Here is a 115343-nt window from a genome sequence, read left to right as displayed (position 1 = left end):
CGGGAGAAATGCTTAGCGCAGGCTGGCGCAGAAGCGCTGGATACGGGTGCAGGCTTCTTCGAGCAGCTCATCGGACGTTGCATAGGAAATGCGGAAGTTCGGTCCAAGACCGAAAGCCGAACCGTGAACCACGGCAACGCCTTCTGCTTCCAGCAGTTCGGTGACGAAATCTTCGTCCGTTTCGATGACCTTGCCAGCTTCGGTTTTCTTGCCGATCAGGCCAGCGCAGGACGGATAGACGTAGAATGCGCCTTCCGGTGTCGGGCACTGGATGCCCTTGGCCTGATTGAGCATCGATACGACCAGATCGCGACGAGCCTGGAAAATTTCCTTGTTCTTCGGGATGAAGTCCTGCGTGCCGTTCAGCGCTTCAACCGCTGCCCACTGGGCGATCGAGCAGGCACCGGAAGTCTGCTGACCCTGCACCATGTCCATGGCCTTGATGAGTTGCAGCGGGCCAGCGGCGTAACCGATGCGCCAGCCGGTCATGGCATAGGCCTTGGAAACGCCGTTCATGGTCAGCGTGCGGTCATAGAGCGACGGCTCGACCTGAGCAGGGGTCGTGAAGACGAAATCGCCGTAGACCAGATGCTCATACATGTCGTCGGTCAGGATCCAGACCTGCGGGTGACGCACAAGAACGTCTGTCAGCGCCTTCAGCTCGGCTTCCGTATAGGCAGCGCCCGTCGGGTTCGACGGCGAGTTGAAGATCAGCCACTTGGTCTTCGGCGTGATCGCCTTTTCCAGATCGGCAGCGGTTAGCTTGAAATTGTCTTCGATCTTGGTGTTGATGAACACCGGCGTACCGCCGTTGATCGCAACCATTTCCGGATAGCTGACCCAGTAAGGGGCAGGCACGATGACTTCATCGCCGGGGTTCAGCGTGGCCATGAAGGCGTTGAACAAAATCTGCTTGCCGCCGGTGCCGACGATGACCTGATCCGGCGTATAGTCGAGGCCGTTTTCGCGCTTGAACTTGGCGACGATGGCCTTGCGCAGCTCAGGAATACCGGCCACAGGCGTGTACTTCGTTTCGCCGCGATTGATCGCGTCGATGGCGGCCTGCTTGATATTGTCCGGCGTGTCGAAATCGGGTTCGCCCGCACCAAGACCGATCACGTCCTTGCCTTTGGCTTTCAGTTCGCGTGCTTTCTGGCTGACCGCGATGGTCGCAGATGGCTTTACACGGGAAAGGGCGTCGGCGAGAAATGCCATGATAGATCTCCATAGATGGCAGGCTCTGTTAACCGCACTGGGAACGGCGCGGTTTTGCGGATTTTCTATGTCGCATCGGCACGGGAATCGCAACAGATGGATTGACTTTTCGCCCGTGAATCCGGGTTTTCTCGAAATTGTGTTGCGAAAAGTGTCGGATAGATCAGTCTTGCTGACATAATATCTCAATGAAACTGATTAGACAGGATGCTGTCCGCGCGTCGATATGGTTTTTTGAAACAGGAGATTTTCATGCTGACCATTTACGCCCAACCCGATTCAGGAAATTGCTACAAGCCCCGCCTTCTGCTTGCCTTGCTGGGCAGGCCTTTTCGGCATGTCACGGTTTCGTCGCTCGACGGCTCGACGCGCAAGCCGGACTATCTCGCCAAAAATCCCAACGGAAAGGTGCCATTGCTGGAGCTGGAGGACGGGCGACTGCTGGCAGAATCGAACGCCATGCTGCTCTATCTGGCGGAAGGAACGCCGTTTCTGCCCAAGGACGCCTATGAGCGGGGGCTTGTCTATCAATGGCTGTTCTTCGAACAATATAGCCATGAGCCCCATGTGGCCGTGCGCCGGGCGCTGATGCTCTATCCGGAGCGGGCACGGGATGCGACGCCGGAACGTCTGGCCTCAACGCTCGCCGGTGGCAACAAGGCGCTTGGCGTCATGGAAACACAGCTTGAAAAGACGCCCTATCTGGCGGGCGAGACTTATACGGTCGCCGATATCGCGCTCTATGCCTATACGCATGAGGCGCATCTGGGCGGCTTCGACATGCAGCAATATCCCGCGGTTCAGGCCTGGCTCAAGCGCGTTGCGGCCCATCCGGGCCATGTGGCGCTCGACTGGCTGCCTTGAGAGCCTGTTCTAAAAGTCGCCCTGTGTGGCTGCAAATGGCAATTTTCTCCATTCCGGTGCTCACGTACCCAAAGTACGCTCCGCTCCGGTACTCGAAAATCACCATTTTCGCACACACATGCCGCTTTTTGATTCAGGCTCGGAGAATTTTCTCTGATTCCAAAAAATTAGAGCGCCGGTCAGACCGGCGCTCCAATGTTTTCATGTCACATTCGTGCACAAGCCAGATGAAACATCCGGCGGCAAAATGTCTTAGGCTGCGACGAGGTTGTCGGCAGACGAACGGCCCGAACGGCGGTCCTGCACGATCTCGTAGGTGACCTTCTGGCCTTCGTTGAGCGTGGCAAGGCCAGCGCGCTGAACGGCAGAGATGTGAACGAAAATGTCCGTGCCGCCCTGGTCAGGCTGAATGAAGCCGAAACCCTTGGTCGTGTTGAACCATTTAACTGTTCCCGTAGCCATGGGAATGTCCTTTGTAACGATAGTAATTTTTAGTCCGCATGCTCCGCATACGTCCCTGTGGATCGAATTTATGGACAGGAGATCGTCAGGAAGCACGGCAGGCCGCACGGGTCTCAAAGTCACTCGACCGAAAAATCGATTGCCGGACTATATGCGACAAATTTGACCAGCACAAGAGAGCTAGGATGTGTGTCTGGCCATGGTTTTGCTAAAAAAATCGCAGCTTTAACGTCAACGCTAGGTATTTTTTATCTAAAACGCCGCCGTATCAGCGATTGCGCGCATGGTCGCTCTTTTTTGAAGGTGTTGCGACCTTACTATTAAGACGGGCAATAGATCGGTCCTGCCAGAAAAGACAGATCTAAAGTCAGAGCCCGAACGAGACATCGCTTTTCTTTGACTTTTGCGTGATATGCATAATGCGCATGTTGCGAATGGCCCGCGATTTCGTCACAGGGATTCGCGAACGGCACGTGGCGAGGCAAATATGACGTCTGAACCGGAACAGAAGCAGCCGAAGCGCAGCGCGCAAAGGAAAAGCCGCAAGCGAGGGAAGTCCCAGCGCGTTGGTATCAAGGGCTTGCTCACCCGTCAGCCGGTCCGGGACGGCAATGATCTGTTCTCACAGGTCTCGATGATGACCGGCGCTTTCTGGAATTCGCCAGTGCGCACCACGCTGATTGCACTCGGAACCGGCATTTTCGTGCTGATCGTGCTGATTGCGATTGGGCAGGTGGCCATCAACCGCTGGAACGAGCCGTTTTACGATGCGCTGGCGCGCAAGGATTTGCAGGCGTTCTTCCAGCAGCTGATGGTGTTCTTCGGTATTGCGGGCACATTGCTGGTGCTCAATGTCGCCCAGACATGGCTGAACCAGATGTTCAAGCTGAAGATGCGTGAAGGGCTGGCGCGCGATCTCGTTGGTCAATGGCTGGTGCCGGGGCGCGCCTTTCGGCTCGCCAATGCGGGCGAGATCGGCATTAATCCCGATCAGCGCCTGCATGAAGATGCGCGCCACCTTGCCGAAACATCCTGCGATCTCGGTATCAACCTGCTGCAATCGACCGTCATTCTGTTGAGCTTTGTCGGCGTATTGTGGTCGCTGTCGAGCGGATTTATTTTCAATATTGGCGGTTATAGCTTCCCGATTCCCGGCTATATGGTGTGGGCGGTGATCATATATGCCGCGTCCGCATCGTGGCTGACATGGATCGTCGGGCGCAACCTCGTCAATATCAATGCCAATCGTTATGCGCGCGAGGCGGATTTCCGCGCCTCGCTGATGCGCGTCAATGAGCATCTCGATTCGGTCACCCTTTCGCGCGGTGAGGCGGATGAGCGCCGCCGTCTCGACCTCGATATCGACGCCGTGCTGGCTGCGATCCGCAAGATCGTCTATGCGACCACGCGACTGACATGGGTGACGGCTGGTTATGGCTGGCTCACCATCGTCGCGCCGATTCTGGTCGCCGCACCGGTGTATTTCTCTGGCGGACTGACCTTCGGTGGTCTGATGATGGCCGTCGGCGCGTTTACGCAGGTGCATAATTCACTGCGCTGGTTCGTGGATAATTTCGGTGCCATTGCCGACTGGCGCGCCACACTGCTTCGTGTCGCCACTTTCCGTCAGGCAATTCTGCGCATGGATGAGTTGGGTCATCTCGACCGGCACGTCGATCTGGCCGTCAACGAAGGCGATAGGATCAGTCTCGATGATGTGTCGATTGCGGCACCCGATGGCTGTTTGCGCCTGTCGAAGAGCGCCTTCGCGGTCAAGCCGGGCGAACGGGTGTTGGTAACCGGCGGCACCGAAACCCAACGCACCTTGCTCTTTCGGGCGCTTGGCGGTCTGTGGCCATGGGGCGAGGGGCGGATCGGCATGCCAGCCAATGACGGCGTAGCCTTCATGCCACGTGCGCCTTATTTCCCGCCCGGGACATTGAAGAGCGTCATCGTCTATCCATTCGACCTGAAGAAATTCTCGCCCGAAGCGCTGGAGGGCGTGTTGCAGCGCGCCGGGCTTGACCGGCTTATCGGCAGTCTCGACTACGCCACACGCTGGGAACGGGTGCTGACCGATGACGAGCGGCAATGTCTCGCTTTCGCCCGCCTCATTCTGCAAAAGCCGCAATGGATCATCATCGATGGCGCGCTGGATGGTCTCGATGCCGAAGCCTATGATCGCATCCGGGACATTTTGACCACTGAGCTGAAAGACGCTGCTGTGATCCATCTGGGCAAGCCGCATCTGCATAACGGGTTTTTCTCCCGGCAGGTCAATCTGGAAGATGATCCCGATGGCAAGCCGCTGGAAATTCCCGCTTTAAAGAGCGCATGAAAAAAGCCGCCGGATCGCTCCGGCGGCTTTTTTCATTATCTGTAAAACAGATTATGCGCGGAAGTAATCCTGCAGCGGACGCACTTCCAGCGAACCGGCCTTCAGCGCCGCGATGGCTTCGGCCGCTGATTCTGCGCCTGCCATCGTGGTGTAGTAAGGCAGCTTCTGCATCAGCGTTGCGCGGCGGATCGACTTGGAGTCGGACACGGCGCTGGCGCTGTCGGTGGTGTTGAAGACCAGATGGATCTGACGGTTGCGGATCGCATCTTCCACATGTGGACGGCCTTCGATGACCTTGTTGACCTTGATCGCCTCGACGCCATTGTCAGCGAGGAAACGCTGCGTGCCGCCGGTTGCCATCACGCGGAAGCCGAGGCTTGCGAGCTTGCGCACAGGTGCCAGAACGCGTTCCTTGTCTTCGTCGCGCACCGACACAAACACCGTGCCTTCACGCGGCAGTTCCACGCCGGCACCAAGCTGCGCCTTGGCGAAAGCCAGTGCGTAGTCGTAGTCGAGGCCCATGACCTCGCCGGTTGAACGCATTTCCGGTCCGAGCAGCGTATCGACGCCGGGGAAACGAGCGAACGGGAACACGGCTTCCTTGACCGCGATATGCGGGCGCGATGGGGCCTGCGGCTTGCCGCCATAAGCGCCGAGCGCTGCTTCAAGGCTTTCGCCAGCCATGATGCGGGCCGCGACCTTGGCAATCGGGGTGCCGATGGTTTTGGCAACGAACGGCACCGTACGCGAAGCGCGCGGATTCACTTCGAGGATGAAGATTTCGCCATCCTTGATCGCGAACTGCACGTTCATCAGGCCGCCGACATTGAGCGCCTTGGCCAATGCTTCGGTCTGACGTTCGAGTTCGGCGACGGTTTCAGCCGAGAGCGAGTGAACCGGCAGCGAGCAGGCGCTGTCGCCGGAGTGAATACCGGCTTCTTCGATATGCTCCATGATGCCCGACACAAAGCTGTCCTTGCCATCGCAGAGGCAATCGACGTCCACTTCGATGGCCTGGGTGAGATAGGTATCGAACAGCAGCGGGTTCTTGCCGAGCAGGGTGTTGATCTGGCCGGTCTTGTCGTTCGGATATTTCGCCTTGATGTCCTCCGGGACCAGTTCCGGCACGGTGTCGAGCAGATAGGCTTGCAGCGTGCGCTCGTCATGGATGATCTGCATGGCGCGGCCACCCAGAACATAGGACGGGCGAACGACCAGCGGGAAGCCGAGGTCAGCGGCGACGAGGCGAGCCTGTTCGACCGAATAGGCAATGCCGTTCTTCGGCTGGTTCAGGTCGAGCTTGACCAGAAGCTTCTGGAAGCGGTCGCGATCTTCCGCAAGGTCGATGGCGTCCGGCGAGGTGCCGAGGATCGGAATGCCGGCCTTTTCAAGTGCATTGGCGAGCTTGAGCGGGGTCTGGCCGCCGAACTGGACAATCACGCCGTGCAGGGTGCCCTTTTCCTGTTCAACACGCAGGATTTCCAGCACGTCTTCCGCCGTCAGCGGTTCGAAATAGAGGCGGTCCGAGGTGTCGTAATCGGTCGAAACCGTTTCCGGGTTGCAGTTGATCATGATGGCTTCATAATCGGCGTCGCCGAGCGCGAAGGCAGCATGGCAGCAGCAATAATCGAACTCGATGCCCTGACCGATACGGTTCGGCCCACCGCCGAGAATGACGACCTTCTTGCGATCCGAAACTTCAGCTTCCGAACGTGGCTGACCGACGAAGGGCGTTTCATAGGTCGAGTACATGTAAGCAGTCGGCGAAGCGAATTCGGCGGCGCAGGTATCGATGCGCTTATAGACCGGATGCACGTCGAGATCGGCGCGCAGCTTGGCCACGTCCGCAGCGTCCTTGTTCGTCAGGCTGGCAAGGCGCGCGTCGGAGAAGCCCATTGCCTTCAGCATGCGCAGGTTTTCAGCGTCCTGCGGCAGACCATGTTCGCGAATGCGCTCCTCGGTCAACACGATGGCTTCGATCTGTTCGAGGAACCATGGGTCGATCTTGGAGGCGTCATGCACCTGCTCGACAGTCAGGCCGAGGCGCATGGCCTGCGCGACCATGCGCAGACGATCCGGCGTCGGCGTGCCGATGGCGGCGCGGATGGCGTTCTTCTCGTCGCCGTCCTCGATGCCGGGAATGGCGATTTCGTCAAGGCCGGTCAGGCCGGTTTCAAGACCCCGCAGCGCCTTCTGCAAGCTTTCCTGAAAAGTGCGGCCAATGGCCATCACTTCACCGACCGACTTCATGGCGGTGGTCAGGATCGGCGAGGAGCCGGGGAATTTTTCGAAAGCGAAACGCGGGATCTTGGTGACGACATAGTCGATCGACGGTTCGAACGAGGCTGGCGTCGCGCCGCCGGTGATGTCGTTGTCGAGTTCGTCCAGCGTGTAGCCGACAGCGAGCTTGGCCGCGACTTTGGCAATCGGGAAGCCGGTAGCCTTGGAAGCGAGCGCCGAAGAACGTGAGACGCGCGGGTTCATTTCAATGACGATCATGCGGCCATTGGCCGGGTTGATCGCGAACTGTACGTTGGAGCCGCCGGTTTCAACGCCGATCTCGCGCAGCACCGCAATCGAGGCGTTACGCATGATCTGGTATTCTTTGTCGGTCAGCGTCAGCGCAGGCGCGACCGTGATCGAATCGCCGGTGTGTACACCCATCGGATCGAGGTTTTCGATCGAGCAGATGATGATGCAGTTGTCCGCCTTGTCGCGGACGACTTCCATTTCATATTCTTTCCAGCCCAGAACCGACTCTTCGATCAGAACTTCGGTGGTCGGCGATGCGTCCAGACCGCGTTCGATGATTTCGAAGAATTCCTGACGGTTATAGGCGATGCCGCCGCCGGTGCCGCCGAGCGTGAAGCTCGGGCGGATGATGGCCGGAAGGCCAACCACGTCGAGCGCCTGCGCCGCCTTGGCGAGCGCGTGGGTCATGTAGCGCTGCTTGCGTTCGACTTCGCCGAGCTGCCATTCGGTTTCCAGCTTGTCGAGGGCCTTGTCCAGCGCGTCGCCCGAATATTGCGACTTCACTTCAGCGCGCTTGGCTTCATGACGCTTGCGGTCTTCGTCCTTGATTTCGGTGGCGTTGGCGAGGCGGGATTCCGGCGTATCGAGGCCGATCTTGTCCATGGCTTCACGGAACAGCGCGCGATCTTCGGCCTTGTCGATGGCCTCGGCATTGGCGCCGATCATCTCGACATTGTAGCGCTCCAGCACGCCCATGCGGCGCAGCGACAATGCGGTGTTCAGCGCGGTCTGGCCGCCCATGGTGGGCAGCAGCGCGTCCGGACGTTCCTTGGCGATGATCTTGGCGACGACTTCCGGCGTGATCGGCTCGATATAGGTCGCGTCCGCCAGATCGGGGTCGGTCATGATCGTGGCCGGATTGGAGTTGACGAGGATGATGCGGTAGCCTTCCTCTTTCAACGCCTTGCAAGCCTGCGTGCCCGAATAATCGAATTCGCAAGCCTGGCCGATGACAATGGGGCCCGCGCCGATAATCAGGATCGATTTGATATCTGTACGTTTCGGCATGGGCGCTCATCCTATCTTCTTCGCGCGCATGATCTTGTCCGAAAACCGGTTCCCATTTTCGGGATCATGCTCTTGTTTCACGCATGTCGTGGTCTCGAAACCGGTTCCCACTTTCGAGAGACATGCTGCTTAGCCTGCCAGAAAAGCCCGCACGGTTTTCCGGCGGGTTGGCAGCTTATGAATTCTGTGGGCTAAGCGGGCCTTATAGGCAATGATGACCCAAAGCGGAACCCCACAAATACGCTTATTTCAAAGAAAATGCGGGCATTCACGAAAAATCTTCGTCATTTATCTGTCTTATGCCGGTCGAGTTCGATCACGATCAGCCACCAGCCATGACAGATGGCGTGTTAGCGTGCCATAATTGGTGTGGTTTTGTTACGCCGGAGTTGCCGTTTGTGATTTGCGTGCCATTTACTTTTTATATTGCGGTGGCAACTCTTTATGCGACAATTATACGAGATAATATTTTGCGCCGCGGGGTTTACAGCGGCCGGTGTTGAGGGAGTGGGTGCATGCGCTGGCAAGGTCGTAGGCAAAGTGACAATGTGGAAGACCAGCGTAGCGGCGGTGGCGGCATAGGCGGTGGCCAGGGCAGCGGTTTCGGCGGTGGCGGGCCGGGCTTCAAGGTCGTGCGCGGAGGCGGGCTTTCCGGCATTCTCATTCTGGTCGTGATGTTCTTCGTGCTGCGCGCCTTCGGTATCGATCCGATACCGATTCTGTTCGGCAGCGGCGGCATGGACTCGTCCGTGCAGACGCAACAGCAGTCCAGTGGTCGCACGGCTGCCGAGGGCGGCGCCGTCGCCAATGACGAGATGACCCAGTTTGCCCGCACGGTGCTTGCCGAAACAGAAGATGTCTGGAGCGGTATTTTCCAGTCGCGTGGCCAGACCTATACCAAGCCGACCATGGTTCTCTTCAGCGGGCAGGTGCGTTCGGCCTGTGGTTTCGCTTCGGCTGCATCCGGGCCGTTCTACTGCCCCGGCGACCGCAAGCTCTATATCGATCTGAGCTTCTATGACGAACTGGCGAACCGTTTCGGCGCATCGGGCAATTTCGCGCAGGCCTATGTGCTGGCGCATGAAGTCGGGCACCATGTCCAGAACCTGCTCGGCATTCTGCCGAAGTTCAACCAGATGCGTCAGCAGATGAACGAAGTGCAGGCCAATCAGATGTCGGTACGCGTCGAGCTTCAGGCTGATTGTTTCGCCGGGATCTGGGGCTATTACACCGAGCAGAAGGGCATTCTGGAAACGGGTGATCTTGAAGATGCGCTTAATGCGGCGCACCAGATCGGCGATGATACCTTGCAGCGCCGCAGTCAGGGCTATGTCGTGCCGGAAAGTTTCAACCACGGCACATCGGCTCAGCGGGCCAAGTGGTTCAAGCGCGGCTTTGATACAGGCAAGCTCGAATCCTGCGATACATTCAGCGGCGACGTCTAATCCGCTCGAAATATGCGGTAAAAGGCGGCTACGGCCGCCTTTTTCTTTGCAGCTTAAGCGGTGTTTGGCAGCAATTCTGCCGACTTTCATCAAGCAGGCTTGTCGTAGAATAATTTTCCCTATAAAGGGTCTGCATCGGCGCGGCCCTTTTCCAAATCATGCGTGACGCTCAGTTTTGAGCGGCGATGACGCGCGATCCTTTCCAACAATCAAAACATGATGCTTTCTGCGGCACATCCGCATGAGCATATTTCAGGTGTTCCAATGCTTGACCCCAAATTCGTAAAGCGGGGCCTTTGGCTGGTCTTCATGACGCTGTTTCTCGATATTATCGGGATCGCGATCATCATGCCGGTTCTGCCAGCCTATCTCGAAGAACTGACCGGCGCGGATGTCAGCACCGCTGCAGTCGATGGCGGTTGGCTGCTTCTGGTCTATGCGGCGATGCAGTTTCTGTTCGCGCCGCTGATCGGAAATCTCAGCGACCGTTTCGGACGGCGGCCCGTTCTGCTGGCCTCAATTTTGACATTTGCAATCGACAATCTCATATGCGCGCTGGCAACCTCATTCTGGATGCTGTTCGTCGGACGTGTGCTGGCGGGCATCAGCGGCGCAAGCTTTGCGACCGCATCCGCCTATATTGCGGATGTCAGCGATGACAGCAATCGCGCGCGCAATTTCGGCCTGATCGGCATTGCCTTCGGCGTGGGCTTTGCGCTTGGGCCGGTTCTCGGGGGCCTGCTTGGTGAATTCGGTCCGCGCGTTCCGTTCTACGGGGCGGCGCTCTTGTCCTTCATCAATTTCGTGCTGGCCTACTTCCTGCTGCCGGAAACGCTATCCCTGCAAAACAGGCGCAGTTTCCAGATCGGACGCGCCAACCCACTCGGTGCGCTGAAGCAGTTGCGCAGCTATCCCGGCATCGGCTGGGTGATGGCGGTCTTCTTCCTGTACTGGCTGGCCCATGCGGTCTATCCGTCGGTCTGGGCCTTTGTCGGCGCCTATCGCTATAATTGGAACGAGGCACAGATCGGCCTGTCGCTTGGCATGTTCGGTATCGGTACAGCGTTCGTTATGGCAGTCGTGCTGCCGCGCGCTCTGCCTATTCTGGGCGAACGGCGCACGGCGATCATCGGCGTGCTGTTTGCCGGTCTCGGTCTGACGGGCTATGCAATCGCCTGGGAGGGCTGGATGGTCTATGCGGTCATCTTCCTGACCGCTCTGGAAGGCTTCGCCGATCCACCGCTGCGCAGTATCGCTGCGGGCAAGGTGCCGCCTTCCGCGCAAGGTGAGTTGCAGGGCGCGCTGACCAGCGTTTCGAGCATCACGACGATTATCGGGCCGCTGCTCTTCACGCAGTTGTTCAGCCATTTTACCGGCGCGAATGCCCCGTTCGACTTCGCCGGTATGCCCTATGCGGTTGCAGCTGGGTTGATCTTCATTGCGCTGGTCGTGGTGGTGGCGCGGGTGCATCCGAAGCCAAAGTCGAAGCCTGTGGACGCTTAGACGCCCACATTGGAGTATGAAAAAAGCCGGGGTGTTTGCCCCGGCTTTTTATTTTTCTCACAATAAGTTAACCGCGAAACCTCAGTTTTGGATTCACGCAGCCTGTTCGCGTTCCGGCAGAAGAGCTTCGCCCTTCTTTTCGCGGATCAGATTGATGAACCGGCGGAAGAGGTAGTGCGAGTCCTGCGGGCCGGGCGAAGCTTCCGGATGGTGCTGGACGGAGAAGACCGGCTTGCCGATGACGCGCAGGCCGCAATTGGTGCCGTCGAACAGCGAGACATGGGTTTCTTCGACATCTTCCGGCAGCGATTCGGAATCGACTGCAAAGCCGTGGTTCATCGAGACGATTTCCACCTTGCCGGTCGTGTAGTCCTTCACCGGATGGTTGGCGCCGTGATGGCCCTGATGCATCTTCTCGGTGCGACCGCCAAGCGCCAGTGCCAGCATCTGGTGACCGAGGCAGATGCCGAAAACCGGCAGGCCACTATCGACCAGTTTGCGGATGGTCGGCACGGCATATTCGCCGGTGGCTGCCGGATCGCCGGGGCCGTTCGACAGGAACACGCCATCGGGATTATAAGCCAGCACGTCGTCGGCGGTTGCCGTTGCGGGCAGAACCGTGACCTTGGCGCCGAGGCCCGAGAGCAGACGTAGAATGTTGCGCTTCACGCCGAAATCGAGCGCGACCACATGATATTGCGGGTTGTTCAGCTCGCCGAAGCTCTCGCCCTTGATCCAGGGCGTTTCGTTCCAGACCTGGCTCTGGCCGATGGTGACATCCTTGGCGAGATCAAGATTCTCCAGACCGCTCCAGCCAGCCGCGCGGGCTTTCAGGGCGTCAATGTCGAACTTGCCGTTCGGGTCATGCGCGATGACGGCATTCTGCGCGCCTCGTTCGCGGATCAGCGCGGTGAGGGCGCGGGTGTCGATGCCTGCCAGCGCGATGACGCCGCGCGCCTTCAGCCATGCGTCAAGATCTTCGCTCGAGCGATAATTGGATGGTGCGGTGATATCGGCCTTGAAGATCGCGCCGACTGCGCCGTGGCGGTTGGCTGGTGTCAGGTCTTCGATGTCTTGAATATTGGTGCCGACATTGCCGATATGGGGGAAGGTGAAGGTCACGATCTGTCCGGCATAGGACGGATCGGTCAGGATTTCTTCGTAACCGGTAAGCGCCGTGTTGAAGACAACTTCCGCTTCGATTGCGCCGGTCGCGCCGAGGCCCTTGCCTTCGATCACGGTGCCGTCGGCAAGAACCAGAACGGCGGTTCGCTTTTCGGTTGTCCAGGGTGCGGTTTTCGGGGTCGTTTCGGTCATGTTTGCACTCCTGTTTAAATTGCAGCACCTAAATCCGTGCCACGTTTAATGTTTTAGCTTCCGCACACGCTCGCGTTCCAACCCGCCAGCTCCACCCCTGTTACCGGGCGAATGGCTTGAAAGATGGGGCGTCAATGGTCATATACGCGCCAACGGGCGACGGGATCATATATGCGCCAAAAAGCAGCGGGGATTTCAAACCTCCCACTGCCAGCATGTACCGATGTCCTGCTAAGCCTTGATCAATAAAGAAACTTGGTTGCCGGGTCAATCGTCCGAGCGCACCCAATCGGGAAATAATCGCGATAATTATCGCATTATTGTTCTACGGGCGGGTAGTTCGGACAGCTCGTAGCAGCACGCGATTGCTTTATCGATCACGTTGCGGGTAATAAGAGACAAACACCGTCAGGAGACATTCGATGCTTCGCCAGGAGATTTCCCAGGCCCTCACAACCGCGCTCAAGGCGCATGAAAAGCGCCGCACATCGACGCTGCGCCTCATCCTGGCCGCCGTGAAGGACCGCGATATCGCCAACCGTTCCGCCGGCAAGGACCCGGTCGGAGATGAGGAATTGCTGGGTATTCTCGGCAAGATGGTCAAGCAGCGCGAAGAATCGGCGCGCATCTATGAAGAAGGCAGCCGCATTGAGCTGGCGGAAGCCGAGCGCGAGGAAATCGTCATTATCTCCGAGTTTCTGCCGCAGCAGATGACCGAGGAAGAAGTGAAGAAGGCTTGCGAGGACGTTATCGCCGAAATCGGCGCGCAGGGGCTGCGCGACATGGGCAAGTGCATGGCGATCCTCAAGGAACGCTATGCAGGCCAGATGGACTTCACCAAGGCAAGCGCACTGGTGAAATCGCTTTTGCAGTAGAAAGCTGTTCTGATACTGCAATAAGAAGGCCCCGTTCAAAGCGGGGCCTTCTTGTTGTTCGCGCTATCTGGATGTTATGCGGGCGCAATCGAAATCAGTCAGCGAGATTGTTTGTCATGGCCACCGCTCTGCTTATCATTGATGTCCAAAACGATATTGTAGCCGGGATGGGTACGCCTGAGCGTCAGCCTGTGATTGATCGCGCGCTGGAGGAAGTTGTCGCCCGATTGAGCGACGTGAAAGCGCGGGCGCGTTCTGCGGGCATTCCCGTGATTCTCGTGCAGCATGACGGCGGGCCGGGCGACGTGCTTGAAAAAGGCACTCCGGGTTGGGCAATCCGGACCGAACTGGCGCCGCTGGCCAACGACATTGTGGTTGAAAAGACGAGCTGCGATTCATTCCACGAAACAGAGCTTCAGGACCGGCTGCGTGCGTTGGCGATAACGCATCTGGTCATCGGCGGTTGCCAGACCGAATATTGCGTTGATACAGCGGTTCGTCACGCGATCTCGCTCGGCTATGATGTGACATTGATTGCCGACGGGCACACGACGGGCGATACGGCGAGCTTGCAGTTCGCCGATATCGTGGCGCATCACAATGAAACGCTTAACGGGTTCCGGGCAGGAAGCACCCGCGGACGCACGGCTAACGCTGCCGATATCGCGTTTTAACGGCGTTAGCTCTGCTTGGCGGTCTTGAGTCGCGTTTCGCTCAGGAGGCCCTGTTCTTCCAGCACGGGATAGGCCATCGAGGCCAGCAGCGAATTGATCTGCTTCAGGTCGCGGATGGTATCGAGATGGATTGTGCTGGTCTCGATGCTGCGGGTTGAGCCTTCGCGCAGACGCGAGAAGTGGCGCAGGCTGGTCTGCTTTTCCAGTTCGCGCAGGCGATCCTTTTCCTGAACGAGCTGGCGCGCCGTGCGCCCGTCACGCGAGACGACCACGTTGAACGCCAGATGCGCATTGGCCAGAACCATGGCGTGGAAGTGGCTGAGTTCTTCCCACCCTTCCTCGGTGAATTCCAGCTTGTGGTCCATCTTCTTTTGCACCTGCGCCAGCATGTTGCGCACGATGATGTCGCCCACCTGTTCGAGCTTCACGCAGGCGCCGAGCAGTTCCTGCATCCGAAGCGCCTCAAACTCGTTGAGATCATGCGAGGCAAGCCGCGTCAGATAAAGCTTGATAGCGGCATGTTTCTTGTCCACGCGATCGTCGAGGGCGGCGAGTTCGTTGATGCGGGCCTGATCCGGCTTTTCGTAGAGGTCGATGATGCGACGCAGCATCACCTCGACGGTATCGCAGACGCCGACGACTTCGCGGGTGGCGTTGGCCAGCGCTTGCGATGGGCGGTCGAGTACGCTTGTGTCGAGGGCGCTATATTCTTCCATTTCCAGCGGCTGCGCGGGTGCAGCCGTCTTGTCGGCATTGAGGCGAACAAGCGCTTCGGTGGTGCGCAGAACCAGCCCAGAGAGCGGGATACCCGCCACCATGACAATCACGTTGAACAGGATATGTGCGTTGACCACCTGCGATACGGGATCAGCGCCGAGAAAGGCAATCGACGGCTTGAAGGTCTCGTAAAGCACCAGCATCACCAGCGAGCCTGCACCGCGCATCAGAAGATTGCCGAGTGGCACCACGCGGGTTTCCGGCGGAGCATTGCGGGTGAGGATCGGCGCGATGATCGAGGAACCGAGATTGACGCCCAGCACCATGACCACGGCCAGTTCCGGATCGATGAGGCCGCGCGATGCGAAGGTGGTCAGCAGGATGACGGCTGCGACGCTGGAATGGAACAGCCATGTCATCAGTGCGGCCAGCAGATAGGTGGTGATAGGATCGCTCGACAGATAATCGACGATCACCGGCAGAAGCTCGCTCTGGCGCAGGGGCTCGGTCGCTTGCCCGGTCATTTCCAGCGACATGATCAGAAGGCCGATGCCGACCAGAATGCGCCCGATCTGCCGCCAGTCGCGGCGCTCGGTGGTCATGAAAATGCCGGTGCCGATCACAAGGCAGAGCGGAACGAGAATGGTCAGGTCATAGCTCAAAATCTTGACGACCAGCGCCGAGCCGAGTTCGCCGCCGCGCACCGCCATCAGTCCTGCAACGCCGCTGACGAAGCCAGATCCCACGAAGGAACCGACCAGAAGTGTCACCGCCGTCGAGCTTTGCAGCGCAACCGCAAGCACCAGACCAAAGGCGACCGACAAAAGCGGGTTCTGCATCTGGTTGCGCAGGCGTCTGCGCAGACGGTCGCCATAAGCGCGCTCCACCCCGGTTCGCACCATGCGGGTGGCCCACAAAAGAAGGGCGACAGCGCCGGCAAGATGCAAAAGGACCAAAGAACCGTTCACGGCGAAATCCCTTCGGTTGGCGGTTGACGTTGAAAGCTAGAATTATCTCATAAAACGAAGAAATTATGTTCCGGCTAATTAAATATCCAAGAGATATGGGCTTATTCGCGCATAAAATCAACCGGCTTACGCTGAATGTAAAAGTTATATGACAGTTTTGTGACAGTTGCGTGACCGTAGAGCAGGCTCGTCGAAAAGGTTGTCAAACAGTCTGGGCAGAAGACTGTGATTAGCGGGGAGGGTTATGCGCGCGCGATGGACTGTCAGAGCCTGCGCGCCTATATACTCTATGGAAGACACGCCCGCTGTCGGGCCAGCTGAAAGTGAAATCTGTAATGCGTTTCCCACCCTCCTTTCTCGATGAGATCAGAGATCGTGTGCCGATCTCGACGCTGATCGGAGCACGGGTTTCGTTCGACCGCAAAAAGAGCAATCCGCCGAAGGGCGATTTCTGGGCCTGTTGTCCGTTCCATGGCGAAAACACGCCGAGCTTCCACTGCGAAGACCGCAAGGGACGTTACCACTGTTTCGGTTGCGGCGTGACTGGCGATCACTTCAAGTTTCTGACCGAACTGGAAGGCTTGAGTTTTCCAGAAGCCGTGGAGCGCGTGGCCGATATGGCGGGCGTGCCCATGCCTGCGCGCGATCCTGAAATGGAAAAGCGTGAGGCTGAGCGCGCAACGCTTTATGACGTCATGGAACTGGCGGCGCAGTTTTTCGAGGCGCAGCTACAGAGTGCTGCCGGTGCCAAGGCGCGCGCCTATCTGCGCGACCGTGGCCTTTCCAGCGCGACGCAGCAGGCGTTCCGCATGGGCTATGCGCCGGAATCGCGCAATGCCCTGAAAGAGTTTCTGGCGGGCAAGGGCGTATCGCGCGAGCAGATCGAGGCTTGCGGCCTCGTGGTGCATGGCGAGGGCATTGCCGTTTCCTATGACCGCTTCCGCGACCGCGTGATGTTCCCCATCGAGGATTTGCGCGGACGCATCATCGCATTCGGCGGCCGCGCACTTTCTGCCGATGCGCCTGCCAAATATCTGAACTCGCCGGAAACCGAACTCTTCCACAAGGGGCGGGTGCTTTATAACGGTCTGCGCGCACGCAAGGCCTGCCAGCCACAAAATGGCGAACCGGCCAAGCCGATCATCGCCGTCGAAGGCTATATGGATGTGATCGCGCTGGCGCAGGCGGGTTTCCACCACGTCGTGGCGCCGCTCGGTACGGCGCTGACCGAAGAACAGCTCGAACTTCTCTGGCGCATCAGCCCGGAACCGGTGCTTTGCTTCGACGGTGACGGTGCGGGGCTTCGCGCTGCCTATCGCGCCGCCGATCTTGGTCTGCCGACCTTGCAGCCGGGCAAGTCGCTGCGCTTTGCGCTGTTGCCGGAAGGACAGGACCCGGACGATCTGGTCAAGGCGGAAGGTCCGGCGGCGTTTCAGGCCGTGCTGCGTGACGCCAAGCCGCTGGTCGACATGATCTGGACCCGCGAAACCGTGGGCGGCGTGTTCGACACGCCGGAAAAGCGCGCCGAACTGGAAGCGCGTCTGCGCGAAATCACCAGCCGCATCGCCAATGAGGATATTCGCCGCCATTACGGTCAGGATATGCGCGAACGCGCCCAGGCATTCTTCGGGCAGGGGCGGCAGCAGGGCGGCCAGCGCAATGGGTCGTTCAACCGCCGCAACGACAATGGGCGCGGACGTGGCGCCCATGGCATGGGCGGCGGCGGGCGATTGACGATCTCCGACAGCCTTGTTCGTTCCACGCTGGTCAAAGGCGGGCGTCCCGGTGCGGGCACCCATGCGCCGCTGCGGGAAACGGCAATCGTACTGACGCTGATGAACCATCCGCGCCTGATCGAAGAAGATTTCGAAACGATTGCCGGGCTTGATCTGGCGCATGATGCGTTGAAGACGCTGCATCTGGCCATGCTCGACGTTCTGGCCTCCGACCATGTGGACGATGGTCTGGCCATGCGTCACGCGCTGGTCGGCGCCGGGCATCGCGATCTGATCGAAACGCTGGAACAGGCGGTGAAGGGCGCAAGGCTCTGGACCGCATCCGCGCTTGCGGCGGAAGACGATGCGCGGGAAGCTTTGCGGCAGGCGCTTCACTTGCATCAGCGCGCCCGCACACTACATAAGGAGCTGCGAGCCGTGGAGGCCGCACTGGAAACCGATGAGACGGGCGAACTTTATGCGCGCCTCATCGATATACAAAATCAGATTTTAAAGGCAGATGCGACCGAAGCCCTGATCGACGGTTTCGGTCTGTCGTCCGGACGCTCTCCCGGCGGTTTCTGATTCGGATTGCCCGAATCACTTTATGGGAAAGTACCGGGAATAAGGGGTTGCGGACGGCCAATAGCGCTCTAATTAGAGCATTTCCAGCAAAAGTGCGTAGCGGTTTTGCGTAGGATCATGCGTAAAAACAAATAGATAGAGCGGTTTCACGATTCCGTTTTAACCGGAACCGCTCTAGCCCGCGGATGGACCGCGACAACAAATGATTCGCTTTTTGAGGGCGAATCAGGTGAGTCGCTCTTGACGAATGGCGTAAATGACGGAATCACGACAGTTCGAACAAGGATAGAACGGATACCGATGATGTTCCGATACCTCTGCTCCGTGGGAAGCGGGATGCGGAACAAGGGCAAAAAACCGTTGCGATGACGTGATGTCACCGGCTCTGCCCACAGAAAATCGATCACGATGGAGCCTGATACCGAAGGCAGGGTTAATCCGCCATTAACGGCAAATCAGCTACTCGCAGAATCAACCGGCGGCTTGCAGGCTCGCAAAACCGTTCGGACACTCTATATATCTTAAAAGCGACCGGGGTCGCCTGGAGAAGAACATATGGCAACGAAGGTTAAGGAAAACGAAGAAGCCGAAGTCGAGCGCGAAGGTGCTGCCGACGGTCCGCTTCTCGACCTTTCTGACGATGCTGTCAAGAAGATGATCAAGGTCGCGAAGAAGCGTGGCTATGTGACCATGGACGAGCTGAACGCCGTTCTTCCTTCCGAGGAAGTGACGTCGGAGCAGATCGAAGATACCATGGCCATGCTTTCCGACATGGGCATCAACGTCGTTGAAGACGACGAGCAAGACAACGATCGCGAAGAAAACAACAACGACGACGACGCGGAAGAAGGCGGCGATTTGGTCGAAGCTGGCGGCACTGCCGTTGCCACCACGACGACCAAGAAAGAGCCGACGGACCGCACCGACGACCCCGTGCGCATGTATCTGCGCGAAATGGGTTCGGTGGAGCTTCTGTCGCGCGAAGGCGAAATCGCCATCGCAAAGCGCATCGAAGCCGGTCGCGAAACGATGATTGCCGGGCTGTGCGAAAGCCCGCTGACTTTCCAGGCCATCATCATCTGGCGCGATCAGTTGAATGAATCCAACATTCTCCTGCGCGAAATCATCGACCTTGAAACCACCTATGCCGGTCCGGAAGCCAAGCAGGCGCCGGTGATCGAGCGTGTGGAAGAAGAACGTCCGCGCGACGACAAGCCCGCGCGCCGTTCGCGTGACGACGACGACATCACCAATGTCGGCGGCGACATGCCAGCGGAAGAGGAAGAAGAGGACGAGGACGAAGCCAACCTGTCGCTGGCGGCCATGGAAGCCGAACTGCGCCCACAGGTCATGGAAACGCTCGACCTCATCGCCGATACCTACAAGAAGCTGCGCAAGCTGCAGGACCAGCAGGTTGAAGGCCGTCTGGCCGCGACCGGCGAACTCTCCTCCAGCCAGGAGCGCCGCTACAAGGAACTGAAAGACGAGCTGATCACCGCCGTGAAGTCGCTCTCTCTCAATCAGAATCGTATCGAACAGCTCGTCGAACAGCTCTACGATATCAATAAGCGTCTGGTTCAGAACGAAGGCAAGCTTCTGCGTCTGGCTGAATCCTTCGGCGTGCGTCGCGATGAGTTCCTGAAGGAATATCAGGGCCACGAACTCGATCCGAACTGGGTTGAGCGCGTCGGTCTGCTATCGGCTCGCGGCTGGAAGGATTTTGCCGCCAAGGAAGTGGGTACGATTGCCCGTCTGCGCAGCGAAATTCAGAACCTCGCCACTGAAACCGCGATTTCGATCGGCGAATTCCGCCGCATCGTCAATCAGGTACAGAAGGGCGAACGCGAAGCCAGCATCGCCAAGAAGGAAATGGTCGAGGCCAATCTGCGTCTCGTGATTTCCATTGCCAAGAAGTACACGAACCGTGGCCTTCAGTTCCTCGATCTCATTCAGGAAGGCAATATCGGCCTGATGAAAGCGGTCGACAAGTTCGAATACCGTCGCGGTTACAAGTTCTCGACCTATGCGACATGGTGGATTCGTCAGGCAATCACCCGTTCGATTGCCGATCAGGCGCGCACCATCCGTATTCCGGTGCACATGATCGAAACGATCAACAAGATCGTCCGCACGTCGCGCCAGATGCTGCACGAAATCGGTCGTGAGCCGACGCCGGAAGAACTGGCCGAAAAGCTTGCCATGCCGCTCGAAAAAGTGCGCAAGGTGCTGAAGATCGCCAAGGAGCCGATCTCTCTCGAAACGCCAGTCGGCGACGAGGAAGATTCACATCTGGGTGATTTCATCGAGGACAAGAACGCACTGCTGCCGATCGACGCCGCTATTCAGGCGAACCTGCGCGATACGACGACCCGTGTTCTCGCTTCGCTGACACCGCGTGAAGAACGCGTTCTGCGTATGCGTTTCGGTATTGGTATGAACACCGACCACACGCTCGAAGAAGTCGGCCAGCAGTTCTCGGTTACCCGTGAACGTATCCGTCAGATCGAAGCGAAGGCGCTGCGCAAGCTCAAGCATCCGAGCCGTTCTCGCAAGCTGCGTTCGTTCCTCGATTCTTAAAACGGGAGGAAACCATGTCGTTCCTGAAGCGTCTGTTCGGCGGCGGTGGTGAAGCCGCTGAGAAATCAGCGGAGCCGAAAGAGGCCGGTCGTACCGAGCACAAGGATTTTCTGATCGTCGCCACGCCTTACAGCGAAGGCGGTCAGTATCAGGTGTGCGGTGTGATTTCCAAAACGATCAATGGTGAATTGAAGGAATATCGCTTCGTTCGCGCTGACCGTTGCCCCGGCATCGAGGATGCCGCCAGCATTGCGCTGAACAAGGGTCGCCAGATCGTTGACGAGCAGGGCGAGCATATCTTCCGCTGATCGTCTCGATTGCAAATGAAAGCGCCGCGCATGGACCCATGCGCGGCGCTTTTTATTGAGACTGTCCCGATGATCGGATCAATCCGGATGGCACACAAAGGCAACCATTTTGCGCACAATCGGCAGAAGCATCAGCAGAACCGGGAAAGCCACGATCCACGAAACCACCCATGAACTCATCCAGTTGGATGCGAGATCGGGATGGGTGAGGCCGAGGCTTTTCGCGGTTGCGATCAGCGAGACCACCAGTGTCATCAGCATCGAAAGAATGAGCGGCATGACGAAAGACGCATAATGCGCTGGCAGTTTCCTGCGACGCGGCGTGTCAGAATTTGGCATGATAGTACCTGGAATTCAGAGCGGAAAACGGAACACAACGTCAGTGCATCGGCGGCCGTTTCCGGTCGGTTGATGCGTTGCCTGACGTTAGACGCTTACGATCATGGGAATGATGCTTCTGACTTAGCCCAGGCAGGCCGGGCTTTCAATAGTCAATTAGCCGTACGCATCAGCTCCAGTCAGGGCGGCGATTTGTCCACGCTATTCCCGACATATTTCCGATATAGGCTCAGACATGACCGACAAACCATTCTGGAAAACCAAAAAGCTCAATCAGCTGACCCGCAGCGAGTGGGAAAGCCTGTGCGACGGTTGTGGCCAGTGCTGCCTGCATAAATTGCAGGACGACGACACCAACGAGATTTACTGGACGAGCGTGGCCTGCACTTTGCTCAATGCTGAAACCTGCCAGTGCCGCGATTATCCAAACCGCAGGGCCACCGTGCCGGATTGCGTATTCCTGACGCCGGAAATCGTCGATGAAGTGGACTGGTTGCCGGTGACCTGCGCTTATCGTCTCGTTGCGGAAGGCTCCGACCTTTACTGGTGGCATCCGCTGGTTTCCGGCTCGCGGGATACTGTGCATGAGGCGGGCGTTTCGGTGCGAGGCAAGGTAACCGCCTTCGATCATGACATGGAAGATGACGAGGATTATCTCGATCACATGGTCATGCCCGATTGAATGCGCATTCTTTATAACATTGCTTAAATTTAATAGAGAGCAGGCAGCACTTTTCAGTTCTCTTAATTCTTTGAATTTGAATGGGTTTTACCAGTGGTTTCCTGCCTTATTCATCGCTCTCGTCTTAACTGAATGTCAGATGAACGGAGGCTTTTCGTTTCGTTCATCTTCCTCGTTCTAATTATCGGGTGTCTCAGGCGGAGGGCCTGACACTCAATTGGAAGAGGTTCAAAATGTCCGCTATTTCGCTCAAGTCGTTTGCCGTTACCGCTGCACTCGGTCTTGCCGCCGTCTTTACGGTCGGCGCATCGGCGAATGCCGCGCCTGCAATGACAACACCGGCTGTCAGCACTGCCGCGCATGGCGCAGTTATCAATGTCGATTATCGCGGTCGTCCGCATCATGGACGTCCGGCCTATCGCGGCCCTGCCTGCTCTGTTGAATCCGCCAAGATGAAGGCGCATCGCATGGGCATTCGCAATGCGCGCGTTGCTTATCGTGGCAAATCCGTGCAGGTGCGCGGCTTCCGCCATGGCCGTCCGAGCGGCGTTGTATTCGCCAATGCGCGCGGCTGCCCGATCATCCGCTAATGTGATGTAAAGATAAAAGAAAAGGGGCGCCTGGCGCCCCTTTTTTGTTGGCCGAAACTGTCCTTATTGCTTGATCTCGTAGACGACATTGACCGAAACATTGAAGCTGTTTTCGCCAGCTGCGACCGGAACGGCATCTTCCGGAGCGGCGGCAGCCATGGTCTTGAACTGGCCGCGGGCGATTGGCATCGGCATGGGCGGACGGCCCTGTTCGGTGATTTCGATGACACGGCCGAGACCGACGCCCGCGGCATCGGCAAGCGTCTTGGCCTTGGCAGCAGCGTCGGCCACGGCGCGCTTGCGCGCTTCGTTGATGGTTGCAGCCGGATTGTCGTTGACGAAGCTCAGATCGCCGCCCTGATTGACGCCGAGTGTAATGGACTGGTCGAGTACTTCGCCGACCTTGGCAAGATCACGGACGCGCACGGTGAGGCTGTTGGTGACCGCATAGCTTGTGATGCTCGGTTCCTTGAGGCCGTTCTTGTCGTCAGGGAAAACATAGCGCGGCTGGATATTGATGCCGCCGGTCTGGAGGTCGCGCCCTTCGATGCCGGCTTTTTTCATGGCGTCGAGAACTTTGGCCATGGCATCGTTATTGGCGGTCATCGCTTCGCGGGCAGTCTGGGCTTCGCGCAGAACGGTGAGATTGAGAATCGCCATGTCAGGTGCGGCTGTCGTGGTGCCTTCACCGGTCACGGCAATGCGCGCAGGCTGTCTCGACATCTGGTTCTCCTGGGCTGCGGCGGGCAGGGCGAGAGCGCCTGCGAGCATGATTGCCGAAAAAGAGGCTGCTATGAGCGTGGTAGCGCGGTTTTTCATGAAATCTCCTGTAGAGAATGTTGAGGCAGCTTATTGAAAGCAATCCGGGTTATCGGTTCGCTTTATCGTTGAAATCGTTTGTTTCTTAAGTTCCCTCTCATGCGCGTCGCCATGATATAAGAATGGAAATGCCCCTTTAATGCAACCGGGGGCTTCAAATCCTGACCATCGTGGCTTGCTGACGCCATCCATCGCAATCGAATATGTGCGCATTAGGGCGACTGGCAGATTTGACAGTTGTATCTTCCGTTTCTTTAGGGTACGTGCAGTGTTGCGTGGGGCCTGTAGCTCAATTGGTTAGAGCCGGCGGCTCATAACCGCTTGGTTGGGGGTTCGAGTCCCTCCGGGCCCACCATTTCCTTTAAAAGCAAAGACTTACAGATCGGCTTTCGTGTTTCGAAAGCCGCGCACCGACCACGTTCGTGCTGCTTCGCCCGTCATTTCCCGATCATATCCATTGTTCTGTCTGCCGGGCTGATATCGCGCTGCTGTGCCCTGTTTGAATTGCGGATTCTTATTCTCAAATTTTCAACAAATTTTTAGGTCTTTGTTAAGGAAATAGTAACGCAATGTTATAATTTTTTAACATGCGTGATTTTGCAATATTATGGAGGTTTTCGGCGATGAGGAAAAATGCAACCACCGTTGCGTTAGCACTGGCAGGGTTGGTGGCGAGTTCTCTCGTGGCTACGGCAAAGACGAATTATATCGGAGAATTCAAGGACTGGGGCGTTTATCAGAACACTGATCTGCCCGGTAACAAATGCTATGCTTTGACGGTTCCGGTTAAATTCCATCCCGTAGATGTCAGGCACGGCGATAATTTCATCATTATTTCCAAGTCGAGCGGACAGTACAGCCCGCAGCTTGTCATGGGCTATGATCTCAAGGCAGACAAAGCCGTGAATGTCATGGTGGATGGCACAGCATTTCCTTTCTTCAGTGAAGGCAATCGCGCCTGGGCGGAAAATGTCGCCGATGAAACGCGGATTATAAAGGCAATGCGTGCAGGCAAGGCGGTCAATGTGCAGGCGGTTTCAGCGCGTGGCACGCAGACGCGCTACACATTCTCGCTGATCGGCCTTTCGGCATCGCTTCAGCGCGTCGATGGCTGCTGACCGGAGCCTCAGTAAAGAAAGACCCCGCCATTGGGCGGGGCCTTGGAGTTCCATCAAAGTCCGAGGAACTTGAACGGTTCGGTTTCCTTGAACTGATCGTTGGCCATGCCGGAGAAGGTGTTGGTCTGGTCGGGCCCGAGATCGAGCTTCTTCACCTTGCCGGTTTCGGGCGAAAAATCGACCTTGTTGAGGTCGATCCAGAATGTATTCGGTGTCAGTGCGGATTCGAAGAAATAGAGCTTGCGCTTGTGGTCGGCCACGGTGCGCCAGCGGGTCGATGAAATATTCGGCTGATCGGGCGTGCTGATGCCGAACGGCACCGAGACATTTCGAATCACGCTGAACACGCTGGCGATGGTTTTCACCGGATCTTCCGTTTTCGGAATGGCATTCACGTAGAAAGAAGCCCGGGCGAAGCGGTCGGCGGCGCGGTTGGTGCCCGGCAGCATCACGGTGCCGCCGATATCCTTCCAATAGGCGTTGAGCGCCAACTGCTGGTCAAAGGTCGGTGAATTGGTCATCACCGGATATTGCTTGCCGTGGTGGATGACCTGCTTGCCGTCGATATATTCGATGATGGCGCTGTCGCCGCTGGAATCCGACATGGCCAGATGCAGCGTGGCGAGGCGATCTTCCCCTGGCACCTTGTCGGTCACGACATTGAACGGATTGTCGCTCAGCGCTTTGACCGCTTCATCGACAGTTGCGAAATTGTCGAGGACATATTGCGTCCAGGCGGCGATGCTGAGGCTTGGATGCTTTTCATCGAAGGGCGGATATTCCGATTCCACCAGCCACAGCACGCTTGCCGAAAGCCCCGCTTCATTGAGGCCGTCCGTGGTTGAAATGTCATAGCCGGAGGCGATGACGCTGCCATATTTGGATTGCCACTGCACGGAATTCGGCCCGGCTTCGCCGGAGCGTTTCATACCGCGCGGAAAAATCCAGAGATTGGTCGCCACGTCGACTTTCCAGTCCATGGAACGGGCCGTTATGATCTGGTCATTGGCACCGTGATAGACGAGGCGCGTGCATGCCTCGGCGACAGGAGCAGCAATCATGCTGCCCGCCACAAGCAATGCGGTGCATGTGGCAGCAAAAGAACGTTTCAATGTAGGCATGGAATGGCCCCTGATGTTCGTTTCAATGCGGGATCGGAACGGATCGGCGTAGAACGCCCCGAAACCGATATAGGGCGGGGGCTGGCGAAGAAAAGCGCGTTAAAAACGTTGTTATGCCTTTTTGTTTAGTGATGATCGCCCGTGTCGCCGGGCTTGCGATTGACACCCTGAAGGATGACTTCGAGAAGCCACGGTTTCTTTTCGATGACTGCGGAAAGATCGTCGGCGCGAATGCTAAAGCCGGCTTCCTTGAGCATCGTATCAGCTGCTGCGCCCGAACCGTTTGTCTTGTCCAGAGCCAGACGGTGCGCGCGGCGCAGCAGCATTTCCGCCGGTGTAAAGCCGCCATCCGCGAGGCTTTTTTCTATCCGGCGTTGGAGCTCTTCAGGAACCACCATTGTGCAATTGCCCTCATCGATCTTTGATATTGTTTGAAGCTGCCCCGCTTCAGGGAGATTCCGCCCGAGACTTTATAGATAGGCCTGTTGAAGAATTTGAGAATATGAAAAGTAAAATCGCGGGATCGCTCGCGTTCGGCGTCTTTCCGCCACATGAACAAAATTTTGCCGTTGTTTCCCTTGTTTGGCGATTTGACGCCTCTTACATAAGGCAATAGCCCATCCGGGGAACGACGGCGTGATTTTGATCGGCGTCGGGAAGGGCTCTGTCTTTAGTGAAAACAATAAAACGGTTTGCAATGGCCACCCTACGCTATTTTACATGGCCCATGATCTTCACAGTCGTGGGTCTCGCAGCTGCTGTCTGGCTCGGATACGAGATGACCGGCACTTTCGGGGGAATGGTCTCCGTTTTCATCATCTGCGCCGTCCTGAGCGTACTTGAGATTTCGCTTTCCTTCGATAATGCCATCGTGAATGCGCGCATCCTGCGTGACATGACACCCGAATGGCAGCATCGCTTCCTGACATGGGGCATCATCATCGCCGTTTTCGGCATGCGCATCATTTTCCCGCTGGCCATCGTTGCGGTGGCCATGTGGACGGACCCGATTTCAGCGCTCAAACTCGCCATCTGGCAGCCGAATGAATATGCCCGTGTGATCGCGGAAGCCCATACCGGGATTGCTGCGTTTGGCGGCACGTTCCTGCTGATGGTCGGTATGAAATATTTCTTCGACGTCGAGAAGGATGTGCACTGGATCAAGGCCATCGAAAGCCGCATGTCGAAATTCGCGTCCGTGCAGGGCGTTGAAATCGGCGTTGCCGTCGCGCTGATCTTGTTCTTCTCCTACCAACTGGATGCTGTTCATTCGCACACATTCCTCGTTGCGGGCCTGTTTGGTCTTCTGACCTTCCTGGCGGTTGAGGGACTAGGCGAGGTGCTGGACGCCACGCAGGAACAGATCGACATGGTCCATCGCGGTGGTCTTGGCGCTTTCATCTATCTGGAAGTGCTTGATGCAAGCTTCTCGTTTGACGGCGTCATCGGCGCTTTCGCGCTGACGACCAACCTCTTCATCATCGCGATCGGCCTTGGCATCGGCGCCTTTTATGTGCGCTCGCTCACCATCATGCTGGTGGAGCGCAAGACGCTCGGCCAATACCGCTATCTGGAACATGGCGCGTTCTATGCCATCCTCGTTCTGGCGGTAGTGATGTATGTGCAGACGCTGGTTCACATACCGGAAGTCATTACCGGCCTCATCGGTGCGGTGCTGATCGGCCTCTCCTTCATGTCGTCGCTGCGCTATAACCGGCTCAATCCGCACTGGCAGGACGACAGCGAAGAGGTCATTGGTCACTAAGCAATGACATCAATGACAAAAAGGGCGGCCTATGCCGCCTTTTTTATTGCCCTGGATGATATGGTTTGCCGGTAGCCGATTTGGCCGAATCGACAGAACCTTCGAGGGAAACCCATGATCGTTACTCGCTTGAGCAAGACCGCTTTCGTGGCGGCAATCGCCTTCTTCGCAACCCTGGTCGCTTTCGGTAACATCACCGATTACGGCAGCAATTTCGCCTTCGTCCAGCATGTTCTGATGATGGATACGATCTTTCCCGATGCCACGATCAAATATCGCGCTATCGACAATCCAACCCTGCATCATGCGGGCTATATTCTGATCATCGCGGCTGAAACGCTGACCGCCATCCTGTGCTGGATCGGGGCTTTCGCCATGTTGGGGCGGCTCACGGATCGCGCGGCCAGCTTCAATCGCTCCAAGAAATGGGCCATTGCCGGGCTTTCGCTCGGCTTTCTGGTCTGGCAGGTGGGCTTCATATCGGTGGGCGGCGAGTGGTTCGGCATGTGGATGTCGCAGACGTGGAACGGCATCGAATCGGCCTTCCGCTTCTTCATCACCATTATCACCGTGCTGATCTATGTGGTCATGCCCGATGGAGAGCTAGAGTAAATGCGCGGCTGAGGCAGGCTCATCGACCAGTTCGACGCCAGCCTGCTTCATCTTCTCCAGCATGGTGCTCATGGAGCCGTTGAGGTCGATGCCACGACAGGCATCGAGCCGCACCCGTACCTGAAAATCTTGTGCTACGGCATCAAGCGCGGAATAGGCAACGCAGAAATCGGTTGCGAGACCCGCAAGCGTCAGCGAACCGATGCCGCGCTCGCGTAAATATCCGGCAAGGCCGGTTGGTGTTTCACGGTCGTTTTCGAAGAAGGCTGAATAGCTGTCGATGCCGAAACGGAAGCCTTTGCGAATGACGAGCTGTGCGCGCGTCCATTGCAGGGCAGGGTGAAATTCCGCCCCGCGCGTGCCCTGTACGCAATGATCCGGCCACAGTGTCTGCGGCCCGTAGGACATGTCCACCATATCGAAGGGCGCTTTTCCGGGATGGGTGGAGGCGAAGCTCGAATGACCGGCAGGGTGCCAGTCCTGCGTCAGAATGACGTGTTCGCTTTCCTCGATCAGTCGATTAACGGCGGGCAGAATTTCATCGCCATGCGCGACAGCCAGCGCGCCGCCGGGGCAGAAGTCATTCTGAACATCGACGACAATAAGGGCATGACCGATCATAAGCGCACCTGCTTCATTTTCAGCTTTTTCACCGCGACTATAATCAGCCCGTTTCACTGAGACCAGCGAATATGCGCGTTCTGGTATAACATGGAGAAGGGTGCTAGGGACCGCGCTTAACAGTGACAGTAAAGGCAGGGATCACCATGACAGACGAAATCACGCGCGACAGCAACGGCACGCAATTGAATGACGGCGATACCGTCACGCTCATCAAAGATCTGAAGGTCAAAGGAACCTCGACCACGCTGAAGCGCGGCACGGTGGTCAAGGGCATTCGCCTGACCGGAAATCCCGCCGAAGTCGATTGCAGCACCAAACAGGTCAAGGGTCTGGTGCTGAGGACCGAGTTTCTGAAGAAGGCTTAAGTATCTGATCCAAAAGCCGCCATGCCGGTCTGCAAATGGCGATTTCTACGCTTCCGGTGCTCACGTACTTTGATGTACGCTGCGCTCCGGTTCTCGAAATCACCATTTTCGCGGCCTGCCGCTTTTTGATTCAGATACTGTGATTAAGCGTCGATCTCCACGCGACCGCGCGGACGGCTGCAACAGGCGAGAATGTAGCCTTCCGCGATTTCATCATCGCGAATGCCGCCATTGTGGTTCATCTCCGTCTCACCGCCGAGGCATTTCACCTTGCAGGTGCCGCAAATGCCGAATTCGCAGGCGCTCGGTATTTTCAGACCGCCATTGCGGGCGGCAAGCAGGATGGTGTCGTTTTCGGTGCATTCCACTTCGACGCCCGAAAGGCTGAACACCACGCTGGCCGCAGCCACGGCGGGCGCTGCCGGAGGGGCGGCAACTGCGGCAGGTGAGGCGGGCGCAAGTGCGCTCGGCACGGGCACCGACGAGATTTCGCTCGCGGGCTGGAAGCTCTCCTGATGATAATTGGCCATGTTGAAGCCGGATTGTTCCAGCAATCCGCGCACGCCGTTCATGAACGGCTCGGGGCCGCAGCAGAAGACCTTGCGATGCTGGAAATCCGGCGCCAGCAATTCGAGCCGCGCTCGGTCGATACGACCGTGCAGGCCCGGCCAGACATGCCGGGCGGAGGACTGCTCGACAATGAAGGCGAGCCGCATCGCATCCATACGACCGGAAAGCAGTTCCAGTTCCTTGCGGAAAATAATGTCGTCCGGTGTACGGGCGCAATTGATGAATGCTATGTCGGTTCCAGGAGCGCAGTCGAACAGCCAGCGGGTCATAGAAACCATCGGCGTGATGCCGGAACCAGCCGAGATGAACAGGTATTTTTCACTCGGATGATTGGCGAGCGAAAAGTCGCCATTCGGCCCGTAGGCCTTGATCTTCATCGGCGGGCGCAGATTGTCGAGCATCCAGCGGGTGCCGATGCTGTCCTTCTGCGCCTTGACCGTCACCGAAATATGGTAGGGCCGCGATGGTGTGGATGACAGCGTATAGGTTCTGAGCACAGGGCCAAGACCGTCCGCCCGCTCCAGCGGCAGTTCCAGCGTGACGAACTGGCCCGGCGTATAGCGGAACCAGTTACCTTCTTCGGTCCTGAACGAGAAGGTCATCACATCCGGCGCTTCTTCGATGGCCGAAATGCACTCCAGCATTTGCAGCCTGTCGTTCCACGGCAGCATCTCGTCCAGATATTTCAGAGGCTGCATGGCCTTCTCGCTTCTCAATTCGTATTTCGGTCTATGCCGATCAGGCCACGCGGCTAAGCTTGGCCGTTTCACCGCTGAGGCGCGGCGTCATCGTATTGGTGTACCATTCGAGGAACTGCATCACGCCGCCCTCATGCTCGACCGAGTAGGGGCCGGGCTGATAGGCGGGCGAGCGGATGCCGACGGCATTTTCCTCGACGATCTGCCGATCCTGATCATTGGTCTGTATCCACACATGGGTCAGTTCGTCCAGATCATAATCGACGCCCTCAACCGCATCCTTGTGCACCAGCCACTTGGTTGTGACGAGGGTTTCTTCAGCGCTGATCGGCAAAACGCGGAACGATATGGCGTGGTCGGCCATCAGATGGTTCCAGGTGGACGGATAATTGAAGAGCAGCATCGCGCCGATATTGGTGTCGCCTGCAACCTGATCGCTTAGCGGCTTCTTGACGGCGGCCTTGCCCGACATTGTATAGCTTACCGCATCGCGCAGAAGCGGAATGCGGGTGATGCGATGACGACCGTCTTCGGACATTTTGAATTCTGCCGGCAGGCCGGCGCTGGCGCAGTTCTTCCAGAGCTGGTTGATTTCCGGGTCTTCCATCACACCCTGAACGCCGGTCGCCGATGGCGCTTCGGGATAGGTGCGGCAGAGTTCCGGGTGGTTCGCGGCGCAGTGATAGCACTCGCGATTGTTTTCCCAGACCAGCTTCCAGTTGCCCTTTTCGATGATCGAGCTTTCGAAAGCGACCTTGGCGTCCTTGATATTGTGCGGCGCGAGATAGGGTTCGACCAGATTGCGGAAGGCGGTGAAATCCGGGGCTTCGTCGGCGACGCAGATATAGATATAGCCTGCGACCGTCTCGCAATGCACCTGCTTCAAACCATATTCGGCGGGCTTGAAATCCGGGCCAACCTGACGCGCGAAGAGCAAGCGTCCGTCCAGCTCATAGGTCCACTGGTGATAGGGGCAGACGAGCTTCGCCGCCGTGCCTTTCTCGGCAGAGCAGATGCGCGAGCCGCGATGACGGCAGGAATTGTGGAAGGCACGGATACCGCCCTGCGCATCGCGCACGATGACGACCGGATAGGCGCCAACCTGCACGGTCATGTAGGAGCCGGTCTTCGGCAGCTCGCAATCATGGCCGACAAACAGCCAGTCACGATAGAAGATGTTTTCCAGATCCAGCTTGTAAAAATCCGGATCGGTGTAAAACTTCTGCTCCAGGCTGAAATTGGGGTCGCGCCCGGACAAAAGCCCCAGCATTTCCCCCAGCACTTTATTGCGAACGTCCATCATCACGACCCTTGCTTCATCTTCGTTAGGATCGGCATTTGCTGTTCTCCCAGCGACCTTGGCCTGATCCGGTGTTCCCTTAGCCTTCCAGAAGCCCGGCTTTTGCCGCTACATCAATGGCTTGTTCGCTTCCGTTTCGGATTTCGAACTGGCTTCCGTTGTCATGATTCAATCACTGAAATGTCCTAAACGCGCATTGGGATGCGACATGGATTTCGCGTAAAGACGACACGCCAAAATGTCGCTTTTGCGGCAGGCAGTCAGGACAGCAAATATGCGTGACAGCTGACATGCAAAGCATTTCCGGGATTGCCAACAGGCCGAAAAGATAGTTACCACACGAACCAGACAGAAACTGTTTCATTCCATGGGAGGCCCAGAGGTCATGAAGCGCTCAGAAATCAATGATATTATCCGCGAAAGCGATGCGTTTATCCGCTCATTCGGCTATGTCATGCCGCCCTTTGCCTACTGGACCCCGGAAGAGCTGAAGCAGCGAACCGGCAGCGATGCCGCAGCCATCCGCGATGCGCGTCTGGGCTGGGATATTACGGATTACGGTCAAGGCAAGTTCAAGGACCTAGGCCTTTTCCTGTTTACGACACGCAACGGCAATGCCGATGACCTGAAGCGCGGCGGCGGCATGCTTTATGCCGAAAAGATCATGATCTCGCGCGAGAACCAGCTGTCGCCGATGCATCGCCATGTGGTGAAGGCTGAAGATATCATCAATCGCGGTGGCGGCACGCTGGTGCTGGAACTGTTCAATTCGCTGCCGGACGGCAGTGTGGATGAGCATTCCGATGTTACGGTCGCGACCGACGGTCGTCTTGTGACGCAGAAGGCGGGCGCGCATCTGAAACTGTCGCCCGGTGAAAGCGTGACGCTTCTGCCCGGCAACTGGCATGCTTTCTGGGGCGAGGGCGGCGACGTGCTGATTGGTGAAGTTTCGACCGTCAATGACGACCTCACCGATAATATTTTCCGCGAGCCGATTGGCCGCTTTTCGAATATTGAAGAAAACGAAAAGCCGCTGCATCTGCTGGTCTCTGACTACGACAAGTGGCTCTAAGCCAAACTGAAGGACTGAACATATGAAGCTGGCGATGATCGGAACGGGCTATGTGGGTCTGGTTTCGGGCGTGTGTTTTGCCGAATTCGGCTTCCACGTCACCTGCGTCGACAAGAACCCGTCGATCATCGAACGCCTTGAGGCGGGCAAGGTCACGATCTTTGAGCCGGGCCTCGATGAACTTCTGACCCGCAACATTCGTGACGAACGGCTGGATTTCAGCACCGATCTTGCGACAAGCGTGGCCGATGCCGATGTGATCTTCATCGCTGTCGGCACGCCGTCGCGGCGCGGCGACGGCGAGGCGGACCTGCAATATATCGAGGCGGCGGCGGATGAAATCGCGGCAGCGATGAAGCCCGACGCCGTTGTTGTCATCAAGTCCACAGTCGTCGTCGGCACCAATGCGCGTATCCGCGACCGTATTGCCGCAGCACGCCCCGGTGTGCCTTTCTCCATGGTTTCCAATCCGGAATTCCTGCGCGAAGGCTCGGCCATCGAGGATTTCATGCGGCCCGACCGCGTTGTGGTGGGCGTTGAGGACGAGCGTGGCAAGGCTGCGATGCAGCGCCTCTATCGCCCGCTTTATCTGCGCGAGACGCCGATGGTCGTCACCTCGCTCGAAAATGCCGAGATCATCAAGTATGCCGCCAATGCGTTTCTGGCCATGAAGGTCACCTTCATCAATCAGGTGGCGGATTTGTGCGAGAAGACCGGCGGCAATGTGCAGGAAGTCGCGCGCGCCATCGGTATGGATAACCGCATCGGCTCCAAATTCCTCCATGCGGGACCGGGCTTCGGCGGCTCATGCTTTCCGAAGGATACGCGTGCTTTTGCCGCCACCGGCAAGCGTTACGACGCGCCGCAATCGCTGATCGAGGAAGTGATCGCCATCAACGAAACGCGCAAGCAGTCGATGGCAGAGCGGATCGTTTCCGCAGCGAAGGAAAGCGGCGCTGCGACGGTTGCGGTTCTGGGCATCGCGTTCAAGCCGAATACTGACGATATCCGCGAATCTCCGGCCCTGGATATCGTGACCGCGATCCAGAAGGCAGGCATTTCGGTGCGCGCGCACGACCCCGAGGCGATGGAAGCCGCCAAGGCCGTTCTGCCGGATGTGATCTGGTGCAACTCAGCCTATGAGGCAGCGGAAGGGGCTGGCGTGGTGGCGCTTCTGACAGAATGGAACGCCTATCGGGCGCTGGACCTGAAGCGCGTCGCAAAAGCGATGGCTGGCAACGTGCTGATCGATTTGCGCAATGTCTATAAGGCGGAAGACATCGCCGATACTGGCCTCGACTACCGTTCGGTAGGGCGCCAGCTGAAAAGCTGATCACGGGGCGAGTTATTCGCTCGCCACGATCCGCTTCTTTTCATTGGCGATAAGCCAGAGATTGCGGACATAGACCAGCAGGCCGAAACCCTGTCCAGCAATGAAAACCGGGTCTTTGCGCTGGACCGCATAGATCAGCAGCAATGCGCCGCCGAACAGCGAGAAAAACCAGAACGCCACTGGCATGACACTGCGTTTGGCTTTTTCGGAAGCCAGCCATTGCACGACGAAGCGCATGGTGAAGCAAGCCTGTGCGACGAAGCCGAGCACGATCCAGCCATCCCACTGCGCGATGAAGACTTCGTGCAGCCACTGCGACAGGCTGTTGAAAATATCAGTCATGGGTAATCTCCGTCACGCGCGGCACGACCTTGCGGCGCTTGCGCAGCCACCAGACGCCGTAAAGATCGAGTATGCCACGCAGTCCGCGATCAAGGATGCCGTAATTGGATTTGCCATGGCGGCGTTCGCGGTCAACCACATCCACATGCACGACATCGAAACCTTCGCGCAGCGCCAGCGACGGCAGATAGCGATGCCAGCCGTCGAAGAACGGCAGCTGACGGAACAGGTCGGTATGCAGCGCCTTGAGGCCGCAACCGGAGTCGCGCGTCTTGTCCTTCAGGATCGCGCCACGCAGATTATTGGCGAAGCGGGACGACATTTGCTTCAGCTTGGTATCGGTGCGCTTCAGACGCTGGCCAGCGGCAATGCCGTAGCCTTCGCCCGCCTCAACCAGCGCATCGACCAGAACCGGCAGATAGGCCGGGTCGTTCTGGCCGTCGCCATCCATCGTCACCACAATCTTGCCGCGCGCGGCAAAAACACCGGAACGCACTGCAGCACTCTGGCCGGATGAACGGTCATGGCGCAGATGGCGCAGCGGCTTGCCTGCATGGATGCGCCGGGCGATGACGTCGCTGGTCGAATCCGTCGAGCCGTCATCCACGACAATCACTTCATAGGCGCGGCCCTGCATCGCGGAATCCACCTCATCCAGCAGAAAGGCGAGATTGTCCGCCTCGTTGCGGCAGGGGATGACCACAGAAATTGTCGGTGTTTCCACGCAGAGTGTTCCTTCGTTCCTTGCGCTATTTTTCAAGCGCAGGCTCCATTTTCATTGTCTGGAGCTCCGATATTCGCGCAAGCCGCGCCAATTTTTGATCAGCATTAGCTTTTCCCGAAACCGGCAATGGCTTTCGGGGCCGATGCTCTAGCACTGAATACCCGGCGAAGCCAAGATGCTTCAAGAAATCGTGAGCCGAGCTCGATACAGAAGATAATAGCCGCTTTTTAACTGGACATGGTTGAAGACGGAAGGGTCTCCGCCAGCCAATCCAGAAATTTCTGTGTTACGTCGTCCCGGTTGATCTCATTCAGGCTTTCGTGGCGGGTGTCGGGCAGGATCGTGCAGGTGACCCGCGTGAATCCCATACGCCGCATCCGCTCCGCCAGTCGCGCGACGGCAGCGCCTTTGGCAGTAGCGGGGTCTTCGCTGCCGCCCACCAGATGAAAGGGCAGGCTGCGCGGGATGTTGCCGAAGGTGCGATCATCCGCGCCGCGTGCGGTCATGTGCACGAGATCGAGCCACAGCGATACAGTCGCATCGAAGCCGCAAAGCGGATCGGCGACATAGGCATCGACCTCCGCTGGATCGCGCGACAGCCAGTCGAAGGGCGTGCGATGGCCGGGGATGGAGCGGCCCCATGCACGAAAGGTCAGTTTTGGCAGCAGGCTGCTCGGAACATCGGACCCTTTCAGCATGCGCTCCATATAAAGAAGAGCTGCAGCGGCTTTGGCTTCAAGGCCGCCGTCGAAATTGGCATTCCAGATCGCAGCGGCATCCACCGTGTCGGAATGGTCCAGCACATAGTTCAGCGCGATCAGGCCGCCCATCGAATGGCCGAACAGCACCACCGGCAATCCGGGGTGCTCAAGATAAATATGGCGGTTCAGCGCCAGAACATCCTCGATCGCCACATCATGGCCTTGCTTTTGTGAAAACATTCCTCTCGGTGCATGGGCGCCGATATTCACGCCGTGTCCACGGTGGTCGTGCGCATAGACATGATAGCCAGCCTGTGCCAGCGCGTATGCGAACCGCCGATAGCGCGCGGAATGTTCCGCAAGCCCGTGGCAGATTTGAACGACCGCGCGTGGTGCGTCGGCAAGCGCGTTTCGAAACGGCAGTTGCGTCGCGTCGGACAAGGAGAGGTGATGGACGGTTTCAAACGACATTTCACCATCTGATTTTATGCCGCGCAAATAGTCAATTCCCCGGTTGGGCACGATATTAAAAGAGGCATGACAACGTTGTATGAGGGAATTTTAGGCAAAAGCTTTTTTTGTGCAAATTCTGCTTGAAATGCGGAAAAAGCTGGGCAAATCTAGCTTCAACGGGGAAATACAGGGGCTTTGACGGTTATAAAAGGCGTCATTTAGAGAAATTCAAGCCATCATTTGCAGGCCGTCCGATGAAAGGGAGGAAACTTTCGCGGACGGTGGCCAGAGGGGAAACCGGGTGACGGAAATATCCGCGCCCGGTTTCATTCTTTTAAGCTCAATTTTTGAAGCGTGTGCTGCCGGGGGCCATGCCTCAATCGGCATATTTGTTTTGCGTGATGGCGTTTGCGTCCGCTCACTATTTGGCCTACATACGCGTCAGCAATTTCCGCGCGGCTCGGCTTCGTTTGGACCGCCCGCGCTTTCCAACCAGTGGAGACGACGCGCTTTATGGCACGCCAATTCATCTATCATATGTCCGGGCTGAACAAGGCCTACGGCGCCAAGAAGGTTATCGAAAACCTTCACCTGTCATTCTATCCCGATGCGAAGATCGGTATTCTCGGTCCCAACGGTGCCGGTAAGTCGACCATCCTCAAGATCATGGCCGGTCTCGACAAGGAATATACCGGCGAAGCCTGGCTCGCAGACGGCGCCACTTGCGGCTATCTCGCGCAGGAACCGCATCTCGACCCGGACAAGACCGTCCTCGGCAATGTGATGGAAGGTGTGGCTGCGAAGACAGCCATTCTCGACCGTTACAACGAGTTGATGATGAACTATTCTGATGAAACCGCCGACGAAGGTGCGGCGCTTCAGGATATCATCGACAGCCAGAACCTCTGGGATCTGGAAAGCCAGGTTGAAATGGCAATGGAAGCGCTGCGCTGCCCGCCAGCCGACGCCGATGTTACCAAGCTTTCGGGTGGTGAACGTCGCCGTGTTGCGCTTTGCAAGCTGCTGCTGTCGAAGCCTGACTTGCTGCTGCTCGACGAACCGACCAACCACCTTGACGCTGAAACCACCGCATGGCTGGAAAAGCATCTGCGCGAATATCAGGGCGCTGTCCTGCTCATCACGCATGATCGCTACTTCCTCGACAATGTAACCGGCTGGATTCTCGAACTCGATCGCGGTCGCGGCATTCCTTACGAAGGCAATTACTCGGCTTATCTCGAAGCCAAGGCCAAGCGTATGATTCAGGAAGGACGTGAAGAAGATTCGCGCCAGAAAGCGCTTGAGCGCGAACGCCAGTGGATTGCGGCAAGCCCGAAAGCTCGACAGGCCAAATCGAAAGCCCGTATCAAGGCTTATGATCAGCTGGTCGAAGCTGCGGAAAACCAGCGTCCGGGCGATGCCCAGATTCTGATCCCGGCAGGCGAGCGTCTCGGTCAGGTGGTTATTGAAGCGGAAGGTCTGACAAAGTCGTTTGGCGATCGCATGCTGATCGAAAACCTGACCTTCAAGCTGCCTCCCGGTGGCATTGTTGGTGTTATCGGCCCGAACGGTGCCGGTAAGTCGACGCTGTTCAAGATGATCACCGGTCAGGAAAAGCCGGATTCCGGTTCGATCCGCATCGGCGACACGGTTCATCTCGGTTACGTCGATCAGAGCCGCGATCATCTCGATCCGAACAAGAATGTCTGGGAAGAAATTTCCGGTGGCAACGACATCATCAAGCTCGGCAAGTTTGAAATGAACTCGCGCGCTTATTGCGGCGCGTTCAACTTCAAGGGTGGCGATCAGCAGGCTAAGGTCGGCAATCTGTCCGGTGGTCAGCGCAACCGCGTGCATCTTGCCAAGATGCTCCAGGCAGGCGGCAACGTTCTGCTGCTCGACGAACCGACCAACGATCTTGATACGGAAACACTGGCAGCGCTCGAAGACGCGCTTGAAAAATACGCTGGTTGCGCCGTTATCATCTCCCACGATCGTATGTTCCTCGATCGTCTGGCAACGCATATTCTCGCTTTCGAAGGCGACAGCCATGTCGAATGGTTCGAAGGCAATTTCGAGGATTATGAAGCGGATAAGGTCCGTCGTCTCGGACCGGAAAGCGTCAACCCGAAGCGGGTGACGTATAAGCCGCTGACAAGGTAATGATTTTAAGGCCGGTGCATCGCACCGGCCTTTTCATTTGATGAAAGGAAAGACGATGAAAGACTGGTCCGCAAAACAGTATCTGAAATTCGAAGATGAACGCAGCCGCCCGGCGCGCGATCTTCTGGCGCAGATACCTCTGGCAACACCGCGCAAGGTGGTGGATATCGGCTGCGGACCCGGCAATTCAACCGAGCTTCTGGTCGAGCGCTGGCCGGACGCGCAGATTTCGGGCTTCGACACCTCGCCGGATATGATCGACAAGGCGAAGGCGCGTTTGCCGGATGTCGAGTTCTTCATCAGCGATGCCGCCAGTTTCGAGCCGGACGCCGAAACGGACGTGCTGTTCTCCAATGCCGTCTTTCAATGGCTGCCAGACCATATCGAGCAATTGCAGCGGCTTTTGTCCTTGATGCAACCCGGCGCATTTCTGGCGATCCAGATGCCCGACAATATGGGCGAGCAAACCCATATCGGGATGCGCGACGTTGCCAAGACTGCGCCTTTTGCAGCCAAGATCGGCACGACGGGCAGGGGGCCTTTGCCGCCGGTCGCGACTTATTACGACGCTTTCGCTGGCGATGCGGCGCGGATCGATATCTGGCACACGATCTATAATCACCCGCTGGCGGGCGTGGATGCCATCGTGGAGTGGGTCAAGGGCACGGGTCTCAGGCCATTCCTCGACCCGCTGGATGCGGACGAGCAGGCGGCCTATCTTGCAGCCTATAAGGAGCGCATCACCCCGCACTATCCGACGACTCGCGACGGCAAGGTGCTGCTTCGATTCCCGCGTATTTTCATGCTCGTCCAGAAGCGATAATCATGCCGAAACCGGCTACTACACGGGGATGTGATTGACGCTCGCCGGGGCAGCGGTCGGGCGCATTTATAATTTTTCCAATTATTTCAAAGAACTGCGACGGATGATGGCAGGTGGATCGCCATCGTCCGCCTTGCTATTGGTTACAAGTCAATAGATTGCATGCAAATGATTTTGCTCCTATGGTCTGATCGCATTCTGGAACCGATGCTAATTTAGTAAGTTAGCAGGCATCCTTATAACGCTGCGCTTCATCCAAAATTTTCGCTGTCGTTCGATGTGGGTAACAGAATCCGCTTTTGGGAGTTTTCAACATGAGCAATGCAAATACGCATGTCGATGCCAATGGCGAGTTCGAAGCGGCGCATGACGCCCACGATACACGCCGTCGCGTCTATGCGATTGTGGCCAGCGCCTCGGGCAATCTGGTCGAATGGTATGATTTCTATGTTTATTCGTTTGGTGCGCTTTACTTCGCGTCGCAGTTTTTCCCCGCTGAAGATCAGACCAGTCAGCTTTTGAATGCGGCTGCGATTTTCGCAGCAGGCTTTCTGATGCGCCCGATTGGCGGCTGGTTGTTCGGTCGTATCGCCGACAAGCTGGGTCGCCGCACATCGATGCTGATTTCCGTCACCATGATGTGTTTCGGCTCGTTTGCCATCGCCATCCTGCCGACCTATGCATCGATTGGCGTGCTGGCACCGGTGCTGTTGCTGATCGTGCGTCTGTTGCAGGGCCTTTCGGTCGGTGGCGAATATGGCACCACGGCAACCTATATGAGTGAAGTGGCGCTTGCAGGCCGTCGCGGCTTCTTCTCGTCGTTTCAATATGTCACGCTGATTGGTGGCCAGCTTCTGGCCGTGCTGGTGATCGTGCTTCTCCAGTTCTTGCTGACGTCTGAACAGCTTCACGCCTGGGGCTGGCGCATCCCGTTTGCAATTGGTGGTCTCGCGGCCATCGTGGCGCTCTTTTTGCGCCGCACGCTGCATGAAACGACCACGGAAGAAACCCGCAACAGCAAGGCTGCCGGCAGCTTCGCCACCATCTGGAAGCATCATCGCAAGGCGTTTCTGGTTGTTGTCGGCTTCACGGCAGGCGGTTCGCTCGCCTTCTATACGTTCACAACCTATATGCAGAAATATCTGGTCAACACGGCCGGCATGAGCAAGGAAACCGCCAGCGAAACCATGACCTTCGTGCTGCTGGCCTATATGCTCATGCAGCCGCTATTCGGCGCCTTGTCCGACAAGCTCGGCCGCAAGACCATGATGATCGGCTTTGGCGGCATCTCGATCTTGACCACGATCCCGTTGATGACATTGATTGGCTCGGTGCAGAGCTCGACCATGGCTTTCATCTATATCGTGATCGCGCTGGCCGTGGTGAGCATGTACACCTCCATCAGCGGCATCGTGAAAGCCGAGCTTTTCCCGGCGGAAGTGCGCGCCCTTGGCGTCGGTTTTTCCTACGCCATCGCCAATGCGATCTTTGGCGGCACGGCGGAATATGTCGCGCTGTGGTTCAAACAGCAGGGCATGGAAAGCGGCTTCTTCTGGTACGTGACCATCATGATGGTCATCGTGTTTGCGGTCAGCATCTTCATGCCGAACCCGCGTAAGCACGGTTATCTGCAGGGGCATGGGTCCGTCGATTAAACGGGCCGAGGTTCTCTAGGATCAAGACGCCGCCTCCGGGCGGCGTTTTTACATCTCCACGGCTTCGTCGTCTTCCGGCGACAGAAGCCGTGTCGCGCGCCATTCCGTCAGCTTTGAGTTGATCGCGTCTAGCACAAAGAAGCGCGCGGAATCCTTGTCATATCCGTCATCGCGCAGCGTATCATAATCCGTATGGGCGTGGCGCACATGCGCCACGGTGGCAAGCCAGACCGCCGTGGACGGCGGCAGCGTCTTCATATGCGGGGCGAGAGCCGCCGCTCTGATCGGTTCCGAATCCGAATAGGGAACTGCCGGAAGCAGCAATGTGAGCGATTTGGCGATTGCCTTTTGACGCGTTGTGCCCGCACGCATGGCGCTTTCCTTTCCCGCACTCGCTGTGAACGAATCCCCAGTTCCCTTTCATTCTGCCATGAAAAGCACTTGCATAGGAATGCCTTTCCATATAAACATATCTTTATATGTTTTTGAGCGGAGCCAAGGTTGTGCCGCAACGGAAGAGCTGAGGACATGGCCGGTTTGCAATTGCAACTCGATCAGATGGTGGATGTGTTGAAGGCGGTGGCAGAGCCAAGCCGTCTGCGCATTCTGGCGCTTCTGGCGCGGGGCGACCTGACAGTTTCCGATCTGACGACAATTCTCGGCCAGTCGCAGCCGCGTGTATCGCGCCATCTCAAGCTGTTGGGCGAAGCCGATCTCATCGACCGCTATCAGGAAGGGGCATGGGCCTATTTCCGGCTGGCGGATAATGCGATCAGCGGCGATCTGGCGCGTGGCTTGCTGGCGCGGCTCGACCGCTCTGATGCGCTGGTCGAGCGCGATCAGGAGCGGCTTTCGCAGGTCAAATCCAGCCGTCAGGAAAAAGCCGCGGCCTATTTCAGCGCCAATGCTGGCAGCTGGGGCGAAATCCGCAAGCTGCATGTTTCCGAAAATGCGGTCGAAACCGCCCTCAAGAAGATCGTCGGCGAAAAGCCGTTTCAGGCCATGCTCGATGTCGGGACCGGCACCGGGCGCCTGCTGGAGCTTTTCGCGCCGCTTTATGCGCGCGGTCTCGGCATCGATATCAATCGCGACATGCTGGCGGTGGCACGGGCCAATCTCGATCTTGCCGCCATCGGCAATGCTCAGGTGCGCCAAGGCGATGTTTATGCCCTGCCGGTCGAACGCGAAAGCTTCGATCTGGTGACGATCCATCAGGTGCTGCACTTTCTGGACGATCCGCTTTCGGCAATCCGTGAAGGCGCGCGTGCGCTGCGCCCGGATGGTCGTTTGCTGATCGTGGATTTTGCGCCGCATACGCTCGAATTCCTGCGCGAAGACCATGCGCATTTGCGCCTTGGCTTCAGCGACGAGCAGATGCTGAGCTGGATGAAGGAAGCGGGCCTTGAGCCTGAAAAGACGCTGGAATTAAGCCCGAAAGGCGCAAGCGGAGATGAGGGGCTGACCGTCAAGCTTTGGCTTGCACGTGATCCGCGTCTTCTCATTGCCGATCCGGCAACGAATGAATCAAGCATGACGGAGACAGTGTGATGGGTTTTTATGGTCTTTCCCGCCGACCGGATGTCGGCCAGACCACCCGGGTATCGTTCGAATTCTTTCCGCCCAAATCGGAAGAAATGGAACAGCGCCTCTGGGAAACGGTCACACGGCTGGCACCGCTACAGCCGGAGTTCGTCTCGGTCACCTATGGCGCGGGTGGTTCCACCCGTGAGCGCACGATACGGACGGTGGCGCGTATCCTGAAAGAAACCGACATCAAACCTGCGGCGCATCTGACCTGTGTGGATGCAACACGTGAGGAAGTCGACCGCGTGGTGCGCGAGTTCGCCGATCTTGGCGTGAGCCGCTTCGTGGCGCTGCGCGGTGATCCGGCAGCGGGCATCGGTGAAAAATATGTGCCGACAACCGGCGGTTATCTGAATGGTGCCGATCTGGTCGGCGGCCTGCGTCAGATTGCGGATTTCGACATTTCGGTTTCCGCCTATCCGGAAAAGCATCCGGAAAGCCCGGATTTCGCGACCGATATCGACATGCTGAAGCGCAAGGTCGATGCTGGCGCCACCCGCGCCATCACGCAGTTCTTCTTCGAGAACGATCTTTATGAGCGTTATGTCGAGCGCGTGCGCCGGGCGGGGATTTATATCCCGATCGTTCCGGGTGTTCTGCCGGTGCATAATTTCAAGCAGGTCAAAAATTTCTGCGCCCGTTCGGCGACGCATATTCCGGCCTGGCTGGCAGAGCGTTTCGACGGGCTGGAAAACGACCCGCAGACGCATCAGCTCGTGGCTGCGGCCATCGCCGCCGAACAGGTGATGGATCTGATCGAGCGCGGTGTGCAGGATTTCCATTTCTATACGATGAACCGCGCCGATCTGCCCTATGCGATCTGCCATATGATTGGCATTCGCCCGAAGACGGAAGCGGTGCTGGAGCCTGCCTGAAAATAAAGAAAGCCCGCCGAAATGGCGGGCTTTCTGTTTCTTGCGAGACCGGTCTATCCTCGAAACCCGTGTCGCCGTAATGGTCTGATGCGTCTGCTTTACGGTATGACGCCTGCTATCAACGCTGCAACAAATGCAAATGCTGCACAGATCATGAGGACATTCAAAGATCGTGTCAGTCCCATCGGTCTGTCTCCTTCATATGCGCCAGACAAGCGTCCGGTGCGCGCTGGTAGAGACTGGAATCTAAGCGCAAAAAGCCGAGAACAAAAGAAGATTTCGTGCTGCAACCTGGCGTGATTGCGAAAAAAACCTTCTGTTTACCACCTAAGTTATTGAAATTTTTGACCTGAAAAATCTGTTCACATTTCATGAAAAAGACACAGAACTGCCAGGTTTTACAGGGAAATAGCCACAATTCCCACAATCCGCTCCTACAATGCGCCTATGCGAAATCCCGCTTTTTATCAGCGGATCAAAGCCAGATAGGCGGAGAGTGTTACCACCGAAATTACCGTCGAATAGAGAATGACGTTGGAGGTGATGGCCGCCTCGCGCCGGTAATGTTCGGCGAGCATGAAAGGGCCGGTGCCCGTCGGCAAGGCGGCGAGAAGGGCGGCACTTTCCGCCATCAGCGGCGGCAATCCGAAGACATACACCGCGAGCAGCCATGTGGCGAGCGGCTGGAGGATCAGCTTGATCGACACGAGGAATGCAATGGCGTTGACGCTTTCGCGTTCGACCTTGCGCGATTGCGCGAGGAACAGGCCAAGCGCCACGAGCGCGCAGGGCGATGCTGCGCCGCCGAGCATTTTCAGGAAAGTTTCGGCGGGGGCGGGGATCGTCAGCCCGAGGAAAGAAAACATCGCGCCAAGCGCCGGTGCAAAAAGCAGCGGATTGCGGATAAGCGAGCGGACGACTTTCCAGACGAGATGAAACGGCTTCTTCTCGGTTTGCAGGCCGATCTCGATCAGCACGATTGCAAAGGCGAAAGTCACGCAAACGGTGATGATGATGGAAATGGTGGTTGCGGCCAGAACGCCGGAACCGAAAGCGATCATCGACAGCGGAATGCCCATATAGCCGGTATTGGGATAGGCGGCATTGAGGCCGTCCAGCGCGGTGTCGGCAAGCGGCAGCTTTCCGCGCAGCCGCACCAGAAAGGGCAGGACGAAGGCGACGGCGCTGCTCAAGAGGAAGACGGCGATGAAGCCCGGTTGCCAGAGTTCGCTGCCATGGGTGTTGGCCATAATGTCGAACAGCAGCGCAGGCAGCGCCAGATAAACCACGAAGCGGTTCAGCTCTGCTATGGCGTGCGGTCCCAGTATTTTCAGCTTGAACGCCCCCCAGCCGGAAAAAATCAGCGCAAATACGGGCAGGACGACGATCAGGGTGGTAAGCATGAGGCAGGCATTCGCAGTCAGGGTGTCGGAAAGGAAAAGGCGCGGGGATTAGCCCGCGCCCTCATTGTGTGACTCAGAGCTTGTCCAGCAGCTCCTGGGTTGGCCAGGAATCGGCCGGCATGCCAAGCCGCATCTGTTCGGCGCGCACGGCATCGCGGGTCAGGAGACCGTAAACGCCGTCGATCTTCGCGCCCATATCATAGCCGCGCGCCTGAAGCTTGGTTTGCAGCTCCTTCATCTGATCCTGCGTCAGACCCGGAATTGGATTGCCGGGATCGAATGCAGGTGCACCCGCGAGGCGGGTCGCAAAATAGGCTGCGGTTGTGGCGTAGACGATGGATTTGTTCCATTCGACGAAGACGTCGAAATTCGCATAGGACAGGAAGGCCGGGCCCTTGCGGCCCAGCGGCAGCAGCAGCGAAGCATCGCCGTCATCCGGCCCAAGCGGACCCTTCAGGCCGGTCACTCCCTGCGCGGCCCACCAGGAGTGCGGCTTGCGGTTGGTGCGGATGGCTTCTTCCCAAGGCAAATCCTTGGTGATGCGCACTTCTTCCAGCCACGGCTGGCCGCGTTTCCAGCCAAGTTCCGAAATCATGCGACCGGCGGTCATCATGGCGTCGGGAACGCTGTTCTTCAGATCGACCTTGCCGTCACCGTCGCCATCGACGCCGCGCTCCAGATAATCCTTGGGCAGAAGCTGCATCATGCCGATTTCGCCAGCCCATGCGCCGGTCGTGCTCGCATCGACAACGCCCGTGTCGAACAGCTTGAGCAGCGCGATCAACTGCGGACGGAAAAGGTCCGGGCGGCGACAGTCGTAGGAAAGGGTAACAAGCGCATTCAGCGTGTCGAAATCGCCCTGAATCGCGCCGTAATCGGTTTCAAGGCCCCAGAAGGCAGCGAGAACGGGACCCGGCACGCCATAGGTGTCTTCGACTTTCTTGAAGACATCGGCATATTTAACCAGATTTTCCTGGCCTTTTTTCAGGCGCGCTTCGGAGATGAGGCGCTTGGAAAATTCGGTGAAGGTCAGGTTGAAGACGGTCTGCTTGCGATCCCGGTCGAGCACCTTCTGTTCAAGCGAGGCCTTGTGCAGCTCGCTGATGCCCTTGTCGCCGACGCCAGCTTCACGCGCTTCCTTGGCCAGATTTTCGACCCACTGGCCGAGATCGGTTTCGCATTCGGGCTTGGGCATGTTCACGGCAGTTTCAGCCGGAGCCGCAGGTGCCGGAGACGCACTTGCGGTCTGCGCATGCGACACAGCGGTCGAAGCGAGCAGGGCGGCTGTCATGATGGAAGCAACAAACTTCATCGGTAACTCACACTATTTTGCAGGGCACAGGCTTGCCCTTCCGGGAATTGTTAAAGCTATTGCCCCAACAAGACCCGGAAATGAAGCAAAACTTGGTGCGATCAGCCAAACAGGCCCGTCTTAACGGCCCTTGTTGCTTTCCAGCCACTTTTTCCATGTGGCTGCGTCGCCCGCGAAGACATTGATATCCGCGTCGCCCTTGATGCCCGGAATGCTGCCCGTGCCGGTATATTGCCAGAAAGTCCACGGATGCGGGCCGTATTTTTCGTCCGGGTGGCCCGCGACCGAACGCAGCCAGAACGGATAGTCTGGAAGCTGGCGCAGGTCGTTATCGTCGAAGAAATCGACGGTCGTGTAGATGATCGGACGCTTGCCGTAATGCTTTTCGAGCGCTGAAAGGAAGATGCGCATTTCCTTGCGCACAACCGCTGCATTGGGCCGCAATTTGCAGGTCGGCGATTGCGGGTTCCATTCCATGTCGAGAACGGGCGGCAGTGCGGACGGATCGCGCGGTACGTTCTGGATGTACCAGCGTGCCTGTTCGATGGCCGGGCGGCAGAAATAATAGAAATGATAGGCGCTGCGTGGAATGCCTGCCTGACGCGTGCCGTTCCAGTGCTCGGCAAAGCGGTCATCGAGCCGGTCGCCGCCTTCCGTCGCCTTGATGAAGGCAAAGGAAATGCCGCTGGCGCGGACCGCGCTCCAGTCCACACTGGTCTGATATTTCGAAACGTCAGTGCCGTGGATCGGATAGTGCCAGGGCGTCTTGCCGGTCCAGTCATGCGGATCGCGGTCGCCGAAGCGCGGCGCCTTCACCGAACCCGATGGAGGTGGGATGCGGGCGACCGTACCGTTCTTTTTCACATCGGAAAAATCGTAATCCACTGTCGTACAGGCCGAAAGCAGAAAAACGCCCATGCAGGAGGCAAAGCAGGGGCCAAGAAAATTGCGGCTGGCCAGACGGCTCATGAGACGTTTCATGCAGGGTTTCCGGTGTCGCGAATCAGTCCCTACAACGGTTACGCGATCCGCACCCGGTCGTCACCAGCCTGTGGCGTTGTTGCTCCTAATTTTATGCAAAAGCCCGGATGACGGCGATCCACGCAAAGCCGTGATAAAGCACGCGGCGTTCCACTGTGAGGCCGCGTTCGGCAGCAAGCCGTTCGCACACGGCGAACATGTCCTGACGCGGCGTGACATGAAACCAGTCGAGCCATTTATAGAGCCCGCGCTTGAACCATCGGGGCAGGCGGCTTTGATCGCCGAAATCGACGATATGCAACTCGCCTTGTGGTGCCAGATGGCGAATGCTCTCGCGGATGACCGATTGCCATTGCGGGATCATCGATATGGCATAGGAAATGAAGATACGGTCGAAGCCTGTTTGATGGAAAAGCTGTTCGGGATCGAACTGCGCCGCATCGGCGCGTTCCAGCCGGGTGCGGCTTTCGATGCCCGCACGTTTGGCGGCACTGCGGGCCGTATCCAGCATTTCTGCTGAAATATCGATGCCATAGAGTTTTGCATCGGGGTAGTGTTCGGCCGTCTTGACGAGGTTGCGGCCCGTGCCGCAACCGATTTCCAGAACGCTGCCGCCTTCCGGCACATTGAGCGTCGCGATCATCTGGTCGCGGCCCAGCAGGTAATATTTGCGGGTCGCATCATAAAAGTGGCGCTGGCGGCGATAGACCCGGTCCATCAGCCGCGCATGACTTGCGCCCTGACTGTTGCCCTGCCTGCCTTCAGTATTTTGCAGCATGTCACGCGTCCTTCAGGACGTAAAGGTGAAAGCCGCCATAAATCGACGAGCGGTCGCGGTCATGCAATGCGCGGGATTCGTCTTCGCGGTATTCCCAGTGGTCGAGAATTTCCGGCGCGACGCGACCGGGCAGCAGGCTCGGCTCGGCGGCAGTGCGGAAAATCACGCGAGCGCCCGGTGCGGCAGTGCGTGTGATTTCGCTCCAGACGGCATTCAGCTGGCTGTCGTTCATCCAGTCTTGCGCGTCGAGAAGGATATAGCGATCCACCGATGCGGCGGGTTTGGCGGCCAGAAAGTCGGTGTAATTGGCGTTCTGCACCGTCATGCGGTCGGCGCGGGCGCGGACTGTTTCGAAATTGGCGCGCGACAGATAAGGCGGCAGCGGGCCGGTTTCTTCGTTGCCGCTATAGCCGCGTCCGAAAGCCTGCCAGGCAAAGTAGTTTTCCGTCAGCGGAAAGCCGCAGGCGAGCTTTTCAAGGCGGCTGCGCAGCACCTCGGCCATATTGCCGTTTCCGGCGGTGGCCAGCGCATCATATTGCTGGGGCGGAATGCCAAGACCGAACAGCGAGGATTTTCGTGCGGTTGCCCAGCGCACCATGCGTTTTTCGAACAAGGGCGCAAGTGCGGTGTCGAAGAAGCTGCGCTGTTCTTCCATGGTGCGCGATTTGAGAATATCGCGCGGATCAATGCCATAGAGCCGCGCCACGCGATGGCCCATGCCGATGAATACGCCGAGCAGGCCGTGACGGTAAAGATCGCGCCAGAAGATCGAAATGCGCTGGCGACCGTTCCACTTGCGCTTTTCCCAGTAAGCGCGGCTTTCGGCATCAAGATGCGGACGCACGAAGCGCTTATAGGCAGCCAGATTGGTCTTGTCGTCAGCTTTGCCATAGAAGCGGTAAAAGGCGCTGTAATCTGGCAGGTTCTTGAGCGCGGCCAGCTTCAGCCGGTTGAAGGCGACATGAGCCTCGTTGAGATCAACGGCCTCGACGCGGGCGGGATCGGCGGTGAGATAGGAAAGCGCGTTACAGCCGCCAGACGCGATAGTGACGATGCGATGACCGGGCTGAATGGCGAGGGCCGCCATGTCCACATCCGGATCTTCCCAGATTTGCGGATAGACCAGCCCCTTAAAGAGCCAGGCAAACAACCGTTCCGAAAAACCCGCGCGGGAAAGCGCATGGTTCTGAGTTACTGCACGCTTCAGAATAGTACCGTCGGCTGATTGGTCGGCCATGAATTCCCCTTTGGGACGAATCCCGTGCTTGGTTTCAAAAAAGTTAAACACTGGGCATGACATCGCTGTGACATAGGGGATTGACGGATTAATGATCGCTTCTGACTGGGAAATGCGGGATTAAGTGTCTGCAATATTGGCGTTTTATTACGGACAGTAAGACTAATTGAGAGAACCTTTCCTTTGGTCTGCCGTTTTCTTCTGTGACGGTGGGTATCGACAGGAGTTCTGTGCCTGATCCAACCGCAAAAGTGCCCGACCGGTAAGAAGCCGGATGGACACGAAGAAAGCTATGAAAAGAGCAGAGGGGTGTCTGCGCAAACTGCGCCATGCTCAACAGGGATAAGCTCGGATCGAGCAACCCACGCTAGGAAGGAGAGCCAAAATGAAGAAGTTTCTGATTACATCTGTTGCCGCTGTATCGCTTCTGGGCCTTGCCGCCTGCAACGACAAGAAGGATGACGGCGCAAGCAACGCTCCGGCACCGGCCCCGACGACGCCGGCCGCACCTTCGAACAATGATACGAACACCACGCCTGCAACACCGGCTCCGGCAAATCCGGGCACGGGTACGGGCGGTACCGGTACTGCGCCTGCTAATTAAGCCCGGGTGCTATTTTGTATCAATAAAGCGCGGGCAAGTTACGGCTGGTGAGCTGTCATAGACCCGTGTGGTAAACGTCATACGAATGGCGATCCGGGAAACTGGATCGCCATTTGTCCCAGAAGGAAGTGTAATGCATGAACGATCCCGCGGCATTTTACGGGAAAGACGGCGCGCAAGCGATTTCCGTGTTTAAACGCAGGCTATCTTCGGTTATGGCTTTGGTCATGAACCGTAACACCCTGTTTTTCGTTGCCGCCATTGTTCTGGTTGCGCTTGCTGCTTGCGGCAAGGGCAACGAGGAAAAGGCTGCCGCTCCGGCGCAGGACGGCGCTGCTGTTTCCCAGCCTGCCGCACCAGCGGAAGGCGCATCGGAAAAAGAGGGGCCAGATCTGGTCAAGGCACTGCGCGAGAACGCCGGTGTGACCACGCCCGAGGAACAGGCGGCTGCCATCGAACGCGCCCGCACCAATGCCGAATCCGCCGCAAAGGCTGTCGGGCAAAATGCCGAGCAGGCCCAAGCCGCCGGAGAAGCTGCTGCCGCGACGGCACAACGCTCCTTCAATGAACGCCAGAACGCCGTTCAATCCAATTAATTGGGAACGGCGTTCTCCTTTTTTGGTTTACACCATAACAGTTCAGGGCATTTCTTATCACAGACCGGTGATAAGCGCATATAAATCATTGTTTTTTCGACTTCGCTTCATGCAGGCGGTTTCCAGCCGCGACGGAATTTTGTAGAAAAGCCCCATGTCGATTTGGGTTCGCATCGGTGAGTTTGTGGCGTCAGTGACGTCGAACGCCATTACAGGCGTTATCGAGGCTGTGCGCACCGTTTTTGAAGGCGATGCCGATACGCGCAGGCGGGTGGCCTTCTCGATTGCCATGATCGCGCTCTCCGCAAAAATGGCGAAGGCCGACGGCGTGGTCACGCAGGACGAGATACGCGCTTTCCAGGATATTTTTGCGGTGCCGCAGGAAGAAACCGCGCATGTCGCCCGGCTTTACGATCTGGCCAAGCAGGATGTGGCGGGTTTCGAAAGCTATGCGCGCCAGCTGGCCGGACTTTGTCAGGAAGGCCAGACCGAGTGCCATCTACTGGAAGATATTCTCGACGGACTGTTTCATATCGCCAAGGCGGATGGCTATGTCCATGAAAAGGAATTGGCATTTCTAACCGAAGTCGCCGGTATTTTCGGCTTTGACGAGGTTGCCTTCGACCGCATCGCGATCCGGCATGTGCAGCGTGGCGAGGGCGATCCTTATGCCATTCTGGGTCTTGAACGCGGGGTGTCGTTCGATACTGCGCGCAGCCGCTACCGTTCGCTGGTCAAGCAGCACCATCCCGACCGGCTGGTTGCCGAAGGTTTGCCGCTCGAATTTATTGCTATTGCCAATGCGCGCCTTGCTGCCATAAACGCGGCTTGGGCGAGCATAGAAAAGCATTTGGAGGCTGCGTGATGCAGACGTCGAGCGAGGCAACCGGATTTCAGGATGAGGAATTGGCGGAACTGGCGCTGGAAAAGCCCGATTTTCCCGATGCCACGCTCGATCCTTCGCCCAATTTCGGTCCGCGCCGCGACGGCAAGACGCCGGTTTTTCTGATCCAGCATTACACCGGCCTTGCGACCGCGCAGGAGGCGATCGACATTCTGAAATCGCCCGAAATGCAGGTCTCGGCTCACTATCTCGTTCTAGAGGACGGGAAGGTGTTGCAGATGGTTTCGGAAAAGGCCCGCGCCTGGCATGCGGGCAAGAGCTTCTGGAAGGGCGAGACCGACATCAATTCGGCATCTATCGGCATCGAAATCGTCAATCCAGGCGTTCTGCAAGACTATCCGCCGTTTAAGGATGCGCAGATCGAGGCGGTGATCCGTCTCAGCCGCGATATTTGTGCACGCCACGCCATCGCGCCGGAAAACGTGCTGGCGCATTCGGACATCGCACCGGCGCGCAAGACCGATCCCGGCCAGAGCTTTCCGTGGAAACGTCTGCATGAGGCGGGTGTCGGGCATTATGTGGAGCCGACGCCGATCCGCGGCGGACGGTTTTTGGCGCGGGGCGAACAGGGGCAGCCGGTGGAGGCTTTGCAGTCGATGCTGGCGCTCTACGGCTATGGAATTGAGATCACCGGTATCTTCGATGAAGCCACGGAAATCGTGGTTAAGGCATTTCAGCGTCACTTTCGGCCACAAAATGTAGACGGTGTTGCCGATGTTTCTACCATAGATACCCTCTACAGGCTGATTTTTTCCCTGCAAAATGTTACCGCCTGATCAAGCAGTATCCATCGGGCGTCTTTCGCAATTTAATTAGAATTTCGTTCAAAATTTCAAAAATTTAGCCGAATCGCCTTTTAGACCTCGCTTAAGTGACGGGGCGTCGACTCACGTCCGATTGAGTCGGTTTTGTTACAACCTGTAAGACGATTTTACTTTTGCAACCAATCTTCGGCTGCATTTCCCCTTCAGATCATCGATCAATCCCAGCGGAAATGGGCCTCGAGAGCTCATACCGGACGGGACCCGAATAAACGGATCGTCTCCCCCCAAGACGGGCGGTCCCCCATAAGAAACGTTCCAAGACGGTAGGTTATGAAAGTAAAATTTGTTATTGTTAGCGCCCTTGTTGGCGCGATGAGTTCGTTTGGCCTGAATCCGGCGCTTAGCGCCCCTGCAAGTGAACCAACCAACCTCGCAGCACTTCTCAAGGCGCGTCAGCAGAACAAAGTTGCTGAGGCCGACAAGGCGAAGCCTTCGGTCAAAAAGGCGTCCGTCATCACCAACCGCGCAGCCCCCGCAGGCAAGGGTTCGCGTTCCGGTTCGTCCAAGTCCGGTGGTGCCAGCCGTTCGGTCAAGAGCGGCAGCGGCTACTCACAGATCATCAACCGCTACGCTTCCACTTATGGCGTGCCGTCCTCGCTCGCTCATGCGGTCGTGCGTCACGAAAGCAATTTCCAGCCGAATGTGCGCGGTGCTGCAGGCGAAATCGGCCTGATGCAGATCAAGCTCTCGACGGCGCGCGCCATGGGCTATTCCGGCTCGGCCAAGGGGCTTTATGAGCCTGCCACGAACATCCAGTACGGCATGAAATACCTCGCCATGGCCCAGAAGCTTGGCGGCGGCAGCACCTGCGGCACGATCCTGAAATACAATGCCGGTCATGGTGCAAAGCGCATGAACCCGATCTCTGCGAAATATTGCAGCTCGGTGAAGGCATATATGGCCGGACTTTAAGCATCGCTTTTGGAGTTCGCTCCAGAATTTGCGTCGGCGGTTGCGTAGAGTTTCAAGCCGTTTGATGTGAACGAAAAGCCGGTAGCGGTTTTGCTACCGGCTTTTTTGTTGCTTTTTCGGGCAGAAGCGAATTTATACGCGGTGTCAGTCGGTCGGGCAGCCGCGCTTGTCATATGCCGAAAGGCGGCAGGTGAGGAAAGTCCGGGCTCCAGGGAAACACGGTGCCGGGTAACGCCCGGCGGGGGTGACCCCAGGGATAGTGCCACAGAAAGTAAACCGCCTCGTCTTCCGTATCGTTGTGCAGAAGCTGCAACGACAGGGATGACGAGGTAAGGGTGAAAGGGTGGGGTAAGAGCCCACCGCGTCTGCAGCAATGCAGACGGCACGGTAAACCCCACCGGGAGCAAAACCGAATAGGGACGGCGCGCCGGTTCGCAAGGACCGGCAATCGGTTTCCGGATCAGTCGTCCGGGTGGGTTGCAAGAGGCGGGTGGCAACATCCGTCCCAGATGAATGGCTGCCACGTCGGGCGAAAGCCCGGCCATACAGAACCCGGCTTACAGACCGGCTGACACTTCTTCGATAGCGAAAAAGCCCGGCTTTGAGCCGGGCTTTTTGCTTGTGCGCAGTTGCTTGGGAGGCGTTGCGCGGATCCTTCATTTTAACGCGCATCTTTTCCGAAAACCGTTTCACATTTTTCGGGATGCGCTGGATTAATCAGATCGGTACGCCGGTGAAGAAGTCATAGATGAGCTTCAGGTTCAAAACGACGATGATAACGGCAGTGATGGCAGCCAGAAGCGTGACCCAGCGCGGCGCGACCAGCGAGCCCATCTTCTTCTTTTCCGCCGTGAACATGACCAGCGGAATGACCGCGAAGGGCAATTGCAGGCTGAGTACAACTTGCGACAGGATCAGGAGTTCCGTCGTGCCCTGCGAACCGTACATGATCGTCACGACGGCGGCGGGCACAATGGCCACAAAGCGGGTGATGGCGCGGCGCAGCCACGGCTTCAACCGGATACGGATAAAGCCTTCCATGACGATCTGCCCCGCCATGGTGGCGGTGATGGTCGAATTCAGGCCGCAGCACAGAAGCGCGATGGCAAAAAGCGTGGGGGCAAGCGATGATCCGAGCAGCGGGTTGAGCAGGGCATGCGCCTTGTCCAGATCTTCCACGCCGGTATTGCCGGTCGCGTTGAAGCTGGCTGCGGCGAGGATCAGGATCGATGCGTTGACCAGCAGGGCGAATGTCAGCGCGATGGTGGAATCAAGCGTCGAATAGCGGATGGCTTCGCGCTTTTCAGCGGTCGTATGCCCATAGTCGCGGGTCTGCACGATGCCCGAATGCAGATAGAGATTATGCGGCATGACCGTCGCACCGATAATGCCGAGCGCTATATAAAGCATGTCCGGGTTGCGGATGATCTCGACCGTTGGCGCAAATCCGAGAATGACCTCGTTCCATTTCGGCTGCGCCATCAGGATCTGGATCAGGAAACAGAGCGCGATGACGGCCAGAAGCGTCATGATGAGCGCCTCGACGCGGCGGAAACCCTTATTTTGCAGATAGAGCACCAAAAGCACGTCGGCGGCGGTGATAATGACACCGAGTTCGAGCGGAATGCCGAACAGAAGATTGAGGCCTATGGCCGTACCGATAACTTCGGCAAGATCGGTGGCGCAGATCGCCAGTTCCGCCAGCAGCCAGAGCGGCCAGGCGAGAAAACGGGGATAGGCATCGCGGCAGGCCTGCGCCAAATCGCGGCCAGTCGCGATTGCGAGCCGTGTGCAGAGCGCCTGCAACAAAACGGCCATCAGGTTGGACAGCAGCACGACCGACAGCAGCGCATAGCCGAAGCGGGAACCACCGGCGAGCGAGGTCGCCCAGTTGCCGGGGTCCATATAGCCGACGGCGACCAGATAGCCAGGGCCGACAAAGGCCATGGCCCTGCGAAAGCGCGACCCGGAGCGGTTGACCGCCACGGAGCGATGAACATCGGACATTGAAGCTTCGCCGCGATCCCGCCGCCAGCCTTCAAAAGTGACGTCATGACCTTCGGAGGGGCCCGCTCCATGGGGTGTCATGCTAAATACCTTTATTACCAATATGCACTTGCAAACTATTTGCATTTAATAATGGCAGACGGGTGACGCGTCAATAGGGGGAGGAGGGAGGGCAGTAGGGCAGTAGGGGAATAGGGGGATAGGGGGATAGGGGAATAGGGGAATAGGGGAATAGGGGAATAGGGGAATAGGGGAATAGGGGAATAGGGTAGGAACTCGTAGCCCCGAAAAAAACGCTTGCGCTGAAGAAGCGCCCGCGATCCTCTTCCCTTACTCCCTTACTCCCTTACTCCCTTACTCCCTTACTCCCTTACTCCCTTACTCCCTTACTCCCCTCAATATTCCTGTGCGCTCATGTAAAGGATAACGCTTCATTAAGCTTAATATCCGATAACTGACGAACGAATCCGTCATGGCGACAAATGGTCGGAATCCGCAGACAGAAAACAGGATAGCGGGGGCAACTCCCGGGAAAGGAACGGAATGATGGCGAGCCTCGGCGGAGACAAATCTCAAGCCGAAGGGGCTGAAGTCCGTCACGTTCCGGTGTTGATCTCCGAGGTGATTGACGCTCTCAAGCCCAAGCCCGGCGAAGTCATCGTCGACGGCACCTTTGGGGCAGGCGGCTACACCCGTCGCATATTGGACGAGGGCGCCGAAGTGATCGCGATCGACCGCGATCCGACGGCCATCGAAGCCGGACGCGCCATCGAAAAGCAGTTTCCAGGGCGTCTGCATCTGGTGGAAAGCCGGTTTTCGGCACTGGATTCAGCCGTTGCGCAAGTGAAGGGAGCAGGCAGCAAAGTGGATGGCGTTGTGCTCGATATCGGTGTTTCGTCGATGCAGATCGATGAAGCCGAGCGCGGCTTCTCCTTCCAGAAGGACGGGCCGCTCGACATGCGCATGTCCAGCAAAGGTCCCAGCGCTGCCGATGTTGTTAATCGCCTGAAGATGGGCGATCTGGCGCGCATTTTCAATTTCCTCGGTGAGGAGCGTCATGCAGGGCGCATCGCGCGGATGATCGAGAAGCGCCGCGAGGCGCAGCCGTTCACCCGCACGCTTGATCTCGCCAATGCGATTGAAACGCTGGTCGGTCGTAATCCCAAAGTGCCTATCCATCCTGCGACGCGCGTGTTTCAGGCATTGCGCATCTACGTGAATGATGAGTTGGGTGAACTGGCCCGCGCATTGCTGGCAGCCGAACAGGTTTTAAAGCCCGGCGGTCGGCTGGTGGTGGTGACGTTCCATTCGCTCGAAGACCGCATGGTGAAGCGCTATTTCGCGGATCGTGCAGGCGGCAGTGCGGGTTCGCGGCATATGCCCGAAACCCATGTGCGCCATCCAAGTTTCACGCCCGCCGTTAAGGGCGCTGTCGGGCCGACGCCGGAAGAAGAAGCCCGCAATCCACGTGCGCGCTCGGCGAAGCTGCGCGCAGGAGTGCGGACTGATAATCCGTCGCTTGAAGATGATCTTTCGCTGTTCGGGCTTCCCAAACTGCCTGAAACGCATGAACTAAGCCGGAGTTGAACGAGTGCTGCGTACTTTCGATCTCATCATGATTGCGGCGATGTTGGTGGCAGCGGCTGTCACCTACACCATCAAGTATGACGCGGAAAAGCAGATCGCGGTCATTGCCAAGCTGACGCGTCAGATCAATTCCGAGCGCGACACGATCACGCTGCTGCGCGCCGACTGGGCGCTCATGACCCAGCCGGGCCGTCTGCAAAGCCTGACGGGCGTTTATGAAAAAGAACTGAACCTGCAGCCCATCGTGGCCGAGCAGCTCATTTTGAGCGCCGGTGACATTCCGGAGCGTCCGTTGGACGACATTCAGAAAATCATCTCCGGCACCGATGAACTGGTGGCAAGCGGCGTCCTCGAACAGGACAAGATCACGACCGGCAGCGTCAAGAAGAGCGGGGCAAAGCACTGATCATGCGGCTGAAACTCGGTCTTTCAAAAAAGAAAAAGCAGGATATGATGGACGGCATGGAGCCGGTCGGCGATGAAAAGCTGGCTGGCAACATGGCTTTTGTCGGGTCGCGTAAAAAGCACGGCAATCGTGCGCGCAACCGTTTGTGGATGGCGATTGCCTGCTTCGTCGGCATTTATGGCGTGATAGGCGGCAAGCTCGTCTATTTCGGCATGATTGGCGGTGAGGACGAAGATGCTTCCGGTCCAGCCGTGCAGCAGCTTGCCTCGCGCCCGGATATTCTGGATCGCAACGGCGAAATTCTCGCGACCGATATCAACACCGCTTCGCTCTACGCCGAACCGCGCAAGATCGTCGATCCCGACGAAACCATCGAAATGCTCTCCACGGTGCTACCCGATCTCGATTGGGAGGCGACCTATAAGCGCCTCAAGAGCGGCGCGGGCTTTGTCTGGGTCAAGCGCGGCCTGACGCCGAAGCAGCAGAGCCAGATCATGGCGCTGGGCGTTCCGGGCATCGGTTTCCGCACCGAAAAGCGCCGCTTCTATCCGGGCGGTCCTACCGCATCCCACATTCTCGGTCTGGTCAATGTCGATAATCAGGGCATTGCCGGTATGGAAAAATATATCGACAGCCAGGGCCTGACCGATCTCCGTCTTGCCGGTCTTGCGACCGGTCAGTCGCTGGAGCCGGTGCGTCTGTCCATCGATATTCGCGTGCAGCACATCATGCGCGACGTTCTGGTCAAGGCCATGGAGCGCTATCGCGCCATTGCTGCCGGCGCCGTTGTTCTCAACATTAAGACCGGCGAAGTGATCGCCATGGCCTCGGTGCCGGATTTCGATCCGAACAACCCGGTCAATGCGCTCGACAAGGATCGCCTCAACCGCATGTCGGCGGGCACCTATGAAATGGGCTCGACTATCAAGACCTTCACGACGGCGATGGCGCTCGATTCCGGCAAGTTCACCTTGCAGTCGAAGCTCGATGCGACGCGTCCGCTGGTGTTCGGTCGCCAGACCATCCGCGACTTCCACGGCAAGGGCCGCTGGCTGACGCTGCCGGAAGTCTTCATCTATTCGTCGAACATCGGTTCCGGTCGCGAAGCCGATGCCGTCGGCATCGAAGGCCACCGCGCCTTCCTCAAGAAGATGGGTCTTCTTGACCGCATGCAGACGGAATTGCCGGAAGTGGCGCGTCCCGTTGAGCCGCGCGTCTGGAAGAAGGTCCATTCGATGACCATCTCGTTCGGTCACGGCATGATGACGACCCCGTTGCAGACTGCGGTGGGTGCGGCAGCGTTGATGAACGGTGGCAAGCTGTTCAACCCGACCTTCCTGATGCGTTCTCAGGCTGAGACCGTCGCGCTGGGAGAGAAGCAGGTCGTTCATCCACAAGTTTCTGCTGATATGCGTTATCTCTACCGCCTCAATGCCACGGCGCCGGGCGGTTCGGGCAAGCGCGCAGCCGTTCCGGGCTATCGTGTCGGTGGAAAGACGGGTACGGCTGAAAAGGTGGTTCACGGTCGCTATTCGAAGGATTCGCGCTTTAACGCCTTCCTTGCCGCGTTTCCGATCGAAGATCCGGCCTATGTGGTGCTGACCATCATCGACGAGCCGAAGCCGGAACAGGGCAAATTCGGCGCGACCGCGGGCTTCAATGCTGCGCCGATGGTCTATGAAATCATCAGTCGCTCGGCATCCTTCCTCGGGGTCAAACCGAACTTCGAACTGGATGCGCTACCGGCAACTGTTAGCAATGTAAGCGGCGGGCCTGATTTAAAACAGGAATTGCCGCCAGCAATGGTTTCCAACGAATACGACTGATTCGTGTGGTGCAGCTTCAGGCCGCGAGGCCACTTTGGGTACGACGCAACGGAATTTGGATTTGATTGCCATGAAACTGAAGGAAATCGCTCTTTTTAAGGAACTGGCCTCCGGCAATGACGGTGAGGTTGAAATCACGGGCGTTACCTCGGATTCCCGCAAGGTCGAACGCGGTTTTCTCTTTGCCGCGCTGAAAGGCGTGAAGGCGGATGGAGCGGCATTCGCTGCGGATGCGATCAAACGCGGCGCTGCCGCCGTCATCGCCGCCAAGGATGCAACCATCGCCGATGCGGGCGTGCCAGTCTTGCATGTAGACGATCCGCGTCATGCGCTGGCCACCGCTGCGGCGCAGTTCTATGGCAAGCAGCCTGAAATCATGGTTGCCGTTACGGGCACGAGCGGCAAAACCTCCGTTGCTTCCTTCACGCGTCAGATATGGGCCTATGCAGGCTTCCCCGCTGCAAACATCGGCACGACAGGCGTGTTTTCGCCGACCCGCAGCGACTATAATTCGCTGACGACGCCCGATCCGGTGGAGTTGCAGCGCGTTCTGACCGAACTTGCCGATGAAGGCGTGACCCATGCCGCGATGGAAGCTTCTTCGCACGGGCTGGACCAGCGCCGTCTCGACGGCGTGAAACTCGCCGCTGGCGCCTTTACCAATCTTGGCCGCGACCATATGGATTATCACGCGACCATCGAAGAATATCTCGGCGCGAAAATGCGCCTGTTCGATACGCTGCTGCCGAAGGGTGCGCCTGCGATCATCTTTTCGGACGATCATTTCTCGCAACAGGCCATCGATGCGGCGACCGCTGCCGGTTGTGACGTGAAGACCGTCGGCCGCAAGGGCAGTTTCATCAATCTGAAGCGCGTCGAGCATGAGCGATTCCGCCAGCATGTGGAAGTGCGCATCGGCGACGAAATCTTTGAAATCGAGCTGCCGCTGGCCGGTGATTTCCAGGTGGCGAATGCGCTGGTCGCAGCCGGTCTCGCTATGGTTACGGGCGTGCCCGCTGCCGCCGCCATGCGCGCTCTGGAACGCCTGAAGGGCGCGCCGGGCCGTCTCGATCTGGTGGGTGCAACGGAAGACGGCGCACCGGCCTATGTCGATTATGCGCATAAGCCGGAAGCGCTTGAAAATGTTCTGACTTCGGTTCGCCCATTCACCACGGGCCGCGTGATTGTCGTGTTCGGTTGCGGCGGTGACCGTGACAAGGGCAAGCGCCCGATCATGGGCGAAATCGCCTCGCGTCTTGCCGATGTGGTGATCGTCACGGACGACAATCCGCGTTCGGAAGTGCCGGCGCAGATTCGCTCCGAGATCATGGCCGCGGCAACCGGAGCGACCGAAATCGGCGATCGCCGCGAAGCGATCTTCACGGCTGTGTCCATGATGATGCCGGGCGACACGCTGGTGGTTGCGGGCAAGGGACATGAGGAAGGCCAGATCGTTGGCAACATCACCTTGCCGTTCTCCGATCATGCGGAAGTCGCAGCCGCACTGGCTGCCCGTCTTGAGGAGCGTCAGGGATGAAAGACTGGCTGTGGTCATCGGCTGATATGGTTGAGGCCATGGGAGGCAGGCCCTTCGGCAAGCTCCCTAAAGGCATCACCGGCATTTCCATCGACAGCCGCACGCTGAAGCCCGGCGAGGCTTTTTTTGCCATCAAGGGCGACCTGTTCGACGGCCACGACTTTGCCACGGCGGCAATGGCGGCTGGCGCAGGTCTTCTGGTGGTGGCTGAGCATCGCCTGCCTGCTTTCGGCAATCTGAAAGTGCCGATGATCGTCGTGGAAGACGTGCTTGAAGCGCTGACCAAGCTGGGCATTGCATCGCGTGCGCGCTCGAAGGCCCAGATCATCGCGGTGACGGGTTCGGTCGGCAAGACGACGACCAAGGAAGCGCTGCGCCATGTCCTGTCCGGCGTTGGCAAGGTTCATGCCTCGGTCGCATCCTTCAACAATCATTGGGGCGTGCCGCTGACGCTCGCCCGCATGCCAGCCGATACCGATTACGGTGTGTTCGAAATCGGCATGAACCATCATGACGAAATTCGTCCGCTGGTGAAGATGGTGCGCCCGCATGTGGCGCTGATCACGCTGATCGCGCCCGCGCATCTTGGCCATTTCGCCAATCTGGAAGAAATCGCGGTCGCCAAGGCCGAGATTTTCGAAGGCATCGTACCGGGCGGCTATGCGCTGCTCAACCGTGACGACAAGCGTTTCAAGCAGTTGGAAGAACTGGCGGAGAAAGCTGGCGTCGAGCATATTTCAACCTTTGGCGAAAATGCGCGCGCCGATTATCGCCTGCGCGAAGTCAAGCTGCACCCGACATGCTCCTGCATGACGGTGAAGATCGGCAATCACGAAGCCGTCGTGAAGGTCAGCATACCGGGCCGTCATATCGTGCAGAACATGCTGGCCGTCCTTGGCGCTTGCGATCTCGTCGGCGCCGATCTCGCCAAGGTGACGATGGCGATGGCGACCCTTTCAGCAGAAGGCGGGCGCGGCGCACAGCATGTGCTGCAACATCCCGATGGCGGCACATTCACGCTGATCGACGAAAGTTATAATGCCAATCCGACCTCCATGCGTGCGGCGCTGGCATTGCTCCAGTCGTCCAAGCCGGAAGGTCCTAAGGGACGGCGCATCGCCGTTCTCGGCGACATGCTGGAACTCGGTCGTCAGTCGGGCAAGCTGCATGCCGACCTCGCACGTCCGATCGTGGATGCCGAAGTCAGTTCACTTTTTATCGGTGGCCCTGAAATGTCGGTGCTTAAAAACGCCTTGCCGGTTGAAATTCACACCGAATACAGGCAGAGCACCGATGAATTACTGCCGCTGGTGATAAAGGCGGTCCGTCCCGGCGATGTCGTCATGGTGAAATCGTCCAAGGGAATCGGCTTCTCCAAAATCGTCAAGGCTTTCACTGCCCAGTTTCCGCCGGTCGAGCCGGCGGAATAGGCGATGGTCGAGGGAATTTTCTCCACATGCTGATGCTTCTCACCTTCTTCGCTGAACACATGACACCGCTCAACGTGTTCCGCTACATCACCTTCCGCACTGGCGGCGCGATGATTACCTCGGCGCTGATCGTGTTCCTGTTCGGCCCGACGATCATCAACTCGTTGCGCGTGCGTCAGGGGAAGGGGCAGCCGATCCGCGCCGACGGCCCGCAGACCCATTTCAAGAAAGCCGGTACGCCCACCATGGGCGGTCTGATGATCATGACCGGCATTCTCATTTCGTGCATGTTGTGGGCCAATCTCTCCAGCGTCTATGTCTGGGTGGTGCTGCTGGTCACCGTGGGCTTCGGTGCCATCGGTTTCTATGACGACTATCTCAAGGTGACGAAGCAGTCCGACAAGGGCTTTTCCGGCAAGGCGCGTCTGGGCATCGAGTTCCTGATCGCAGCGATTGCCGCTTTCGTCATCATGCGCGCAGGGCAGGAGCCTTTCTCCTCCTCGCTGACCTTCCCATTCGCCAAGCAGTTCGTTATCAATCTGAGTTGGTTCTTCATTCCCTTCGCCGCCTTCGTGATGGTCGGCGCGGGCAATGCCGTGAACCTGACCGACGGTCTCGACGGTCTGGCCATCGTGCCGGTCATGGTTGCTGCAGCTTCCTTCGGCTTCATCGCCTATCTTTCCGGTAATGCGATCTTCGCAGATTATCTGCAAATCCATTTCGTGCCGGGCACGGGTGAACTTGCCGTGGTCTTAGGCGCGGTGATCGGTGCAGGCCTTGGCTTCCTGTGGTTCAATGCGCCGCCTGCCGCTATCTTCATGGGCGACACGGGTTCGCTGGCGCTGGGCGGCATGCTCGGCACCGTGGCCGTTGCGACCAAGCATGAAATCGTGCTCGCCATCATCGGCGGACTGTTCGTGATGGAAGCGCTGTCGGTGATCATTCAGGTTGGCTCTTTCAAGCTGACCGGGAAGCGCGTCTTCCTCATGGCGCCGATCCACCACCATTTCGAAAAGAAGGGCTGGACCGAAAGCCAGGTCGTGATCCGGTTCTGGATCATCGCCATCATTCTCGCAATGATCGGCCTTTCCACCCTCAAGCTCAGATAGTCACAAGACCAGTATCGACAGGCAAGAAGAATGATCCCGATCACCGCCCTTAAAGACAAGACCGTCGCCCTCTTCGGATTGGGCGGGTCGGGCATCGCCACAGCCAAGGCCATCGTGGCCGGAGGGGCGAAGATCATTGCCTGGGACGATAATCCCGACAGTGTCGCGCGCGCGCAAGGCACAGGCATTGCAACCGGCGATCTGAGGCAGGCGGACTGGTCGCAGTTCGCCGCCTTTGTGCTTTCGCCGGGTGTTCCGCTGACCCATCCGAAGCCCCATTGGACGGTCGATCTTGCTCATGCCGCAGGCGTCGAAATTATCGGCGATGTGGAGCTTTTCGTGCGCGAGCGCAATCATATCGCACCCGATTGCCCGTTCATCGCCATTACCGGCACCAACGGCAAATCGACCACCACCGCGCTGATCGCCCATATTATCAAGGCGTCGGGCCGCGACATGCAACTCGGCGGCAATATCGGCACGGCAATCCTCACGCTGGACTCGCCAGCGGCCAACCGTTTCTATGTGGTTGAATGCTCGTCCTACCAGATCGATCTGTCACCCTCGCTGAATCCGACTGCCGGAATTTTGCTGAACCTGACGCCGGATCACCTCGACCGTCACGGCACGATGGAAAACTATGCGGCCATCAAGGCGCGGCTGGTTGCGGCCAGCGGCACCGCGATTATCGGCGTTGATGATCTTTACTGCACGGCGATTGCTGAAAATCTGGCGGCGAACGGCGTCAATGTTGCGCGGATTTCCAAGGAAAAGCACCTCGACAACGGCTATTTCGCTGATGGTCCGACCTTGATTCATGCCACCGATGGCAAGGATGAGGAACTGGCCTCGCTCGCCGGGGTCGGTTCGCTGCGCGGCGCGCATAATGCGCAGAACGCGCTCGCAGCCGTGGCGGCCTGCCTCGCTGTCGGCCTGTCGCTCGATGAAATTCGCGCCGGTCTGAAAAGCTTTCCGGGTCTGGCGCACCGCATGGAGCAGGTGGGGCGGCGCGGCAAGGTGCTGTTCGTCAATGATTCCAAGGCGACCAATGCCGATGCGACCGCACCGGCGCTGTCGTCCTTTTCGCAGAACATCTACTGGATCGCTGGTGGTGTGCCGAAAGCGGGCGGTATCGAGTCGCTCGGCGGGTTTTTCCCGCGCATCGCCAAGGCCTATCTGATTGGCGAAGCGGCTGCGCAGTTTGCTGCGACGCTGGGCGACAGCGTGCCGTTCGAAATTTCCGATACGCTGGCCGTGGCCGTCGATCATGCCGCGCGCGATGCGGGCAATGATGCAGCCGCAGAGCCGGTGGTGCTGCTTTCGCCAGCCTGCGCCAGCTTCGATCAGTTCCAGAATTTTGAAAAACGCGGCGATGCCTTCCGCAGCGCCGTATTGGCCCTTCCCGGTATCATGCCAATTGGAGGAGAAAGCTGATGGTAAGCCGTGTCGATCGCGGTCCTGTCGCCAACTGGTGGTGGACAATAGACCGCTTCTTTCTCGTAGCCTGTCTTGCCCTGATGGGGCTTGGTATTCTTCTGTCCTTTGCGGCAAGCCCGGCTGTGGCTTCGCGCATTGGTCTCGACAGTTTTCATTTCGTCGAGCGTCAGACCATCTTCATGATCCCCGCGGTTATCGTCATGGTGGGCGTGTCGTTCTTTTCGCCACGGCAGATTAGGCGTTTCGCACTGATCCTGCTCGCTATTTCCATGGTGCTGATGGTTGCGGCGCTCTTCTTCGGTATCGAAGTCAAGGGTGCGCGCCGCTGGGTCAATCTGGCGGGTATTTCCATCCAGCCATCCGAATTCATGAAGCCCGCTTTCGTGGTCGTCTGCGCATGGCTCTTCTCCGAGCGCGAACGTGGCGGCGACATGCCGGGCTATTTCCTCGCCATGATGCTGTTCTGCACGGTTGCCGGTCTTCTGGTGTTGCAGCCCGATCTGGGCCAGACCATGCTGACCACCGGCACATGGGGCGCGATGTTCTTCCTCGCCGGACTGCCGATGTTCTGGATTCTGGTTCTGGGCGGGCTTGCGGTTTGCGGCGGCTTTAGCGCTTATTTCGTGTTCGACCACGTGGCCGGTCGTATCAACCGCTTCATGACGGGCGAGGGCGATACGTTCCAGGTCGATGCCGGACGCGAAGCCATTCTGCGCGGCGGCTGGTTCGGGCAGGGGCCGGGTGAAGGCACCGTTAAGCGCATCATTCCCGACAGCCACACCGACTTCATCTTCTCCGTGGCTGCGGAAGAATATGGCATCATCCTGTGCATGATCATCATGCTGCTATTTGCCTTCATCGTGGTGCGTGGGCTTTCCATTGCGCTCAAGGAACGCGATGCGTTTACGCGTCTTGCCGTGTCTGGCATCGTGATCCTGTTCGGCTTCCAGTCGATCATCAACATGGCGGTGAACCTGCACCTGATGCCCGCAAAAGGCATGACGCTGCCGTTCATTTCCTATGGCGGCTCGTCGCTGGTGGCGATTGCCATCACCATGGGCATTTTGCTGGCGCTCACCCGTCGCCGCCCGGAAGCGCGCATGACGCACACGGTTGGGCATATCGGGTCAAATCGGGGCGAACGCATTCCGGCGCTGTGAGGGATTGATGGCTAAAGGTGTTATCGTATTGGCCGCCGGGGGAACGGGCGGCCATCTTTTTCCGGCGGAAGCGCTGGCGCATGAATTGAAGTCTCGCGGCTGGGATGTACATCTGGCGACCGATGCCCGGGCGCAGCGTTTTGCAGGCGCTTTCGATGAAAGCCATGTGCATGTGATCCGTTCTGCGACCATTGCGGGCCGCAATCCGATTGCGCTGCTCAAAACATTCTGGTCGCTGTGGCAGGGCAATCTCGATTCACGCAAATTGTTCCGCCGCTTGAAGCCGCAGCTTGTCGCTGGTTTCGGCGGTTACCCGACCTTGCCGCCGCTTTATGCGGCCAGCAATATGCATATTCCGACGCTGGTGCATGAACAGAACGCCGTGATGGGCCGCGCCAACAAAGGCCTTGCGGGGCGCGTCAAGGCGATTGCAGGCGGGTTTCTGCCGGAAACAGGCGGTGCCTTTGCCGACAAAACGGTCACGACCGGCAATCCGGTGCGCCCGCCTGTGTTGGCGGCAGCCGCCACGCCTTACAAGCAAGCCAAGCCGGACGAGCGGTTTCGTCTTTTGGTTTTCGGCGGCAGTCAGGGTGCGCAGTTCTTCTCAAACGCGATACCGGCTGCTGTTGCTCTTCTGCCCGAGAAGGAACGCGCGCGACTTCTGATCACCCAGCAGGCGCGCAAGGAAGACGAAGCTTCCGTGCGTGAGGCCTACAAGAAGCTTGGTATTCCTGCCGATGTGGCTCCGTTCTTCAACGATATGCCCGCTCGCATGGCGGATGCGCATTTCGTGATTTCACGTTCCGGCGCATCGACGGTTTCGGAAATCACCGTGATCGGTCGTCCGGCCATATTGGTGCCGTTCCCGCATGCGCTGGATCATGATCAGGCGGCCAACGCCGCGGCCCTTGCAAATGCCGGCGGCGGCGAGGTCGTGCGACAGGCCGATCTTTCACCGGAACGCCTCGCGCAAATCCTGCAAGCGGCGATGAATGAGCCTGAAAGGCTCGAAAATCAGGCAAAAGCTGCGAAAAGCGTTGGCAAGCCGGATGCTGCGCGGTTGCTTGCCGATCTGGCAGAGGCTATTGCAACTGGCAAATCAGTTCACGAATTCAAAGAAGGAACTCGGCCATGAAAATGCCGCTGAATATCGGGCTCGTCCATTTCATCGGAATCGGCGGCATCGGCATGAGTGGCATCGCCGAGGTGCTGCATAATCTCGGTTACAAGGTTCAGGGCTCGGACCAGTCGGACAGCGCCAATGTGCAGCGTCTGCGCGACAAGGGCATCGAGGTCTTCGTCGGCCACAAGGCGGAAAACCTTGGCGACGCGGAAGTCATCGTCGTTTCGACCGCAATCAAGAAGACCAACCCGGAATTGGCCGCTGCCCGCGAAAAGCTGCTGCCCATCGTGCGCCGCGCCGAAATGCTGGCCGAGCTGATGCGCTTCCGCCGCGCTGTTGCCATTGGCGGCACGCATGGCAAGACGACCACCACTTCCATGGTGGCAGCGCTTCTGGATGCAGGGCATCTCGACCCGACGGTCATCAATGGCGGCATCATCAACGCCTATGGCACGAATGCCCGCATGGGTGACGGCGACTGGATGGTGGTGGAAGCCGACGAAAGCGACGGCACCTTCCTCAAGCTGCCCGCCGATATCGCGGTTGTGACCAATATCGACCCGGAACATCTCGACCATTACGGCAATTTCGACAATGTGCGCGCGGCTTTCGCGCAGTTCGTCGAGAATGTGCCGTTCTATGGTTTTGGCGTCATGTGCCTCGATCATCCGGAAGTGCAGGCGCTTGTGGGCCGCATCGAGGATCGCCGCATCATCACCTATGGCCAGAACCCGCAGGCGGAAGTGCGTTTTGTCAATCAGCGCATGGAAGGTGCGGCGAACCTGTTTGACGTGGTCATCCGTTCGCGCAAGGGCGAGGCCGTCGAGATCAAGGATCTGCGCCTGCCGATGCCGGGCCTGCACAATGTTTCCAACGCCACGGCGGCGATCGCAGTCGCACATGAACTGGGCATTTCCGCTGACGATATCCGTCGCGGCCTTGGTTCATTCGGTGGCGTGAAGCGCCGCTTCACCCATACGGGTTCGTGGAACGGCGTCGAGATTTTCGACGATTATGGCCATCACCCAGTGGAAATCCGCGCGGTGCTGAAAGCCGCACGCGACGCAACAACTCAGGCAGGTGGTCGCGTGATCGCCATTGTGCAGCCACACCGCTACACCCGCCTGCACAGCCTGTTCGACGAATTTGCCGCATGCTTCAACGATGCCGACACGGTCATCGTCACGCCGGTCTATACGGCGGGCGAAGACCCTATCGAAGGCGTGAACTCCGAAACGCTTGTCAGCCGCATCAAGACGGCGGGCCATCGCGATGCGCGCTACGCCAGCGGGCCGGAAGCTCTGGCCCCGCTCGTTGCCTCCATCGCGCAGCCGGGCGACTTTGTCGTCTGCCTCGGCGCGGGCAACATCACGCAATGGGCCTATGCGCTGCCCAAGGAACTCGCCGAACAGGGTAAGAAGTAATGGACTATCACCCGATGGAAAGCGGCGAGGCGCTTCTGAAGAAGCTTGACGGCAAGCTGTCGGGCCTGCGCGGGCGTCTGACGCCCGATACGGGCATGGACAAGATCACCTGGTTTCGCGCCGGTGGACCGGCACAGGTTCTGTTCCAGCCCGCCGACGAGGAAGACCTGTCGAATTTCCTGAAGGCAGTGCCGGAAGAAATACCGATCCTCGTGGTGGGCATCGGTTCCAATCTGCTCGTGCGTGACGGGGGCGTTCCCGGCTTTGTCATCAGGCTTTCCGCTAAGGGGTTTGGCGAGGTCGAGCGCGTTTCCGAAACGCAGCTCAGGGCAGGCACAGCGACGCCAGACAAGCGCGTGGCAGCGGCGGCGCTGGAAGCGGGCCTTTCGGGCTTCCATTTCTACCACGGCATTCCTGGTGGCATCGGCGGGGCGTTACGCATGAATGCGGGCGCCAATGGTGTGGAAACGCGCGAGCGTGTCGTGGAGGTGCGGGCGCTCGACCGTAAGGGCGAACTGCATGTGCTTTCGAATGCCGATATGGGCTATGCCTATCGCCATTCTTCGGTATCGCCGGAGCTGATCTTCACCTCGGCGCTGTTCGAGGGCGTTCCGGGTGACCGCGAGGATATCCAGCGCGCCATGGACGAGGTGCAGCATCACCGTGAGACGGTGCAGCCTGTGCGCGAAAAAACCGGCGGCTCAACTTTCAAGAATCCTGAAGGCACGTCTGCCTGGAAGGAAATCGACAAGGCGGGCTGCCGTGGATTGCGTATCGGCGGTGCCCAGATGTCGGAGATGCACTGCAATTTCATGATCAATACCGGCACTGCGACCGGGCATGATCTGGAGACTTTGGGCGAGACAGTTCGCGCAAAAGTTTTTGAGTCGTCAGGGATTCGCCTCCACTGGGAGATCAAGCGTCTCGGTTTGTTCCGCGACGGCGAGCGCGTAGAAGAGTTTCTCGGCAAAGTTTAATAAAAAAATTGCCCGGATTTTCTGCCTGAAAATCCGGGCTTTTTTGCCTTCGCAAGCGACGCGTAAGGTTCGTCCCTTTTGATAGGGTCTTGTCACGGAATCAATCCTCTGATTCTTTATGGTTAACCACACAGTGATTTGATTCGGCAGGATTTTCCTGCCGTGGACGTCTGCGGCCTCCAGTGTCGTGGTCTCGAAGTTCGCTAGGGTTCGATATCGTGCGTGAGTGCGAACTTCGAGATCAAAACGACACTGGCAGTTTAAAAAGTAGCCGGTGTTCTTTCGGTCCCGAAATTCGTCGGTGATCGATATCGGTTGAAACGAATTTCGGGATCGGAACACCGGCCCGCTGGGCTACTCGGACTCTGTTCTTGATTCACCGCGCAGGGGATTGCGCAGAGGGGATGCTTAACATGACGGGAAAACACGTCGCCGTTTTGATGGGTGGGTTCTCCTCCGAGCGTCCTGTCAGCCTGTCGTCCGGCGCGGCCTGTTCGGCGACCCTGGAAGAGCGCGGCTACCGTGTGACCCGTATCGATGTGGATCGCAATGTCGCCAGTGTTCTCGCCGAGCTGAAGCCTGATGTCGCCTTCAATGCGCTGCACGGCCCATTCGGTGAAGATGGCGCCATTCAGGGCATCCTCGAATATCTCCAGATTCCCTACACCCATTCCGGCGTTCTCGCTTCCGCGCTCGCCATGGATAAGGATCGCGCCAAGAAGGTTGCTGCGGCGGCTGGCGTGGCCGTCGCGCCGTCGCGTCTGATGAACCGTTTCGATATCGGTTCCGAACACCCGATGGAGCCGCCTTATGTGGTCAAGCCGGTGCGTGAAGGTTCAAGCTTTGGCGTTGTGATCGTCAAGGAAGACCAGACCCATCCGCCGCAAATCATCGGCTCTGCGGACTGGAAATATGGCGACGAAGTTCTGGTTGAAAGCTACATCGCTGGCCGCGAATTGACCTGCGCCGTGATGGGCGACCGCGCAATGGATGTCTGCGAGATCGTTCCGGTCGGTCATCAGTTCTACGATTATGATTCAAAATATGTTGCAGGCGCATCAACTCACGTGTGCCCGGCAAAAATTTTACCAAATATTTACCAAAAAATACAAACAATGGCCCTTACGGCGCATCGGGCAATCGGGTGTCGGGGCGTAAGCCGGTCGGACTTCCGTTTCGATGATCGTTTTTCAGAAGAAGGCGAAGTTATCTGGTTGGAAGTTAACACCCAACCGGGGATGACGCCCACCTCGCTCGTGCCTGATATCGCCAAAGCGGCTGGTATCTCTTTCGGTGAATTGTTGAGTTGGATGGTGGAGGACGCGTCTTGTTTGCGTTGAACGGCAGAAATGATGGATATAGGCGCTCGGGCGCGATGCGAGACGCATCGGCGATGAATGTCGCATTCGTCCTGCCGCGCTTTCTGCGCAAGCCGTTTCGCTTCGCTGCCCGTCTGTTTCAGGGCAATGTCAGCATTCCACGTCATGCCGGAACCATTGGCATGCTGGGCTTCCTCGGCGCCACCGGCATTTACGGCATGGTTGTTGGCGGTCACTCGCAGGATGTGGTGAAGGCTACGGCCTCGACGCTCGGTTTCGCCATCGAGGACGTCAAGGTGGTCGGCAATCACGAGACCTCCGATATCGATATTCTGGGACAGCTTAACCTTGATGGCGAGACCTCGCTGGTCGGCCTGAACGCTGAAGAAGCGCGCGCCGCCATCGCACAGCTGCCATGGGTGCAGAGCGCCGAAGTACGCAAGGTTTATCCGGGTACGGTTCAGGTTGCGTTGCATGAACGTCAGGCCTTCGCCATCTGGCAGAACGACAAGGAATTGTCGCTGATCGATGCCGAAGGCGACACCATCGTGCCTTTCCGCGCCGGGCGCTACAACACGCTGCCGCTTGTGGTTGGCGACGGCGCTGAAAAGGTCGTTAAGGGCTTTGTCGACGAGGTCGCAAACTATCCGGCGCTGGCTGGCAAGGTTCGCGCTTATATCCGCGTCGCTGACCGTCGCTGGGACCTTCTTCTGGACAATGGCGTGCGCATCATGCTCCCGGCGGAAGATCCGCTGAAAGCGCTCGCACAAATCCAGAAACTCGATGAGGAAAAGCAACTTCTCACCCGCGATATCATGGCGGTCGATCTTCGTCTGGATGATCGTGTGACCGTTCAGCTGACGGCAAGCGGTATGGAACAGCGCCAGAAGTTCCTGGCGGAGCGTAAGAAAGAATTGGCCCGCACGGGGAAGCGCGTATGAGTATTCTGGGCGGTAAGGGATCATCTCAAGGCGGAACTGCAGGGCGCAAAGTGCGCCTGCTCACGGTTCTGGATGTTGGCTCAAGCAAGGTGTCCTGCGTCATCGCAAGGTTGCGTCCGCATGAAGGCGGCGCGCTTCTGCCAGGCCGCACGCACCGCATGGAAGTGCTGGGTATCGGTCATCAGCGTTCGCGTGGCGTGAAATCCGGCGTGATCATCGATCTCGATGCCGCCGAACAATCCATCCGTCTCGCCGTCGATGCCGCAGAGCGCATGGCCGGTCTGACCGTCGATAGCCTGATCGTGAATATTTCGGCCGGTCGCCTCAAGAGCGAAACCTTCACCGCGAGCGTGAATCTCGGCGGTCATGAAGTCGAACAGACCGATATTCGCCGCGTTCTCGCAGCCGGCGCGAAACAGGCTCTGGCCGCTGAACGTCACCTCGTTCACTCGCTGCCGATCGGCTACACGCTCGATGGCGAGCGCGGCGTTCGCGACCCGCAGGGCATGCTGGGCGACAGCCTCGGCGTTGACATGCATGTGCTGACGGCTGATGCCGCTCCGCTGCGCAATCTCGAGCTTTGCATCAATCGCTGCCATCTGTCGGTCGAGGCCATTGTTGCGACGCCTTATGCAAGCGGTCTGTCTGCTCTGGTCGGCGATGAAGCCGAAATGGGTGCGGCCTGCATCGACATGGGTGGCGGCACCACGACGATCTCTGTCTTCTCCGAAGGCAAATTCATTCACGCCGATGCAGTTGCCATCGGCGGCAATCACGTCACGATGGATGTGGCGCGCGGTTTCTCCACTCGCATGGAAGACGCCGAACGCCTGAAGGTCATGTATGGCTCGGCGCTGCCAAGCGCTGCCGACGACCGCGATCTCATCTCCGTCTCGCCAATTGGCGACGACGAGCGTGATGTACCCAATCAGTATCCGCGGTCGGTTTTGACGCGGATTATCCGCGCAAGAGTGGAAGAAACGCTGGAACTGGTTCGCGACAGGCTGAACCAGTCGGGTCTCGGACACATTGTCGGCAAGCGTGTGGTTTTGACCGGCGGCGCAAGCCAATTGCCGGGCATGCCGGAGGCCGCCAGACGAATCCTTGCAAGAAATGTACGAATCGGGCGTCCTCTAGGAATAGCGGGATTGCCTGAGGCGGCTAAGGGGGCAGCTTTTGCCGCGACCGTCGGACTTCTGATCTACCCGCAGGTGGCCGGGATAGAAGAGCGGTCGGTAAAAGCAGCTTCCTCCGGTCTTATGACCGGTACGGGTGGGCGCATTCAACGTGTCAGCCAATGGCTGAGGGAGAGTTTCTGAGTAACCGATCTTTGAGTGAACAGTCGAATTTTCCGGGACGTGACCATCTGGGTAACAACCAATCAGCACCGCAGCGGCGAAAAGCGGTGACGGGCTTTAAGAGGAACAAGGACCAATGACTATCAATCTGCAAAAGCCGGACATCACCGAGCTGAAGCCCCGCATCACCGTTTTCGGTGTCGGCGGTGGCGGCGGCAATGCAGTCAACAACATGATCAATGCCGGTCTTCGCGGTGTGGATTTTGTTGTGGCCAACACCGACGCGCAGGCTTTGACCATGTCGAAGTCCGACCGCATCATCCAGCTCGGCGCTGCCGTGACGGAAGGTCTCGGCGCAGGTTCCCAGCCCGAAGTCGGTCGTGCCGCTGCTGAAGAATGCATCGACGAAATCGTCGATCACCTCAATGGCACGCATATGTGCTTCGTCACCGCAGGCATGGGGGGCGGCACCGGCACCGGCGCAGCTCCAGTTGTTGCCCGCGCAGCACGTGAACGCGGTATCCTGACCGTCGGCGTCGTGACCAAGCCTTTCCATTTCGAAGGTGCGCGCCGCATGAAGACGGCCGATCTCGGCATCGAAGAACTGCAGAAGAACGTCGATACGCTTATCGTCATTCCGAACCAGAACCTCTTCCGCATCGCCAATGACAAGACCACCTTCGCCGACGCTTTCGCGATGGCCGATCAGGTGCTCTATTCGGGCGTTGCCTGCATCACCGATCTGATGGTCAAGGAAGGCCTCATCAACCTCGACTTTGCTGACGTTCGCTCTGTCATGCGCGAAATGGGCAAGGCGATGATGGGCACCGGCGAAGCTTCCGGCGAAGGCCGCGCAATGGCTGCTGCCGAAGCTGCCATCGCCAACCCGCTGCTCGACGAAACCTCGATGCGTGGCGCCAAGGGCCTGCTGATTTCGATCACCGGCGGTCGCGACATGACCCTGTTCGAAGTCGACGAAGCTGCAACGCGTATCCGTGAAGAAGTTGATCCGGAAGCAAACATCATCCTCGGCGCAACCTTCGACGAAGGTCTCGAAGGCGTCATTCGTGTATCCGTGGTTGCTACCGGCATCGACAAGCAGATCGGAGATGCGGCGCCTGCGCCGCTGGAATTTCGCCAGCCAGTAAAGCAGCCGACCTCGCAGGCCAAGCCTATGGCTCCGCATGGCGCTCTGCGTCCTCCGGTCGTTGAACAGCCGCGTCAGGCTGACCCGATTGCGCAGGCAATCCAGTCTGCCGAAGTCGATATGCCGATTGCAGCTGCGCCAGCCGCACCTGCTGCATCCGCAGAGCCTGATTTCCGTCCGCAGAGCCGCATTTTCCAGGCACCTGCACCGGAAGCCTTCGAACGCGCACCGGTTGCTCGCGCACCGATGCCTCAGGCTCACGCTGCTCAGGCCGCTCAGCCGCAGGCTTACCAGCAGCCGCAGCAGATGCATGCAGAACCGGCCCGCGAACCGCGCCCGGCTCCACGTATGCCAGCCGTTTCGGATTTCCCGCCGGTTGCACAGGCTGAAATCGCCGCCCGTCGCGCTCCGCAGCAGCCACAGCCTGCTCAGGAAGAGCCACGCGGCCCGATGAGCCTTCTCAAGCGCCTGACCCACGGTCTGTCGCGTCGTGAAGAAGAGCAGCCTGCAGCCCGTCTGGAGCCTGCGCAGCATCGCGAACCCGGCATGCGTCCGGCTGAACGCCGCCCGATGCAGCAGGACGGCTCGATCTACGCACCGCGTCGTGGCCAGCTCGATGATCAGGGCCGCCCGCAGCCGCGTGCAGCTTCGGAAGACGACCAGCTCGAAATCCCGGCCTTCCTGCGCCGTCAGTCGAACTGATCGAACACCGACATAAAATTTCAGAAAGCCCGCCTGTCTCAGGTGGGCTTTTTGTATTTTGCGGGAAATGCTGGAATAAAACGGCTTTTATGGTAATAGAGCGTAAGAAAGCGTGATTTTGTCCGAACGTTCCGGCTCACTATTTTATATGTGGTCGGTTGTTTTGGGGCTCACACGGGGTTGTGATTCTTTTTGTCTTCCCTGCCGCTAATTTTGCCATATCTAACAGATTAATCCGTTTGAGGATTAGATGTGCGATTGCGGGAGCAGGGTACGCCAGCGAGCAAGTGCGGCCTGTTTACGCCTGCGCGTATATTCTTGATTATGAATAGATTGGAACAGTCTTGAGCGCTTATCAGAAGACAATTGGTCGTGCGGTGACCCTCTCCGGTGTGGGTGTCCATGGTGGCGCTCCGGCTTCGGCCACGTTTCTTCCTGCCGATGCGGATACGGGTATTGTCTTCCAGCGCTCGGACCTGAAAAGCAGCGCGCGCGAAATCCGTGCCCATGTTTCGGAAATCGGCGCGACTGACCTGTGCACCTCGCTTGGACCGAAAGAAGCGAAGATCGATACCGTCGAGCATCTGATGGCCGCTATTGCAGCACTTGGCATCGACAATCTGATCGTCGAGGTTGATGGCCCGGAAGTGCCTATTCTTGATGGCACCTCGGCGCGCTTCATCGAAGCGCTTGACGAGGCGGGCATTGTCACGCAGCAGGCCAAGCGCCGTTTCATCCGTATTCTCAAGACGGTTCGTGTGGAAGCCGGTGGCTCCTGGGGCGAGTTCCGCCCGTTCTCCGGCACGCGATTTGAAGTTGAGATCGATTTCGAATGCCCGCTGATCGGTCGTCAGAAATTTGCCAATGACATGGACGAGGCGGTGTTCCGCAAGGAAATTTCCACTGCGCGCACCTTTGGCTTCATGAAGGATGTGGAGCGTCTTTGGGCCTCCGGTCATGCGCTGGGTTCATCGCTCGACAATTCTCTGGTCATCGGCGACGACAATTCGGTCATCAATCCGGGTGGTCTGCGCTTCAAGGACGAGTTCGTACGTCACAAGACGCTGGATGCGGTGGGTGATCTGGCGCTCGCCGGTCTGCCGTTCATCGGCTGCTTCCGTTCCTATCGCAGCGGTCATCGCCTGAACGCAGAGACGGTGAAGGCGCTTCTTGCCGACAAGAGCGCTTTCGATATCGTCGAGGCATCTGGTGTGCGTCGCAATGCGAAGAGCTCGGATTTCGTTGCGGTGAAGCCGAATATCGCGGCACCCTGGGCGCTTTAAACCTCTCGCAGCATCGTCCACAATAATTTGGATGATCCCGGCGCATGGCCTTAATTGAGCCGTGTTCGCCGGTTCACCATTGCGATACGAGTCGCCTTCCGTTTTGCGGCGGGTCGATGAGGGGACCAATCTTCACGGTTCACAGGATGCGAAGGAGCCGTCCGGACAGTGTTTCGGCCAAAATCTGGCGATTGTAGAGCTAGACGATTGCGCCTGCATGTGGTTTATGGACGGCCAAAACAGCCTTGGCATTGTTTAATCTTTGCCAAAGTTGAATGATTTGGATGGATGAAGCACGGTTGCAATGCTACAAGCGCGCACGTTGCTTCAAACAGGAATGACGCTGCCAGAAGGCCGGAGACCGCATGACGAGTTTCAAATTCACGGGTGTGACGAAAACTGCGCTGTTGACTGGCGCTATCGCCGTTCTTATCCCGCTCGCCGGTTGTGCCAGCAAGGACGACGATATCGATCTCACCAAGTATGTTGAGACGATCGATCCTGCCGACAAGCTCTATAATGAAGGTCTGGCCAATCTGGATGCAGGCCGTCTCGACGAAGCCTCCAAGAAGTTCGCTGCCATCGACCGCCAGCATCCCTATACGGAATGGGCACGCAAGGCGCTCGTGATGGCTGCCTTCACCAATTACCGCAAGGGTAACTACGAAGAAGCGATCAGCATGGCGAAGCGTTACAACACGCTTTACCCGACATCGCCCGAATCGGCTTACGCTTATTACATCATCGGTCTTTCCTACTTCCGTCAGATTCCGGACGTGACACGCGATCAGGCTGCCAGCCGCCGCGCCATCGCCGCGATGCAGGAAGTGGTCGATCGCTTCCCGGATTCGGAATATACCGACGATGCGAAGGCCAAGATCCGCTTCGCCCGCGATCAGCTCGCCGGCAAGGAAATGCAGGTCGGCCGCTATTATCTGGAACGCAAGGAATATCTGGCCGCCATCAAGCGATTCCGCGGCGTGGTCGAGGAATATTCCAACACCCGTCAGGTGGAAGAAGCGCTGGCGCGTCTGGTCGAAGCCTATTATGCGCTCGGCCTGACCTCGGAAGCCCAGATGGCCGCTTCCGTCCTCGGCAAGAATTTTCCGGACAGCCAGTGGTACAAGGACAGCTACAAGCTCTTGCAGAGCGGTGGTCTGGAACCACGCGAAAACGGTGGCTCATGGCTGGCCAAGGCTTCGTCGCTCATCACGGGCGGCGGTTCATAACAGTTTGAGCCCGACATGCTGTCGCACCTCTCGATCCGCGATATTGTCCTGATTGAAAGGCTCGACATCGAGTTCAAGACCGGCTTGTCCGTGCTGACGGGCGAGACCGGCGCCGGTAAATCCATCCTGCTTGATTCGCTGTCGCTGGCGCTCGGTGCGCGTGGCGACGCTTCACTGGTTCGCCACGGGGCGGATCAGGGGCAGGTGACGGCGGTATTCGATGTGCCGGGCGGTCATCCGGCCCGACTTTTCCTTCGCGAAAATGGTTTTGACGATGACGGCGACGTCATCCTGCGTCGCCTCCAGATGGGCGATGGGCGCACGCGCGTCTTCATCAACGATCAGGCGGCAAGCGTTGCACTGTTGCGCGATCTGGGTCGCAGGCTGGTGGAAATCCACGGCCAGCATGATGACCGTGCGCTGATCGATACCGATCTGCACCGGACATTGCTGGATGCTTTCGGCGGTCTCGACGCCGAGGCGGTCGTGGTGCGCGAACGGCACAAGGCGTGGCGCGATGCGGAAACCGCCTTGTCGCGTCATCGCGCTCGCGTGGAAGCAGCCGAGCGCGAAGGTGACTATCTGCGCTCTTCCGTCGAAGAATTGACCAAGCTTGATCCGCAGCCCGGCGAGGAAGACGAACTCGCCGAACGTCGCGCGGTGATGATGAAATCCGAAAAGATCGCCGGTGATGTGAACGAAGCGGGCGAGCTTCTGTCAGGCAATGGTTCGCCAGTGCCGACACTGGCAAGTCTGGTGCGCCGTCTGGAACGTAAAATCCCGGAAGCGCCGCATCTGCTGGAGCCGGTCTGCAAAGCCATCGATGAAGCACTGAACAGTCTGGCTCTAGCGCAGGACGGCATCGACCACGCCATGCGGGAGATCGATTTCGATCCGCGCGTGCTGGAACAGGTGGAAGAGCGCCTGTTCGCGCTGCGTGCGGCTGCGCGCAAATATTCGGTCGCTGTGGAAGGCTTGCCTGCGCTGCGCGACAAGATGGACGCCGATCTAGCCGAGTTGGACGCAGGCGCGGAAAAGCTGGTGCAACTTGAAGCGCAGGCGACCGAGACACGCGCTGCCTATGACGCGGCGGCGGCGGAATTGTCCGCCCGGCGCAAGGATACGGCGGAGCATCTGAAAACTGCCGTCATGGCGGAACTGCCCGCGCTCAAGCTGGAACGCGCCGAGTTCCTCGTGGAGATGATCACCGACCCGCAAGCGCGCGCTGCCGAAGGCATCGATACGGTGGAATACTGGGTGCGCACCAATCCGGGCACGCGCGCCGGTCCGATGATGAAGGTTGCTTCCGGCGGCGAGCTGTCGCGTTTTCTTCTGGCGCTGAAGGTGGCGCTGGCGGATCGCGGTTCCGCGCCGACGCTGGTTTTTGACGAAATCGATACGGGTGTGGGCGGTGCCGTGGCGGATGCCATCGGCCAACGTCTGGCGCGGCTGTCGTCGCGGGTGCAGGTGCTTTCGGTCACCCATGCACCGCAGGTGGCGGCCCGTGCATCGACGCATTTCCTGATTGCCAAATCTGCGACCCATGAAGACCGCATGTCGACATCGATCCGGTCCATCGGCGTGGATGAGCGTCAGGAAGAAATCGCCCGTATGCTCGCCGGTGCCAGCATCACCGATGAGGCGCGCGCGGCGGCGGAGCGACTGCTCGCGGAAAACAGCGCTCTGGCCTCCTGACAGCTATCTGGCAGTATCCTCTGTTCGTAAAGTCAGGCGGCTGTAGGCTAAATGACTTTTCTTGGATATGTTTCTGGTCGATTCAGATAGCCAGGATGCTTGTCGCATATGTCCGAAACTCCCGTTGAAAAACTGACCGACCTTGAAGCTGCTGCCGAACTGGAGCGACTGGCGCGTGAGATTGCTCATCACGATGAGCTTTATCATGCCAATGACAGGCCGGAGATTTCGGATGCCGATTATGACGCGCTAAAGCGGCGTAATGAGGCGATAGAAGCGCGTTTCCCGAAACTGGTGCGCGATGACAGCCCTTCGCGCCGTGTGGGCGCAGCGCCTCTGCTGGCGACTTTTGCACCTATCGTGCATTCGCGGCCCATGCTGTCGCTGGACAATGCCTTTTCGGACGAGGACGTGCGCGATTTCGTCGGCAGCGTCTATCGGTTTCTGGGGCAATTGCCGGACAATTCCATCGCCTTTACCGCCGAGCCGAAGATCGACGGGCTTTCCATGTCGATCCGCTATGAAAACGGTGTTCTGGTCAGCGGCGCAACGCGCGGCGACGGTACGACGGGCGAAAACGTGACCGCCAATATCCGCACCATCGGCGAGATCCCAAACCGGCTCCCGGCGGGCGCGCCATCGGTGGTGGAAGTGCGCGGGGAGGTCTATATGGCCAAGAGCGACTTTCTGGCGCTCAACGCCCAAATGGAAGCCGAAGGCAAGCAGACCTATGTGAACCCGCGCAACACGGCGGCTGGTTCGCTGCGCCAACTTGACGCCAAGGTGACGGCAAGCCGCAAGCTCCGCTTCTTCGCTTATGCCTGGGGCGAGATGTCCGATATGCCAGCCGATACGCAGCTTGGCATGGTCGAGGCTTTTCGCAGCTGGGGTTTCCCCGTCAATCCGCTGATGAAGCGCCTGTCGAGCGTCGATGAACTGATCGCCCATTACCGTGCCATTGGTCTGGAGCGCCCCAATCTCGACTACGATATCGATGGCGTGGTCTATAAGGTCAATCGGCTCGATCTTCAGACGCGGCTTGGTTTCCGCTCGCGCAGCCCGCGCTGGGCGATTGCGCATAAGTTCCCGGCGGAACAGGCGACCACCATTCTGCGCGGCATCGATATTCAGGTCGGGCGCACCGGTGCGATGACGCCAGTAGCGCGACTGGAGCCGATCACCGTCGGCGGCGTGGTGGTGACCAATGCCACGCTGCACAATGAGGATTACATCAAGGGCATCGGCCAGAAGGGCGAGCCGATCCGCGAAGGGCGCGACATTCGCATCGGCGATACGGTGATCGTGCAGCGCGCTGGCGATGTCATTCCGCAGATCGTCGATGTGGTGCTGGAAAAGCGGCCCGCCGGTGCGGTGCCATTTCCATTCCCGCACCAGTGCCCGGTCTGCGGCAGTCATGCCGTGCGCGAGGAAGGCGAGGCCGTCTATCGTTGCACGGGCGGGCTGACCTGCGCTGCGCAGGCCGTTGAGCGTATTCGCCATTTCGTGTCGCGCAATGCCTTCGACATTGAGGGTCTCGGCGAAAAGCAGGTCGAGTTCTTCTTCCATGCCGAAGATGAAAACCTGAAGATCAAATCGCCTGCCGATATTTTCACGCTGCAAAAGCGTCAGGCTGCATCGCCTCTGAAGAAGCTCGAAAACATCGAGGGTTTCGGCGCAACGTCGGTGAAGAAGCTCTATGACGCGATCAATGACCGGCGCGAAATCGCGCTCAGCCGCTTTCTGTTCGGCCTCGGTATCCGCCATGTCGGCGAAGTCAACGCTAAGCGTTTTGCACGCGCTTATCTTTCCTATGCCGCTTTTGAGAAAGCGGCTCTGGAAGCTCAGCCTCCCAAAGGTGGCGACCGCACCGACAAGGGTAATGATGCCTGGCAGGAAATGCTGGCTGTCGAGGGCATCGGCTCCATCGTGGCGGAAGCGGTGGTGGATTTTTACGGTGAGCCGCATAATCGCGACGTGCTGGCCGCTCTTCTGGCGGAAGTGACCCCGCTGGACGAAGCGGCGCGTGTCGCCACTGGCTCGCCGGTGGAAGGCAAGACGGTGGTGTTTACCGGCAGTCTGGAACGCATGTCCCGTGACGAGGCCAAGGCCATGGCGGAGCGCTACGGCGCGAAGACCGCCGGTTCCGTCTCCAAGAAAACCGATCTTGTGGTGGCGGGTCCGGGTGCTGGCTCCAAGCTCGCAAAAGCCGCAGAGCTTGGCATCGAAGTTATCGATGAAGACGCCTGGTTCAAGCTCGTCGGGGAGGGCTGATCGAATGGCACCGTTCAAGGGGTTTGGCGACAAGGCTATTCCATTTTTGAAGGCGCTCGATTTCCACCAGAACCGGGAATGGTTTGTGGAGAACAAGGATCTCTTTGAGGAACACCTGAAAGAGCCGCTTGGCGATCTGATTGAAGAACTGAGTGCCCGCTTTGAAAAAGCGGGGCTTGGCTTCAAGGGCGACCGCGTCAAATCGCAGTTCCGCATCAAGCGCGATACGCGGTTTTCCAAGGACAAAGCGCCCTATAACCGGCACCTTTCGGCGCTGCTTTCACGCTCCGGTACCAAATGGGACGAAAGCGGCTGTTTTTATGTCTGCATCGGTCTGCCCGGCGTGCGCGATTGCTATGCCGGTGTTGCCTGGTGGGGGCCGAAGCCGAAGCTTCTGCTGGCCATCCGCAAAGCGATTTCCGAGAAGCCGGAAGACTATCGCGCCGTGGTCACAAAGCTGAAAAAGAACGGTTTGCAGATCAGCGACAATGACCGTTTGAAGCGCACTCCGCGTGGTTTTGAGAGCGTGACGGAAACCGATCTCGTGGAGGCGATTCGCAATCGCCATTTTGCCGTGCGCATGGAAATCGAACCGGACAGCATCACTGAGGCAGCGCTTGCGGACCGGCTGGTTGACTTTGTCGAGCGCGCGCGGCCTCTGGTCGATTGGATCAGAAAGATTGAAGGCACACTGCCGCCAGATCAGCCGGATTGATCGCCGCATCAATTATCTGCATGAGTGGTGCCTAAATGTTGCGTCAATCAGATAAACTGACCGCACCGTCTCTATTTGTATGATTTTTACCGGAAACGTATTCCAACACGTCATGGAATTGCCTAAGAGCCTGTTCCAAAAGTCGTTCGGTGTGGCTGCAAATGGCAATTTTCTACGTTCCGGTGCTCACGTACCTTAAGTACGCTCCGCTCCGGTATTCGAAAATCACCATTTTCGCACACACATGCCGCATTCAGGCTCTAATGGCTCCTTGGCTGAAGGAGGGGATTCCGTGGACCAGGGTTTCAGGCCTGCAAAGGTCTCTGCGAGCAGCGAGCTTATCGAAGGCGCGAAACGTGCAGTGCCGATTGTGCTGGCGGGTTCACCTTTCGGCGTGTTGTTCGGTGCGGTCGCTATCGATAATGGCCTGTCCGTCGGCGAAGCGGTGTTTATGAGCGCATCGCTCTATGCCGGCGCCAGCCAGATGGTCGGCCTCGACCTGTTCGGGCAGAATATCGCACCATGGATGATTGTTCTCTCCATCTTCGCGGTCAATTTCCGCAATGTGCTCTATTCCGCGACAGTAGGGCGGCGCATCCGCCACTTCTCATTCTTGCAGAAGGCCGTCGCCTTCTTCGTGCTGGTCGACCCGCAATATGCGGAGGTGGAGATTCGCAGCGAAGCAGGCAAGAAGATCAGCTTCTCGTGGTATATGGGGCTGGGGCTGACGACCTATATTTGCTGGATTCTGGAAACATGGGTTGGCGCGATGTTCGGCGACCTGATTTCCGATCCTTACGCGATTGGCGTCGACTTCCTGCTGCCGATCTACTTCCTCGGCATGGTGATGAGTTTCCGGCATCGCAGGCATTGGTGGCAGGTGGTTGTCGTCAGCGCGATTTCTGCCATCGCCGCCTATAAATTCGTCGGTTCGCCCTGGCATGTAACGCTTGGGGCCGCCGGGGGCGTGTTGCTTGCCGCGCTTCTCGCTAAGCCGCAGAATGCGAAGGTTTGACGCCCATGGATACCACGACCTGGATCATCATTGCCGCAGCCTTCTTCACCTATCTGACCCGTATTGGCGGGCATCTGGTTTTGTCGCGTTTTGAGCGTTTGCATTATCGTGTGGAAGCGGCGCTGAATGCAGTGCCTGCGGCTGTGCTGACGGCGATTGTCGCCGCGCCCGCATCCGATCATGGCTGGCGCGAACTGCTCGTGCTGGCCGTTTGCATCATCCTGTCCTTGCGGGTCAGCATGATGACGATGTTCTTTGCTGGCGCAGCGCTATTGATTGCGCTACGCCATTTTTTCCCAATTTGAACTTATAGCGGGGCGGTGGCGGTCTCCAGCCACTTGCGTTCCGCATCCTTCAGATGGCCTGACAGCTTTGCACGCACGCGGGCGTGGTAATTGTTGAGCCAGTCCAGCTCTTCCTGCGTCAAAAGCGCCTTGTCGATCAAACGACGATCAATCGGGCAGAAAGTCAGCGTTTCGAAGCCCATCATCGGAATGTCACCGCCTTCCGGCAGTTCCGGCTCGGTGACGATGATAAGGTTCTCGATACGAATGCCGAACGAGCCCGGCTTATAGTAGCCCGGCTCGTTGGAGAGGATCATACCCGGCAGAAGTTCGTGCGAACCCGTCTTGGCGATCCGCTGCGGTCCTTCATGCACCGAGAGATAAGCGCCGACGCCATGGCCGGTGCCATGGGCATAATCGAAGCCGTGTTTCCACAGCGCGATGCGGGCGAGAACATCAATATCCTGTCCACGCGTGCCTGCGGGAAAACGCGCCGTGCTGATCGCAATCACTCCTTTCAGCACGAGTGTGAAAGCCTTGATGGTTTCAGGCGCGATTTTGCCCACCGGAACCGTGCGGGTGATATCGGTGGTGCCGTCGCGATATTGTGCGCCGGAATCGACCAGATAAAGCTCACCATCCTGTAGCGTGCGGTTGGTGTCGGTATTGACACGATAATGGATCACCGCGCCATTGGGGCCAGCGCCCGAAATCGTGTCGAAGGACACGTCTTCCAGCGGCATCTGGAAATCACGTCCAGCGCTGGCGCGTGATTCTTCCAGTTTTTGTGCTGCGCCGATTTCATCCAGCGTGCCGGGCTTTTGCGCATCGACCCAGGACAGGAAATTGACCATCGCCACGCCGTCGCGCTCATGCGCGGCACGTGAACCGTCAAGCTCGGCTTTGTTCTTTACCGCCCGTGGAATGCGGGCAGGGTCTTTGCCTTCGATCACAATGCCGCCTGCGCCGGTGACAATCAGGCGCAGTTTTTCTGCCGCAAGTGCGGGGTCGAGCAGAATGGCTTCACCCTTTGCGGCGCGTGCGCTGAGATGGCCTTCCAGATTGCTGGGAGCCGACAGCTTGGCAAGCTGGGTCAGATAAGCGCGGGGCTCAATGGCAAGCTTGGCTTCGTCGATGAATATTTCCGGTTCGCCCTTGGCCGGAATGATGGCGAAGCTCAAGGGCAGGGGCGTGTTGGAAACATCCTTGCCGCGGATGTTGAACACCCATGCGACCGACGAGGGATCCGTCAGCACGGTGGCCGTGGCGCCGCTGGCAGTGACCGCCTTCTGCATGTCCCTGATCTTGTCTGCGGCTTCATGACCCGCAAAACGTGCGGGCTGGATGGTCACGGCAGCGGTTGGCGCGGCGGGCTGATCGTCCCACACCGCATCGACCAGATTGGTTTCGACCGGAACCAGCGTGCCGCCCTGCTTTTCCAGCGCCTCGCGAAGCGCATGGGCTTCGGAAATGGTGTGGAGCCATGGATCGAAACCGATAGTCAGGCCCTTGCCGTTTTCGGCCAGCCAGACGGATGGCGGCGTGCTGACCAGACTTTCATAGGAAAAGATTTTCGGGTCGGTCTGCGCGCGAACCTGCAATTCGTAACGTCCGTCGATGAAGACATAGGCCGATTTCTTCAGGATGAGAGCCGCACCTGCCGAGCCGGTAAAACCCGTCAGCCAGGCGAGGCGCTGCGCATGAGGCGGCACATATTCGCCCTGATGTTCGTCGGCGCGAGGCACCAGAAAACCATCAAGGCTGAGGGCCGCCATTTTCTCGCGCAGCTTCGCCACGCGGGGCGCGCCATTGGCCGGATTGGTGGTGACGTCAAAGGACTGAAAAGCCATGGGTCTAACTCACAACAGATGGAAGATAACCGTTCTTGCGTCCCGTCTCCGGGATCGCATTATTTCAGATGGATCGCCACCCAACCTTCGCGATGCAGCGTCTTTTGATGCGTCAGGCCCTGCGCCTGATAGGCGGCGAGCACTGCATCATGCTGGCTGTCGAGGATGCCGGAGAGAACAATCGAGCCGCTCGGAGCCAGATGCTGTTTCAGCGAGGGCGCAAGTTCGATCAGCGGATTGGCGAGGATATTCGCGACAATCAGATCGAAAGGCGTATAGGAGCGGAAGATCGAATGGTCGAAACCTTCTGCCGTCGCCGTGATGACATGCTCGGCAACGCCATTTTTGGCGGCGTTTTCTGCCGCGACGGTGACAGCAATCGGGTCGATGTCGGTGGCAAGGACCGGGATCGGCGCGAGCTTTGCAATGGCGATGGCCAGCACGGCGCTGCCGGTTCCAAGATCGAGCGCATTGGTTGGATGTTCGTTCTCAACGACTTCCTCGATCAGTTCGAGGCAGCCAGCGGTGGTGCCATGATGGCCCGTGCCGAAGGCCAGACCCGCATCGATCTCAATCGGAATGTCGTTCGGTTCTATTTTGTCACGGTCATGCGAGCCATGGACGAAGAAACGCCCGGCGCGAACCGGCTTCAGACCTTCCAGCGAATGGGTGACCCAATCAATATCCGGCAGTTCCTCGGTTTCGAACTTGTCGGCACCGACAAGCTCATCCACACGGGCCGCGACCTCTTCAGCGCCGTCCTCGACATAGACCGAAACTTCGAAAATCTGCCGGTCTTCATCAATTTCGGTGATGGCGATGGGAAAGCCGTCATCCTCGAAAGCCTGCTCGAGAATATTGTAAACGCGCTCGGCTTCCGCCTTGTTCGCCGAAAAGAAAAGTCGTGACTGGGCCATGAGGTAAAAAGCTCTCTAAAAGTTCAAGAGCTTCTGTTTAGCTGTCAGAGCGCCGCGCGTCCATCCGAACACATAAATGGCGCTCCGAATCTTTGGGATTTACATGCCCGCCAAAGGGCGGTTGCCAAAGAAAGCAGGGTTCGGCTTTGAACTAGTGGATTGAATTTGACGTTTGAATCCCGGCTGACATAGATGCTGTTTCAAACGTCAAATTCGAAAAATCCACTACATACATATACTTGCTAGTGGTCTTTTTGATTCCAACATTTACTCAGCGCGTGAACCGAGGGATGCAAATGTTGGAATCAGACCACTAGCCGGCGGAAGCGCCCTTGGCGAGGTTCTTCAGCTTTTGCAGTGCGGTGTCCGGGTTTTCCTGATAGGCGATGGTGCTGCGGAAACGTCCGCCCTTGTCGAGCAGGAAGACGGATGCGGTGTGATCCATGCTGTATTCGCCGTCTTCGCCTGGAACCTTCTTGGCGTAGACATGGTACGACTTGACCATGTCGGCGATATTTTCCGGCGTGCCGGTGATGCCGACAATGCGCTTCGAGACATTGCCGACATAGGTTTTCATGATGTCTTGCGTGTCGCGCTCAGGATCGACGGTGATGAAATAGGCCTTGAGGTCCTGACCTTCATCACCCAGCTGGTTCAGCCAGCCGTCAAGCTCGTAAAGCGTGGTGGGGCAGACATCCGGGCAATGGGTGAAGCCGAAGAAAATGACCGAAGGCGTGGCGCGCAGGTCTTTTTCGGTAAAGGGCTGTCCATCCATCGTGACGAGATTGAGCGGTCCGCCGAAGGGTTCCTTCGCCGCCTGACGGTCCCGAAACATGTTGAAACCAGCAGCGCCGACAATCACGACGATGAAGGCAATGATGAAGATGGGCAGAAATTTTTTCATGTCCGATGAACCCTGCATTTCTGAGCGCGCCTTCGCGTGCTTTATAATCACGCACTTCTAGAGCATTTCCAGCAAAAGTGCGTAGCGGCTTTGCGTAGGATAATGCGTAAAAATAAATAGATAGAGCGGTTGCCCGATACCGTTTTAACCGGAACCGCTCTAAGTGGGCCTAATCTACGGTTCTTTTCTCAGTTTTCAATAATTTCTGAAATTTTTGTTCAATCATTTTGTTTGCCGGACAACCAAAGTTGAACGTGGAAGTCTGCTATTTCGTTTGGTATCGACCGGCGGATTGTTATATTTCAGTTATAAAACTGCAATACTTCAAGAGAACCGCATTGGAAATCGATTACGTAATTGCGTGGGTGGATGGTCAGGACCCGGCGCATAAGGCCTCGCGGCAGAAATTTGCGCCAGATTCCGAAAAGACACATTTCGAAGCGGTAACCAGTGAGCGCTACTTCGACAATGGCGAAATCTATTACAATATCGCCTCGGTGATTAAGTTCGCGCCGTTCATACGGCGTATCTTCATCATCACCGACAATCAGAAGCCGCGGCTGCTCGATGCTTTCGCGACCGAGGGAAAATGCGATCCGTCCTTCATCCAGATTGTCTCGCATGACGATATTTTCAAAGGTCTGCCCGCGGCTCGCCCGTCCTTTAATGCGAGAGCGATTGAAGGCGCAGTGTGGCGCATACCGGGCCTTTCGGAACATTTCATCTATTCCAACGATGATTTCTTTCTGAATGCCCCGTTGGACGTGTCCGACCTTTATGAAAACGGACGCCCCAGATTGCATGGCGACTGGGTGCGACCAGAAAATTCCCGCTGGAAGTACAAGCTACGGCGCTTTCTCGGAAAGATTTCCCGATACGAATATACGTTCCCGAAATTCCGCCTTGCGCAATGGAAAGGCGCTGTCACAGCCGGGGTGAAGGACAGGTTCCTGAGCATCCATCATCACCCGCATCCACTGAGACGCAGCACGCTGGCCTCGTTCTTTGCCCAACGCCCCGATGTCCTGAACCGGCAGGTGGGGTTCCGCTATCGCAATATCGAACAGTTCAACACGGTTTCGCTCGCCAACCATCTGGAAATTGCGCAGCACAACATGCCCGTCCACCCGGCACGGGAACTGGCTTATCTCGACTTTGTGCAAGCCAGGCATTGGGGCGAGGAGCTGGACAAAATCCGAAACGGTTCGGCTCCGTTCGGCTGTGTGCAGGGCTTCGAACGGTTCGAGCCGCAGTTTCAGGCGCAAATTCATGCAGCGCTGCTCGCAAAGTTTGACGATGTGCTGCCGAATGTTATCAAGGCATACTTATCGAGCGAACAGAGTTCGCAGCAGGCGGCTTAAGTCGCCTTCAAAACCCTGAGACTTTTGATGGCCAATTCCGACGATCTTCGTTTCCAGAACAGCGAGCCGCGCATTCATTCAACGGCGCAGCTCAAATCCTCGAAGCTCGGACGCTATGCTGATATCGGCGAGCGGGTCATATTGCGCGAAGTGACAGTCGGCGACTTCACCTATTTCGAGCGCAACGGCGAAGGCATTTATGCCGAGATCGGCAAGTTTTGCTCCATCGCGGCCAATGTGCGGATCAATGCGCTGGAACATCCGATGGAACGGTTGACCACGCATAAGCTGAGCTACCGCCCCAATGAATATTTCCGCTATCTGGGTGTCGATGGCGATTTTCGCGCGCGCCGTCAGGCGAAACGGGTGGTGATCGGCAATGATGTCTGGATCGGCCATGGCGCGGTTATCACGCCGGGCGTGACGGTCGGCCATGGCGCAGTGATCGGCGCGAATGCGGTCGTGACCAGGGATGTCGCGCCCTATACGGTGGTCGGCGGCGTTCCGGCCAGACTTATTCGCCCGCGTTTTGACTATGCCACTATCGAACGCCTTCTGAAACTTTGCTGGTGGGACTGGTCGGTTGAAAAGCTCTATGAGGCTGTGCCCGACATTCAAGCCATGGCAATCGGCGATTTTCTGGACAAATGGGAAGAGGGTGGTCGTTGACGGGCGTGTTTCAGTAACCTCTTGCAAAGAGGGGCAAGCTGCGCCACTTCTCCTGACAGGATTTCAAGGAGACCGAGATGAAGCAGACTTTCGCCGCTTTGGCTTTTTTGGGCGTTTCGATCCTTCCAGCCGCTGCCGAACAGGTCGGCAAGGTTGGCGTGGACTGGGTCGGCAACGACATCGTCATCGATGCGGTGCCCGATCCGAAGGTCAAGGGTGTGACCTGTCATCTCGCTTCCTTCTCGCGCAGCATGATCGACCGTCTGCAAAAGGGAAAATGGTTTGAAGACCCGTCCAATGCCTCGATTTCCTGCGAGCAGACCGGGCCGATGATCATTGGCGATATCGAACTCAGCCAGAAGGGCGAGCGCGTCTTTTCCGAGCGTACCAGCCTGATCTGGAAGAAGCTCGTCATCACGCGCATCTATGACAAGCAGAACAATACGCTGCTTTATCTGGCCCACGCCAGTCAGGTGCAGGACGGTTCGGCCAAGACCTCGCTCTCGACCGTGCCGCTCTTCAGGGGCGATGTGACGTGGGAAAAAGGCAAGCCGGAATAATCCGGCTCGCTGCATTTCGTATTAGGCTGGCTGGACGAAGCTGTCGAGCACGCGTTTCTGTCCGGCCTTGTCGAAGTCGATGGTCAGCTTGTTGCCGTCGACGACGGCGACCTTGCCATTGCCGAATTTCAGATGGAACACGCGGTCGCCGACCTTGAAAGCCGATGGCTTGTCGGCCACCGATTTCGCGACCAGTTCGCCTTCGATGGTGCGGCCCTTGACCGAACCGCGTCCGGCGCCGAAACCGGAATCGGTTTCGCCATAGCCGACGCGCTCGACGCGGCTGCCGGAGCGTGAACCCCAATTGTTGCGGGTGGCGTCCGAGCGGTTCTGCTGCGCGCGCTGCCAGCCCGGCGTCGAATAGCTATTCTGGAACGGATCGGCCCGGTCGAAGCGGGACTGGCCGTAACCACCACCATAGCCGCCGTAATTGCCTTCCAGCTCGGCGACCTCGACATGGGCTTCCGGCAGTTCTTCCAGAAAACGCGACGGAATGGTCGATTGCCACATGCCATGAATGCGGCGGTTGGACACGAACCAGATATGCAGGTTTTTCTTGGCGCGGGTGACACCGACATAGGCGAGGCGGCGTTCTTCCTCCAGCCCGGAGCGTCCGCCTTCATCGAGCGCGCGCTGGTGGGGGAACAGGCCTTCTTCCCATCCGGGCAGGAATACGGTTTCGAATTCCAGACCCTTGGCCGAATGCAGCGTCATGATGTTGACGGCATCCATATCTTCATTCTGTTCGGCATCCATCACCAGAGCGATATGCTCAAGGAAGCCGCGCAAGCTTTCATAATCCTCCATGGAACGGATCAGTTCCTTGAGGTTTTCCAGCCGTCCGGGCGCTTCCGCCGACTTGTCGTTCTGCCACATCGCCGTGTAGCCGGATTCGTCGAGAATGGTTTCGGCCAGTTCCGTATGCGGTGTGTTGTCGAGCAGCGACTGCCAGCGGAGGAAGTTTTCCACCACTTCGCGCAAGGCGGAGCGCGGCTTTGGCTTCAGCTCTTCCGTTTCGATCAGGTCACAGGCGGCGGCGAACATGGAAATGTCACGCGCGCGGGCATAGTCGTGAACCTGACGGATGGCCGCTTCGCCCAGACCGCGCTTCGGTGTATTGATGATGCGCTCCAGCGCCAGATCATCGGCTGGCTGCGCGACGACGCGCATATAGGCCAGCGCATCGCGGATTTCGAGCCGCTCATAGAAGCGCGGGCCGCCGATAACGCGATAGTTGAGACCAAGCGTCACGAAGCGGTCTTCGAATTCGCGCATCTGGAAGGAAGCACGCACGAGGATCGCCATGTTGTTGAGCATATGGCCCTGACGTTGCGCCTGTTCGATCGCTTCTCCAACGGCGCGGGCTTCTTCTTCCGAATCCCACGCTGCATGCACTTTCACGCGCGGATCGTCGGGATTTGGCGCTTCGGTGAAAAGCGTCTTGCCCAGACGGCCTTCGTTGTGAGCGATCAGATGCGCGGCGGTGCCAAGAACATGTGCGGTCGAGCGGTAGTTGCGCTCAAGCTTGATGACAACCGCGCCCGGAAAATCCTTGTCGAAGCGCAGGATGTTGTCCACTTCCGCCCCGCGCCAGCCGTAAATCGACTGATCGTCATCGCCAACGCAGCACAGATTGACGCGCGAACCCTCACCCTGAGGTAAGGAAAGCGGGGTACGGCTATCAGGAGCGTTTCTTGGCTGCGGTCGTTGTGCGAGCAGGCGCAGCCAGAGATATTGCGCGGTGTTGGTGTCCTGATATTCGTCCACCAGAATATAGCGGAACTTGGCGTGATACTCGCGCAGTATATCGGGATGGTTGCGGAAGATGCGGATCGGATGCAGCAGCAAATCGCCGAAGTCGCAGGCGTTGAGCGTGCGCAGGCGCTCCTGATAGGCCTGATACAATTCGCGGCCCTTGCCATTGCCGAACGAGCGCGCATCGCCTTCCGGAATGTCGGAGGGACCAAAGCCCTTATTCTTCCAGCCGTCGATCATATTGGCGAAAGTGCGCGCAGGCCAGCGCTTGTCATCCAGACCTTCCGCCTGAATGAGTTGCTTGATCAGCCGGATCACATCGTCAGTATCGAGGATGGTGAAATCGGATGTGAGATTGACCAGTTCCGCATGGCGGCGCAGCAATTTCACGCCGATGGAGTGGAACGTGCCAAGCCATGGCATACCTTCCACCGCGCCGCCGACCAGATGACCGATACGCTCCTTCATTTCGCGCGCGGCCTTGTTGGTGAAGGTCACGGCGAGAATCTGGCTCGGATAGGCAAGGCCGGTGGTGATGATATGGGCGATGCGGGTGGTCAGAACACGGGTCTTGCCGGTGCCCGCACCCGCAAGCACCAGAACCGGGCCTTCGGTCGTCAGCACGGCCTGTCGCTGTTCCGGGTTCAGCCCTTTCAGGTAGTCAGGCTCGCCACGCTGTTGGTTGCGCGCGGCCATGGCGCGCGCCGCAATACCGCCGGTAGCTGGCGCGCGGCCAGCCGGTGCATCATCGCCGAAAAACGGCATATCGTCGGGAAAATCGGACATCTGACCCCGAATGTAATGATTCGTGGCTGAAAGACCAGCGAAACGGTTAAAATATTCGACTACTCTAATTGAGTAACGCGCCGGTCCGTGAAGTTTAGGCGATGGGCGGCCAGCGCTTCCACAAGGCCGCGCAGTTCCGGCTCGCGCTGCAGCAGGTCATCCAGCTCCGTCATCTGGTTCATGGCGATCAGCCGCAGGATATCGTCGCGAATGGTGCCGTCTTCACGACGCGGCAGGTGCGCGACCGGCTGGATCAGCTCCACCTTCTGGCTTTTCAGACGCGCCCGCAGGCTTTTTTCGTCCGCATCCAGCGTTTCCACGAAAGCATAGAGACCCACGCCCTTGGCTGGCAGCGAATAAAGCGCCAGCGCCACGTCCTTGACGCGCGGATCAGACTTGAGTGCGGCCAGAATCGCCGGGCCTTCATTGTCGATACGGTCGCCCGTGCCTTCACCATCCGACCAGCTGAAAATGCCGCGTGTGATGAAGTTGTAGACCTTCTTGCCGGTGGCGAGCCAGATGCGCGAGGGCAGCGAACGGCGCGCCAGAATGCGCTTTTCCGTCGGCGTCATCAGATCCTTGGCGAATGCCCGTTTCTGCTTGATGAGGTGGCGGAAGTCTTCATACGCCATCAGCCGATAGAGCGCGCCACGACGACGATGGACGCTGGCAAGCTGGAAGTCGATTACCGCGGCTTCGCCTTCCGGCGTCATCAGCCAGTTTTGCGGCTTGGCAAGATCGTTATGCGTGACGCCAAGACGGCGCATATCGCGTAAGATTCGATGCGCGGTGCGATACCATTTCGGATCGGACGGGCGCGCAAGATGCAGCGGCGTGCCTTCCGTCCACGAACGATAGAGGCCGTCGCGATCCGTTGCGATCAGCTGCGGCACACCTTCAATGCCGCGCACGGTCTTCAGACCGCGAATTTCGCGCCGGGCGAGAATCCATGCAAGCGGGCTCGACCACCAGGGAGCAGCGCTCACCACACGGCGGATAATGCGCGTGTCGGGATCGTTCGCAAAATAGCCCGCGCGCGTTTCGGAAAACACGTCGCGCTTAAACACGGCTGTCTCCACAAACGGGGGAATTTGGTCGCCCTTCAAAGGCACATCGATATTGGGGTTCTGAGCCATAAGGTTCCACTAGCGTCTTGTGTACCATCAATCAAGTTTGGCGATGAACGTCGGTGGATATCCGCTGTTGCAAACATGTGAATGAAGGGGCACAAGAAACCCATCTGAGTTTCCATGGAGCGATAAACGTGGCGCAAGGCGACGACACCAAATTGGCGATCGGGCAGATCATCCGTCAGGAACAGGCACTGATTTTTCCGTCTTTCGACGAGAACGACGCTTTTGCGCTCGGCCATAGAATTCGCGATATCGCCGTGAAGGAAAAGCTCGGCGTGGGCATCGATATTTCGCTGTGGGACCGACGTTTGTTCTTCGCGGCGACTATCGGCACCACGGCGGATAATTCTGAATGGCTGCGCCGCAAGTTCAATGTCGTGCGCCGTTTCCATGCTTCGACCTATCGTCTGGTTCTGGAACAAAATCGTGAAGACCGGATGTTTGCGCCGCATAAGGCGCTGGATGTAACTGATTACGCGCTGGCGGGCGGTGGATTCCCGATCCGCGTTGCGGGCGTTGGTGTGATTGGAGCCGCCATCGTTTCGGGCTTGCCGCAGCGCGAGGATCACAATCTCGTCGTGCGCGCCATCGCCTTGCAGCTGGGGCAGGACCCGGCAGCATTGGCTCTTCCTGCTGTTTAATATTCCGGAGAATGAACAATGTCGCTTGAGCATGTGATCGCGCTTCCACGCAATGAAGAGGGGATCGCCGCTGTTGTCGGTATCCTCAAGCAGCGTTTTGGCGAGCGGGCGCAGACCGGGCAGGCCATGCGTGAGCAGCACGGCCACACCACCAGCTATGTGCCGACGCAGGCGCCGGATATCGTGGTGTTCGCTGAGAATACGCAGGACGTGCAGGATGTGGTGCGCATTTGCGCCGAACATCGCGTACCGCTGGTGGCTTTCGGCGCTGGTTCGTCGCTGGAAGGTCAGGTCAATGCGGCGGCGGGCGGCGTATCGCTCGATCTGACGCATATGAACCGCATTCTGGCCGTCCATGCCGAAGATCTCGACTGCGTCATCGAGCCGGGCGTCACGCGTAGGGAACTTAACGAATATCTGCGCGATACCGGCCTGTTCTTCCCCATCGATCCAGGCGCCAATGCGACGCTCGGCGGCATGGCCTCGACACGCGCATCCGGCACAAATGCGGTTCGCTATGGCACCATGCGCGAGAATGTTCTGGCGCTGAAAGCCGTCATGCCGGATGGTCGCCTGATCGAAACGTCCAAGCGCGTCAAGAAGACCGCCGCCGGTTATGACCTCACCCGCCTGCTGATCGGCGCGGAAGGCACGCTCGGCATCATTACGGAGCTGACCTTGAAGCTTCAGGGCATTCCGCAGGCAATTTCCGGCGGCATCTGTCCGTTCCCGGATGTGGAATCGGCCTGTCGCGCGGTGATCGATACGATCCAGATGGGCGTGCCGGTGGCGCGTATCGAGCTGGTCAACAAGTTGCAGATGGAAGCGCTGATCCTCTATTCGAAGCTGCCCTACGAAGCGCAGCCCTATCTGTTCGTGGAGTTCCACGGCACGGAAACCGGCGTTGCGGAACAGGCCGAGATTTTCGGCGAAATCGCCGCCGGACATGGCGGCGGACCGTTCCACTGGACACAGGACGCCGAGGAGCGTGACCGTCTGTGGCGGGCACGCCATGACGCCTATTTCGCCTCGTCGCTGCTGCGCCCCGGCTGCAAGGGCATTTCGACCGATCTCTGCGTGCCGATTTCGCGTCTGGCCGATTGTATCACCGAGACCGAACGCGATCTGGCGGAGAGCAACATCATCGCGCCGATCGTCGGTCATGTGGGGGATGGCAACTTCCATCTGCTTCTGCTGCTCAATACGGAAGACCCGGAAGAAATGGCGCGGGCAGAAGCTTTTATGGACCGGCTCGTGATGCGGGCGCTGGCCATGGAAGGAACCTGTACGGGCGAACATGGCATCGGTCAGGGTAAGATGAAATATCTCGCCATGGAGCTTGGTGAAGCGACCGATTATATGCGCATGATCAAAAAAGCGCTCGATCCGCTCAATATCATGAACCCCGGTAAAATCCTGATTTCCTGAATCAAATCAGCCTTTTGCGCCGCTCGGCTCAGAGGGTGATTCAGCGAGCGGACCTATTTGGATCGGTTGGGCGGCAGCTTGCCTTGTTGTCGCCGAACCGATGCTGTTTTTTGTTGCCGCGCAATCCTGAAAACCGCTTCGCACTTTGTGCGATGATGCACTATGTTGCGTTGGTAAATATGGCGTGATTCACCTGTTGTCTCGCGCCTGACCGAATTCACCTGACTGACCGGAGCTGCTTCTTGGGCCGCATATTCGTCATTGTCGGCGGGCTTCTGGTGCTGCTTTTGACAGCGGCGCTGGTGGTGCCGCCTTTTGTCGACTGGAGTGGCTATCGGGCCGATTTCGAGCGCGAGGCGAGCCGCATTCTGGGACGTCCTGTCAAGGTGGCGGGCGATGTGAATGCGCGGCTGCTGCCGTTTCCATCTGTGACCTTTTCCGATGTCCGCGTCGGGGCCGATGCAACGCATCCGGTGATGACGCTCGCCCGGTTTTCGATGGATGCGGAACTGATGCCTTTCCTGCGCGGTCAGGTGCTGATTTTCGACATGCGCGTCGAGCGTCCGCGCGTTTCGATCTCGCTGGATAAGGACGGCAAGGTGGATTGGGCCATTCGTCCGTCCACGCCGCTCGATCCATCGCAGATCAAGGTCGAACGGCTGTCGATCAGCGACGGCACCGTGACGCTGCATGACTTGGCAAGCGGGCGCGTTCATGAGGCCACGGGCCTGAATGCCGTGCTGTCGGCCAACAGCCTCGCGGGGCCATGGCAGGCGCAAAGCAGTTTTAGCCTTGCGGGCCGCAAGCTTTCCGTCGATCTGACGAGCGGCGAGGCGAAGCCTGACGGTTCTCTGCGATTGCGGGCGCGTGTTTCGCCGGAAGCTATTCCCGCCGCATTCGAAACCGATGGCGATATCGTCCTCAAGGACGGCCGGTTGAATTATGCGGGCGATTTTTCGCTGCGCTCCTCCGATATGGTGGCGCAAAACGCCAAAAGCCAGAAAGACGCGTCCGCCGACAAGCCGTTTTTCAGTGGCCTGCGCCTCACCGGCAAGTTTGCCGCCGATACCGACCGCTTCGATGCAAGCGAATTCCGCATGGAGCAGGGGCCAGCCGACAATCCTTACGTGGTCAATGGCAAGGCGCTGATTGATTACGGCAATGTGCCGCGCTTTGAAATCAGCGCCGATGGGCAGCAGATTTTTTGGGGCCCAAGCGAGACGGCGGAAGACCAGCAGGTTGCTTCCGCCATGCCGCTGACGGACCGCATCGCCATTGCGCGCCGCGTTCTCGAACAATTGCCAATCCCGACCATACCGGGCCGTATTGACCTTCGTTTGCCAGCGGTCGTTGCCGGTGGAACCACCATTCGCTCCGTAACGATCAACGCCGAACCCGATGGCGGCGACTGGAATATTCGCCAGTTCGCGGCTGACCTGCCGGGGCGCACCAAGGTCGAGGCCAAGGGCAGGCTTTCGGTTGGCGATGATTTCGGTTTCAAGGGTGAGATGCTGGTGGCATCGCGCCAGCCATCCGGTCTTGCCACCTGGCTCAATGAGACCGTGGATGAATCGATCCGCGCGCTCGACGGGGCCGGCTTCTCCGGCAAGGTCGATTTGCGCGACGGCATGCAGCGCATCGACGATCTGGAAATCGGTCTGGGCAAGACGTGGCTCAAAGGATCCCTGCTGCGGCAGGTCAATGGGGCGGCGCAGCCGACCATCGACGTCAATCTCCAGGGCGGCGCGGTGGAGAGCGATGCCTTGCAGGCTTTCGTTTCGTTCTTCTCCGGCGGCGAGGGGCTGGCGCTTCTCGATGCGCAAACGCTCAATGTCGGCTTCAAGGCCGGGCCTGTGCGGTTCAAGGATATGGAAGCGGCCAATGTCGATCTGGCGATGCGCCTTCACGATGGACGCTTCGATTTCGACCGGCTGATGATCAGCGATGTCGCCGATGCGACGCTGACGGCAACCGGCGCCTATGAGCCTTTCGCCAATTCACCGTCGGGCAAGCTCGACGCGACGATCCTTTCGGGCGATCTGTCCCGCTTTATCGCGTTGATCGCGAACCGTTATCCGCAGTTGCCGCTGTTCCATGCCTTGTCGGCGCGCGCGGCCAATTTCCCCGGTCTGTTTGAAGACAGCGAGATCAACGTGATCGCCAATGCGGTTGCGCCGGTCAGGCCGGAAACGCAAGCCAATCCCGTGAAGAACGGCGCAGCCAAGGGTAAAAGTGCGCGACCAGCCGAGACTAGGCCCAAGACTTCGCCCGGCAGCGGCGAGTTCTCCTTCAGCGTCACTGGCAAGACCGGTGGGATGAAGCTCGACCTGTCGGGAACGGCCAGCGGTGGCGAGACGGAAGCAGACCCGTTGCAGATGCAGATGAACGGCACGGCTAGTTCCGAGCAGGGAGAGGCAGTGCTGGCGCTGATCGGCCTGCCGTCGCTGCCATTGGGCCTTGCCGGTGAACTTACCGCCGATCTGACCATGCAGGGCGCGCCAAGCGCCGGAATGCGGACGCTTCTCAAGCTGACGGCGCCGGATGGCACGGCTTCGGCTGACGGGGTGATTTCGCTGATCGGCAACGATATTGCCGCAAGCGGCAAGGCGCAGGTCAAATCAGCCGATCTGCAGCCATTCATCGCGACAGCGGGCTATGCATTGCCGGGTTATGGCGCGGGGCTTTCCGCTGAGCTTTCCAGTGATTTCCAGTTTGCCAAAGGCATTTTGCGCTTTCCGAATCTTGCTGGCCAGTTGGGTGGCGAAGATGTTTCGGCGCGGCTGGAGGCGAACTTTGCCGATAGCGGATTGCCGCAATTGAAGGGCGAAGCGAAGCTCGCTTCGCTTGAAGTCGATGGTCTGGCGGCCATCATGCTCGGTCAGGACGCGTTTGAACCAGCCAAGCCGACAGAAAAGTCCATCTGGCCGCGTGGGGCCTTTGCGGTTCGTCCGTCGCTGCCGCTGCTGATCGATGTGAAGTTGAATGTTGCTGAGGCGCATATGCAAGGTTTCGGCACGGCGACCGAGTTTTCGACGCGGCTGCAAAAGACGATCGATAGTCTGAGCCTCACCGAACTGACCGGAAACTGGGCAGGGGGTTATCTCGTCGGCACCCTGTCGTTGCGCAACAGCGACAAGAATGCGCTGCTTTCGACCGATCTGAAATGGAGCGGTGCGGACCTCGCCAATTTCTACCATCTGGAAGATGGTTCGGCCCCGCTGGGTGGTGTCGTCAAGGCTGCGGTGACGCTGAATGGCAGTGGCGAAAACGCTGCCGCGCTGGTCGGTTCTCTGGCGGGAACCGCGACCGTGGATGTCGAGAAATTCGCGGTCGCTGGTCTTGATGGTGCGGCGCTGCCTGCCATGGTCGCAGCCGCTGACGGCATTGGCGATCAGCCTGCGGGCGACGAAAAACTGGATGCGAAGCGGTTTGCCGCCATTGCCGACAAGGCCGTCGCCCCGGATGCGCGGTTTACGCCCGGCGACGCGCGTTTCGAATTCACGGTAGCGGGCGGTACGGCGCGGATGTCTGCCGCCAACCTGTCGGACGGCAACGCAGCTTTGTTGAGCGATTTGCAATTCGATCTTTCGACGCTCGGCGTCGGGGGCAGCGGAACTTTTACCTTCCAGGGTGATGAGGGCGCGCAGACCGGCCTTGCGCCGCAGGTGGCCTTCACCATCGGCGGAACCTATGACCGGCCAGAAGTGAAGCTCGACCGGCAGCCGCTTGTGCAGTTCCTGACCCAGCGCGCATTGGAGCGCGAGCAGGAACGCGTCGAGGCCATGCAGGCCAGTCTAATGGAAAAGCAGCGTCTGCGCCGTCAGCTTGGCGTATTGGAAGCTGATGCGGCGGAACGTGAACGTGCTCAGCAGGAAGACGAGACGCGCCGTCGTTCCGAAGCGGCGGCACGGGTTGCAGCAGAAAAACAAGCTGAGGAGAAGAAGCGTCGCGAGTCGGAGCAGCCGCGGCCAGCCAATCCGGAAGGCGGGGCCGAAAATGGCGCGGCGATGCCGTTGGCCAGCCCACAAGGTGGACAGTCGCTGAATGAATTCCTGAAAAGTCTGGAGCCAGCACCGAGCGCACCCGTGCCGCAGCCCTGATCGGTTTGCTATCAGCTGGCTGGTGGTATCTGCGATTTGAGCCAGTTCAATACGTGGAGCCGCAGCGCCGATGAGAGGTTGGTGGTGCGCTCACGCTTGCTGTCCACCTCGGCCACCAGTGATGCAATCGACTGGCCGCGCATTTCGGCGATCTGGTGGAGAATCTCGAAGAATTCGTCTTCCAGCGTATAGCTGGTCGCATGGCCGCGAATGCTGACCGAGTGCTTGCGCAGGCCGCCGGTGCTCAAAGCTCACCATCCGCGTCGTCTTTGCGCTCCAGGCGATTCACGTCCAGAAAGCGTTCGCTCTTGCGGGTCTCTTCGCGCGCGAAGTCTTTTTCCACTTTCGTTCGTCCGAAAAGAATGCGGTTTTGATCCGCCTGCTTTTCCTTGGCGTCACGCGCTTTCTTTTTCTTGAACTGCCGCAGATTGACGATGTCGCTCATGTCGATGTCTCGGATGGCTTAGAGCGCGTTTCGATCTGATTGCATCAGATCGGCGCTCTAATTCTTTGTTTTAACGCGCATCTAACCCGAAAACCGTTTCACACTTTTCGGGATGCGCTCTTAGTGCGTTGACACACGCTTTTATAACGCGGCGCTCCGACGGGCTGCAAGCTGTCGGCTTGGCTTACTGTCTCGGTTCCTTGGGATTGGTGAACCACCAGATCGCGACTGAAACCGCGACGAGCAGCAAAAGGCCGATGGTCATTTGCCAGAGGGGAAAGTTCGGCGCGTCGCTCGCGATGAAAAACGCAGCGATAACGCCGCTTATCCAGAGAACTGCCTGCGCTAACAAACGGACCATGAGATTCCCGCCTTGATTTCCACTGCCGTAATGGCCGCTATCCTATCATTTTAAAATTCGGTTGCCTTGATCGAAGTCAAAACGAATGGTCTGGTCAGTACGATACTATGAAATAACGCCCTGTCTGACGACAGTTTTATACGAACGGTTTTTGGCCACAGCAACATACTCGCAGCGCAGCCAAAGCCTTTATGAAATCATGCAAAGTTGGGAAGAAGATTTACTTCTTGCGGAAAGCGTCCAGCGATACCACGTCGGCGGATGGCTTCGGCGTATCTTCGCCCTCAGCATTATCTTTCGCGGCTGCTGCCTGCTTTTCAGCAGCAGTCTTGCGCGACTTCGCCTTGGGCTTTTCCGGCTTTTCGGGCGCGGTTTCCACCGGCATCATCTCGATTGGCGCGATATTGTGGTCTTCGTCATTGTCGCTGGTCGGCTGAACTGCCGCAACATCGAACTCAAGTTCGAAATTGACGGACGGGTCGTAGAAACCACGCACTGCCGAGAATGGTATCACCAACTTTTCGGGAATATCACCGAAAGACAGGCCAACTTCGAACAGCTGATCGGTGACATTCATGTCCCAGAACTGATGCTGCAACACGATTGTCATCTGCTCGGGATATTTCTCTTTCAGGCGCGTGGAAATACGCACGCCCGGCGCTCCGGTGAGGAACGTGATAAAGAAATGATGATTGCCCGGCAGGCCAGCCTTGGCCACCTCCGCAAGAACCTTGCGGATGACGCCACGAAGGGCTTCCTGAGCGAGAATGTCGTAACGGATCAGATCCTGTACCATGGGTTTCTTATCCCACGGATTCGCAGGCAGATGTCAAGTTCGTTCTCGCAGGAAACGATGATATATATCGCGAAAGTGCGGCAGCACTGCTCGATCTGTCAGGGGAGAGGGGCAGCTTGCGGCGACGAAGCGGTCCCGCCAAATGCCAGCAGAAATGTCCTGACGCCATTGATGGCGCTGCGTTCGATGATGTCGTCATCGATTGCGCATCCGTGCAAGGCGTGCAGCTGCGTATCGGCGCTGATCAGGGCCATGAAATGCAGTGCCGCCAGATCAGGATCATTGAGGCGCAAATGTCCCGCCAGCGCCAGACGGGACAGGCACGCGGCAATGGCCGGGACAGCCTGCGCCGGACCCTTGGTCTTGCAGATATAGCCCGCGAAAGACATGTCGGGCGTACTCGACTGCAAAAGCTTGCGCAGAAAAGCACCCGATGGATCGTAAACGCAGTTCCGACTCATGCGGATCGCGAAGGCCGTCAGATCCCGCTCAAGATTGTCACCGCTCTGTGGAAAAGTGGACAGCACGGCAAACAGGCTTGCATTCATGCGGTCCAAGGCGTCTTCAACCACAGCGGCAAGCAAAGCTTCCTTATCGCGGTAGTGGTTATAGATGGTCTGGCGCGAAACGCCGGCCTCGTTTGCAATCAGATCGATGCTGGCGCCCTGAAACCCGTCGCGCGAGAAAACACGCGCCGCAGAACACAGGATGAAATCGCGCTTCATGCACTGCCCAGGCTTCATGGCGGCAGTGTTTGCAGCGGCATTCAGCCCTTTTCCGGTGGTGCTACGCTTCACCGGCGGGGCGGCCATTTCGATTATGTCAGTAGGTTTCATAAGCCCAACATAAGATGACTTGACGTTTTGGACAATGGTGTCTAATTTGACATCAATGTCAAATTCCTTTTGGCATTTCGTCTAGACAAGAGACTGTGACAGTCATTTCAGAAGTCTGGTTTGCCCGTTTAAGCGCGTATATCCCGGATATCATCTGAAAAGCCATAGCAGTTACATAGAGTTATTCAATCCAGTACCGGTTTTGCGAGCCCAGCGATCCACCCTCCCAAGCGAAGTTGGCGATCCGAAACCGGTGCGGGCACCTCACGAAACATTGATGAAAGCGCGTCTCCCATGGCTTCGAGTCTTGTGCGCAATGCGATTGTTCTTGGTCTTCTTTCCGCCGTCGGTCCCTTCGCGATCGACATGTATCTCCCTGCCTTGCCGACGATTGCCGCCGACCTCCATGCGGAAACCGGCGCGGTGCAGATGAGTCTGCTTGCCTTCTTCATCGCCTTGGCGATTGCCCAACTTTTCTGTGGGCCTCTGTCGGACATGGTCGGGCGCAAAGTCCCGCTTTACGGTGGGCTGATTCTGTTCGCCATCGGCAGCGTCGGCTCCGCGCTGGCGACCAACATTGATGTGCTGGTGCTGTTTCGCTTCCTGCAGGGGTTGGGTGCTGCGGCGGGCATGGTGATTCCGCGCGCTGTGGTGCGTGATCTGCATACCGGCGTCGAAGCGGCGCGGCTGATGTCGCTGTTGATGCTGGTCTTCTCCATTTCGCCGATTCTGGCGCCTCTCACGGGCTCGGTCATTATCAGCTTCTTTGGCTGGCGCGGCGTGTTCTGGGCTGTTCTGGTCGCGGCGATTATCGGCCTTGTGCTGCTTGCGACGGCCCAACAGGAAACGCGAACGCGTGAAGCGCGGCTTGAAAGCAGCGTTGGGAGCGCGCTGCGCGGCTATGGCCGCTTGCTCAAGGACCGCTATTTCCTAGGGCTGGTTTTCGTCGGCGGCTTTGGCATTGCCTCGTTCTTCGTTTATCTGGCCAATTCATCCTTCGTGCTCATCGATCACTACGGTCTGACCCCGAACGAATATGCGCTGGCTTTCTCGGCCAATGCGGTGTCGTTCTTCGGCGTTTCCCAGCTGAATGGTTGGCTGGGTGCGCGATTCGGGCTGCGCCGTGTAATGCGCTTTGCCGTATCCGGTTTCGCTGCCGCCATGCTCGCTATGTTCGCAGCCGTACTGATGGGGCATCAATCGCTCTGGCTGATCGCAAGTTTCCTGTTCGTCGGTTACGGCTTCCTCGGGCTGGTTATACCGACCACGGCGGTTCTGGCGCTGGAAGATTATGGCGCGATTGCCGGTACGGCTTCGGCGCTGATGGGAACGCTGCATTTTGTGATTGGCGGTCTGGCGATTGGCATTACCGGTTCGTTCTTCGACGGAACGGCTGTGCCTATGGTCGGCGGAATCGCCGGTTGTGCGCTGACCGCATTCGTGCTGACGCAGATCGTTCTCTCCCGCAAAGCGAGCGATCTCGATACGGAAGCAGCAGCAGCCTGAATTGAAGAGGGAAAGTGGAGGCTTCTGTTGCCAGGTGCCTCCGAACCCCGCCTTAAGGTGCTAACCCTAAGGGCTTTAGAGTGGGTTTCCCGCACCGCCATTAGGCAGCGAGAGCATAACCCTGAGCTTTGTTGTCATTTGCAACTACTCAATTGACCCGATAACGGTGGTATCATGCCGAGTAAAAGAGCGATCTTTACACCCTTGTCGATCCTATTTCGCCCCCGCCACAGCACAGACCAATCATAGAGCCTGTGTTCTGGTGGAGGCGCCGGGTACCGCCCCCGGGTCCAATGGGTTTATTACACCGTCCGTTTATCACCATAGCTGGCTTGCGCCAGCGAGACGTATATAGGCGCGGTCGATCCATATTGGAAGAGGGGCGGTTATATTTGTCAGGGGCAAATTTACTCCTGAATTTTCTGAAATATGAATAGGGCAGCTCGTTTCGTCGCTTCGGGAAGCGAAGCAACTTCAAGCGTTTCATGCTCGGTATGTGCGCCCGAACCCCATGGCCCCAATCCGTCAATGCCCGCTTTTACATAAGGCGTGATATAGGAAATATCCGCGCCGCCACGCTCATCAGGGGCTACAGCCTTCAGCGCAGGGCCGCCAAGTTGCTGCGATATGGCGCTATATTGCAAGAGCAACGCATAATTGGCGTTGGTTGCTGGCATTGCTGGCATGATATCCTGAAACTCGACCTTGCTGTGTGTCCCGGAAAGCGGCTGCGCTGTGATCTTTTGCAGGGAGGCTTCAATCGCGTCACGTTCATCCTTCGTCATGAAGCGCAGATCGCCATGCGCCAGTGCATTGGGCGGAACGATGGTCTTGCGCCCGCTGGCGGTCCCGGTTCCCTGATCAATATCCTCGTGGACCTGCTGCCCGCCGAGGAGAAGCCCTACATTCATGGTGATATCGGGCGTTTTCGTTAGTTCCATACGCAATGCATCAATCACTCTGGCTATTTCATAAACAGCGCCAAAGCCGACATTGGGCTGGAAAATCTGCGAGGAATGTGCGGCATTTCCGGTGGCGGTCAGAAACCACTCGGACAGGCCGCGTCTGGAGACGACCAGTTCATCGGGGGCAAGTGCAAATTCAAACCCCAGCGCGATATCGCTTTGTTTCGCGGCGTCCATCAGAACTTTCCGGGAGAGGCTCGTCGGTCGCGCCGCCAGTTCCTCGTCGCCGGTCATGACGATTGTGATATTCGCATTTTTGAGCGCATCGGCGTTTTTAAGCGCCTTCATCGTATAGAGAATGGTGACCAGCCCGCCCTTGTCATCGATGACGCCGGGGCCGCTTGCCTGTTTTCCGTCATGAGAAAGGGTGAAGTGCTGGAACTTGCTTGTTGGCGGAAACACCGTATCCAGATGCGCGATCAGGAGAATGCGCGTCTTCGCGTTTCCGGTATGTCGGGCGACCAGTGTGCCCGCATGTTTCAAGTCTGCCGGAAGATCATGCCATCGAACATCAAAGCCAAGCGCTTCGAATTCCGGTTTCAGAAGATTCCCGATCTGTTTCACGCCGTCGGCGTTTGCGGTTCCACTGTTGATATTGACCAGTTTTTCAAGGAGCAACAGCTGCTCATTTTTATGATCTTGAATATAACCCGCAATATCTTTCTGCGAAATGTCCGCTGATGCCGAATAGGCATGAGCTGGATAAAGAAAAATATGCAATGCAGTGATAATAGATAAGGATCGAAACATAATAAAACCTGTCGTAAAATTGGAAGTAGATTTCAAATTTTTATCAAATAGGCGTTATATGCGTGAAGAAATTTTTATACCGAGATTATGTTAAGTTAGATTTTGTTCTTTGCAGGGCAAAAGCTCATTCTCATGGGTTGTTTCTCATAATTGCCGTTGACAGCTTGCTCTCACTGGTCAATCTTGGTCGCATATATATTGGAAAGGCTGGAGTTTTCTTCCGGTCTATCCGGAATTGCGGTTTAGACTGGGCGGTGTGCCCCACTGAAGGAGAGCCGATATATGAGTGAATACCTCGCAGATGTCCGTCGCTACGATGCCGCCGCCGATGAAGCGGTTGTCGAGAAGATCGTCAAGCATCTGGGCATTGCGCTACGCAATCGCGACTCCTCGCTCGTTTCGGCGACCGATCCGGAAGAACTGAAGCGTGTGCGCGACAGCTGGGTTGGCAAGAAGCTCGGCGTGACCGATGCCGCCAAGGCAGAAGAAGTGGTGAACCACGTCGCCGAAGTCATGAAGGGCGACCGCAACAAGCACCGCGTGACCTTCTATTATCTGGTGGCAAAGCAGCTCGGCAAACTCGGCGATCTCTGATCGGTGCATATTGCCTGTGGAATTCGAACCCCGGTGCCCCGCGCCGGGGTTTTTCCTTATAGTAGGGTCGAAACGAATCGATCTCGAAAAACCCTATCCGGGAACATCCCATGCGCACCTATCTCGATCTTCTCCAGCATGTGCTCGACAACGGCACCGATCGCGGCGACCGCACGGGAACGGGCACGCGCTCGGTTTTCGGCTATCAGATGCGCTTCAATCTGGAGGAGGGCTTTCCGGTCCTGACCACCAAGAAGCTGCATCTGCGCTCGATCATCTATGAGCTGTTGTGGTTTCTGAAGGGCGATACCAATATTGCCTATCTCAAGGAAAACGGCGTTTCGATCTGGGATGAATGGGCGGATGATAAGGGCGATCTCGGCCCAGTTTACGGCTATCAGTGGCGCTCCTGGCCAGCGCCGGATGGTCGCCATATCGACCAGATCGCCAATCTCATGAAGATGTTGCATGGCAATCCGAATTCCCGCCGCCTGATCGTATCAGCCTGGAACCCGGCGCTGGTCGATGAAATGGCGCTGCCGCCATGCCATTGCCTGTTCCAGTTCTATGTCGCAGACGGAAAACTGTCCTGCCAGCTCTATCAGCGCTCGGCGGATATTTTCCTTGGCGTGCCGTTCAACATCGCTTCCTACGCGCTTTTGACCATGATGATCGCGCAGGTGGCGGGCCTCAAGCCCGGCGAATTCATCCATACGCTGGGTGACGCGCATATTTATTCCAACCATTTCGAGCAGGCGCGGCTGCAATTGACGCGCACGCCGAAAAAGCTGCCGGTCATGCGCATCAATCCGGATGTGAAGGACCTGTTTGCCTTCCGTTACGAGGATTTTGCGCTGGAAGGCTATGAAGCCGATCCGACGATCAAGGCGCCGATTGCGGTATGAGTGAGAGCGTGAACACGGATAAGCCGGTCGTTTCGATTATCGTGGCTGCAGCCGAGAATGGCGTGATCGGGCGCGACAACGATATGCCATGGCGGCTTTCGACGGATTTGAAGCGCTTCAAGGCGCTGACGCTCGGCAAGCCGGTCATCATGGGGCGTCGCACATGGGAGTCGATCGGGCGACCCTTGCCGGGACGACCGAACATCGTCGTGACCCGCGATGCGAATTTTCAGGCTGAAGGCGTACATATCGTCGGCTCGCTGGAAGAGGGCATTGCGCTTGGGCGCAAGCTTGCCGAAGAGCTCGGCGCTGGCGAGGTCTGCATCATTGGCGGCGGCAAGATTTATGCGCAGGCTTTGCCACTGGCGGACCGCGTGCATCTGACGCGGGTTCTGGCGGCAATCGATGGGGACACACATTTCCCGGAGATTAAGTCTGATGGGTGGCGTCTGGTCTCGTCGGAAGACGTGCCAGCCGGCGATAAAGACAGCCATCCGACCCGCTATATGGTTTACGAAAAGCGTGTTGCGTAAAGCATAACATAGGAATTTTATTGCGCTTCCGTTGAAAGCGCGCCTCCCGATGCCTATAAAACGGTAACATTAGTTGATGACGGGGGTTTGCGCCTTGCTTTCCCGTCTTCCGGGAGCATCTCCGTTAAAAGCGCTGAGGCGTTTTTTGCCGGAGATGCGGGAAACAGAAGCTTAGAGGTGAGGATGCCCTGGAGCAATCAGAATGGCGGCGGCGGCCCATGGGGTGGCGGCGGCGGTGACAACAATAATAACAACAATAATAATGGCCCCTGGGGACAGGGCCCGAAGGGCCCGCGCGGGGGCGGCCAGAATACGCCACCTGATCTCGAGGATATTTTGCGCAAAGGCCAGGATCGCCTGAAGCAGGTGTTCCCCGGCGGCGGTGGTCGCAGCGGCGGCAATCGCCCGATCTATTTCCTGATCGGCGCGGCCTTGCTCGGCTTCTGGGTTTTCCAGTCCGTCTATACAGTACAGCCGGATGAACTGGCGGTTGAACTTCGTTTCGGCAAGCCGAAGGCTGAAGTTTCCGAACCTGGCTTGCATTTCCATTGGTGGCCGATTGAAACCTATGAAAAGGCGCAAATCGTCGAAAAGCAGATCAATATCGGCGCTCAGGGTTCCCGTACTGCGACGCAGGGTCTGATGCTGACCGGCGACCAGAACATCGTGAATGTCCAGTTCTCGGTTCTCTATCGCGTTTCTGATCCGCGCGCTTACCTGTTCAATGTCGACAGCCCGGATGCGATGGTGCAGCAGGTTTCGGAAAGCGCGATGCGTGAAATCGTCGGTCGCCGCCCGGCGCAGGACGTTTTCCGCGACAATCGTGCCGAGATTGCGCAAAGCGTGCGCGCTATCGTGCAGCAGACACTCGACACCTACCAGGCCGGTATTCAGGTCAATGCCGTGTCGATTGAAGACGCATCGCCGCCGCGTGAAGTGGCCGACGCCTTCGACGAAGTGCAGCGCGCCGAACAGGACGAGGATCGATTCATCGAGGAATCGAACCAGTATTCCAACCAGAAACTCGGTCAGGCCCGCGGTGAAGCCGCTCAGCTTCGCGAAGAAGCGGCAGCCTATAAGAACCGCGTCGTTCAGGACGCCGAAGGTGAAGCGCAGCGTTTCAGCTCGGTTCTCGGCCAGTATGAAAAAGCCCCGGAAGTGACCCGTAACCGTCTCTTCCTCGAAACCATGGAACAGGTGCTTAAAAGCACCAAGAAAGTCATTGTGGAACCAGGAAAGGACGTCGTGCCCTATCTGCCGCTGAACGAATTGATGCGCCAGCAACCGCGCGCAGGCGCAACTCCGGGTGCAACCGTGACCACGACCCCCTCGACCGGCGGAGGTGCACAGTAATGGCTCAGAACAGACTTCCGATCATTGCCGGCATTATCGCTGTCCTCGCCTTCCTGCTTTATTCCGCGACGTTCATCGTTTCGGAGCGCCAGCAGGCAATCGTTCTTCGTTTCGGTCAGATCGTCAGCGTGAAGACCGAGCCTGGCATCTACTTCAAGTTGCCATTCGGCTTCCTTGACGCCGATACGGTGCAGATGATCGATGACCGTTTGCTGCGTTTCGATCTGGACGACATCCGCGTTCAGGTTTCGGGCGGCAAGTTCTATGACGTCGATGCGTTCCTCGTCTATCGCATCACCGATGCCCGCAAGTTCCGTGAAACGGTTTCGGGCAGCACGCTCCTTGCCGAACAGCGCTTGCGCACCCGTCTCGATGCATCGCTGCGTGGTGTCTATGGTCAGCGTGGTTTTGAAGCCGCTCTTTCTGAAGAGCGCGGCGACATGATGCGTGAAGTGCGCGATCAGCTTCGTCCTGATGCGACTTCGCTCGGCCTGACCATCCAGGACGTGCGTATCCGCCGTACCGATCTGACGGCAGAAGTCTCGCAGCAGACCTATGAGCGCATGAAGGCGGAACGTCTGGCGGAAGCCGAGCGTCTGCGTGCCCGTGGCCGTGAAGCCGCCCAGCGTATCCGCGCCGTGGCCGACCGTCAGGTTGTGGAAACGATTGCCGAAGCGCGCAAGGAATCGGAAATCCTTCGCGGTGAGGGCGATGCGCAGCGCAGTGAAATCTACGCAGCCTCCGCATCGAAGGATCCGGGCTTCTTCGCCTTCTATCGTTCGATGGCCGCTTATCGCGAAGCGCTCGAAACGCCGGATACGACGCTGGTTCTCTCGCCGGATTCGGAGTTCTTCAAGTTCTTCCGTGATGCTGGCGGCAAGCTGGCAACGCCTTCGCAGTAAAGTGCGGGAACAGCTCTCATGAGCGATTTTCTAGCCGCCGTAGGACTTCTCTTCGTTATCGAGGGGCTGCTCTACGGCGGCTTTCCTTTTTTCGCCAAGAAGCTCGCCCGGGAGGCGAGCGAAGCACCGGAAGGCATGTTGCGCATTGCCGGTATAGCGGCGCTTGCCATCGGCGTCGGCATCGTCTGGCTTGTCAGGGGATAAGCACCTCTGGTTCCGTTATTTATGGCCCTCTGCCTATACGGGGCCGTAAACAGGCCTTAATTTGCGGCGATCTAACCTTTAGGTTATTTGCGTAGATATTCAGGATCGGAGCAGAGCTTTATGGCAATCGTACCGAAGGCGGGATTCGCTCGCACCCTATTCGCAACCGTGGCAATGGGCGCGCTGGCTGTCACCGGAACGCTGACGGTCGCAACGCCGCCTGCCTTTGCTCAGGACGCTCCCGTGAAAGGCATTCAGGGGCCGGGTTCTGTCGCTGATCTCGCAGAAGGGCTGCTGGATGCGGTGGTGAATATCTCCACCTCGCAGACCGTGAAAGACGATGGCGGCGAGGGCGATGGCCCCGTTCCGATGCCGAAAGTGCCGGAAGGCTCACCGTTTCAGGAATATTTCAAAGACTTCTTCAACAACAAGGACGGCGAACAGAGCGACGAGTCGCGCAAGGTGCAGTCGCTTGGATCGGGCTTCGTCATCGATGCCGAAAAGGGCTTCATCGTCACCAACAATCACGTCATTGCGGATGCCGACGAGATTGAAGTCAATTTCAACGACGGCACCAAGCTGAAAGCCGAGCTGGTCGGCAAGGATATCAAGACCGATCTGGCTGTCCTGAAAGTCGATCCGGCCAAGCACAAGCTCAAGGCCGTGCAGTTTGGCAATTCCGACAAGGCGCGTATTGGCGACTGGGTTCTGGCCATCGGCAATCCGTTCGGGCTTGGCGGAACCGTGACCGCCGGGATCATTTCGGCGCGCAAGCGCGATATCAATTCCGGCCCCTATGACGATTTCATCCAGACGGATGCTGCCATCAATCGCGGCAATTCGGGCGGCCCGCTATTCGACATGAGCGGCCAGGTGATCGGCATCAACACGGCGATTATTTCGCCGTCCGGCGGCTCCATCGGCATCGGCTTTGCCATTCCGGCTGAAATGGCAGTCGGCGTGATCAACCAGCTGAAGGAATTCGGCGAGGTCAAGCGCGGCTGGCTCGGCGTTCGCATCCAGCCGGTGACGCAGGATATTGCCGACAGTCTTGGTTTGAAAGAACCGAAGGGCGCGCTGATTGCCGGGCTGATCGAGAATTCCGGCGTGGACAATACGGCGCTGAAGGCTGGCGATGTGGTTATCCGCTATGAAGGCAAGCCAGTGGATACCGCCCGCGATCTGCCCCGCCTCGTGGCCGAAAGCGCGGTCGGCAAGGATGTGGAAATCGTCGTTGTCCGTGACGGTGCGGAACAGACCGTCAAGGTGAAGCTCGGTCGTCTTGTTGAAGACGACAAGAGCACTGAAGCTGCTACCGAAGATCAGGCGCCGGTTCCGGATGGAGCGGAGGGTGAGGATGGTGAGGAAGCGCCAGCTACCCCGAAGCAGGAGCAGAAGAGCGAAGCCACCGGCCCGTCCGTGCTCGGCATGAGGCTTTCTGCGCTCAACGACGATGTGCGTGGCGAGTTCGGGATTGCCGAAGACGTGCAGGGCGTGGCGATCCTCTATGTCGCTCCGGGTTCGGCTGCGGGCGACAAGCGCGTTGAAACCGGCGATGTCATCGTCGATATCAACCAGGTCACGGTCAAGGCGCCCGAAGACGTAAAGAAGCGCATTGATGCGCTGCGACGGGAAGGGCGCAAGAATGCGCTGTTCATGCTGGCGTCGCGCTCTGGCGAACTGCGTTTTGTGACGGTTCGGATCGACTGAACGCCTGTGCGAAATGAACCTGGAACGGCGCTGCGGATCATCCCGCAGTGCCGTTTTCATTTGCGATTTGAATCAAATAGCGGCAAGTGCTGAGAACGAGATTCAATGCCCGATTGGGTGGTGGAGTGGTGCGGGTTTGGAAACTGTCGATATTGTCGTGATAGGCGCGGGCGCAGCCGGGATGATGTGCGCCATCGAAGCAGCCAAGCGCGGTCGTTCCGTGCTGGTTGTCGATCATGCCAGGACGGCAGGTGAGAAAATCCGTATCTCCGGGGGCGGGCGGTGCAACTTCACCAATATCCACGCCAGCCCGAAAAACTATCTGTCGCGCAATCCGCATTTCTGCATCTCCGCTTTGAGCCGCTATACGCAGCGCGATTTCATCGCATTGGTCGAGAGGCATCGCATTGCCTATCATGAAAAGACGCTTGGCCAGCTTTTCTGCGATGGGTCGGCAACGCAGATCATCGACATGCTGCTTGGCGAGATGAAGCGCCACGGCGCGCGGTTGAAAACCTCCTGCGGTGTCGAGAGTATAGCCAGAATACTAGGAGAAGGGTTTGAGCTGCGGCTGATGGAAGGCGGCATCCGCACGACAGTCAGATGCCGTTCCGTGGTGGTCGCCTGCGGTGGCAAATCTATCCCCAAGATGGGCGCAACCGGCTTCGGCTACGACATCGCCGAGCAGTTCGGCTTGCGGCTGGTCGAGACACGCCCGGCGCTGGTCCCGCTGACTTTTGAACCGAATACGCTGGAACGGTTGAAGCCGCTGGCCGGTATCGCCGTCGATGCGGTGGTGGCCTGCGGCAAGACGAGTTTTGCCGAGGCCATGCTGTTCACGCATCGCGGCATCAGTGGTCCATCGATTTTGCAGATATCGTCCTACTGGAAAGAGGGCGATGAAATCCGCATCAGCATGTTGCCCGGTACGGATCTGTTCGAAGCCTTGCGTGCGCAGCGCACGACAAATGGAAAGCAGGCCCTGCAGACAGCACTCGGCCTGTACCTTCCGAAGAAACTTGCACAGACAATCGCCGAGGAAAACGGTGCCAGCGGGCATCTCGCCGATATGTCCGACAAGCTTTTTCGGCGTGTGGAAGCTGCCGTCAACGACTGGCGCATCAAGCCCGCCGGATCGGAAGGCTATCGCACGGCGGAAGTGACGCTGGGCGGTGTCGATACACGCGATCTCGATTCGCGCACCATGGAGGCCAAGTCGGTGCCCGGCCTCTATTTCATTGGCGAAGTGGTCGATGTCACCGGCTGGCTCGGTGGCTATAATTTCCAGTGGGCATGGTCTTCTGGCTGGTGCGCCGGTCAGGTCGCATGAGCGCGATAAACGACGTGGCGTTTCAGTTGGGGCGTTTCGTCCGGTACGCGCGGATGATCGAAATCACTTGAAGGATCGCGCACCATGCCAATGCGCTGCATGACGTTCGTGGAGCGATCATTGTTGTGTACGGCGAAAGAAACCACCTCAGACAGGCCCAGAGAACCGAAGGCGTAGTCAAGAAGAGCTTTGGCGGCTTCGGTCACAAAGCCCTTTCCCCAGAAAGGGCGGGCTAGTCGCCAGCCGATTTCCACTGTTCCATCCGGCAAATGCGGCTCAAGATTGGTGCGGGCAAGACCGGCAAAGCCGATGCATTCACCGCTTGTCTTTTCTTCGAGAGCATAGAAACCAAGGCCGGTTTTCGAAATCATGGTGCGCAGCCGGGTGAAAAGTTCGTCCGACTGTTGCCGGTCGTGCCGGAACGGGAAGAAATGCATGACATCTTCGTCGGAATTGATCGTGTGAAAGAGGTCGCGGTCGCGATCCTCCCAATTTCGAATGATGAGCCTTGGCGTTTCCAGAATGATCATTCGACGAAATCCGTTATCCTGTAACCCTGAATGTAGAGAAGTGCAGTCAGGTCGCCATGGTCGATGCGAACCTTGGCTTGCGCTGCCACCGCCGGTTTGGCGTGCAGGGCAACGCCGGTTCCCGCCAGCTGGATCATGCCGAGATCGTTGGCGCCGTCGCCGACCGCAATCGCATCCTCGGGCGTCAGCCCAAGACGGTCTGCAATTTCTTCCAGCCGTTCCACCTTGGCTTCGCGACCAAGAATCGGTTCCGCGACAACGCCGGTCAGCTTGGCGCCATCATCCAGAAGGAGATTGGCGCGGTCTTCATTGAAGCCGATCATTTCGGCAATACGGTGGGTGAAAGACGTGAAACCGCCCGAGACGAGCGCGGTATAGGCGCCATGCTTGCGCATGGTGCGCACCAGTTCCGGCCCGCCGGGGGTGAGTGTGATGCGGGTGGCGATCACCTTGTCGATAACCTGAAGCGGCAAGCCTTTCAGAAGGGCAACGCGCTCGCGCAAGGCTGGTTCAAAGGCGATTTCACCATTCATAGCTCGGGCGGTGATAGCGGCCACATGGTCGCGCAAGCCTGCCTCTTCGGCCAGTTCATCAATGCATTCCTGCTGGATCATGGTGGAATCCATGTCGGCGATCAGGATTTTCTTGCGGCGACGATCCTGCTCCTGCACAACCACGTCGACGGGTGCGCCATCCAGCGTAGCGCGCAGCGCAGCGTCAGCTTCTTCGGCGCTCAAGCCGATTGGCAGGGGGATATCGCAGGCAATACCATCTGCAAGCCAGTAAAGTCCTGTTGCATTCACTGCCGCTGACGCTTTAATCCCGAGCGACGGAACAAGAGCGGCCTTGGCCGGGTTGGCGATCAAAGTGGCAATGAGCGAAGCGGATGCGGACATGAGGGAGCGATTCCTGCGATGAGTGAGGAGGCGATCAAGAATGCCATCCTGATAGCTGGCCCGACGGCCAGCGGCAAGTCGGCACTTGCTGTTCATATGGCAAGGGAGACTGGCGGCTTTATCGTAAACACCGATTCCATGCAGGTTTATGACGTGCTCGATCTGCTGACGGCGCGTCCCGGCGCAGACGATCTGGCTTCCGCCGAGCATCATCTCTACGGTCATGTTTCGCCGTCTGTGTCCTATTCCACCGGCAAATGGTTTGCCGATGTGGCATCCCTTCTGGCGCAGCCCAAGCTTGAAGGACGGACGCCGATTTTCGTCGGCGGAACCGGGCTTTATTTTCGCGCTCTGCTGGGCGGCTTGTCACAAATGCCGGAAGTTGCGCCCGATGTGCGCAATCATTGGCGCGCCCGCATGGAAACAGAAGGTGCTGAAACCCTGCATCGGGCGCTGTCGGAACGCGATCCGCAAATGGCCGCGACGCTTCAGGCGACCGATAGCCAGCGCATCGTACGGGCGCTGGAGGTGATCGAAAGCACCGGAAAATCCTTGAGCGAGTGGCAGCAAAACAAGGGCCATGTGCTGGTGGATGACCAGTCGGCTCGGAAAATTGTGCTTTTGCCGGAACGGGGCTGGCTTTCCGAACGTATCGCGCGGCGCTTCGCACTGATGTGGAACAATGGCGCAATTGACGAAGTGAAGGCGCTGCTGTCTTTGCAGCTTGATCCGGCGCTGCCCGCGATGAAGGCCATCGGCGTTCGGGAAATCACCGCTTTTCTTGATGGCGCCATGACCGAAGACGAGGCCATTGAACGATCCGTCATTGCAACGCGGCAATATGCCAAGCGCCAGTCGACCTGGTTTCGCAATCAGCTGGATGCAAGCTGGAATTTTTTAAGTAATTCTGATGAAGCACTACTTCAATTAACGTCACCGAAATAACTAGCAGGCTATCTTCTGACAGGAGAGGCGGGCGCGAAACATGCGGTTTCATAAATCGGAGCGGGCATTTTTCATTCTGATTATTTTAATGTGCGGGATAGGCATTTTGCTTTATCGCGTGCATGTCGATTTGGGCTTGCTTGAAGCGACCTCTCTTGATGCCTCCGCTGCCGAAATCGCAACTTCTCTCGGGCGGCTCAATCATGCGGCGATCTGGGTTCTCATTGCCTCCATCGTCTGCGGGCTTTTGCTGATCTATCCGCAAATCCGCACCGAGGCGCTGGATCGCGGCAAATTGCAGATCATCACGCAGGATTTGTCCGAACGGTCGCAGACGCTCGAACATGCCGCGCTCACCGACAGCCTCACCGGCATGCAGAACCGTCGTTATTTCGACGAAGCGTTGAAGGAATATCTAGTCCAGTTCGACCGTATCCAGCGGCCCGTCGGCCTGATGATTATCGATCTGGATCACTTCAAGGCGGTCAACGACAACCACGGACACGATATTGGCGACGTGGTGTTGCAGGAAGTCGCGCGCTGCCTGCGTGATTATACGCGATATCACGATGTGGTTGCGCGGCTTGGCGGCGAAGAATTTGCAGTACTCGCTCCCAATATGGATGCAGAGTTGATGATCAAGCTCGCCAATCGTATCCGAAAGGCCATTGCCGGGCTGGAAATCGATCTCGGCGATGTGAAGCTGACGGTCACCGTCAGTATCGGGCTTGCGGTCTGGGACCGGCGCGAAACGTCAAAGGACCTTTATCGTCG

The 115343-nt window shown here is 58.0% G+C and carries 100 protein-coding genes, 1 tRNA gene, 2 other RNA genes and 2 pseudogenes (1 of these 105 only partly in view); 69 read left to right on the top strand and 36 right to left on the bottom strand.

Going from position 1 to position 115343, the window contains the following annotated elements; translation table 11 throughout:
• Positions 1-12: 12 nt before the first annotated feature.
• A complete protein-coding gene (locus tag ABWW11_RS09140; protein ID WP_109369463.1) occupies positions 13-1215 on the bottom strand; it encodes a pyridoxal phosphate-dependent aminotransferase in 1203 nt (400 codons plus the stop codon).
• 252 nt (positions 1216-1467) lie between these two features.
• Between ABWW11_RS09140 and ABWW11_RS09135 the strand changes: the two genes are divergently transcribed.
• Positions 1468-2079: a glutathione S-transferase family protein gene (locus tag ABWW11_RS09135; RefSeq protein ID WP_109370269.1), complete on the top strand. Its 612-nt coding sequence runs from the start codon at positions 1468-1470 to the stop codon at positions 2077-2079.
• A gap of 252 nt (positions 2080-2331) precedes the next feature.
• On the opposite strand, the gene ABWW11_RS09130 is transcribed toward ABWW11_RS09135, so the two are convergent.
• Positions 2332-2541, bottom strand: a complete 210-nt coding sequence (locus ABWW11_RS09130; RefSeq protein WP_109369461.1) for a cold-shock protein — start codon at positions 2539-2541, stop codon at positions 2332-2334.
• Between the two features lie 487 nt (positions 2542-3028).
• On the opposite strand from ABWW11_RS09130, the gene ABWW11_RS09125 reads away from it, so the two are divergent.
• Entirely contained in the window at positions 3029-4879 is a 1851-nt protein-coding gene (locus ABWW11_RS09125) for an ABC transporter ATP-binding protein/permease (protein ID WP_109369460.1), read from the top strand.
• 51 nt (positions 4880-4930) lie between these two features.
• On the opposite strand, the gene carB is transcribed toward ABWW11_RS09125, so the two are convergent.
• Positions 4931-8419, bottom strand: coding sequence for a carbamoyl-phosphate synthase large subunit (gene carB / locus ABWW11_RS09120; RefSeq protein WP_109369459.1), 3489 nt, complete (start codon positions 8417-8419; stop codon positions 4931-4933).
• Between the two features lie 515 nt (positions 8420-8934).
• Between carB and ypfJ the strand changes: the two genes are divergently transcribed.
• Positions 8935-9864, top strand: coding sequence for a KPN_02809 family neutral zinc metallopeptidase (gene ypfJ, locus ABWW11_RS09115; protein WP_109369458.1), 930 nt, complete (start codon positions 8935-8937; stop codon positions 9862-9864).
• Positions 9865-10128: 264 nt separating this feature from the next.
• Positions 10129-11367, top strand: coding sequence for a TCR/Tet family MFS transporter (locus tag ABWW11_RS09110; RefSeq protein ID WP_109370268.1), 1239 nt, complete (start codon positions 10129-10131; stop codon positions 11365-11367).
• A gap of 93 nt (positions 11368-11460) precedes the next feature.
• Here ABWW11_RS09110 and carA read toward each other — a convergent pair whose 3' ends face one another.
• Complete coding sequence (gene carA / locus ABWW11_RS09105) at positions 11461-12684, bottom strand: glutamine-hydrolyzing carbamoyl-phosphate synthase small subunit (RefSeq protein ID WP_109369457.1); 1224 nt, start codon at positions 12682-12684, stop codon at positions 11461-11463.
• Positions 12685-13106: 422 nt separating this feature from the next.
• On the opposite strand from carA, the gene ABWW11_RS09100 reads away from it, so the two are divergent.
• Positions 13107-13559 (top strand): GatB/YqeY domain-containing protein, encoded by a 453-nt coding sequence (locus ABWW11_RS09100; RefSeq protein ID WP_109369456.1) that lies wholly within the window; start codon positions 13107-13109, stop codon positions 13557-13559.
• Positions 13560-13675: 116 nt separating this feature from the next.
• Positions 13676-14233, top strand: coding sequence for a cysteine hydrolase family protein (locus ABWW11_RS09095; RefSeq protein WP_109369455.1), 558 nt, complete (start codon positions 13676-13678; stop codon positions 14231-14233).
• 5 nt (positions 14234-14238) lie between these two features.
• On the opposite strand, the gene ABWW11_RS09090 is transcribed toward ABWW11_RS09095, so the two are convergent.
• Complete coding sequence (locus tag ABWW11_RS09090; RefSeq protein ID WP_109369454.1) at positions 14239-15918, bottom strand: Na/Pi cotransporter family protein; 1680 nt, start codon at positions 15916-15918, stop codon at positions 14239-14241.
• Positions 15919-16253: 335 nt separating this feature from the next.
• Here ABWW11_RS09090 and dnaG point away from each other — a divergent pair, with 335 nt between their 5' ends.
• The 3 genes from dnaG to ABWW11_RS09075 all read left to right on the top strand — a co-directional run bounded on the left by dnaG (position 16254) and on the right by ABWW11_RS09075 (position 21103).
• A complete protein-coding gene (dnaG, locus tag ABWW11_RS09085) occupies positions 16254-18218 on the top strand; it encodes a DNA primase (RefSeq protein ID WP_319081081.1) in 1965 nt (654 codons plus the stop codon).
• 555 nt (positions 18219-18773) lie between these two features.
• Positions 18774-20795 (top strand): RNA polymerase sigma factor RpoD, encoded by a 2022-nt coding sequence (gene rpoD / locus ABWW11_RS09080; RefSeq protein ID WP_109369452.1) that lies wholly within the window; start codon positions 18774-18776, stop codon positions 20793-20795.
• 14 nt (positions 20796-20809) lie between these two features.
• Complete coding sequence (locus tag ABWW11_RS09075; RefSeq protein WP_078338696.1) at positions 20810-21103, top strand: HlyU family transcriptional regulator; 294 nt, start codon at positions 20810-20812, stop codon at positions 21101-21103.
• A 78-nt stretch (positions 21104-21181) separates the two neighbouring features.
• Here ABWW11_RS09075 and ABWW11_RS09070 read toward each other — a convergent pair whose 3' ends face one another.
• A complete protein-coding gene (locus ABWW11_RS09070; RefSeq protein ID WP_109369451.1) occupies positions 21182-21442 on the bottom strand; it encodes a DUF2798 domain-containing protein in 261 nt (86 codons plus the stop codon).
• A gap of 235 nt (positions 21443-21677) precedes the next feature.
• Here ABWW11_RS09070 and ABWW11_RS09065 point away from each other — a divergent pair, with 235 nt between their 5' ends.
• Together ABWW11_RS09065 and ABWW11_RS09060 are read left to right on the top strand one after the other, a co-directional pair.
• The gene (locus tag ABWW11_RS09065; RefSeq protein WP_109369450.1) at positions 21678-22124 is read left to right on the top strand and encodes a YcgN family cysteine cluster protein; all 447 of its coding nucleotides are present in this window, start codon (positions 21678-21680) and stop codon (positions 22122-22124) included.
• A 233-nt stretch (positions 22125-22357) separates the two neighbouring features.
• The gene (locus tag ABWW11_RS09060; protein ID WP_124915827.1) at positions 22358-22714 is read left to right on the top strand and encodes an antifreeze protein; all 357 of its coding nucleotides are present in this window, start codon (positions 22358-22360) and stop codon (positions 22712-22714) included.
• A gap of 63 nt (positions 22715-22777) precedes the next feature.
• On the opposite strand, the gene ABWW11_RS09055 is transcribed toward ABWW11_RS09060, so the two are convergent.
• A complete protein-coding gene (locus tag ABWW11_RS09055) occupies positions 22778-23533 on the bottom strand; it encodes an SIMPL domain-containing protein (protein ID WP_109369448.1) in 756 nt (251 codons plus the stop codon).
• Positions 23534-23811: 278 nt separating this feature from the next.
• On the opposite strand from ABWW11_RS09055, the gene ABWW11_RS09050 reads away from it, so the two are divergent.
• Together ABWW11_RS09050 and ABWW11_RS09045 are read left to right on the top strand one after the other, a co-directional pair.
• A tRNA-Ile gene (locus tag ABWW11_RS09050) sits at positions 23812-23888 on the top strand.
• Between the two features lie 268 nt (positions 23889-24156).
• Complete coding sequence (locus ABWW11_RS09045) at positions 24157-24651, top strand: invasion associated locus B family protein (RefSeq protein ID WP_109369447.1); 495 nt, start codon at positions 24157-24159, stop codon at positions 24649-24651.
• A gap of 53 nt (positions 24652-24704) precedes the next feature.
• Here the strand turns inward: ABWW11_RS09045 and ABWW11_RS09040 are convergent, their stop codons facing one another.
• On the bottom strand, positions 24705-25772 hold the full coding sequence (locus tag ABWW11_RS09040) for a linear amide C-N hydrolase (protein ID WP_109369446.1): 1068 nt from the start codon (positions 25770-25772) through the stop codon (positions 24705-24707).
• Between the two features lie 125 nt (positions 25773-25897).
• Positions 25898-26170 carry a hypothetical protein gene (locus tag ABWW11_RS09035; protein ID WP_109369445.1) on the bottom strand — a complete coding sequence of 91 codons (273 nt, stop codon included), beginning with the start codon at positions 26168-26170 and terminating at the stop codon, positions 25898-25900.
• A 299-nt stretch (positions 26171-26469) separates the two neighbouring features.
• Here ABWW11_RS09035 and ABWW11_RS09030 point away from each other — a divergent pair, with 299 nt between their 5' ends.
• Positions 26470-27537 (top strand): DUF475 domain-containing protein, encoded by a 1068-nt coding sequence (locus ABWW11_RS09030; protein WP_109369444.1) that lies wholly within the window; start codon positions 26470-26472, stop codon positions 27535-27537.
• 114 nt (positions 27538-27651) lie between these two features.
• Positions 27652-28149 carry a DUF2165 family protein gene (locus tag ABWW11_RS09025; protein WP_109369443.1) on the top strand — a complete coding sequence of 166 codons (498 nt, stop codon included), beginning with the start codon at positions 27652-27654 and terminating at the stop codon, positions 28147-28149.
• On the opposite strand, the gene pncA is transcribed toward ABWW11_RS09025, so the two are convergent.
• Complete coding sequence (pncA, locus tag ABWW11_RS09020; protein ID WP_109369442.1) at positions 28141-28770, bottom strand: bifunctional nicotinamidase/pyrazinamidase; 630 nt, start codon at positions 28768-28770, stop codon at positions 28141-28143. The genes ABWW11_RS09025 and pncA overlap by 9 nt on opposite strands.
• 146 nt (positions 28771-28916) lie before the next feature.
• On the opposite strand from pncA, the gene ABWW11_RS09015 reads away from it, so the two are divergent.
• The gene (locus ABWW11_RS09015) at positions 28917-29138 is read left to right on the top strand and encodes an alkylphosphonate utilization protein (RefSeq protein ID WP_109369441.1); all 222 of its coding nucleotides are present in this window, start codon (positions 28917-28919) and stop codon (positions 29136-29138) included.
• 143 nt (positions 29139-29281) lie between these two features.
• Here the strand turns inward: ABWW11_RS09015 and ABWW11_RS09010 are convergent, their stop codons facing one another.
• Positions 29282-30406: an FAD-binding oxidoreductase gene (locus tag ABWW11_RS09010; RefSeq protein WP_109369440.1), complete on the bottom strand. Its 1125-nt coding sequence runs from the start codon at positions 30404-30406 to the stop codon at positions 29282-29284.
• Between the two features lie 40 nt (positions 30407-30446).
• Positions 30447-31706, bottom strand: a complete 1260-nt coding sequence (locus ABWW11_RS09005) for an aromatic ring-hydroxylating oxygenase subunit alpha (protein ID WP_109370267.1) — start codon at positions 31704-31706, stop codon at positions 30447-30449.
• A 385-nt stretch (positions 31707-32091) separates the two neighbouring features.
• Between ABWW11_RS09005 and ABWW11_RS09000 the strand changes: the two genes are divergently transcribed.
• Complete coding sequence (locus tag ABWW11_RS09000; RefSeq protein ID WP_109369439.1) at positions 32092-32778, top strand: D-lyxose/D-mannose family sugar isomerase; 687 nt, start codon at positions 32092-32094, stop codon at positions 32776-32778.
• Between the two features lie 22 nt (positions 32779-32800).
• Positions 32801-34111 (top strand): UDP-glucose dehydrogenase family protein, encoded by a 1311-nt coding sequence (locus ABWW11_RS08995; RefSeq protein WP_121536430.1) that lies wholly within the window; start codon positions 32801-32803, stop codon positions 34109-34111.
• A 12-nt stretch (positions 34112-34123) separates the two neighbouring features.
• Here ABWW11_RS08995 and ABWW11_RS08990 read toward each other — a convergent pair whose 3' ends face one another.
• The 3 genes from ABWW11_RS08990 to ABWW11_RS08980 all read right to left on the bottom strand — a co-directional run bounded on the left by ABWW11_RS08990 (position 34124) and on the right by ABWW11_RS08980 (position 36349).
• Complete coding sequence (locus ABWW11_RS08990; protein ID WP_109369437.1) at positions 34124-34453, bottom strand: lipid-A-disaccharide synthase N-terminal domain-containing protein; 330 nt, start codon at positions 34451-34453, stop codon at positions 34124-34126.
• A complete protein-coding gene (locus ABWW11_RS08985) occupies positions 34446-35177 on the bottom strand; it encodes a glycosyltransferase family 2 protein (protein WP_121536428.1) in 732 nt (243 codons plus the stop codon). The genes ABWW11_RS08990 and ABWW11_RS08985 overlap by 8 nt, the downstream gene beginning before the upstream one ends.
• Before the next feature lie 227 nt (positions 35178-35404).
• Positions 35405-36349 carry an alpha/beta fold hydrolase gene (locus ABWW11_RS08980; RefSeq protein WP_109369435.1) on the bottom strand — a complete coding sequence of 315 codons (945 nt, stop codon included), beginning with the start codon at positions 36347-36349 and terminating at the stop codon, positions 35405-35407.
• Positions 36350-36844: 495 nt separating this feature from the next.
• Here ABWW11_RS08980 and ettA point away from each other — a divergent pair, with 495 nt between their 5' ends.
• The 3 genes from ettA to ABWW11_RS08965 all read left to right on the top strand — a co-directional run bounded on the left by ettA (position 36845) and on the right by ABWW11_RS08965 (position 40972).
• Positions 36845-38494, top strand: a complete 1650-nt coding sequence (ettA, locus tag ABWW11_RS08975; RefSeq protein WP_121536424.1) for an energy-dependent translational throttle protein EttA — start codon at positions 36845-36847, stop codon at positions 38492-38494.
• Positions 38495-38549: 55 nt separating this feature from the next.
• On the top strand, positions 38550-39317 hold the full coding sequence (gene tam / locus ABWW11_RS08970) for a trans-aconitate 2-methyltransferase (protein WP_109369433.1): 768 nt from the start codon (positions 38550-38552) through the stop codon (positions 39315-39317).
• Between the two features lie 314 nt (positions 39318-39631).
• Entirely contained in the window at positions 39632-40972 is a 1341-nt protein-coding gene (locus ABWW11_RS08965; protein WP_109369432.1) for an MFS family transporter, read from the top strand.
• Between the two features lie 48 nt (positions 40973-41020).
• Here the strand turns inward: ABWW11_RS08965 and ABWW11_RS08960 are convergent, their stop codons facing one another.
• Positions 41021-41344: a DUF2293 domain-containing protein gene (locus ABWW11_RS08960; protein ID WP_109369431.1), complete on the bottom strand. Its 324-nt coding sequence runs from the start codon at positions 41342-41344 to the stop codon at positions 41021-41023.
• 156 nt (positions 41345-41500) lie between these two features.
• Here ABWW11_RS08960 and ABWW11_RS08955 point away from each other — a divergent pair, with 156 nt between their 5' ends.
• Together ABWW11_RS08955 and metF are read left to right on the top strand one after the other, a co-directional pair.
• Positions 41501-42520: an ArsR/SmtB family transcription factor gene (locus tag ABWW11_RS08955; protein WP_109369430.1), complete on the top strand. Its 1020-nt coding sequence runs from the start codon at positions 41501-41503 to the stop codon at positions 42518-42520.
• The gene (gene metF, locus ABWW11_RS08950) at positions 42520-43431 is read left to right on the top strand and encodes a methylenetetrahydrofolate reductase [NAD(P)H] (protein ID WP_109369429.1); all 912 of its coding nucleotides are present in this window, start codon (positions 42520-42522) and stop codon (positions 43429-43431) included. The genes ABWW11_RS08955 and metF overlap by 1 nt, the downstream gene beginning before the upstream one ends.
• A 467-nt stretch (positions 43432-43898) precedes the next feature.
• Here the strand turns inward: metF and ABWW11_RS08945 are convergent, their stop codons facing one another.
• The 5 genes from ABWW11_RS08945 to ABWW11_RS08925 form a co-directional block, all read right to left on the bottom strand.
• Entirely contained in the window at positions 43899-44834 is a 936-nt protein-coding gene (locus ABWW11_RS08945) for an AEC family transporter (protein WP_319081105.1), read from the bottom strand.
• Positions 44835-44907: 73 nt separating this feature from the next.
• On the bottom strand, positions 44908-46146 hold the full coding sequence (locus ABWW11_RS08940; protein ID WP_109369427.1) for a lytic murein transglycosylase: 1239 nt from the start codon (positions 46144-46146) through the stop codon (positions 44908-44910).
• A 120-nt stretch (positions 46147-46266) separates the two neighbouring features.
• The gene (locus ABWW11_RS08935; protein WP_109370266.1) at positions 46267-47115 is read right to left on the bottom strand and encodes a glycoside hydrolase family 25 protein; all 849 of its coding nucleotides are present in this window, start codon (positions 47113-47115) and stop codon (positions 46267-46269) included.
• Positions 47116-47218: 103 nt separating this feature from the next.
• Positions 47219-47905 (bottom strand): class I SAM-dependent methyltransferase, encoded by a 687-nt coding sequence (locus tag ABWW11_RS08930; protein WP_109369426.1) that lies wholly within the window; start codon positions 47903-47905, stop codon positions 47219-47221.
• 1 nt (position 47906) lies between these two features.
• Positions 47907-49142, bottom strand: coding sequence for a BtaA family protein (locus ABWW11_RS08925; RefSeq protein WP_109369425.1), 1236 nt, complete (start codon positions 49140-49142; stop codon positions 47907-47909).
• Positions 49143-49527: 385 nt separating this feature from the next.
• Here ABWW11_RS08925 and ABWW11_RS08920 point away from each other — a divergent pair, with 385 nt between their 5' ends.
• The 6 genes and pseudogenes from ABWW11_RS08920 (at position 49528) to rnpB (ending at position 53558) form a co-directional block, all read left to right on the top strand.
• Positions 49528-49746 (top strand): hypothetical protein, encoded by a 219-nt coding sequence (locus ABWW11_RS08920; protein WP_109369424.1) that lies wholly within the window; start codon positions 49528-49530, stop codon positions 49744-49746.
• Positions 49747-49890: 144 nt separating this feature from the next.
• A pseudogene (locus ABWW11_RS08915) lies at positions 49891-50342 on the top strand (antifreeze protein).
• Between the two features lie 154 nt (positions 50343-50496).
• The gene (locus tag ABWW11_RS08910) at positions 50497-51207 is read left to right on the top strand and encodes a J domain-containing protein (protein ID WP_109369422.1); all 711 of its coding nucleotides are present in this window, start codon (positions 50497-50499) and stop codon (positions 51205-51207) included.
• Positions 51207-52022 (top strand): N-acetylmuramoyl-L-alanine amidase, encoded by an 816-nt coding sequence (locus ABWW11_RS08905; protein ID WP_109369421.1) that lies wholly within the window; start codon positions 51207-51209, stop codon positions 52020-52022. The genes ABWW11_RS08910 and ABWW11_RS08905 overlap by 1 nt, the downstream gene beginning before the upstream one ends.
• 318 nt (positions 52023-52340) lie before the next feature.
• On the top strand, positions 52341-52982 hold the full coding sequence (locus ABWW11_RS08900) for a lytic transglycosylase domain-containing protein (RefSeq protein ID WP_109369420.1): 642 nt from the start codon (positions 52341-52343) through the stop codon (positions 52980-52982).
• Between the two features lie 144 nt (positions 52983-53126).
• An RNA gene (rnpB, locus tag ABWW11_RS08895) (RNase P RNA component class A) lies at positions 53127-53558 on the top strand.
• Positions 53559-53699: 141 nt separating this feature from the next.
• Here rnpB and ABWW11_RS08890 read toward each other — a convergent pair.
• Positions 53700-55070, bottom strand: coding sequence for an Nramp family divalent metal transporter (locus ABWW11_RS08890; RefSeq protein WP_109369419.1), 1371 nt, complete (start codon positions 55068-55070; stop codon positions 53700-53702).
• Positions 55071-55532: 462 nt separating this feature from the next.
• Here ABWW11_RS08890 and rsmH point away from each other — a divergent pair, with 462 nt between their 5' ends.
• The 23 genes and pseudogenes from rsmH to ABWW11_RS08775 all read left to right on the top strand — a co-directional run bounded on the left by rsmH (position 55533) and on the right by ABWW11_RS08775 (position 82925).
• On the top strand, positions 55533-56576 hold the full coding sequence (rsmH, locus tag ABWW11_RS08885; RefSeq protein WP_171318237.1) for a 16S rRNA (cytosine(1402)-N(4))-methyltransferase RsmH: 1044 nt from the start codon (positions 55533-55535) through the stop codon (positions 56574-56576).
• 4 nt (positions 56577-56580) lie between these two features.
• On the top strand, positions 56581-56982 hold the full coding sequence (gene ftsL / locus ABWW11_RS08880; RefSeq protein ID WP_109369417.1) for a cell division protein FtsL: 402 nt from the start codon (positions 56581-56583) through the stop codon (positions 56980-56982).
• 2 nt (positions 56983-56984) lie between these two features.
• Positions 56985-58808: a peptidoglycan D,D-transpeptidase FtsI family protein gene (locus ABWW11_RS08875; RefSeq protein WP_109369416.1), complete on the top strand. Its 1824-nt coding sequence runs from the start codon at positions 56985-56987 to the stop codon at positions 58806-58808.
• A 64-nt stretch (positions 58809-58872) separates the two neighbouring features.
• The gene (locus ABWW11_RS08870; RefSeq protein ID WP_109370265.1) at positions 58873-60345 is read left to right on the top strand and encodes a UDP-N-acetylmuramoyl-L-alanyl-D-glutamate--2,6-diaminopimelate ligase; all 1473 of its coding nucleotides are present in this window, start codon (positions 58873-58875) and stop codon (positions 60343-60345) included.
• Complete coding sequence (locus ABWW11_RS08865) at positions 60342-61775, top strand: UDP-N-acetylmuramoylalanyl-D-glutamyl-2,6-diaminopimelate--D-alanyl-D-alanine ligase (protein WP_109369415.1); 1434 nt, start codon at positions 60342-60344, stop codon at positions 61773-61775. Before ABWW11_RS08870 ends, ABWW11_RS08865 begins: the two co-directional genes overlap by 4 nt.
• A gap of 26 nt (positions 61776-61801) precedes the next feature.
• Positions 61802-62884: a phospho-N-acetylmuramoyl-pentapeptide-transferase gene (mraY, locus tag ABWW11_RS08860; protein WP_109369414.1), complete on the top strand. Its 1083-nt coding sequence runs from the start codon at positions 61802-61804 to the stop codon at positions 62882-62884.
• A gap of 30 nt (positions 62885-62914) precedes the next feature.
• Positions 62915-64318, top strand: a complete 1404-nt coding sequence (murD, locus tag ABWW11_RS08855) for a UDP-N-acetylmuramoyl-L-alanine--D-glutamate ligase (RefSeq protein ID WP_109369413.1) — start codon at positions 62915-62917, stop codon at positions 64316-64318.
• Complete coding sequence (gene ftsW / locus ABWW11_RS08850; RefSeq protein WP_109369412.1) at positions 64318-65481, top strand: putative lipid II flippase FtsW; 1164 nt, start codon at positions 64318-64320, stop codon at positions 65479-65481. Before murD ends, ftsW begins: the two co-directional genes overlap by 1 nt.
• Before the next feature lie 7 nt (positions 65482-65488).
• The gene (murG, locus tag ABWW11_RS08845) at positions 65489-66616 is read left to right on the top strand and encodes an undecaprenyldiphospho-muramoylpentapeptide beta-N-acetylglucosaminyltransferase (RefSeq protein ID WP_109369411.1); all 1128 of its coding nucleotides are present in this window, start codon (positions 65489-65491) and stop codon (positions 66614-66616) included.
• The gene (gene murC, locus ABWW11_RS08840; protein ID WP_109369410.1) at positions 66613-68028 is read left to right on the top strand and encodes a UDP-N-acetylmuramate--L-alanine ligase; all 1416 of its coding nucleotides are present in this window, start codon (positions 66613-66615) and stop codon (positions 68026-68028) included. The genes murG and murC overlap by 4 nt, the downstream gene beginning before the upstream one ends.
• Before the next feature lie 14 nt (positions 68029-68042).
• Positions 68043-69005 carry a UDP-N-acetylmuramate dehydrogenase gene (murB, locus tag ABWW11_RS08835; protein WP_109370264.1) on the top strand — a complete coding sequence of 321 codons (963 nt, stop codon included), beginning with the start codon at positions 68043-68045 and terminating at the stop codon, positions 69003-69005.
• Between the two features lie 413 nt (positions 69006-69418).
• Positions 69419-70345: a D-alanine--D-alanine ligase gene (locus ABWW11_RS08830; RefSeq protein ID WP_109370263.1), complete on the top strand. Its 927-nt coding sequence runs from the start codon at positions 69419-69421 to the stop codon at positions 70343-70345.
• Positions 70333-71265 (top strand): cell division protein FtsQ/DivIB, encoded by a 933-nt coding sequence (locus ABWW11_RS08825; RefSeq protein ID WP_109369409.1) that lies wholly within the window; start codon positions 70333-70335, stop codon positions 71263-71265. The genes ABWW11_RS08830 and ABWW11_RS08825 overlap by 13 nt, the downstream gene beginning before the upstream one ends.
• Positions 71262-72584 (top strand): cell division protein FtsA, encoded by a 1323-nt coding sequence (gene ftsA / locus ABWW11_RS08820; protein ID WP_109369408.1) that lies wholly within the window; start codon positions 71262-71264, stop codon positions 72582-72584. The genes ABWW11_RS08825 and ftsA overlap by 4 nt, the downstream gene beginning before the upstream one ends.
• A 115-nt stretch (positions 72585-72699) precedes the next feature.
• A complete protein-coding gene (ftsZ, locus tag ABWW11_RS08815) occupies positions 72700-74412 on the top strand; it encodes a cell division protein FtsZ (protein WP_109369407.1) in 1713 nt (570 codons plus the stop codon).
• 344 nt (positions 74413-74756) lie between these two features.
• Positions 74757-75695 (top strand): UDP-3-O-acyl-N-acetylglucosamine deacetylase, encoded by a 939-nt coding sequence (lpxC, locus tag ABWW11_RS08810; protein ID WP_109369406.1) that lies wholly within the window; start codon positions 74757-74759, stop codon positions 75693-75695.
• Positions 75696-76060: 365 nt separating this feature from the next.
• Positions 76061-76924, top strand: coding sequence for an outer membrane protein assembly factor BamD (locus ABWW11_RS08805; protein WP_109369405.1), 864 nt, complete (start codon positions 76061-76063; stop codon positions 76922-76924).
• Between the two features lie 15 nt (positions 76925-76939).
• Positions 76940-78619 carry a DNA repair protein RecN gene (gene recN, locus ABWW11_RS08800; protein WP_121536394.1) on the top strand — a complete coding sequence of 560 codons (1680 nt, stop codon included), beginning with the start codon at positions 76940-76942 and terminating at the stop codon, positions 78617-78619.
• A gap of 108 nt (positions 78620-78727) precedes the next feature.
• Positions 78728-80890: an NAD-dependent DNA ligase LigA gene (gene ligA / locus ABWW11_RS08795; RefSeq protein ID WP_109369403.1), complete on the top strand. Its 2163-nt coding sequence runs from the start codon at positions 78728-78730 to the stop codon at positions 80888-80890.
• A 4-nt stretch (positions 80891-80894) separates the two neighbouring features.
• Positions 80895-81605, top strand: coding sequence for a DUF2461 domain-containing protein (locus ABWW11_RS08790; RefSeq protein WP_109369402.1), 711 nt, complete (start codon positions 80895-80897; stop codon positions 81603-81605).
• Between the two features lie 161 nt (positions 81606-81766).
• Positions 81767-81868 (top strand): annotated as a pseudogene (locus ABWW11_RS08785) (flagellar basal body P-ring protein FlgI); the annotation flags it as partial.
• A gap of 29 nt (positions 81869-81897) precedes the next feature.
• Positions 81898-82620, top strand: a complete 723-nt coding sequence (locus ABWW11_RS08780) for an AzlC family ABC transporter permease (protein ID WP_109369401.1) — start codon at positions 81898-81900, stop codon at positions 82618-82620.
• A 5-nt stretch (positions 82621-82625) separates the two neighbouring features.
• Positions 82626-82925: an AzlD family protein gene (locus tag ABWW11_RS08775; protein ID WP_109369400.1), complete on the top strand. Its 300-nt coding sequence runs from the start codon at positions 82626-82628 to the stop codon at positions 82923-82925.
• Between the two features lie 2 nt (positions 82926-82927).
• On the opposite strand, the gene ABWW11_RS08770 is transcribed toward ABWW11_RS08775, so the two are convergent.
• The 3 genes from ABWW11_RS08770 to ABWW11_RS08760 form a co-directional block, all read right to left on the bottom strand.
• On the bottom strand, positions 82928-84754 hold the full coding sequence (locus tag ABWW11_RS08770; protein ID WP_109369399.1) for an aminopeptidase P family protein: 1827 nt from the start codon (positions 84752-84754) through the stop codon (positions 82928-82930).
• Between the two features lie 59 nt (positions 84755-84813).
• Positions 84814-85671: a 50S ribosomal protein L11 methyltransferase gene (locus ABWW11_RS08765; RefSeq protein ID WP_109369398.1), complete on the bottom strand. Its 858-nt coding sequence runs from the start codon at positions 85669-85671 to the stop codon at positions 84814-84816.
• Between the two features lie 313 nt (positions 85672-85984).
• Positions 85985-86575, bottom strand: coding sequence for an SCO family protein (locus tag ABWW11_RS08760; RefSeq protein WP_109370262.1), 591 nt, complete (start codon positions 86573-86575; stop codon positions 85985-85987).
• Positions 86576-86913: 338 nt separating this feature from the next.
• On the opposite strand from ABWW11_RS08760, the gene ABWW11_RS08755 reads away from it, so the two are divergent.
• The 3 genes from ABWW11_RS08755 (at position 86914) to ABWW11_RS08745 (ending at position 89165) form a co-directional block, all read left to right on the top strand.
• A complete protein-coding gene (locus ABWW11_RS08755; protein WP_109369397.1) occupies positions 86914-87936 on the top strand; it encodes a stealth family protein in 1023 nt (340 codons plus the stop codon).
• 27 nt (positions 87937-87963) lie between these two features.
• Complete coding sequence (locus ABWW11_RS08750; RefSeq protein WP_319081212.1) at positions 87964-88605, top strand: DapH/DapD/GlmU-related protein; 642 nt, start codon at positions 87964-87966, stop codon at positions 88603-88605.
• Positions 88606-88682: 77 nt separating this feature from the next.
• A complete protein-coding gene (locus tag ABWW11_RS08745; protein ID WP_109369395.1) occupies positions 88683-89165 on the top strand; it encodes a CreA family protein in 483 nt (160 codons plus the stop codon).
• A 21-nt stretch (positions 89166-89186) separates the two neighbouring features.
• Here ABWW11_RS08745 and ABWW11_RS08740 read toward each other — a convergent pair whose 3' ends face one another.
• A complete protein-coding gene (locus ABWW11_RS08740; RefSeq protein ID WP_319081210.1) occupies positions 89187-91706 on the bottom strand; it encodes an ATP-dependent helicase in 2520 nt (839 codons plus the stop codon).
• A gap of 59 nt (positions 91707-91765) precedes the next feature.
• A complete protein-coding gene (locus tag ABWW11_RS08735; protein WP_109369393.1) occupies positions 91766-92842 on the bottom strand; it encodes a serine/threonine protein kinase in 1077 nt (358 codons plus the stop codon).
• A 128-nt stretch (positions 92843-92970) separates the two neighbouring features.
• Here ABWW11_RS08735 and ABWW11_RS08730 point away from each other — a divergent pair, with 128 nt between their 5' ends.
• From ABWW11_RS08730 to ABWW11_RS08720, 3 genes are all read left to right on the top strand, one after another.
• Entirely contained in the window at positions 92971-93480 is a 510-nt protein-coding gene (locus ABWW11_RS08730) for a heme-degrading domain-containing protein (protein ID WP_109369392.1), read from the top strand.
• Positions 93481-93498: 18 nt separating this feature from the next.
• A complete protein-coding gene (locus ABWW11_RS08725) occupies positions 93499-94908 on the top strand; it encodes an FAD-binding oxidoreductase (protein WP_109369391.1) in 1410 nt (469 codons plus the stop codon).
• A gap of 242 nt (positions 94909-95150) precedes the next feature.
• Positions 95151-99008 (top strand): AsmA family protein, encoded by a 3858-nt coding sequence (locus ABWW11_RS08720; protein WP_109369390.1) that lies wholly within the window; start codon positions 95151-95153, stop codon positions 99006-99008.
• A gap of 11 nt (positions 99009-99019) precedes the next feature.
• Here ABWW11_RS08720 and ABWW11_RS08715 read toward each other — a convergent pair whose 3' ends face one another.
• The 5 genes from ABWW11_RS08715 to ABWW11_RS08695 all read right to left on the bottom strand — a co-directional run bounded on the left by ABWW11_RS08715 (position 99020) and on the right by ABWW11_RS08695 (position 101446).
• The gene (locus ABWW11_RS08715) at positions 99020-99256 is read right to left on the bottom strand and encodes a ribbon-helix-helix domain-containing protein (protein ID WP_109369389.1); all 237 of its coding nucleotides are present in this window, start codon (positions 99254-99256) and stop codon (positions 99020-99022) included.
• Positions 99253-99453 (bottom strand): DUF4169 family protein, encoded by a 201-nt coding sequence (locus ABWW11_RS08710; RefSeq protein WP_109369388.1) that lies wholly within the window; start codon positions 99451-99453, stop codon positions 99253-99255. The genes ABWW11_RS08715 and ABWW11_RS08710 overlap by 4 nt, the downstream gene beginning before the upstream one ends.
• A gap of 184 nt (positions 99454-99637) precedes the next feature.
• A complete protein-coding gene (locus tag ABWW11_RS08705) occupies positions 99638-99814 on the bottom strand; it encodes a hypothetical protein (RefSeq protein WP_167836041.1) in 177 nt (58 codons plus the stop codon).
• A 220-nt stretch (positions 99815-100034) separates the two neighbouring features.
• Entirely contained in the window at positions 100035-100610 is a 576-nt protein-coding gene (locus ABWW11_RS08700) for an SspB family protein (RefSeq protein ID WP_109369387.1), read from the bottom strand.
• A 98-nt stretch (positions 100611-100708) separates the two neighbouring features.
• Positions 100709-101446, bottom strand: coding sequence for a TetR/AcrR family transcriptional regulator (locus ABWW11_RS08695; RefSeq protein WP_109369386.1), 738 nt, complete (start codon positions 101444-101446; stop codon positions 100709-100711).
• A 294-nt stretch (positions 101447-101740) separates the two neighbouring features.
• Between ABWW11_RS08695 and ABWW11_RS08690 the strand changes: the two genes are divergently transcribed.
• A complete protein-coding gene (locus tag ABWW11_RS08690; RefSeq protein WP_109369385.1) occupies positions 101741-102952 on the top strand; it encodes a multidrug effflux MFS transporter in 1212 nt (403 codons plus the stop codon).
• Between the two features lie 13 nt (positions 102953-102965).
• On the opposite strand, the gene ssrA is transcribed toward ABWW11_RS08690, so the two are convergent.
• Positions 102966-103333: a transfer-messenger RNA gene (gene ssrA, locus ABWW11_RS08685) on the bottom strand.
• A 26-nt stretch (positions 103334-103359) separates the two neighbouring features.
• The gene (locus tag ABWW11_RS08680) at positions 103360-104535 is read right to left on the bottom strand and encodes a M20 family metallopeptidase (protein WP_209445957.1); all 1176 of its coding nucleotides are present in this window, start codon (positions 104533-104535) and stop codon (positions 103360-103362) included.
• A gap of 414 nt (positions 104536-104949) precedes the next feature.
• Between ABWW11_RS08680 and ABWW11_RS08675 the strand changes: the two genes are divergently transcribed.
• From ABWW11_RS08675 to ABWW11_RS08640, 8 genes are all read left to right on the top strand, one after another.
• Entirely contained in the window at positions 104950-105261 is a 312-nt protein-coding gene (locus tag ABWW11_RS08675; RefSeq protein ID WP_109369383.1) for a DUF2853 family protein, read from the top strand.
• Between the two features lie 110 nt (positions 105262-105371).
• The gene (locus ABWW11_RS08670) at positions 105372-106166 is read left to right on the top strand and encodes a thymidylate synthase (protein ID WP_109369382.1); all 795 of its coding nucleotides are present in this window, start codon (positions 105372-105374) and stop codon (positions 106164-106166) included.
• Positions 106167-106249: 83 nt separating this feature from the next.
• Complete coding sequence (locus ABWW11_RS08665) at positions 106250-106699, top strand: dihydrofolate reductase (RefSeq protein ID WP_371831120.1); 450 nt, start codon at positions 106250-106252, stop codon at positions 106697-106699.
• A 183-nt stretch (positions 106700-106882) separates the two neighbouring features.
• Positions 106883-108052: an FtsH protease activity modulator HflK gene (gene hflK, locus ABWW11_RS08660; RefSeq protein WP_235891956.1), complete on the top strand. Its 1170-nt coding sequence runs from the start codon at positions 106883-106885 to the stop codon at positions 108050-108052.
• A complete protein-coding gene (gene hflC, locus ABWW11_RS08655; protein WP_109369381.1) occupies positions 108052-108954 on the top strand; it encodes a protease modulator HflC in 903 nt (300 codons plus the stop codon). The genes hflK and hflC overlap by 1 nt, the downstream gene beginning before the upstream one ends.
• An 18-nt stretch (positions 108955-108972) precedes the next feature.
• Positions 108973-109158, top strand: a complete 186-nt coding sequence (locus ABWW11_RS08650; RefSeq protein WP_109369380.1) for a DUF2065 domain-containing protein — start codon at positions 108973-108975, stop codon at positions 109156-109158.
• A gap of 120 nt (positions 109159-109278) precedes the next feature.
• Complete coding sequence (locus ABWW11_RS08645) at positions 109279-110868, top strand: Do family serine endopeptidase (protein ID WP_109369379.1); 1590 nt, start codon at positions 109279-109281, stop codon at positions 110866-110868.
• A gap of 136 nt (positions 110869-111004) precedes the next feature.
• Positions 111005-112198, top strand: a complete 1194-nt coding sequence (locus tag ABWW11_RS08640; RefSeq protein WP_109369378.1) for a BaiN/RdsA family NAD(P)/FAD-dependent oxidoreductase — start codon at positions 111005-111007, stop codon at positions 112196-112198.
• Here the strand turns inward: ABWW11_RS08640 and ABWW11_RS08635 are convergent.
• Positions 112186-112728 carry a GNAT family N-acetyltransferase gene (locus tag ABWW11_RS08635; RefSeq protein ID WP_109369377.1) on the bottom strand — a complete coding sequence of 181 codons (543 nt, stop codon included), beginning with the start codon at positions 112726-112728 and terminating at the stop codon, positions 112186-112188. The genes ABWW11_RS08640 and ABWW11_RS08635 overlap by 13 nt on opposite strands.
• Positions 112725-113624 (bottom strand): phosphoserine phosphatase SerB, encoded by a 900-nt coding sequence (gene serB, locus ABWW11_RS08630; protein ID WP_109369376.1) that lies wholly within the window; start codon positions 113622-113624, stop codon positions 112725-112727. Before serB ends, ABWW11_RS08635 begins: the two co-directional genes overlap by 4 nt.
• An 18-nt stretch (positions 113625-113642) precedes the next feature.
• Between serB and miaA the strand changes: the two genes are divergently transcribed.
• On the top strand, positions 113643-114569 hold the full coding sequence (miaA, locus tag ABWW11_RS08625; RefSeq protein WP_109369375.1) for a tRNA (adenosine(37)-N6)-dimethylallyltransferase MiaA: 927 nt from the start codon (positions 113643-113645) through the stop codon (positions 114567-114569).
• Between the two features lie 40 nt (positions 114570-114609).
• On the top strand, positions 114610-115343 hold the 5' portion of the coding sequence (locus tag ABWW11_RS08620; protein WP_109369374.1) for a GGDEF domain-containing protein. The gene runs 58 nt beyond the window's last position; the window shows 734 of its 792 coding nt (coding positions 1-734); the start codon lies at positions 114610-114612; its stop codon lies beyond the right edge, outside the window.

Origin of the sequence: Brucella sp. NBRC 113783 (assembly GCF_040372265.1) — a bacterium.
GTDB lineage: Bacteria > Pseudomonadota > Alphaproteobacteria > Rhizobiales > Rhizobiaceae > Brucella > Brucella teleogrylli.
This window is presented reverse-complemented; position numbering and strand designations above follow the sequence as displayed.

What these genes read in the sequence shown, in the direction of transcription:
- ABWW11_RS09140 (WP_109369463.1), bottom strand. Translation starts at nt 1,215, where the DNA reads ATGGCATTTCTCGCCGACGCCCTTTCCCGTGTAAAGCCATCTGCGACC.
- ABWW11_RS09135 (WP_109370269.1), top strand. Translation starts at nt 1,468, where the DNA reads ATGCTGACCATTTACGCCCAACCCGATTCAGGAAATTGCTACAAGCCC.
- ABWW11_RS09130 (WP_109369461.1), bottom strand. Translation starts at nt 2,541, where the DNA reads ATGGCTACGGGAACAGTTAAATGGTTCAACACGACCAAGGGTTTCGGC.
- ABWW11_RS09125 (WP_109369460.1), top strand. Translation starts at nt 3,029, where the DNA reads ATGACGTCTGAACCGGAACAGAAGCAGCCGAAGCGCAGCGCGCAAAGG.
- carB (WP_109369459.1), bottom strand. Translation starts at nt 8,419, where the DNA reads ATGCCGAAACGTACAGATATCAAATCGATCCTGATTATCGGCGCGGGC.
- ypfJ (WP_109369458.1), top strand. Translation starts at nt 8,935, where the DNA reads ATGCGCTGGCAAGGTCGTAGGCAAAGTGACAATGTGGAAGACCAGCGT.
- ABWW11_RS09110 (WP_109370268.1), top strand. Translation starts at nt 10,129, where the DNA reads ATGCTTGACCCCAAATTCGTAAAGCGGGGCCTTTGGCTGGTCTTCATG.
- carA (WP_109369457.1), bottom strand. Translation starts at nt 12,684, where the DNA reads ATGACCGAAACGACCCCGAAAACCGCACCCTGGACAACCGAAAAGCGA.
- ABWW11_RS09100 (WP_109369456.1), top strand. Translation starts at nt 13,107, where the DNA reads ATGCTTCGCCAGGAGATTTCCCAGGCCCTCACAACCGCGCTCAAGGCG.
- ABWW11_RS09095 (WP_109369455.1), top strand. Translation starts at nt 13,676, where the DNA reads ATGGCCACCGCTCTGCTTATCATTGATGTCCAAAACGATATTGTAGCC.
- dnaG (WP_319081081.1), top strand. Translation starts at nt 16,254, where the DNA reads ATGCGTTTCCCACCCTCCTTTCTCGATGAGATCAGAGATCGTGTGCCG.
- rpoD (WP_109369452.1), top strand. Translation starts at nt 18,774, where the DNA reads ATGGCAACGAAGGTTAAGGAAAACGAAGAAGCCGAAGTCGAGCGCGAA.
- ABWW11_RS09075 (WP_078338696.1), top strand. Translation starts at nt 20,810, where the DNA reads ATGTCGTTCCTGAAGCGTCTGTTCGGCGGCGGTGGTGAAGCCGCTGAG.
- ABWW11_RS09070 (WP_109369451.1), bottom strand. Translation starts at nt 21,442, where the DNA reads ATGCCAAATTCTGACACGCCGCGTCGCAGGAAACTGCCAGCGCATTAT.
- ABWW11_RS09065 (WP_109369450.1), top strand. Translation starts at nt 21,678, where the DNA reads ATGACCGACAAACCATTCTGGAAAACCAAAAAGCTCAATCAGCTGACC.
- ABWW11_RS09060 (WP_124915827.1), top strand. Translation starts at nt 22,358, where the DNA reads ATGTCCGCTATTTCGCTCAAGTCGTTTGCCGTTACCGCTGCACTCGGT.
- ABWW11_RS09055 (WP_109369448.1), bottom strand. Translation starts at nt 23,533, where the DNA reads ATGAAAAACCGCGCTACCACGCTCATAGCAGCCTCTTTTTCGGCAATC.
- ABWW11_RS09045 (WP_109369447.1), top strand. Translation starts at nt 24,157, where the DNA reads ATGAGGAAAAATGCAACCACCGTTGCGTTAGCACTGGCAGGGTTGGTG.
- ABWW11_RS09040 (WP_109369446.1), bottom strand. Translation starts at nt 25,772, where the DNA reads ATGCCTACATTGAAACGTTCTTTTGCTGCCACATGCACCGCATTGCTT.
- ABWW11_RS09035 (WP_109369445.1), bottom strand. Translation starts at nt 26,170, where the DNA reads ATGGTGGTTCCTGAAGAGCTCCAACGCCGGATAGAAAAAAGCCTCGCG.
- ABWW11_RS09030 (WP_109369444.1), top strand. Translation starts at nt 26,470, where the DNA reads ATGGCCACCCTACGCTATTTTACATGGCCCATGATCTTCACAGTCGTG.
- ABWW11_RS09025 (WP_109369443.1), top strand. Translation starts at nt 27,652, where the DNA reads ATGATCGTTACTCGCTTGAGCAAGACCGCTTTCGTGGCGGCAATCGCC.
- pncA (WP_109369442.1), bottom strand. Translation starts at nt 28,770, where the DNA reads ATGATCGGTCATGCCCTTATTGTCGTCGATGTTCAGAATGACTTCTGC.
- ABWW11_RS09015 (WP_109369441.1), top strand. Translation starts at nt 28,917, where the DNA reads ATGACAGACGAAATCACGCGCGACAGCAACGGCACGCAATTGAATGAC.
- ABWW11_RS09010 (WP_109369440.1), bottom strand. Translation starts at nt 30,406, where the DNA reads ATGCAGCCTCTGAAATATCTGGACGAGATGCTGCCGTGGAACGACAGG.
- ABWW11_RS09005 (WP_109370267.1), bottom strand. Translation starts at nt 31,706, where the DNA reads ATGGACGTTCGCAATAAAGTGCTGGGGGAAATGCTGGGGCTTTTGTCC.
- ABWW11_RS09000 (WP_109369439.1), top strand. Translation starts at nt 32,092, where the DNA reads ATGAAGCGCTCAGAAATCAATGATATTATCCGCGAAAGCGATGCGTTT.
- ABWW11_RS08995 (WP_121536430.1), top strand. Translation starts at nt 32,801, where the DNA reads ATGAAGCTGGCGATGATCGGAACGGGCTATGTGGGTCTGGTTTCGGGC.
- ABWW11_RS08990 (WP_109369437.1), bottom strand. Translation starts at nt 34,453, where the DNA reads ATGACTGATATTTTCAACAGCCTGTCGCAGTGGCTGCACGAAGTCTTC.
- ABWW11_RS08980 (WP_109369435.1), bottom strand. Translation starts at nt 36,349, where the DNA reads ATGTCGTTTGAAACCGTCCATCACCTCTCCTTGTCCGACGCGACGCAA.
- ettA (WP_121536424.1), top strand. Translation starts at nt 36,845, where the DNA reads ATGGCACGCCAATTCATCTATCATATGTCCGGGCTGAACAAGGCCTAC.
- tam (WP_109369433.1), top strand. Translation starts at nt 38,550, where the DNA reads ATGAAAGACTGGTCCGCAAAACAGTATCTGAAATTCGAAGATGAACGC.
- ABWW11_RS08965 (WP_109369432.1), top strand. Translation starts at nt 39,632, where the DNA reads ATGAGCAATGCAAATACGCATGTCGATGCCAATGGCGAGTTCGAAGCG.
- ABWW11_RS08960 (WP_109369431.1), bottom strand. Translation starts at nt 41,344, where the DNA reads ATGCGTGCGGGCACAACGCGTCAAAAGGCAATCGCCAAATCGCTCACA.
- ABWW11_RS08955 (WP_109369430.1), top strand. Translation starts at nt 41,501, where the DNA reads ATGGCCGGTTTGCAATTGCAACTCGATCAGATGGTGGATGTGTTGAAG.
- metF (WP_109369429.1), top strand. Translation starts at nt 42,520, where the DNA reads ATGGGTTTTTATGGTCTTTCCCGCCGACCGGATGTCGGCCAGACCACC.
- ABWW11_RS08945 (WP_319081105.1), bottom strand. Translation starts at nt 44,834, where the DNA reads ATGCTTACCACCCTGATCGTCGTCCTGCCCGTATTTGCGCTGATTTTT.
- ABWW11_RS08940 (WP_109369427.1), bottom strand. Translation starts at nt 46,146, where the DNA reads ATGAAGTTTGTTGCTTCCATCATGACAGCCGCCCTGCTCGCTTCGACC.
- ABWW11_RS08935 (WP_109370266.1), bottom strand. Translation starts at nt 47,115, where the DNA reads ATGAGCCGTCTGGCCAGCCGCAATTTTCTTGGCCCCTGCTTTGCCTCC.
- ABWW11_RS08930 (WP_109369426.1), bottom strand. Translation starts at nt 47,905, where the DNA reads ATGCTGCAAAATACTGAAGGCAGGCAGGGCAACAGTCAGGGCGCAAGT.
- ABWW11_RS08925 (WP_109369425.1), bottom strand. Translation starts at nt 49,142, where the DNA reads ATGGCCGACCAATCAGCCGACGGTACTATTCTGAAGCGTGCAGTAACT.
- ABWW11_RS08920 (WP_109369424.1), top strand. Translation starts at nt 49,528, where the DNA reads ATGAAGAAGTTTCTGATTACATCTGTTGCCGCTGTATCGCTTCTGGGC.
- ABWW11_RS08910 (WP_109369422.1), top strand. Translation starts at nt 50,497, where the DNA reads ATGTCGATTTGGGTTCGCATCGGTGAGTTTGTGGCGTCAGTGACGTCG.
- ABWW11_RS08905 (WP_109369421.1), top strand. Translation starts at nt 51,207, where the DNA reads ATGCAGACGTCGAGCGAGGCAACCGGATTTCAGGATGAGGAATTGGCG.
- ABWW11_RS08900 (WP_109369420.1), top strand. Translation starts at nt 52,341, where the DNA reads ATGAAAGTAAAATTTGTTATTGTTAGCGCCCTTGTTGGCGCGATGAGT.
- ABWW11_RS08890 (WP_109369419.1), bottom strand. Translation starts at nt 55,070, where the DNA reads ATGACACCCCATGGAGCGGGCCCCTCCGAAGGTCATGACGTCACTTTT.
- rsmH (WP_171318237.1), top strand. Translation starts at nt 55,533, where the DNA reads ATGATGGCGAGCCTCGGCGGAGACAAATCTCAAGCCGAAGGGGCTGAA.
- ABWW11_RS08875 (WP_109369416.1), top strand. Translation starts at nt 56,985, where the DNA reads ATGCGGCTGAAACTCGGTCTTTCAAAAAAGAAAAAGCAGGATATGATG.
- ABWW11_RS08865 (WP_109369415.1), top strand. Translation starts at nt 60,342, where the DNA reads ATGAAAGACTGGCTGTGGTCATCGGCTGATATGGTTGAGGCCATGGGA.
- mraY (WP_109369414.1), top strand. Translation starts at nt 61,802, where the DNA reads ATGCTGATGCTTCTCACCTTCTTCGCTGAACACATGACACCGCTCAAC.
- murD (WP_109369413.1), top strand. Translation starts at nt 62,915, where the DNA reads ATGATCCCGATCACCGCCCTTAAAGACAAGACCGTCGCCCTCTTCGGA.
- ftsW (WP_109369412.1), top strand. Translation starts at nt 64,318, where the DNA reads ATGGTAAGCCGTGTCGATCGCGGTCCTGTCGCCAACTGGTGGTGGACA.
- murG (WP_109369411.1), top strand. Translation starts at nt 65,489, where the DNA reads ATGGCTAAAGGTGTTATCGTATTGGCCGCCGGGGGAACGGGCGGCCAT.
- murC (WP_109369410.1), top strand. Translation starts at nt 66,613, where the DNA reads ATGAAAATGCCGCTGAATATCGGGCTCGTCCATTTCATCGGAATCGGC.
- murB (WP_109370264.1), top strand. Translation starts at nt 68,043, where the DNA reads ATGGAAAGCGGCGAGGCGCTTCTGAAGAAGCTTGACGGCAAGCTGTCG.
- ABWW11_RS08830 (WP_109370263.1), top strand. Translation starts at nt 69,419, where the DNA reads ATGACGGGAAAACACGTCGCCGTTTTGATGGGTGGGTTCTCCTCCGAG.
- ftsA (WP_109369408.1), top strand. Translation starts at nt 71,262, where the DNA reads ATGAGTATTCTGGGCGGTAAGGGATCATCTCAAGGCGGAACTGCAGGG.
- ftsZ (WP_109369407.1), top strand. Translation starts at nt 72,700, where the DNA reads ATGACTATCAATCTGCAAAAGCCGGACATCACCGAGCTGAAGCCCCGC.
- ABWW11_RS08805 (WP_109369405.1), top strand. Translation starts at nt 76,061, where the DNA reads ATGACGAGTTTCAAATTCACGGGTGTGACGAAAACTGCGCTGTTGACT.
- recN (WP_121536394.1), top strand. Translation starts at nt 76,940, where the DNA reads ATGCTGTCGCACCTCTCGATCCGCGATATTGTCCTGATTGAAAGGCTC.
- ligA (WP_109369403.1), top strand. Translation starts at nt 78,728, where the DNA reads ATGTCCGAAACTCCCGTTGAAAAACTGACCGACCTTGAAGCTGCTGCC.
- ABWW11_RS08790 (WP_109369402.1), top strand. Translation starts at nt 80,895, where the DNA reads ATGGCACCGTTCAAGGGGTTTGGCGACAAGGCTATTCCATTTTTGAAG.
- ABWW11_RS08775 (WP_109369400.1), top strand. Translation starts at nt 82,626, where the DNA reads ATGGATACCACGACCTGGATCATCATTGCCGCAGCCTTCTTCACCTAT.
- ABWW11_RS08770 (WP_109369399.1), bottom strand. Translation starts at nt 84,754, where the DNA reads ATGGCTTTTCAGTCCTTTGACGTCACCACCAATCCGGCCAATGGCGCG.
- ABWW11_RS08765 (WP_109369398.1), bottom strand. Translation starts at nt 85,671, where the DNA reads ATGGCCCAGTCACGACTTTTCTTTTCGGCGAACAAGGCGGAAGCCGAG.
- ABWW11_RS08760 (WP_109370262.1), bottom strand. Translation starts at nt 86,575, where the DNA reads ATGAAAAAATTTCTGCCCATCTTCATCATTGCCTTCATCGTCGTGATT.
- ABWW11_RS08750 (WP_319081212.1), top strand. Translation starts at nt 87,964, where the DNA reads ATGGCCAATTCCGACGATCTTCGTTTCCAGAACAGCGAGCCGCGCATT.
- ABWW11_RS08745 (WP_109369395.1), top strand. Translation starts at nt 88,683, where the DNA reads ATGAAGCAGACTTTCGCCGCTTTGGCTTTTTTGGGCGTTTCGATCCTT.
- ABWW11_RS08740 (WP_319081210.1), bottom strand. Translation starts at nt 91,706, where the DNA reads ATGTCCGATTTTCCCGACGATATGCCGTTTTTCGGCGATGATGCACCG.
- ABWW11_RS08735 (WP_109369393.1), bottom strand. Translation starts at nt 92,842, where the DNA reads ATGGCTCAGAACCCCAATATCGATGTGCCTTTGAAGGGCGACCAAATT.
- ABWW11_RS08725 (WP_109369391.1), top strand. Translation starts at nt 93,499, where the DNA reads ATGTCGCTTGAGCATGTGATCGCGCTTCCACGCAATGAAGAGGGGATC.
- ABWW11_RS08710 (WP_109369388.1), bottom strand. Translation starts at nt 99,453, where the DNA reads ATGAGCGACATCGTCAATCTGCGGCAGTTCAAGAAAAAGAAAGCGCGT.
- ABWW11_RS08705 (WP_167836041.1), bottom strand. Translation starts at nt 99,814, where the DNA reads ATGGTCCGTTTGTTAGCGCAGGCAGTTCTCTGGATAAGCGGCGTTATC.
- ABWW11_RS08700 (WP_109369387.1), bottom strand. Translation starts at nt 100,610, where the DNA reads ATGGTACAGGATCTGATCCGTTACGACATTCTCGCTCAGGAAGCCCTT.
- ABWW11_RS08695 (WP_109369386.1), bottom strand. Translation starts at nt 101,446, where the DNA reads ATGAAACCTACTGACATAATCGAAATGGCCGCCCCGCCGGTGAAGCGT.
- ABWW11_RS08690 (WP_109369385.1), top strand. Translation starts at nt 101,741, where the DNA reads ATGGCTTCGAGTCTTGTGCGCAATGCGATTGTTCTTGGTCTTCTTTCC.
- ABWW11_RS08675 (WP_109369383.1), top strand. Translation starts at nt 104,950, where the DNA reads ATGAGTGAATACCTCGCAGATGTCCGTCGCTACGATGCCGCCGCCGAT.
- ABWW11_RS08670 (WP_109369382.1), top strand. Translation starts at nt 105,372, where the DNA reads ATGCGCACCTATCTCGATCTTCTCCAGCATGTGCTCGACAACGGCACC.
- ABWW11_RS08665 (WP_371831120.1), top strand. Translation starts at nt 106,250, where the DNA reads ATGCCATGGCGGCTTTCGACGGATTTGAAGCGCTTCAAGGCGCTGACG.
- hflK (WP_235891956.1), top strand. Translation starts at nt 106,883, where the DNA reads ATGCCCTGGAGCAATCAGAATGGCGGCGGCGGCCCATGGGGTGGCGGC.
- hflC (WP_109369381.1), top strand. Translation starts at nt 108,052, where the DNA reads ATGGCTCAGAACAGACTTCCGATCATTGCCGGCATTATCGCTGTCCTC.
- ABWW11_RS08650 (WP_109369380.1), top strand. Translation starts at nt 108,973, where the DNA reads ATGAGCGATTTTCTAGCCGCCGTAGGACTTCTCTTCGTTATCGAGGGG.
- ABWW11_RS08645 (WP_109369379.1), top strand. Translation starts at nt 109,279, where the DNA reads ATGGCAATCGTACCGAAGGCGGGATTCGCTCGCACCCTATTCGCAACC.
- ABWW11_RS08635 (WP_109369377.1), bottom strand. Translation starts at nt 112,728, where the DNA reads ATGATCATTCTGGAAACGCCAAGGCTCATCATTCGAAATTGGGAGGAT.
- serB (WP_109369376.1), bottom strand. Translation starts at nt 113,624, where the DNA reads ATGTCCGCATCCGCTTCGCTCATTGCCACTTTGATCGCCAACCCGGCC.
- miaA (WP_109369375.1), top strand. Translation starts at nt 113,643, where the DNA reads ATGAGTGAGGAGGCGATCAAGAATGCCATCCTGATAGCTGGCCCGACG.